Raw genomic sequence first — 115,343 nt, 5'->3', positions numbered from 1 at the left:
GCAGGCGACCTCGTTCGTGCCCACCCCCGTTCTGATAGCCGACTGGTGGCGGATCTGGCTGCGTCCGCCGACGGGCTGATCACCCTCGACGTCACGCACCGTCACGTGGCCCGGTTGGGTGCCCGCCGGCACGGTGTCACCGCGGCCGTCCCGGCGTTCCCCGCGCCCGGACCGGCCCGTTTCCTGGTCGCCGGACCGAAAGTGCCTGCCCAGCGTTGATGGATGGGCCTGTGCAATGTTGTGTCGGCGTTGCCGTGACAGTGGCCTCCTGTCAGCCGGGCGACAACCGTCTTCTCGTAATTTCGGCGGCAGAGGGCGAGCGNTGGACACGCCGCGGTGGCAGCCCCCTGTTCAGACCGTGATGCCCTGGGGCACCATGTAAAGCGATGTCGCGACCGTTGGCCGACGGGCTGAGTGAGGGCGGGGCGTCCGGGGCGGTCCGTGGGAGGTCCGTCTCGCGTCCGGGGAGGGGAGCCCGAACGGTTCGGCGCTACCTGCGCCTGGGAGGTCAGCAGCATGAGCGTGGATACCCCTCGGGGGACACCGGCCGGAGTCCGGCCGGGGGAGGTCACCTACGACCACCTGATCATTCCGTCGCACTGGCGGCGGTCCAACGAGTCCACGCCGGGCGCGCCCAACGCGTTGTTTCCACCCGATGGCGGCGCGTCGGGCCAGCAGGTTCCGCCGCCGATCAATCCGACGACCGGGGCGATGACCGGTCCCCTGCTCGTCGGGACCACCGCGCGGGCCTTCGCCAAGCTGGATGACCTGATCCGGCTCAGCGCCGAGGACAAGGCCGTGATCGCCGCCCGGNGGGACGAGGCGGAGCGGGCGCTGCGGGCGATCTTCCCGCCCCGGTGCGCACTGCCGCTGGTCGGCGTCGCGACGATCGGCTCGGCCGGGCGGGACACCATGATCCAGCCGCTGGACGAGGTCGACATCTTCGCCGTCTTCTCCGCCGCGAACAGCGCGTGGAAGCGGTTCCGCTGGGACTCGCGCGATCTGGTGCTCTGCGTGCGCAACGCGATCGGCGGCGAGCGGATCCAGACGATCGGCAGCCGCGGCCAGGCGCTGCGCATCGTCTACGACTCGCCGCCGGACGTGCACCTCGTCCCGNCGTTCGATCACCCCCGGGCCGGCTACGTCATGCCCGACCGGGTCGGCGGCTGGCTGCCGACCCGCCCGGAGCGGCACACGAGCTGGACCGCGGACCTCGGCCCCCGGGTGATCTCGGCGGTGCGCCTGCTCAAGGCATGGAACCGGGTGTGCGGCAGCCACCTGCGCTCGTTCCACATCGAGGCGCTTGCCGGGCAGGTCCTCGTCGGTCGCGGGCTCAACACCCGGCAGGGACTGGCCGAGGTCTTCCGCCACATGGACGAGGTCGGCCTGGTCGCGGCGGATCCGGCGGACGTCGGCGGTGACCTGTCCGCCTACCTGCGCCCCGAGGACGTCGACGCGCTCGCGGAGACCATCCGGCTCGCCCGGATCTACTCGGCGAAGGCGGTCGACGCGGAGCAGGCCGGGGACCACGAGGAGGCCGTGGCCCTCTGGGGCTCGGTGTTCGGCCNGGAGTTCCCGACCTTCGGCTGACCCGCCCCGGCCGTCGTTCCCAGGTCCGTCACCGGTTGTCCGCGGGGCCGGGTTCTGGCTGGCGAGGCGTCAGGTCATCCACCGGTCCGGCACGGCCGCGCGGCGCCCCAGCCGGGACCGCTCGGCCTGGGCGGCGACGATCCGCAGCGCCTCGGCCCGGTCGCGCAGGCCGGCCCGCACCCGCACCGGTCCGCCGGTGGTGTCCAGGTGCACGTCGGCGAGGCGCAGCACCCGGGCCAGCGGGTTCGCCACCAGACGGATGCTCTGCACCTTGCCGTGCGGGATCAGATCGGTGTACCGGCGCAGCAGCCCGTGACGCGCGACGAAGACCACGTCGTCGGCGCCGCAGGACAGCACCCGCCAGTGAATCGGGGCGAGCAGCGCGGCCCGTCGCGGCGGGCGGGCCAGCTCCACCGCGGCCACATCCACCCCGGGTAGCAGCTTGCCGATCAGCTCCAGCGCCTCGTCCCGGCGGGCGACCGGAAGCAGGACCGACGGACCGCCGCCGGCCACGTTCATCCGGATGGTCACCCAGCCGCTCGGGCGCCACAGCAACGGCTCCCCGATACTGATCGCCTGGACCCGCCCCGGCGGGACGGTGGCGTGGGCGCGCTCGAGCAACCCGCTGTCGATGCGCAGCCCGTCCGGCGACTCGGACACGGCGTACGGGTAGCCGGCGGCGAAGATCCGGAAGGTGGTGTGCCAGAGCCAGCCGAGCAGCGGGAGCGCGCCCAGGACGCCGGCGCGGGTGCCGGTGAGCAGCGACGGCGTGGCGATCGCCGCCGCCCCGAACAGCGCCGCCCAGGGTGCGGGCGACAGGGCGATCGCCGCGATCAGCCGCCTCGGCAGCACCTCGGCGAGCGGATGGAACGGCGCCTCGCCGACGTCGGGGGCGAGCCCGGCCGCGGTGGCGAGCAGTTCGGCGCGCAGCCGGTGGGCATGCCCGATCGACAGGTACCGCAGGTCGGACCCGGAGTCGCCCCCGTCCGAGTCGGACCGTTCCCGGTGCTCCCGGCCCGCCAGATCGAGGCGCAGGATGGCCAACCCGATCATCCGGGCGAGCAGCGGTTGGACGATGTCCACCGACTGCAGCCGGTCCAGCCGGACGTAGCGGGTGCGCCGGACCAGCAGACCGGTGTCCAGCCGCAGGCCGTCGCGTTCGATCCGGTACCGGGTGAACCGCCAGGCGCAGTAGCCGTAGGTGCCGGCCGCCGGGATCAGGAAGATCAGGGTGAGGCCGATGGCCCGGGCGGTGACATCCTCGGCGAGGTTGCGCCCGACGCTCGCGGCGAACGCGGCGACGATCACCCAGCCCCGCAGGAATGGCGTGAGGGGATGCAGCCGGTGGAACCCGTCCGGCACGGCCATCGGCGCGCCCGCCGGGGAGGCGTCCGAAAAGAGGCCGTCGATCTTGGCAACCCCCCGCTTGGCAACCCCCCGCTCGGCAGCCCCTCGTTCGGTGATCTCCCGCTCGGGGGTCACAGCCCGGCCGACCGGGCTTCGCCACGTTCCGTGAGGGCGTCGCGCAGCCGGGCGGCCTCCCGCGGGGGCAGCCCCGGGATGACGGCGTCGCTGGCCGCCGCCGCGGTGTGCAGTTGCACCTTGGCGATGCCGAAGCGCCGGGCGAGCGGCCCGGCGCTGACGTCGACGAGCTGCATCCGTCCGTACGGCACGACGACCAGGCGCCGCACCAGCACACCCCGGCTGATCAGCAGATCGTCCTCCCGCTCGGCGTAGCGCCAGGCCCGCCAGCCCACGCCGATGGATCGCCAGGCCGCGGCGGCCGCCAGCAGCGGGGCGGCGGTGAGCAGGACCCAGGGCCAGCCGCCGACCGAGAGCGAGATCAGCAGCGTGAGCGCCAACGCCGGAACGGCCCCGAGGACCAGCAGCGTCCGTCGCAGCCGCCGCAGCTCCGGCGGCAGGACCCGCCACTGTTCGGGATCCGGCAGGAGAGCGTCGGGCATGCCGCAACGATAAGTCGCGCCCCGGATACGTCCGACCGGAATGGGACGAGTGGATCGCGGCCGTCCGGGTGTCCGGCGCGGATCTCGCCCCGTTCGGGCGGCCGTGGGCGTCCGCGAGCCTAGACGGGATGGCGCGGTGTCCGCGGGCGCGGCGGGGGTGCCGGCGCGCTGGGGGAGGCCGCCGGGGGCGTGTCGCCGGCGGTGTCGTCCGGGCGAGCCAACCGGCTGGGCCACCAGATGCGCCGGCCGATGTCCAGCGTCAACGCGGGCACGAGGATCGACCGCACGACCAGGGTGTCGAGCAGGACGCCGAACGCGACCACGAAGCCGACCTCGACGAGCTGGACGAGCGGAAAGATGATCAGAGCGGAGAAGGTGGCGGCGAGTACGACGCCCGCGGACGTGATGACGCCGCCGGTGACGGCCAGCGCGTGCAGCACGCCGGGCCGGGGGCCGATCCGCCCGGCCTCCTCGCGGACCCGGGTCATCAGGAAGATGTTGTAATCCACGCCGAGCGCGACCAGGAAGATGAACGCCAGCAGCGGCAGCGAGGGGTCGGCGCCGGGAAAGTCGAAGATCCAGTGGTAGGCGACCGCGCTCCCGCCGAGCGCGGCGAGGTAGGACAGCACGACCGTCGCCATGAGCACCAGCGGGGCGACGATCGCGCGGAGCAGGAACATCAGCACCACGAGCACGACCGTGAGGACCAGTGGGATGATCACCTGGCGGTCCCGCGCCGCCGCGTGCCGCACGTCGAGGTTCACCGCCGTGTTCCCCCCGACCAGCGCGCCCGCGCCCGGCACCCGGTGCACCCGGGATCGCAGCTCGCGCACGGCGTCGAACGACTCCGGGCTGTCCGGCTGGTCGCTCAGGACGACGAGGAACTGCACCCGGTCGCCCGCGCGGCCGACCTCGGCCACCCCCGCCACCCCCCGCGTCGCCCGGATCACGGCACTGACCTGGGGCGCCGCCCGTTCGGCGGCGATGACGTACGTCGGCGCCGCGACGCCCGGCGGGAAGTCCGCGGAGATCAGCTCGATGCCGCGCACCGACTCCACCCGGTGCCGGAAGCCCTCGTCCTGCCGCAGCGACGTGTCCATCGTCAGCAGGCCGACGATGAGCATGCCCAGCGCCAGCGAGGTTCCCACCCACACCGCCCGCGGGTGCCGGTCGATCGCCTCGCCGATCCTGACCCAGCGTCCCGGCTCCTCGGCGAGGTCGAACTCGCTGAGATCCTCGTGGCCGGGGGCGGTGGGCGCGGCCAGCGCGTTGTCGTGGGCGGCCCGCGCCGCCGGCCCCCGTCGGGCCGTGTCGGTGACGGGGGGATGCTCCCCGAATCGGGGGATCAACGGCCAGAACAGCCGGCGTCCGCAGAGCACCATCGCCGCCGGCAGCAGAGTGGTCATCGTCACCAGGGCGGTCGCGATGCCGATCGCGCCGACCGGCCCGAGCCCGCGGTCGGAGGCCAGCACCCCGAACAGCAGGCAGAGCATCCCGATGACGACGGTGCCGGCGGAGGCCAGGATCGCGGGGCCGGCGTGCCGCATCGCCTCGCGCATGGCGCGGCGCGGATCCCGGTGGCGGGTGAGTTCCTCCCGATAGCGGGCGATGAGCAGCAGGGCGTAGTCCGTGCCGGCCCCGAAGACGAGCACCCGCAGGATGCCCGAACTCTGCCCGTTGACGGTCAGCCCGCCGTGCCGGGCGAGCAGGCTGACGATCCCGGCCGCGGTCTGGTCGGCGATGCCCACCGACACCAGGGGGACCAGCCACAGCAGCGGGCTGCGGTAGACCATCAGCAGAATCACGGCGACGATCCCCGCGGTGACGATGAGAAGCCGGCTCTCGATCGTCCTGAACATCTGGAAGGCGTCGGCTACCAGGCCCGCCGGCCCGGTGATCGCGGTCTCGGTCCCGGCGGGGGCGATCCGGGCGGCGATCCGGCGCATCTCGCGGACGTTGTCCGTGAACCGGGCGGCGTCGTCGAGCTGGGCAAGGGGGACGGTGAGGATCAGCGAGCGGCCGTCGGGGGAGACGATGGGCCCGAGGATCGGCCCGGCGGCGAAGGGACGCAGCGCCCCACCGATGGCGGTGGCGGCGGACCGGTCTGCCGGGGTCAGGCCCGCCGGCCTGGTCATGACGACGACGGCCGGTACGGCGTCCTGGCCGGGGAAGTGGCGCTGCGCCGCGAGCAGGCGGGTCGACTCGGCGTCCGCCGGGAGGAACGCGGCCGCGTTGTTCTTCTGGGCGTCGGCGAGGCGGAACGCGATCGGGCTGGCCGCCCCCCCGACCGCGAGCCAGAGGACGATGACCAGCCAGGCCGAGCGGCGTCCGATCACCCACGACACGACCCGCCAGCCCCCTCCTCGGCAGTGCTGCGCCCCGTCCACCGGCAGGCGGCGCCGGATGATGACGACCGTGGTGCTGTCGCGATCCCCTGGCTCGCCCGGCGTCGCGGCCCTGACGGAATCGTCGCAGCTCCGCGGCCCGGCTGCCGGCTACGGCCGATGCGCTCGCGCTACGGGGGCCGGGTCTGTGGGGGCCGGGTCTGCGGTGACCGGGTCTGCGGTGGACCGGTCCGTGGCGGACCGGTCCGTGGCGGACCAGGCGAGGGCGATGTCCGCCGCGACGGCGACGTTGTTCCGCACGGCGTTGATGTTGACCTCGAGGCTCGCTCCGCCGGTCTCCCGGTGGAAGGTCTCCAGGAGGAACGGGGTGACGGCCTTACCGCGGATACCGCGGTCCTCGGCCCAGGCCAGGGCGTCGGCCAGCACCCGGTCGTGCAGGGCCGGGTCGAGGGCCTGGTCGGTGGGCAGCGGGTTGGCCACGACGATCGCCGAGGTGAGGCCCAGCATGTCCGCCGCGGTCATCGTCGCGGCGACCTGACCGGCGTCGCCGACCCGCCAGTCCAGGTCGTAGGTGGTGTGCGGCAGGTAGAAGCCGGGGAAGGTCGACGTCCGATAGCCGACGACGGTGATGCCCAACGTCTCGAGCCGTTCGAGGGTCGCGCCGATGTCGAGGATCGACTTGACTCCGGCGCTCACGACGGTGATCGGTGTGGCCGCGAGGGTCACCAGGTCGGCGGATTCGTCGAAGCTGTCTCCGGCACCGCGGTGCACCCCGCCAAGGCCGCCGGTGGCGAACAGCCGAATCCCCACGCGGGCCGCGAGTAGAGCGGTGGACGCCACCGTCGTCGCCCCGGTCCACCCCGTCGCGCAGGCGACCGGTAGGTCACGCACGGACAACTTGACGACGTCGGCGTCGTCGGCGATGCGGTGCAGATCCGGCTCGTCCAGGCCGACCCGGGGCACGCCGTCGATCACCGCGACCGTCGCGGGGGTCGCTCCCCGTTCGCGCGCCAGCTCCTCCAGCTCCACGGCGACCTCGCGGTTGCGGGGCCGGGGCAGCCCGTGCGCGATCAACGTCGACTCCAGCGCGACCACCGGCGCCCCGGCGGCCAGGGCGTTCCGCACGGTTGCCGAGACGACGATGTTNGATCTGCCCGTCATGCGCCGACCCTACGTCCCGACGCCCCACCCGATCGGCGTCTCATTGCACTACCCGCGGCTCACTGCCCGCGGGTCCGCTCGACCCGAAACCGCAGCGGCACGCTGTACAGCGTCGCGAACCGCTCGACCGAACCGAACACGTTCTTCGCCCAGTCGCTGTACTTGGCGAGGTACCCCGGGTTCCGATCCGCGGGCGGGGCATCCGGGTCGGTGGTGAGCACNCCGGTGAGCACGACGAAGTCACCGCNGCGGCCGTCGTCGTCGAGGTGCAGGGAGCTGCGCGGATTCGTCTGGATCCGGCTCAGTCGCCGGGCGGTGGGTTCGCTGTAGAGCTGGGCGCTGTCGGTGGCGAAGTCCCACAGAAACCAGATCGGCGCCGGCTGCGGGGTGCCGGACCGGTCGGTCGACGTCAGCCAGGCGATCCGGTCCTCGCCCAGCCGCCGAGCGACCTTCGCCCCGAACGCGGTGTCGGGATCGGGAAGTACGGACATCGTCGGCTCCCACCCTCGGCGCGGATCCGCCAGTACTCGGCGATCGACCACTGCTTACCGTAACCTCCCGACGGGCTCATGTGACCGGGCCGCCGCCGGTCCGGGCGCACCGCAGAGTGCGTCGCGCCCGGATCCGGCCGCGGGCCACGCCGGCCGCCCTTACAGTGCCTTGGCGGGCGGCTTGACCGTGCCGGAGACGATCAGTCCGGAGCCGCCGGGCACGGCGTCGACGAGCACGTCGTCGCCGTCGCGGACCTGCCCTGCGAGCAGTTCCCGGGCGAGCTGGTCGCCGATCGCCGTCTGGACGAGGCGCCGCAGCGGCCGCGCCCCGAACACCGGGTCGTAACCGACGTCGGACAGCCATCCCTTGGCGGTGTCGGTGACCTCGAGGCCGATCCGCCGCTCCTGCAGCCGCGCCCGCAGCCGGTCGAGCTGGAGATCGACGATGCGGGCCAGGTCCTCCCGGCCGAGCTGGTCGAAGACGAGGACGTCGTCGAGCCGGTTGAGGAACTCCGGCTTGAAGGCATCCCGCACCGCGACCATCACCGATTCGCGCCGCACCTGCGGGCTCAGGGTCGGATCGGCGATGAACTGCGAGCCGAGGTTCGAGGTCAGGATGAGGATCGCGTTGCGGAAGTCGACCGTGCGCCCCTGACCGTCGGTCAGCCGCCCGTCGTCGAGGACCTGCAGCAGCACGTCGAAGACGTCGGGGTGGGCCTTCTCGACCTCGTCGAGCAGGATGACGCTGTAGGGCCNCCGGNGGATCGCCTCGGTGAGCTGTCCACCGGACTCGAACCCGATGTAACCGGGCGGGGCCCCGATCAGCCGGGCGACCGAGTGCTTCTCGGCGTACTCGCTCATGTCGATGCGCACGACCGCCCGTTCGTCGTCGAACAGGAAGTCGGCCAGCGCCTTCGCGAGCTCGGTCTTGCCGACGCCGGTCGGGCCGAGGAAGAGGAACGAACCGGTGGGCCGATCGGGGTCGGCGATGCCGGCCCGGGCCCGGCGCACCGCGTCGGACACCGCCCGCACCGCCTCGTCCTGGCCGATCACCCGGGCGTGCAGCTCGGACTCCATCCGCAGCAGCTTCGCCGTCTCGCCCTCGAGCAGCCGGCCGGCGGGGATGCCCGTCCAGGCGCCGACGACCTCGGCGACGTCGTCCGGACCGACCTCCTCGTTGAGCATCGCCCCGCCGGGGGAGTCCGCAGCGGCCAGCGCGTCGGTGGCGTCGGTCAGCCGCCGTTCCAACGTCGGGATCGTGCCGTAGCGCAGCTCACCGGCCTTCGCCAGGTCGAGGTCGCGCTCGGCGAGCTCCGCCGCCCGCCGCGCGTTCTCCAGCTCCTCCTTGATCTTCTGGACCTCGGAGATCGAGTCCTTCTCCCGGTGCCAGCGCGCCGTGAGGCTCGACAGCTCCTCCCGCCGGTCCGCCAACTCGCGCTGCAACCGCCCGCGTCNCTCCCGGGAGGCGTCGTCGTTTTCCTTCGACAGCGCCATGTCCTCGATCTCCAGCCGGCGCACGGCCCGCTCGAGCTCGTCGATCGCCACCGGACGGCTGTCGATCTCCATCCGCAACCGGGACGCGGCCTCGTCCATGAGGTCGATCGCCTTGTCCGGCAGGAAGCGGGCGGTGACGTAGCGGTCGGACAGGGTCGCCGCGGCGACCAGCGCCGCATCCGTGATGCGCACCCCGTGGTGCACCTCGTAGCGCTCCTTGAGGCCGCGCAGGATGCCGATGGTGTCCTCGACGGTCGGCTCGCCCACGAGGACCGGCTGGAAGCGGCGCTCCAGCGCCGGGTCCTTCTCGATCCGGGTGCGGTATTCCTCCAGCGTGGTTGCGCCGATCATGCGGAGCTCACCGCGGGCGAGCATGGGCTTGAGCATGTTGCCCGCGTCCATCGCGCCCTCGGCGCCGCCGGCGCCGACCACCGTGTGCAGCTCGTCGATGAACGTGATGATCTGGCCCTCGGCCTCGCGGATCTCGTTGAGGACCGAGGTCAACCGCTCCTCGAACTCGCCGCGCAGCTTGGAACCCGCGACCATCGAGCCCAGGTCGAGCGAGACGATCCGCCGGCCACGCAGCGACTCCGGCACGTCGCCCGCCACGACCCGCAGGGCGAGGCCCTCGACGATCGCGGTCTTGCCGACGCCGGGCTCGCCGATGAGGACCGGGTTGTTCTTGGTCCGCCGGGACAGCACCTGGATCACCCTGCGGATCTCCGCGTCCCGGCCGATCACCGGGTCGAGCTTGCCCTGCTGGGCCCGCTCGGTGAGGTCGATCGAGTACTTCTCCAGCGCGCGGTAGGAACCCTCGGGGTCGCGGCTGGTCACCCGCCGGGCACCGCCGCGGACCTTGTCGAAGGCGCCGCGCAGCGCGTCCGGACTCGCGCCGGCGGAGGTCAGGATGCGGCCGGCCTCGCCCCCCTCCTCGGCGAGGGCGACGACGAGGTGCTCGACCGAGGTGTACTCGTCGCCCAGGCGACCCGCCTGCCGCTCGGCGTTGTCAAGCACGGCGAGGAGCTGGCGGGACAGTTGGGGCGCCGAGACGCTCATCCCGGTGGCTCTGGGCAGCCGGGACACGGCGGCCTCGGCCTTGCCCCGGACCGTGTCGACGGAGGTGCCGGCCGAGGACAGCAGCGCCGCACCGACCCCGTCGGGAGCCTCGAGCAGGGCGGTGAGCAGGTGGAGGGGGTCGNCGAGCGGTGACCCGTCGCCGGTGGCTCGACTGATCGCCGCGGAGAGGGCCTCCTGCGAGCGGGCGGTGAGGCGTTCAGCGTTCATGGCGGATCCCAGTGTGGTCAGGTGCGTGCAGTGTCATCCGTTACAACGCTCAGCATACCTGAGTCGTTCCCGCTCAACCTTGATTCGTGTTCGCGCGTTCCCGGAAAGGCGAGAGGGGCTCCTCGTGGCCCGTTCTGGACCGGGAGAAGCCCCTGGGGTCGGTTGCCGCGCCGGCCGGCGCCCTTGCCGGCCAGGCGGTCAACGGCGGGGAAGCGGCCGCCATACCACGATCGCCCCGCGGTCGACCGGGACGAGGTCGCGCCGATGGCTGGCATGCGCCTCGGCCACCTGCCGCTCCGCGTCGACGCGAGCCCGGGTGAGTTCCTCGGTGAGCTGGCGGACCTGCGCCTGCAGCGCCATCACCTGAGCGCTCAGGTGGAGGATCTGCCGGATGCCTTCAAGGTTGACGCCNTCCTCCTGGGACAGGCGCTGGACCTCCCGCAGCAGGGCGACGTCCCGGGCGGAGTAACGCCGCCCCCGCCCCGCGGTGCGGCCCNGGGTGACCAGCCCGAGCCGGTCATAGGACCGCAGGGTCTGCGGGTGCATGCCGGCGAGCTGCGCCGCGATCGAGATGACGTAGACCGGTGCGTCCTCGTCGTGGGCGGGGCCGGGCAGCGGTCCGGTCGGGTAGTACCCCTCCGGCCGGACCTCGGTGGCCGATGCCATCGGGTCCAGCGGCGGTCGATCCTCCGACCGCCGGGCCGGAGACGTCCGCGCGTGCGGCGCGGCCGGCGGGTCGGACGTGCGATTCGGACGCGCGGTCATCCCTCTGCCTCCATCCGTTCCATCAGCGGCGCCCGTGGGTCCTCGGGATGGGCCTGGGCGAACTCGAGCAACGCCGTGCGTGCCCGCGGCGAGAGATCCGCCGGCTTGGGCACGGTCACCTCCAACGTCACGATGAGGTCACCGTGTCCGCCGCCCGGCGCAGGGACGCCTCGACCACGGGCCCGTAGCCGCCGCCCGCTGGAGGTGCCGGCCGGCACCTTCACCGTGAGCGGCGCGCCGTCGAGGGTCGGCACCCGGACCGACGCGCCCAGGGCCGCCTCGGTGATCGTGACGGGGAGCGTGATGGTCAGGTTGTTGCCCTCCCGGTCGAAGACCGGGTGACGCAGCACGTGGACCGTCACCTCCAGGTCACCCGCCGGGCCGCCGCGTTCCCCGGGCGTGCCGCGGCCGCGTACCCGCAACCGCTGGCCGTCGCTGACGCCCGGGGGGATGCGGATGCGCTGTTCGCGTTCGCGTCGACCGGAGCCCCGGCAGTCCGGGCAGGGATGATCGATCAGCGTGCCCTTGCCCAGGCAGTCGCGACAGGGCTCGGACAGCGCGAATCCCCCCTGGGAACGGGAGACCACGCCCAGCCCGCGGCAGGTCGGACAGGTCCGTGGGGTGGTCCCCGGCCGGGCCCCGCTGCCCTCGCAGGTGGTACAGGTCGCGGCGCCGGGCAGGCGGACCGAAGCCTCCAGCCCGGTCAGCGACTTTTCGAAGGGGATGGTGACCTCGGCCTCGATGTCGCCNCCCCGGCGCGGCCCGCGGCCCGGCGACGACCGCTGGAACATGTCGAAGAAGCCACCGAGACCACCGCCCGATCCGCCGAGGAGATCCTCGAAGTTGACGTTCGGTCCGCCCCCGTAACCCCCGCCGGGCGCACCGAAACCGCCGGGCGCACCGAAGCCGTAGCCGCCGGCCCGTCCACCCCCGGGGCCGCCCGCCCGGCCGCCGGCCGCGAACAGCGCCCGGGCCTCGTCGTACTCCCGCCGACGACTCTCGTCGGAGAGGACGTCGTAGGCCTCGGACACCTCCTTGAAGCGCGCCTCGGCCTTCGCATCGCCGGGGTTCTTGTCCGGATGCANCTCCCGGGCAAGCTTGCGGTACGCCTTCTTGATGTCGGCCGCCGAGGCGTCCTTGGGAACGCCGAGAGCGGCGTAATAGTCCTTCTCGACCATGTCGCGAACACTCACGGCGCCCCTCCTTTCCTCGTCGTGTCAGTCGGCGTCGTGTCAGTCGGCGCTGACAGTGGGCCCGCCGTTGTCCGGGCCGGGGATGCTGCCGGTGTCGTCCGGGATGGGGCTCGACCGCTCCGCCGCCTGCTCGTCCGGTAGCCCGGACCCGCCGCGCGCCGCCTCGTCGGCTGCTGGCTCGGCCTCGGCCGGCGCCGCCACCTCGCCCGTGGGCTCCGCGACCGACACCTGCGCGGGGCGCAGGACCCGACCCGCGTGCAGGTAGCCGGCTCGGAAGACGTCCACACAGGTCGGGCCGGTCACGTCAGCCCGGTAGGAGTGCATGAGTGCCTCGTGGACGGACGGGTCGAACTCGTCGCCCGGCGACCCATAGCGCTCCAGGCCGGCGGCCTCCAACGTCGCCTCGAGGGCCTCGGCGATGGCCTTGAAGGGGCCTTCGAGATCCCCGTGGTCGCGGGCGCGGCCGATGTCGTCGAGGGTCGACAGCAGGCTGGCGAGCAGCTTGGCGCTCGCCTGCTCGCCGATCTGCTGGCGGTCCCGCTCGACCCGCCGGCGGTAGTTGTCGAACTCCGCCTTCAGCCGCTGCAGATCCGCCGTGCGCTCGGAGATCTGCTGCTGCAGGGATGCGACGAGCTCGCCGTCGGCCTCCTGGCCGAAGGCTCCGGGGGCAGCGGCGCCCGCCACCCCGCCGGGCCCGGCGGCGGCATCTGCCCGCACCTCACCGCTCTCCGGATCGATCCGCCGCCGGTCGCGCACGACCACGCGAGGCTCCTCCTCGTCGTCTCGACTGCCGGACCCGCTCGCACCCCACCAGTCACCTGATTGACCGGAGGTCACTTCTTGTCCTCCTCGTCCACGATCTCGGCGTCGACCACGTCGTCGTCGGCCGGTCCGCCGGCACCGGGGGCACCCGCCCCCTCCTGGGCGGCCTNCGCGTACATGGCCTGGCCCATCGCCTGGCTCGCGGCGGCCAGAGCGTCGGCGGCCTCGCGGATCGCCGCCGTGTCGGTGCCCGCGACGNCACCACGCAGGGTGCCGAGCTTCTCCTCCACGTCGGACTTCACCGCGGCGTCGATCTTCTCGCCGTTCTCGGCCAGGAACCGCTCGGTGGAGTAGACGAGGGTCTCCGCCTTGTTGCGGGTCTCGGCCTCGTCGCGGCGGTTACGGTCCTCCTCGGCGTACTGCTCCGCGTCGCGGACCATCCGGTCGATGTCATCGCGCGGCAGGGCGGACCCACCCGTGATCGTCATCGACTGCTCCTTGCCCGTGCCGAGATCCTTGGCGGACACGTGCACGATGCCGTTCGCGTCGATGTCGAAGGTCACCTCGATCTGGGGCAGGCCGCGCGGGGCCGGCGGGAGCCCGGTCAGCTCGAACATGCCGAGCTTCTTGTTGTACGCGGCCATCTCGCGCTCACCCTGGAACACCTGGATCTGCACGGAGGGCTGGCTGTCCTCGGCGGTGGTGAAGATCTCCGAGCGCTTGGTGGGAATCGTGGTGTTGNGCTCGATGAGCTTCGTCATGATTCCCCCCTTCGTCTCGATCCCGAGCGACAGCGGGGTGACGTCGAGCAGCAGGACGTCCTTGACCTCGCCCTTGAGCACGCCGGCCTGCAGCGAGGCGCCGACGGCGACGACCTCGTCCGGGTTGACACCCTTGTTCGGCTCCTTGCCGCCGGTGAGCTCGCGGACCAGGTCGACGACGGCGGGCATCCGGGTGGAACCACCGACGAGAACGACGTGGTCGATGTCGCTGACCTTGATGCCCGCGTCCTTCACCGCCTGCTGGAAGGGGTGCTTGCAGCGGTCGATCAGGTCGGACGTCATCCGCTGGAACTCGGCACGCGTCAGCGACACGTCGAGGTGCAGCGGGCCCTCCGCCGAGGCGGTGATGTAGGGCAGGTTGATCGACGTCTGGCTGGACTGGGAGAGCTCGATCTTCGCCTTCTCGGCGGCCTCCCGCAGCCGCTGCAGGGCCATCTTGTCCTTGCCGAGATCAACCCCGTGCTGACCGTTGAAGGTCTTGATCAGGTGATCGGTGATCCGCTGGTCCCAGTCGTCACCGCCGAGGTGGGTGTCGCCAGAGGTGGACTTCACCTCGACGACGCCGTCGCCGATCTCCAGCAGCGAGACGTCGAAGGTGCCGCCACCAAGGTCGAAGACCAGGATGGTCTGCTCCTTCTCGCCCTTGTCCAGCCNGTAGGCGAGGGCCGCCGCGGTCGGCTCGTTGACGATCCGCAGAACGTTGAGGCCCGCGATCGTGCCGGCCTCCGTGGTGGCCTGCCGCTGGGCGTCGTCGAAGTAGGCGGGGACGGTGATGACCGCATCCGCGACGGTCTCGCCGAGGTAGGACTCGGCGTCCCGCTTGAGCTTCTGCAGGATGAAAGCGCTGATCTCCTGCGGAGTCAGGTCCTTCGCGTCGACCTTCATCTTCCAGTCGGTGCCCATGTGGCGCTTGACCGACCGGATGGTGNGCTCGACGTTGGTGACCGCCTGCCGCTTCGCGACCTCGCCGACCAGGACCTCGCCGTTCTTCGCGAAGGCCACGACCGACGGGGTCGTGCGAGAGCCCTCGGCGTTCGCGATCACCGTGGGTTCGCCGCCCTCGAGCACGCTCACGACGGAGTTCGTGGTGCCGANGTCGATGCCGACCGCTCGTGCCATGTCTGTGTGCCTCTCGATCCGTGTCGGCGCGCAGACGGTGCGTGCGAGCCGACCTCGTGGGGTGGAACCTCTCGGTGGACCGATTCTCCGAGGGCCACCCGGAGAGTGCGGTCCTGCTAACGCTAGGGCGTATCAGGAGGTTGAGCCTTCCTGACTCATGATGACGGCTCCTAGCATAACCCGGCAGAGGTGAGTCTGCCAGACTCAACTTTACCGACCCGGGTGTGATTCCCGCGGAGGCGGTCCGGCGGGAGACACCGATCGGTGGTGCGGCCGGTCGTGTCCGGCCCTCCGGCGGATGGCGGGCGCGGTCGGGTGTCGCCGCGCGGGATCGCCGCGCGGGGGCGCCCGGTCGGGCGATGCGAGAACCTCCGGCTCGCCCGCCAGCGCCGGGGGCTGCGGGCATGCCACAGACCCGACGCCGCCCGCCGGGTCAGGGACCGGCGGGCGGCGTCGGGTGCGGAATCGGGGCGGACGGTGCCCGGTCAGGAGTCGGCGGGCGGCTGCGGCTTCGGCTTCGCATCTCCGGACGGGGAGCTGTCCGGCGGGTCGCCCACGCTGCCCGCGGCGCCGTTGCGGGGTGGCGCGGCGGCTGCCCGCGGCGGCCGCACGGCGGCCAGGATGCGGCCCCGGCGGGCGCCTGCCCGGGGTCGGGCGCCCCCGCCACCCGGAGCGGCCAGGCCGATCGAGGTCACCGGGCCGGCGGCATCGGGCGGGTCGTCGTCGGCGAGATCCGCGGCCTGGGCCGGCGCCTCGCGACCCGGGACGGCCAGCGGCATCCCGGTCCGCTCGCTGAGGTCGGCCTGCCGGCCCAGGTCGGCCTCGATCTGGGCGAGCCGGTCGAGCATGTCGCTGGCGTCGCCGTCGCGCTCGCGGATGGTGCGCAGCGCGTCCATCAGGGTCAGCCACTGGTCGCGGTCGACGGTGACCTGGTCGGCCAGCCGGTTGGCCGAGAAGGCCGGGAACAGCCGCTCCGCCGCGGCGATGATCTGCCGTACCTCACCCGGGTTGAGGCGGCCGGGCTTCTTCCGGATGAAGTTGGCGACNTCCTTGATGCTGATGATCGTCACACCGTCGAGGGCGCCGTCGCTCCACAGCACGTTGGCCTCGACCATCACCAGGATCGGGTTGACCGGAATCTTGAGCATCGGCAGCGCTGCCCGAACCTGGCTGCGGACCTCGCCACCCAGCCAGGAGGTCCGGTCGATCACCGGCTTNAGTGACTCGCCGTCGCAGATCGCCCCGCCCTTGGTGTAGCGCACGGTCCCCTTGCTGTTGTCGCTGCCGATCACCATCACCCCACCGGGGCCGATCACGAGGTGGCCGATGGTCGCCTCGGAGTACGGCACGGACCGGTCGTGGAGGATGATGTAGCCCTGCCTACGNAGCCGGGCGATGGCCCGGGCGGTCCTGCGCTCGGCCTCGGCGCCCTCCCGCAGCGACTCGATGTCCGGTGCGGTGCCGTACGCGGCGATGATGATGCCGGCCGGCCAGGCCAGGAAGACCAGGAAGAACACCGCGATCGCGATGCCGGGCTGCCCGACCCCGAAGCCGATGACCAGGGCGAGGACGAAGCCGACCACCGCCGCCCGCGCCGCGATGCGGGGGACCTGCCGCGTCAGCCGGTCCCGCCGGACCAGTGCCTGGTTCTCCCGGGCCCGCTGGTATTCCGTCTCCAGGGACTGCCCGGGACGGCCGACTCGGGTCATCGTCGGCCGGGTGCTCGTTGCCATCGTGCCCACCATGGTTCGCAGGGGTCGTCAACGTTGGTAGCGGCCCGTCCGCCGGGAACGCCGGGCATCGTCGCGACAGCGCTGGCACCGAGCCCACGCATGCCTAGGGGAAGCATGCACCGCGGGACACACGATCGCCCGGTCCACTGTGGGCGAAAGGCCGTCCCCATGGTGCGTCGAAGATCCTTGCAGCACAAGGGTTGACATCATCGACTCGGGTGCCATCGCGGCGCGGACGTGGGCGGGACGTGGTCGGACGTGGCGGGACGGTGCTGGCGCCGCGCCCGCCGCCGGCCACCCGCCGACGCCGGCGCGGGTGCGCGGATGCGTGACGGCGCGGTAGTCGCGGCGGTGCGGGGCGTTGCGCGTCGGTTGGGCATCTGCCACTGAAAGTAGCAGTCCAGCGCACCCGGCGCGGGTGATCGGGCCTTCGGACCCCCTATATCGGGCCGCTCGGACCACGTCGTGGCAGGGTCGGGTGGTAGGCGGGCTCGCCGCCGGCTGAAGAGGTCAACGCCGTCCGTATCCGGATCGCGAAGACGACCTTGGCCGGTGGATGGGACGGGGCTCGTCGAACGGGTGGTGCGGATCACTCGTCCCATTTGTTACTAGCCGGTACGAGTAGGCTCACCCGCGATGGTGGGNGCCAGATGGAGGATGCTGTGAGAATTGCGATCGGTGGAGCGATCACGCTGATCGCTCTCGCGGTAGCCGGACGCCGGGTGTTCTGGCTGTTCCGGCTGATCAGGTCGGGACAGCCGGTGCAGGGCCGGCTGGACGACCTGCCGAAGCGCATCTGGACCGAGATCAGCGAGGTCGGCGGTCAGCGGAAGCTGTTGAAGTGGTCGGTGCCGGGCATCGCGCACTTCTTCACCTTCTGGGGCTTCACAATCCTGCTGCTGACCGTCATCGAGGCCTATGGCGGTCTGTTCGACGACGACTTCCACATTCCGGGATTCGGCCACTGGGCGGCCATCGGCTTCCTGGAGGACTTCTTCTCCGTTGCGGTGCTCGCCGGACTGATCGCGTTCACGATCATCCGGATCAAGAACGCGCCNGCCCGACTGGAGCGCAAGTCGCGCTTCTACGGCTCGCACACCGGACCGGCGTGGGTCATCCTCGGCCTGATCACGGCCGTCGTCGTGACCCTGCTGATCTACCGCGGCGCCCAGTACAACACCGGGAACCTGCCGCAGGGCCAGACCAAGTGGGCCTTCGCCTCCTACGTCGTCAGCCGGATCTTCTCGGGCCTCTCGCACGATGTGAACGAGGACATCGAGACGGCCTTCCTGCTGCTCAACATCGCGGTCATCATGGGCTTCTCCGTGCTGGTGGTGTACTCCAAGCACCTGCACATCGGCCTGGCCCCGATCAACGTCGTGCTCAAGCGCGAGCCGGCGGCCCTCGGCCCGCTCGGCAGCACTCCCGACATCGAGAAGCTGATGGAGGAGGACGAGCCGCTCGTCGGCGTCGGCAAGGTCGAGGACTTCACCTGGAAGGCGATGCTCGACTTCGCCACCTGCACCGAGTGCGGGCGCTGCCAGAGCCAGTGCCCCGCCTGGAACACCGGCAAGCCGCTGTCGCCGAAGCTGCTGATCATGGACCTGCGCGACCACCTGTTCGCCAAGGCTCCGTACCTGCTGTCGACGAAGGGCGAGGCCGAGGGCGAGGAGGCACCGAAGGCGGTCACCGGGGTCGAGGAGGACGCGCACGCCCACGCTCACCACGGCGTGCCCGAGTCCGGCTTCGGCCGGGTGCCCGAGCCCGGCCAGCCGCAGGTGGACCGGCCGCTCGTCGGGACCGCCGAGGAGGGCGGGGTCATCGACCCCGACGTGCTGTGGTCGTGCACCAACTGCGGTGCCTGCGTCGAGCAGTGCCCGGTGGACATCGAGCACGTCGACNACATCGTCGACATGCGCCGTTACCAGGTGATGATCGAGTCGGCGTTCCCGTCCGAGGCCGGCGTCATGCTGCGCAACCTGGAGAACAACGGCAACCCCTGGGGCGTGTCGCCGCGGACCCGCACCGAGTGGACCGAGGGCCTGCCCTTCGAGGTGCGGATCATCGGGGACGGCGAGCAGATTCCCGAGGACGTCGAGTACCTCTACTGGGTCGGCTGCGCCGGCGCCATCGAGGACCGGGCGAAGAAGGTCGCGCGGGCCTTCGCCGAGCTGCTGCACACCGCGGGCGTCGAGTTCGCGATCCTCGGCACCAACGAGTCCTGCACCGGTGACCCGGCCCGCCGGCTCGGCAACGAGTACCTGTACCAGGAGATGGCCAAGGCGAACATCGAGNTGTTGAACGAGACGGGCGTCAAGAAGATCGTCGCGACCTGCCCGCACTGCTTCAACAGCCTCGCCCGGGAGTACTCCTCGCTCGGCGGNGAGTACGAGGTCGTCCACCACACCCAGCTACTCGGCAAGCTCGTCGAGGAGCGCAAGCTGGTGCCGATCACCCCGATCGACTCGTCGGTCACCTATCACGACCCGTGCTTCCTCGGCCGGCACAACAAGGTCTACACCCCGCCGCGGGAGATCCTGGAGGCCATCCCCGGCATCCGGGGCCAGGAGATGCACCGTTGCAAGGAGCGCGGGTTCTGCTGCGGCGCCGGCGGCGCGCGGATGTGGATGGAGGAGAAGATCGGCAAGCGGGTCAACGTCGACCGGATGGAGGAGGCCCTCGGCCTCGACCCGGACGTCGTGTCCACCGCGTGCCCGTTCTGCATCGTGATGCTGACCGACGCCGTCACTGAGAAGAAGCTCGCGGGTGAGGCGAAGGAGAGCGTCGAGGTGCTCGACGTCTCCCAGCTCCTGGCCCGTTCGCTGGCCCCGGCGACGCCGGCCACGACCCCGGCCGAGCCCGTCGGCTGACCTGCGCCAGCCCCGCCGCGACCCGGGACCCTCGCCAGCCGCGAGGGTTCCGGGTCGTTGCCCTTTCGGCGGTGGATCAGGCGGGCGGGAGCTCGCCGTTCGGGACGGCGGCGCGGGTGAAGTCGCGGTAGGCGCGGGATGGCGTCGGACCGCGCTGGCCCTGGTAGCGGGAGCCGTAGACGGCCGAGCCGTAGGAGTGCTCGGCCGGCGAGGTCAGCCGGAACAGGCAGAGCTGGCCGATCTTCATACCCGGCCAGAGCTTGATCGGCAGTGTCGCGACGTTCGACAGCTCCAGCGTGACGTGCCCGGAGAAGCCGGGATCGATGAAGCCGGCCGTCGAGTGGGTGAGCAGCCCGAGCCGGCCCAGGCTCGACTTTCCCTCCAGCCGGCCCGCCAGGTCGTCCGGCAGGGTGATGATCTCCAGCGTCGAGCCGAGCACGAACTCGCCCGGGTGCAGCACGAACGGCTCGTCGCCGTCGGGTGCGATGAGTTCGGTGAGATCCTCCTGCTCGACCGACGGGTCGATGTGGCTGTACCGGTGGTTGGCGAAGACCCGGAACCAGCGGTCGAGCCTCAGATCGATGCTGGACGGCTGGATCAGGGCGGGGTCGTGGGGGTCGAGGCGGATCCGGCCCGCGGTGATCTCGGTCCGGATGTCCCGGTCGGACAGCAGCACGTCGAGGACGTTAGAGCATGCGTGGTCGATCTTCATCGTCCGTCCGCCNGGCCACCGCCGGTCGAGGGTTCGCCCGAGGGAGTGAGACGTAGCGTGACAGGGGTAGGTAGAGGCGTGTCCGCTCGGGGAACGCCCGGTCGGAACGGGGCGTCCCGGCGGAAGGGCGGGGAACGCGGACACAGGCGGGAGAAGCATGTTCGGGCTACCCGATCACATTCAGGCGTGCCTGTTCGATCTCGACGGGGTGCTCACCAATACTGCGACGGTGCACGCGGCCGCGTGGAAGGAGATGTTCGACGACTTTCTGGAGAACTGGGCCAGCCGGTCCGGTGAACCGTTCGTCCCGTTCGACATCGGCCGGGACTACGCCGACTACGTCGACGGCCGGCCCAGGGTCGACGGGGTGCGTGCCTTTCTCGCCGCCCGCCACATCCGGCTGCCCGAGGGGACCGTGGACGACCCGCCGTCCGCGCTGACCGTGAACGCGCTGTCCAACCGCAAGAACATNCTGCTCCTGAAGCGGATCAGGACCGACGGCGTGGAGGTCTATCCGGGCTCGAGGACCTATCTGGAGGAGCTGTCGAGGCGCGGGGTGCCCCGGGCCGTGGTCTCCTCCAGCGCCAACTGCGTGGAGGTGCTGCGATCCACCGGCCTCGCCGCCTTCGTCGACGCGGTCGTCGACGGCGTGGTCGCGGCCCGGGACCACCTGGGCGNCAAGCCGGCGCCGGACACCTTCCTCGCCGGCGGCCGGCTGCTCGGCGTGCCGCCGGAGCGGGCGGCGGTGTTCGAGGACGCCCTGGCTGGCGTCGAGGCCGGCCGGGCCGGCGGCTTCGGCTACGTGGTCGGCGTCGACCGGGTCGGGCAGGGGCACGCCGAGCAGTTGCGCAGGCACGGCGCCGACGTCGTCGTCAAGGATCTGGCCGATCTGCTCGCGCCGTCCGCGCCGTCCGCGCCGTCCGCGCCGTCCGCCCCTGGGCGCGGCCCGGCATGATCGACAAGGCGTCCTACCTGATCGAACCGTGGGCGATCCGGGAATCCGGCGTCGACCTCTACGATCTGGGCCGGTCCGAATCGTTGTTCGCGTTGTCCAACGGCCACATCGGGCTGCGCGGAAACCTCGACGAGGGTGATCCACACGGCCTGCCCGGCTCCTACCTGAACTCCGTGCATGAACTGCGCCCTTTGCCGTACGCCGAGGCCGGGTACGGATATCCCGAATCCGGGCAGACGGTCATCAACGTCACCGACGGCAAGATCCTTCGATTGCTGGTGGACGACGAGCCGTTCGACATCCGGTACGGCGAACTGCGGTCNCATCAGCGGATGATCGATTTCCGGGAGGGCGTGCTCACCCGCGACGTGGAATGGGTCTCACCGGCCGGCCAGACGATCCGGGTGCATTCCGAGCGGCTGGTGTCGTTCTCCCAGCGGTCCATCGCCGCCTTCTACTACGAGGTCGAGGCGATCNGGAATCCGGCCCGGGTCGTCATCCAGTCGGAACTGGTCGCCAACGAGCAGCTCCCGACCTGGCGCGGGGATCCGCGGGCCGCCGCCGTGCTGGAGTCGCCGCTGATCTCCGAGCGTCACCGTGCCGACGGGACCAAGGTCGAGACCGTCCACATCACCCGGCACAGCGAGATCCGGGTCGCCGCCGCCATGGATCATCACTTCGAGGGCCCGGACTCGCTGGGCATCTCCTCGGAGAGCGAGCCTGACGCGGGTCGGGTCACCGCGACGGTCGTGCTGCTGCCCGGCCAGAAGCTGCGGATGGTCAAATGGCTCGCGTACGGCTGGTCCGAGCAGCGGTCCCTGCCGGCGCTGCGCGACCAGGCCGCGGCCGCGCTCGTCGCCGCCCGCCAGACCGGCTGGGGCGGCCTGGTGCGCGAGCAGAAGGAGTACCTCGACGCGTTCTGGGCGCGCGCCGACGTCGAGGTCGACGGCGATCCGGAGGTCCAACAGGCCGTCCGGTTCGCGCTGTTCCACGTCCTGCAGTCGGCCGCCCGGGCGGAGCGCCGCGCCATTCCGGCGAAGGGCCTGACCGGTCCGGGCTACGACGGGCACGCCTTCTGGGACTCCGAGACCTACGTGCTGCCGGTGCTGACCTACACCGCCCCCGACGCCGCGGGCGACGCGCTGCGCTGGCGGCATGCGACCCTGCCGCTGGCCCGGGAGCGGGCCGAGCTGCTCGACCTCGCGGGCGCCGCGTTTCCCTGGCGCACCATCCACGGCGAGGAGTGCTCCGGGTACTGGCCGGCGGGGACGGCGGCGTTCCACGTCAACGCCGACATCGCCGACGCGGTCGCCCGCTACGTCAACGTCACCGAGGACGAGCGGTTCGAACGCGAGGTCGGCCTCGAGATCCTGGTCGAGACTGCGCGGCTGTGGCGCTCGCTGGGTCACCACGACCTCGACGGCCGGTTCCGCATCGACGGCGTCACCGGCCCGGACGAGTACTCGGCGATCGCCGACAACAACGTCTACACGAACCTGATGGCGCAGCGGAACCTCATCGCCGCCGCGGACGCCGCCCGCCGCCATCCCGACCGCGCCGCCGAGCTCGGCGTGGACGCCGAGGTGACAGCCTCCTGGCGGGACGCGGCCGAGGACATGTTCATCCCCTACGACCCCCATCTCGGGGTCCACCCGCAGTCCGAGGGCTTCACCGAGCACCAGGTGTGGGACTTCGAGCACACCACGGCCGAGCAGTACCCGCTGCTGCTGCACTTCCCCTACTTCGACCTCTACCGCAAGCAGGTCGTCAAGCAGGCGGACCTCGTGCTCGCGATGCAGCGCTGCGGCGACGCGTTCACCATGGACGAGAAGATCCGCAACTTCGCCTACTACGAGGCGCTGACCGTCCGGGACTCCTCGCTGTCGGCCTGCTGCCAGGCCGTGATGGCCGCCGAGTGCGGCCATCTCTCCCTCGCCCACGACTACCTGCGCGAGGCCGCGCTGATGGACCTGCGCGACATCGAGCACAACACCGGTGACGGCCTGCACATGGCCTCGCTCGCGGGAAGTTGGATCGCGCTCGTGGAGGGCTTTGGCGGCCTGCGCGACGGCGGCGAGGTCATCGCCTTCTCCCCCCGCCTGCCCGAGGGCCTGACCAGGCTCGCCTTCGGCCTGTGCGTGCGCGGGCGCCACCTGCGGGTGGAGGTGTCCGATGCGACGGCCACCTACACCGTCTCCGAGGGGCCGGCGATGACCCTGCTCCACCACGGCCAGACGGTGCGGGTCCAGCCGGACGAGCCGGTGAGCCTCGACGTGCCGCCCGCCCCCGTGCTGGAACGACCCAGGCAGCCCCCCGGCCGCGAGCCGCTGCGCTTCCTGCGCCCGCCCGGCGAGGGCGGCCAGTCGAACCCCGGCGCGGGCTCCAGCGCGGGCGGCGCCGCCAGCGTCGGCGGCGGCCACGGCGGTGTCGGCGGCCACACCGGCGGTCACGGCGGTCATACCGGCGGCCGCGGTGGTGCCGGCAGCTTCACCGGCGCGGTCCCTTCCAGCACCGGCAGCAGCATCGACGGCTGACCACCGCCCCGGCGTCGGCGGCCCGACCGGGCGCCGACGGCGATCTGACCGGGGCGCCGGCCGAGCCACCGGCGGCGGGGCGGGGACACGGAGCCTTCCCGTGCTCCCGCGCCGCCCCGCCCTGCCACCCCGGCCCCTGCATCCGGTACGATGCGGATGCACTACGCGGGCGTAGTTCAGAGGCAGAACACGAGCTTCCCAAGCTTGCAACGCGGGTTCGATTCCCGTCGCCCGCTCCACTCTGGGTTCCCTGGGCAGACGAGGCCTGACCAGGGATATTTAGCAATTGTGCCGAGGGGCCGAGCCCGGTCAGGTCTCATCACCGCAGCGTGAGCTGGGTATGTGCCGTTTTGGGGGAGTTGCGGGACCATCGGAATCCCGGTGGTTGTCCTATTTGCAACCATCTGACGGTTGGTCAATGTCGGTGGGTTTCGGTTGTGTCAGGTTGCGGATACGCGGGGCTTCAGTCTGCTTGAAGGTATGGACCCTCGACACCTCTACATAACACATTGGCGATCACAGTGCTGGTCGCGTCATCGCCGTGGAGATCGTCGATAGAGCGTCCGGGTGCGGGGGTTCGTCCCGCCGCAACCAAAGCGGTGGGTGGTGGAGCAGGCGTGGGGCCCCTTGATGTTGCACCGGCCCGGCGGGTCCAGGTCGACCAGACGGTGGTCCGGCTGNGGGAGGAGATCGCCGGGCTCGAACTGGAGCTCGCCACCGCGCAACCGTTGGAGATCATCCGGGAGACGCTGCTGGAACTGGCCACCGAGAACGTCAGTGTGCCGACCCGAGCCGCAGTCCATCGTCCTTCCGCTATTTCGCGGATATCATATCCATCGAAGAGCGCGGCATGGACACGGAGTACTGTCGATGGCATCGAAAGAACATGTAAATCTTCTATCCCAGGGCGTAGACGGCTGGAATGAGTGGCGTAGAAAGCATCCAGATGTGCGGCCAGAATTCAGTGGAGTTACATTCCGGGAGGCGAATCTTGTCGGAGCCGAACTGAATGGCGGAGATTTTCGAGACACCAGATTCGTTGACACACAACTGTATGGGGCCAATCTGCGTGCCGCAGACTTCACCAGCACCCAATCTCCAGTGTCAGCTCACATTCTGTCGGTGCGAGGATTCGAAGAGGTCCATGATTACCGGGGAGGTGCAGATCTCGGGGGCACGGACCTGTCGTGTGCCGACCTAAGTGGAGCCAACCTCAGTGAGGCAAACCTGCGGCGGGCGAGCCTGGAACGCGCCACACTTGATCAGGCTTCTCTGCGGCGTACTGACCTGTTTCGGGCAAACNTGAGCGGAGCGGATCTGAGTTACGCCGACTTGCGTGAGGCGACGCTGGTGGACGCCACCATTGCACCCTCCGTGTGGCAGCATGACATACACTTCGGATCGGGGTCATATGTCGGCACCAATTCGTACGGAATCATCGTCAGCTATGCAGAGTTTGACGATGAAGGATCGGAATCCAAGATAACACCGAACCTCATGGGCGCCAATCTCCGGGGTGCCGATCTAAGAAGTACGACTCTGGTTGAGGCCAATCTGGAAGGTGCCGATCTTACCGGGTGTCACGTCTATGGAATCTCCGCATGGGGACTGCGAATGAGTGGCGCTACTCAGAAGGACCTGGTCATCACTGCTCCCGGCGAGCCCGTGGTCACAGTCGACGATCTTGAGGTCGCTCAGTTCGTTCATCTTATGCTCAATAACGGCAAGATCCGTAACGTTATTGACACAATAACATCGAAGGCGGTGTTGATCCTAGGGAGATTCACCGCTCCGCGAAAAGAAATACTCGACTCCCTAAAAGATCAACTTAGGCGTCGGGGTTATCTTCCGATAATGTTCGACTTCGATGGTCCGGCATCGCGCAATCTTACCGAGACAGTCTCGACCCTGGCTCACCTTGCGCGATTCATCGTGGCCGACATTAGTGATGCGAAGAGCATTCCTCAAGAGTTGATGCGGATAGTCCCCAGTCTGCCCTCGGTTCCCGTCCAGCCNCTGATTCAGTCTTCACACACCGAGTACGGGATGTTCAAGGATTTTCGGGACTATCCATGGGTGCTGCAACCATATGTGTACGATGATCCGTCTCAACTCCTGGCCTCGCTCGAGCAGCAAATCATCCGTCCTGCGGCCGAGAAAGNCGACGAGATTCGCGCACGGCGAGCGACTTCTTGAACCATAAAAGACTTTGAATGGCTCGGACGGAGTTGGCTGCGGCTTGTCGAGCGTTCGGGCTGGNGGGATCTGCCAGGCGAGCGCTCTACCGTCGTGATCGATCTCCGATGAGTCCCCGAGTGCACTGACGTCCGAGCTTCGTGTGGCTATAGCGCGATAATCTCTGAGGAGCACTGAATTCCGACGGTGACTTTGNGCGACATGCCGAGTGTGCGATGTCTGTCCGGGAAGTCCGCAGCGCGCCGATCGGGTGATCGCGGTTTGGATCCCGGCGTATTCCGCGCGGAGCTGGGCTGGTGTGGAAAATCACACGGCGTTCGTCCACGCCTTGTTGGTGCACACGGCGGCTGGATCATCCCATCCCGCCCCAAGCCCCGACGCGCAGCAGAGAGGACCAGACGACATCCACCCCGAGCCTTCAGCGCCCCCCCGAATGGCCCGCCGATCAAACCCCGACACGGCCGTACGCGCCCTAAAAGCCCTGGTCAGCGGAGATGCGGCAAGCCCAGGGGTACCAGGCCCGCGAACTCCCACGGGCGCGTAGCGGGTTCTTGGCTTTCTGTCCGTGGGCGGCGGAGGCGATGGGCGGGGCCTGGTGATGGGCGGGTTCGAGGGCAATCTGATCACTTGTTCGGGGTGGATCTACCGTGGCTTTGCGCGGCCGGGTGGCCGGGTGCCGGGAGAGCGGTCGGGTTGTGGGCGGGGGTGCCCGCCTGCGGCGTCGATCGAGCCGGGTTCTCGCAATGGGGCGGGGCGGAGGCTGGTCGGGTGGTACTGCACGGGCCGGCGGGGCGGTTCTTCGTGGTCGGGGCGTTCGTGCTCGACTGCCTGGTCAGCACGCGGCGGCTGCCGAGGTGGGGCCGGGACGTGCGGGCCGACGCGATGCGGACCGTGCCCGGTGGGAAGGCGCTCAACCAGGCGGTGACCCTGGCGCGGCTCGGCCTGCCGGTGACCGCGGTGGGGGCGGTCGGAGCGGACGGCGTGGGTGCGGCCGTGCGGGCGGCGCTGGCCGGCGAGGGGGTGGACGTGTCGGCGATAACGGCGGTCCCGGACGTGCCGACGCCCGTCTGCGTCGTCCACGTGCGGGGTGACGGTGAGAAGGCGGTCGTCTGGCGGGTCCCCGAGGCGTTGGCCGTCACCGGAGACCAGGTCCACGCCGCCGCGGCGGCGACGGACGGCCCGGTCGACGCGGCGCTGGTGACGTTCGAGTTCGCCGAACGGGCCGCGGACCTCGTCACCGCCGCCGCCAAGGCCGCCACGCGGGTTGTCGTCAACCCGGCGCCGGCGCCGGCCGACCCGGCGGTCGTCGGAGCCGTTCCGTGGGAGCAGGTCGACATCCTCGTCCCCAACGAGACCGAGGCCCGCGCGCTGCTCGCCGGGCGGGCCGCCGCCCGCGGGCCCGCCGGCCGGCTCGCCGAAGCCGTCGCCGAGACGCTCGGCGTCCCGACCGTCTGCGTCACCCTGGGCGAACGAGGATGTGTGCTGCGCACCGGCGGCGGGACGACCGTCCACCCCGCCGTCGCGGCGAGGGTGATCGACACGACCGGGGCCAGTGACGCCTTCACAGCCGTGCTCGTCGCCCGCCTGGTCGCGGGCGACGACCCGGCCACTGCCGTCCACCACGCGCAGGCCGCCGCAGCGCTCACGGTGAGCCGGGTCGGTGCCTACGAGGCGCTTCCCACCGCCGGCGAGCTGCGCGAGCTGGTCTTCGGCCTACGGAATCCGCCCGGGTAGGGCAGCACCTCCCCTGTCGCCGTCGGGTTCAGGTCGGGCTGACGGTGGTGTGGCGGCCGTGGCGAACTGGGCGATGCCACGGCGGTAGGCGTCCTCCTTGCGGCGGGCGATCGCCGCCGGGTCGATCTCGGCGACGCCGAGCCGGCCCCGGGCGCCGCAGGCGGCGGCGCGCGCGGGGTCGAGCAGGAACGGGGCGAGCGCGGTGGCCAGCGCCTCGGCGTCGTCGGGCGGGACCGCGGTCCCGGACCCCCAGCGCTCGACGAACGGTGCCACGCCGGTCCGGGTCGTGGTGACCACCGGCCGCCCGGCCGCCATCGCCTCGACGGCGGCGATCGAGAAGCTCTCGAAGCGGCTGGGCACGGCGACGGCCCGTGCCCGGCGGTAGAGGTCGCGGAGCTCGTCGGCCGACAGATGGCCGGGGAACTCGACGTGCAGGCCGAGCTCCCGGGCGCGTCGGGCGAGCCAGGCGCCGGCGGGGGCACCGCCGATCGTGCCGGCGGGGCGCCCGGCGAGCACCAGCCGGTGGGCGATGCCCGCGCGGTTGAGCCGCGCGGACGCGTCGAGCAGGACGTCCACCCCCTTGTACGCCTCCAGGCGGCCGACCGCCGCGACCGTCGGCGCCGTGCCGGCGACGTCCGGGACGTCGAGCCAGGGGTGGGCATCGAACGGGTTCGGGATCACCTCCACGGCGCGTCGTCCCAGCCAGCCGCGTTCGCGCAGGGTGTCGACGAGGAGCTGCGACGGTGAGGTCACCACGGCGGCGCGATNGGCGGAGATCCGGTCGAGCCGGTCGGCGAGCCGGCCCTTGCACCCGAGGGGCTGGCCGGCGAGCTGGACGGTGAGCATGGTCGGGCAGTGCAGGTGGATGGCGAGCGGGCGGGTGCGGTACAGCGCCTGGAGCAGACCGCGGGTCTCCCCGTCCTGCGTCTCGATCACGTCGGGGCGCAGGCCGAGGCGGCGCATCCAGAAGCTGTAGGACAACGGCAGGCTGACCCGCAGCGTGATCGAGTCCCGCGGGTACAGCGGCCCGCGCAGCCGCGCCCCGACCGGGCCCAGCCCGCGGGTGACCGGAACCCGCAGCAGCGGCCGCCGGTGCACGTGCACCCCGTCCTGCACGGAGTCGACGACCCGGTGACCTTGGGCNCAGAGCACGTGCACCTCGTGCCCGAGCCGCGCGAGCGCGACGGCCAGCGTCGCCGTGTAGCTGCCCGCGCCGTCCCAGACGACCNGCGGGTACTGCTCGCAGAAGAACAGGATGCACAGGGCGCGTAACGATTGGACCGAATCCGCCATGCGTTTCCGTTTCCATCGGTCCGGTCGCCGGAGCATGCGGGAATGACGGGAATACGTTACCGCGGATCTCGCGGACCTCGCGGAGCTGCGGGTGATTGCCGTCGCGCGTCCGGTGATTCGCCCTGGATGGTCCGGTGGGGCGTGGTGGGATTGCGTCACGTGGTGCTGGCGTCGATATCGTCCGGGCAGGTCCGAGACCGTTTGATGGCCGGCCGGGAGTCGGTCCTTCGTCCGAGCTTGCGGGCAAAAGTGGCGCGCTGTCGTTTCCCCGGAGGGACGGTCGGGCATTCGGGTGGGAATGTAGGGGATACGATTTCGCCGAGGTGCCCATGATGATTGCCGCGGCGGAGGGTCGGGCCCGGGGGGATTGCAGGTGCGCGGAACGTCNGGGTCAGCCGATCTGAATGGTCTCGTCGTGGTGATGGCTGCCATTCTCGTGGGCGAGGCGCTGCGCTCGGGGTGCGCCTCGTGCCGACCGAATTCTGCCGGGCGGGTTCTGTCGGGCGAGACGATGGGCGGCCGACCCGACGACCCGAGGCGGGACGGTGTTCGTGCGTGCCGCGAAGGCCGAGAGGTCGTGGCGGGACAGCGGCGGCGGCCGGTGGGGCCGCGGGTGTGTCGTCGTGAGCGTCGTGAGCGTCGTGGAGGTCAGCGGGCCGGGGGGCTGACCGACGTGGTCCTGAGGGGCGTCTGGGCCGCGGCGCGGCGGCACCATTCGGCTACATCCGTCGTTGCGTAGGCGTGACGAAACGGAACGAAACAATAATACGGCCGACTGTACAACTCCGATACGACATCCAGGTCGNTGGACTCCGGCGTGGGACGCGCCGCATGTGCCGGGAGTGACCGGATCGGCGCGGGGAACAGAACATTTGCGGGAACTACACCGAACGTGCCGCCGATCGCGGGTCCNGGGCGTCGAGCGGATCGTCAGCGCTTCGGGCCGGAGGTAGCGTTGCCCTTTTCGCTCCGCCGACGGCCATCCCCACGCCGGGCCGGCGGATCCGTGTGCCTCGGTGAGCCGGGCCCCGGCTGGGCCGGGGCCGTTGAGACTGTGAGGGAGGGCGTCGATGTGCCACCTGTTCGCGATGAGTAGTGGCCCGAAGCGGATCAAGGCCACGTTCTGGCTGCTGGACGCGCCCGACAGCCCACGCGCGGCCACCCTGCGGACGCCGGACGGCGCCGGCCTCGGCGCCTTCGACGCGGACGGCGTCCCGCAGGTGGTGAGGCAGGCGATCCGCAGCCGCGCGGACACGGCGTTCGCTCGGGAGGCGCAGGACGTCACCTCGTCGACCTTCGTCGCGCACGTGCGGCATGCCTCCACCGGCCGGGCCAGCGACGCCAACACGCACCCGTTCGTCCGCAACGAGCGGATCTTCGCCCACAACGGGGTGATCGAGGGCCTGGGCAAGCTGGACGCGGAGCTCGGCACCGCCGGCCTGCCGGTGCTCGGCGATACCGACTCCGAGCGATTCTTCGCGCTGGTCACCCGGGAGATCGACGCCCACGACGGCGACGTCGGCGAGGGCATCGCCGCGGCGGCGCGCTGGACGGCGCAGAATCTTCCCCTCTACTCGATCAACATGATTCTCATCACCGCTGGGGAGCTGTGGGCGCTGCGCTACCCGGACACCAATGGCCTGTACGTGCTGAAGCGCGGCGCCGGCGGCCGCAACGGCCGCCATCTCGACCACGCCAGCCCCTTCAGTGAGATCCGGGTCCGCTCCCTCGACCTGCTCGACGAGCCGGCGGTGGTGGTCGAGAGCGAGCGGATGGACGAGGATCCGCGCTGGCGGCTGATGGACAGCGNCGAGCTGCTCCATGTTGCGGCCGATCTCACGGTGACCTCACGGATCGTGCTCGACGGCCCGCCCGTCCACCAGCTTTCCCTGGAGGACCTGCGGCCCGAGGCCGCCGTGTCGCAGACCACCTCGGTTCCCGATCTGCCGACGTCCGCCTGACCCGACCGGCGTCCCCGCGAGGTTCGGTGAAACCTGCCGACATAGGGGGCGTGCGCACGGGGTAGCAATGCTGCAGGGGCAATGGTGCGGACAGTCGCAGTTCCCTGCGCGGAAGGGGCTCGTCGTGGTACTTGAAGTCGGCAGGATCGGGCTGTGGGCAGCCCAGCGGCAGTGGCCGACGGACGTCCGGTCGCGGGCGGAGGTCGCCGCCGAGGTGGCGGCGATGGGTATCCCGACGTTGTGGATCGGTGCCGCCAGCGGGGATCTGGAGCTCCCCGCCGCCATCCTGGATGGCACCGAAGGGCTCGTGGTCGGCACGAGCATCCTGAACATCTGGACCGAGAAGGCGGACATCGTCGCCGATCACTACGCGATGCTCGCCAAGGCTCATCCCGACCGGCTGCTGCTCGGATTCGGCGTCGGGCACCGAGGTCCGGTGGAGAAGCTGACCGGCCGCCGTTGGGAGCGGCCGGTCGAGGTCCTTCTCGACTATCTCGACACGCTGGACGAGCTCGGGGTGCCCCGATCCGATCAGGCGCTGGCGGCGCTCGGACCGCGGATGCTGGAGATCGCGGCCCGACGCAGCGCGGGTGCGCTGCCGTACCTCGCCACACCCGAGCACACCCGGCGGGCGCGGGAGATCATGGGGCCGGACGCGCTGCTCGCCCCCGAGCAGAAGGTCGTGCTCGACAGCGACCCCGAGAGCGCCCGCGCGGTGGCCCGCCAGGGCATCGNCTTCTACCTCGGGCTGCCGAACTACGCCAACAACCTGCGCCGGCTCGGCTTCACCGACGCGGACCTGGCCGGATCCGGTTCCGATCGGCTCGTCGACGCCCTGGTCGCCTGGGGTGATCTGGACACCGTCCTCGCCCGGATCGCCGAACACCACCAGGCGGGTGCAGACCACGTCGCCGTGCAGGTCCTGACCCCGACGCCCACCCAGCTTCCGCTCGCCCAGTGGGGTCGGCTCGCCAGCGCGATCAACACCCTCGCGTCACCCTGACCGGGGGAAGCCCATGCGGTAGTCTCTCGACAACCGACCAATTCGCCTGCCCTGTGTCTGCGGCCGAGTCACGGAGAGTGACGCATGCCCGCAGACGCTCCAGGCGCCCCGTCTCCGGACGCTGATCAGCGCGTATCTGAGCACGGCGACGTCGCCGCTGTTCCTGCCGCCCGCGAGGGCGAGCCGGCGTCGTCCGCGGCCGCGGACGACGCCTCGGCGGCGGTCGCGGTGGACACCGGGTCTGAGCTGGTCGCCAGCCTGATGTCCGGGATCCCCACCGATGAGCAGAAGCGCCTGCTCGGGATGATCAACTCGTCGATTGCGGCCGAGCGGTCAGCCGCAATCGACGGGACCGTCCGCCGCCAGGTCGATGTCGGGGTGCGCCGCCGTCGCTCGTCGCACCGCCCGGATCCCGACGCGGCGGACGCGGCGGACGAACGCGGCGGCGCGCCGAGTGCGGCACACCAACGCGCCGGCGAGCCGGGCACGGACGGGTCTCGCGGCGAGGCGGGCGATGGCTGAGCGGCACCGCACCCCGGGGGGTGCGCAGTGAGGTCTCCGGATCCGACTGGCCGCGCCGCCGCCCGGCCCTTGGTGCCCGGGTCCGTCGCGTTCGAAGCCGTGATAGTCGGGGCCGCAGCGGAGCCGGAGCACGGGGCCGAGCCCGCTGTGCGGCCGACCCGCCCGGGGTTGGAAGTTCGGCCGGAGCGCGGGCAGCCCGCTCGCCGGGCCTCGCCGGCCGGCGAGGCCCGGGTGAGCATCGACGGGCCGGGTCGGCTCGTCGCCGCGGTGCGGCACCGTCCGGGCGGTCTCACGGTCGCGTTCCAGGGCGACCTCGACGCCGCCGTCGAGCCGATGGCCCGGGCGCTGCTGTGGTCGTGCCTGGACGAATGCACGAGCGCGCTCGTCGTCGACCTGACGGGTGCGTTCGTCGACGTCCGCGGGTTCACGGTGCTGCATCTGCTCTGGCGGGCGGGCCGGGAGCGGGGGGTGCGGGTCGCGCTCGCCGGATGCTCTCCGATCGTCGACCGGATGGCGACCGTCCTCACGCCCCAGGGCGTGCCACGATTCCGTACGGTAGATGCTGCATGGCAAGCAGTGACCAGCTCCAGGTCGACCACCGCCGCGTCTACGGCAACTGCGGGATAACCCCCAGGATGATCCGGCAGGATGGGGCGGCCCGGTTGCCGCGGTCGGGGTCACGCTGGAGGTACGGGGGAACCACGATGGAGATCGACAAGCTGCTGCTGGACGCCAGTCTGGCCCGGCTGCACCACCTCGCGCCGAGNCAGGTCGAGCTCGGCAGATTGGTCGGCGAGGTCGTGCACGCGGTCACCGAGATCTTCGACCTGACGGGTGCGGGCGTCCTGGTGGTCGACGCGGANCGGGCCCTGCGCAGCATCGCCGCCTCCGACAGCAGCGGGGCGCTGCTCGAACGCGTCCAGGAGGAGTTCGGCGAGGGCCCCTGCGTCGAGTCCTTCATCATCGACGAGATCGTCGCGTCCGAGGATCTGGCCACGGACACCCGGTGGCCGCGGGTCACCCCCGCCCTGCTGGACGGCGGGATCCGCGCGGTCCTCGGCGTCCCGGTGCGCCTCGGCGGCGGCCCGATCGGCACCCTCAACGTCGCCGCCGACTCCCCGCGCGTCTGGACCGACAGCGAACGCGACGCGATGGTTCATTTCGGTGCGGTTCTCGAGAACCTGCTGCTCNCCGGGCTCATCGCCGATCGCAATGACAAACTCGCCCGGCAGCTTCAGTACGCCCTGGAATACCGGGTTCCCATCGAGCGCGCCGTCGGATATCTCATGGCGACGATGAGAACGGATCCGATCTCGGCCTTCGAGACCCTGCGGCGGACCGCACGCAACGAGCGCCGGCGGGTCTCCGAGTTGGCCGGGGAGATCCTCGCCCGGCGACGGGTGCTCTGACAGCCCGACCGGCTCGTCGCCGGACCGGCTCGTCCCCGGACCGGCGCGCCCCCGGTCGGATACGGGTGCTGGCCCGATGGTCGTCGCCCCCGCCGCGCTGTTCACTGTCGGCAGGACGACACGGTTGGCCGGCGGCGACGCCTGGCCTGACCGCGGCGGCTCCACGACGATGATGCCCACCGGGCGTGCCCGGGTTGCCGGCGCGTCGGCGTGGTCGGCGTTTCGCGGGGCCGCCCATCCCCGCACCCGCAACGACCCGCACCCGCAACGACCCGTACCTGGAACGACCCGTACCTGGGACGACCTCCGACGAAAGGGGGCGAATGATCGAGGCACAAGGGCTCACCAAGCGGTATGGACGCACGGTCGCCGTCAACGACCTGTCCTTCACGGTGCAGCCCGGCAAGGTGACCGGATTCCTGGGGCCCAACGGCGCCGGGAAGTCCACCACGATGCGCATGATCCTGGGGCTCGACAACCCGAGCGCGGGCACGGTCCGCATCGACGGCAGGCGGTACAGCGAGCTGAAGCAGCCGCTGCGCCAGGTGGGCGCGCTACTCGAGGCGAAATGGGTGCACCCCAACCGGTCCGCGCGTTCTCACCTGCGATGGATGGCCGCGTCCAACCGGATCCCGGCGAAGCGGGTCGACGAGGTGCTGGAGATCGTCGGGCTGACCGGCGTGGCGGGCAAGCGCGCCGGCGGCTTCTCGCTCGGCATGGCGCAGCGGCTCGGTATCGCGACCGCGCTGCTCGGCGATCCGGGCGTGCTGCTGTTCGACGAGCCCGTCAACGGCCTGGACCCGGAAGGGATCCTCTGGATCCGTCGGTTCATGCATCGGCTCGCAGACGAGGGCCGGACGGTCTTCGTCTCCAGCCACCTGCTCTCCGAGATGGCGCTGACCGCCCAGGAACTTATCGTCATCGGGCGCGGGCGGCTTATCGCGCAGACCAGCACCCGGGCCTTCATCGACATGGCGTCCGAGTCGACGGTCCGGGTCCGCGGCCCCGAGATGGATCGGCTGCACGGGGTGCTCATCGGCCAGGGGCTGGCGGTCCGCGACGTGCCCGCCGGCGATGACGGACCGGCGGCGCTGCTCGTGTCGAACAGCAGCACCGAACAGGTCGGCGAACTGGCCGGGCGGGTCGGCCTGGTGCTGCACGAGCTGGCCGCCCAGCGTGGCTCGCTGGAGCAGGCGTTCATCCAGCTCACCGGGGGCGAGGTCGAGTACCACGCCGGTGCGCTCGCGGGGACCCCGAACGGCTCGCCGGCCGCCGGGACACCCGCCGCCCCGGCACAGCCCACCGGGCCGCTGCCGCGGCGGACCGAGGCCGTGGACGCGACGCGGGGAGGCGACGCGCGATGACTCTGCTCACCGTCGAACGCATCAAGCTGTTCTCCACCCGCTCGCCGTGGTGGTGCATGATCCTGGCGACCGCCCTCACGGTGGGGCTGACCTCCATCTTCGCGGCCACCACCAAGCCCGCCGACCTGCCCACCTTCACTCCGAGCGTCACCCAGTTCGCCTTCAGCTTCGGGCTTGTGGTGATGATGGTGATGGCCACGCTCGCGGTCACCACCGAGTACCGGTTCAGCACGATCCGGTCGACCTTCCTCGCCGTCCCCACCCGCACCCCGGCGCTGGTCGCCAAGGCCGTGGTCGTCGCTCTGCTGGCGGGGATCGTCGGGGAGATCACCGCGGTCGGCTCCTGGGGCATCGCCAAGCTGATCCAGCCGGACGCGCCACTGGGAATCGACACGGCGCAGGAGTACCGCAACGTGTTCGGCGTCGGGCTGATCTATCTGCTGTCCGCCGTGCTGGCCCTCGCCGTCGGCCTGATCGTCCGGCAGTCCGCCGGCGCCGTCGTCATCGAACTCGTCTACCTGCTCCTGCTGGAGAACCTGCTACCGGCGATCCCCCGGATCGGCGACCACATCCAGCACTGGCTGCCGTACACCGTCGGCAACAACTTCATCGTCGCCGGCCAGCCCGAGACCGATGACGGCCCGCCCGCGATCGAGGGGATGCCGTTCGGGCCCTGGGGTTCGCTGGTGTACTACGCCGCGGTGTGCGTGGGCCTGTTCGTGATCGGCCTGGTCCTGGCCAAGCGCCGGGACGCCTGACGCCGAGCGGTTCGACGGGCCGCCGGCCCGTGGAGCCGCCGGCAGAGGAGACACCGGCGCGCGTCGAGCGGTAGCTTCACTACCTCACGTCTGTACTCGCTTGCATTGAGTGACGCTGCTGGCGGGTGCTGTTGCTCACGGGTGGGGGAGGGGGCCGGGATCGCGCCTGCGCCCGGGCGTGTCGGGCCGCCGGGCCGCATCGGACCGGCCGGCGGTCCGATGCTGGCCGGGCCCCGCGCGCGTTTCGGGCGGTTCGGAGGTGTCGGGCCGTCGCGGCTCGGCCGGCGCCGGGTCGTCCTCGCCGGTATCGATCCGTTTCTGCTGCGCAGCGCGCTGCGGGCCGCCGTCGTTGCACCCGCCGTGCTGGCCACCGGCTACTACCTGTTCGACCGGATCCTGCTGAGCCTGTTCGCCTGGTTCGCGGTCTTCGCCCTGCTCGTCTTCGTCGACTTCGGCGGTCCGGCTCGGGTGCGCCTCGCCGCCTACGCCGGGCTGGCCGTGGCCGGGNTGCCATTGATCACCCTGGGCACGCTGTGTTCCCGTTCATCGTGGGCGGCGTGTGGGGGGATGGCGGTGGTGGCCTTCGTTGCCCTGTTCGCCGGGGTGATCAACGTGTACCTGGCGGTCGCGGCGCCGGCCCTGCTGCTGTCCTTCGTGCTGCCGGTGACGAGTCCGGCGGGTCTGTCCGCCGTGCCGGAGCGGCTCGCCGGCTGGGGTCTGGGCGCAGTCGCCGCCCTGCTCTCGCTGGTGGTGCTGTGGCCGGCCCGGCCGCCGGATGAGGTCCGCCGGGCCCTGGCTGCAGCCTGTCGGGCCCTGGCCGACTGCGTCGCCGTCCGCCCTGCCGGCGTCACGGCCGCGGGGTCGGAGACGTCGGAGGCGCCCGCGTCCGGGGCGTCGAAGGCGTCCGGGGGGTCCGAGGCGTCCGGGGCGTCGAAGGCGTCCGGGGGGTCGGAGGCGTCCGGGGGGCCCGAGGTGATGGGCGCCGTGGTGCGCTCTGCGGTGGCGGAGGTCCGCCGGCGCTTCGCCGCAACGTCGTACCGCCCGACCGGGGCGGGCGGCTCCGCGGCCGCTCTCGGCCACGCCATCGCCGATCTGAACTGGGTCGTCCCCTTCGCGCTCGCCGTCCCCGCCGGGGATCGGATGCGCCGGCACTGCTTTCCCGAGCCGGCCGCCGAACTCCTGGCGGCCGCCGTCGACACCCTGCACGGCGTCGCCGACCGGCTCGACCGGTTCGCCCCTCGCGACGGGACGTCCCGCCCGGCGCGGGCGGGCCACGCGGCGCGGGCGGGACGCGCGGCCGGGGACGGGCGCCGCGGCGGCGGGCTTGGGGTGGAGCGACTCGACCGGGCCGCTCGGGGGATCGGACAGGCGCTGCTCGACGCGGTCAGCCGGACCGCCGGGCAGCCCATCGGTCCGACCGACCCGACCGGTCCGACAGACCCGACCGGCCCGACCGGCCCGACCGGACCGGATGCCGCGGCGGCCGAGGCGTNCCGGCTGCGCCAGTTGGCTCTCGGCACCCGGCAGCTCGCGGCGCACACACTGGTGGCGACGGGGGAGCGTCGGCTGTGGCGGCCGATGTCGGGCGCGGGGCGATGGCAGCGGGTCCGGGCCCGCCTGCGCCTGACCCGCGAGCTCGCCGCCGGGTACGCCGACGTCCGGGCGATCTGGTTCCGCAACAGCGTGCGCGGCGCCGCCGGCCTCACGCTCGCCGTGGCGGTGACCCGCACGACGGGGTTGCAGCACGGGTTCTGGGTGGTGCTCGGCACCCTGTCGGTGCTGCGGTCGAACGCGCTGGCGACCGGGATCACCGTCGCGCGCGCGTTGGTCGGCACGGTGGCGGGGATCGCCGTCGGCGGGGTCGCCGTCGTCGCGGCGGGCACGGCGAGGCCGGTCCTGTGGGCGCTGCTGCCGGTCGCGGTCCTGATCGCCGGGTACGCCCGGAAGGCGAACGCGTTTGCCGCCGGCCAGGCCGGGTTCACCGTCGCCGTCGTGCTGCTGTTCAACATCGTCGAGCCGGCCGGCTGGCGGGTCGGTCTCGTTCGCATCGAGGACGTGGTCCTCGGCTTTGCGATCAGCGTCGTCGTCGGTGCGTTGCTNTGGCCGACGGGGGCCGCGGCCCGGCTGGTGCGCGAGCGGGCCGCCACCGCGTACCGGGCCGCCTGCGAGTTCCTCGTCCGGGTCGCGGTGGAGCCGCCCTGTGCCGCGCCGGAGCCGGGCAGCGCGCGGGAGATCGCCCGGATGGCGCGCACGGCCGTCCGCGCCGGCCGGCTGCTGGACGACGCGATCCGCCAATATCTGTCCGAGCGGCCCGCCGGCCCGCTCGACGTCGACGCGCTCATGCTGGTCTCCGCGGGTGCCCTGCGGATCCGGCGCACCGCGCAGGCCCTGCGGCTGACCGGCCCCCACCCGCTGCGGGCCGAGATCGTCGGAGCCGGCTCGCCGGCCGCGGGCCGGGCCGGCGCCTGGGCGGGGCTGCTCCGCTGCCGTCCGCGGCTCCTCGCGAGCGTTGACGAGCTGCGGCGATGGCATCTGCGCCTGGCCGACGCCCTGGCCGATCGGGCCGAGCCGCCGCCACCCGCGCCGGTCTCCTCGACGCCCCCGGTCGACGCGGTGCGGGGCTGTGCTCTCGTCCGGGTCCGGGCGGCGCTCGCCACGGGAGACCGGGCGGGGGTGGTGGCCGCACTCGACATCGTCGAGCGCGCGGAGCATCTCGCCGTGCTTCAGGACCTGCGGGGTCGGCTTGCCGGGGCGGTCCGCATCCTGGCCACCGGCGGGGGTGACGCCGCTCAGGCGCCGGGGCCCCACAGATCGCGGCCGGCCCGGGCGCGCTCCCGCGACTTCATCCGGGCCTCGTGGACGTGGCGCATCCCGTCGGTGAGCCGCCGCCGGACCTCCTCGTCCACGTCGGCGAAGGGGCGGTAGTACAGCTCGTCGTACTCCTCGACGATCTGGAAGGTCCAGCGTCCGTCGAGCACGTTGCGCCCGTACAGCTCGCTGCGCACGAACCCGGCGATCCGGGCGTGTCCGGCGTCCTCCAGCCCGGTGATCGCCTCCGTCAGGGTGCGGTCCGCCCGCCCGGAGAGCTGGTGGAACTCATACAGCGCACCGCGGGCGCGTTCCACCCATTCCAGCGCCTCGCTGAGGCGGCCGACCGCCTCGGCGGTGGCGTCGTCGAGGTCCGGCCGGGTGCGGTCCAACCGCTCGCCGCGCTGTCCATCCAGGTGGCCGCGGTGGCCGTCCGCGGGTCCGGGATCACCGCCCCGGCCCGCGGCACGGCTCGCGCCGCGGGCGCCCGGCTGGCTGTGGGCGCGATCGGCGTCCTGGCGGGGGTGTCTGCTCACCCTGGCGGGATGCCCGGACGCGCGGGCACCCACACCGTGGGCGCCCGCGCGTCCGGCGGATCGGGATGCGGCTCAGGCCTGGACCGCGTCCACCGTCTCCGCGTCGGTGACCGTGGTCTTGATCTCCCGCTGGGCGGGGACGGTGACCGCGGCGCTCGCCCGCCGGCCGGGGATGAAGGTGGCCAGCAGCAGCGCGAGCAGGGCGGACCCCGCGCCGAGGACGAACGCGAGCCGGAAGCCGCCCTCGGACGGCAGCGTGGCGCCGTTGAAGGTCGTGGTCATGTGCGCGAGGACCACGCCGACCACCGCGGCGGAGGACGAGGTGCCGAGCGAGCGCATCAGGGTGTTCAGGCCATTGGNGGCGGCGGTCTCGGTCGGCGGCACCGCGGCCATGATCAGGGCGGGCATCGACGCGTAGGCCAGAGCGACCCCGAGGCCGATGATGCAGGCCAGGAAGATGATCTCCCAGACCTCGTTCATGAGCACCAGGCCCAGNCCGTAGCCGATCGAGATGGTCAGCGCGCCCAGCATCAGGGTGACCTTGGATCCGAAGGCCGCGGACAGCCGGGCGGTGACCGGGGAGGCCAGCATCATCACGAGGCCGAACGGCGCGAAGCACAGTCCCGCGACGATCATCGACTGGCCGAATCCGTAACCCGTGCCCTTGGGGGCCTNCAGGAGCTGCGGGATGATCAGGGACATGCCGTACATCGCGAATCCGATGATGACCGAGGTCAGGTTGGTCATCAGGACCTGACGGCGGGCGCTGATCCGCAGGTCGACCAGCGGGCTCGGGGTGCGCAGCTCCCAGAAGCCCCAGGCGAGCAGGATCACGACGGCGGCGACGCCGAGCCCCAGCGTGGTGCTCTTGGTCCAGCCCCAGTCGCTGCCCTTGGAGATGACGAGCAGCAGGCACAGCACGCCGGCGGACATCCCGAGGGCGCCGACGAAGTCGAAGCGGCCGTGGGTCTTGTCGCCCACCGGCGACTCGGGGATCACCTTCCAGATGACCAGCAGCACCAGCACGGCGAGCCCGGCAGCCCCCCAGAACAGCACGTGCCAGTTCACCTGCTGGGCGATGATCGCCGACAGCGGGACGCCGAGGGCGCCGCCGATGCCCAGCGAGGAGCTCATCAGCCCGAGCGCCGAGCCGAGCTTCTCGGGCGGGAGCTCGTCGCGCATCACGCTGATCCCCAGCGGGATCAGACCCGTGGCCAGACCCTGCAGCGCGCGCCCGGCGACCATCGGTAGCAGAGCGGTGCTCAGCGCGCAGACGACCGAGCCGATGATCAGCACCACGAGGCTGACCATCATCATCCGCTTCTTGCCGTACATGTCGCCGAGGCGNCCCACGATCGGCGTCGAGACCGCGGCGCCGAGCAGGGTCGCGGTCACCACCCAGGCCGTGTTCGAGGCGGAGGAGTGCAGCAGCTCGGGAAGGTCCGAGATGAGCGGCACCACGAGGGTGTGCATGACCGAGACCACGACCCCGGCTGTGGCCAGGGCCCCGATCATCAGCCCGGGCGCGGGCGCGCCCTCCTGCCGACTGGTCGGGTCGGCGGACGCCTGTGCCATGGGAGCCTCCGGGTGGATGACGGCGAGGAACACCGACGNAAGGTGACCGTCTGCGCGCGGACCGCGAGTGACCGCGGGTGCGGCACGACCATGTCGCTTGCAAGGAGAGTTTGCGAGATCGTTTCGGTTGCCACGGACGATCGTTGATGTGCACCGTACATGCTATGTGTGCCGTGCACAGACGCCGGTGCTGCGCATAGTCTGGGATAAAGGTCACGGTCAGACGAGGGCATAGGTGCCCGGATGCGCGGCGGAGGCGAGCGTGCTCGAGGACCTGCAGGAGATCGAGCGAGAGCTGTTGCTGCTCGCCCGCCATCACATCCTGCCCACGTCCAGCCACAAGCAACACGNCCGAACCCTCGACCGCTCGGCGTACTTACTGCTGAGCCGGATCGAGGCGGAGGGGCCGATGACCATCGGGCAGCTCGCCGACGCCTTCGCCCTCGACGTCTCCACCGTCAACCGGCAGGCCGCGGCGATGCTTCACGCCGACCTGGTCGAGCGTATCCCCGATCCCGACGGTGGGATGGCCCGCAAGCTGGCGGTCACGCCGCAGGGGCTGGCGCGCCTGCATGCCGACCGCGACGTGGTCCTGCGAGGGCTGGGCCAGGTCCTCGGAGACTGGTCCGCCGAGGACCGGCGATGCCTTGCCGACCTGCTCGNCCGCTTCAACATCACCTGCGAGCGCGAGAACGGCTATCCCTGGCCCCGTCCCACCCGCGTCTCGGACCGGTAGCCGCCCGCCCGTCGCGTCGCGGCGGCGACCGGGCGATGATNGGATCTTGTAGGATGAACTCGCTTGTCTGGCGTAACGCCAGGTGGGAGGGCTCGCCTAGAGGCCGATGGCGGCGGTCTTGAAAACCGCTATGGGGAGTGATCCTCATCGTGGGTTCGAATCCCACGCCCTCCGCTCACCACGCGAATTCCGTGCTGGATTCCGCAGGCCAGAGCCGGTATCGGCCGTGCCGGCATGATCTACCACCGCTCCAGCTGACTCCGACTGACTCCGACTGACTTCGGCCAAATCCGGCCGGCTGTGCCGCACCTGTGTCTCGAGCATGAAGCGTCGGCGCGGACGGGCCCGGGGACCGAGTGCTCGGCGTGCAGCGGCGCCGGGCGAGCCAACGTCCATGCCCGCAGTCAGCTCCTGACGTCAGCTCCTGGCGTTCCCTCGCTGCATTNCCCCGCCGGTAATCGACGGGGCCGCAGCCGGCGGCGACTCTGGTCCGGTCGGAAACGGCCGACGCCGGAGGGCGCGAACCCGCCGGGACGAACGCAGGGAGATGAGTGCTGTGACCGTGCATACCGAGGCCGTCGAACGTTACTTCGCCGCGTGGAACGCGACCGAGCCGGACCGGATCGCGGCGGCGGTCAGCGCGGCGTGGACGCCCGACGGCGGCTACACCGACCCCACGGCCGAGGTCGTCGGCCGCGACCGGATCGCCGAGCTGATCGCCGGGGTGCACCGGCAGTTCCCGGGCTTCACCTTCCGCCCGGTCGGGACGGCCGACGGCCACCACGACGTCGTGCGGTTCGGGTGGGAGCTGGTGTCGCCGGCCGACGGCTCGGCGCCCGTCGCCGGGTTCGACGTGCTCACCCTCGCCGAGGACGGGCGGATCCGCGCCGTCAGCGGCTTCCTGGACCGCGTGCCCGCCGGGGTGGGATAGCCCACGGCCGCGCGGGACAAGCGCAGGCGGGCGGCATAGCGAGCGGGGGAGACGGCCCGTCGGGCGGCCCGGCCGGGTATTCATGCCCGCCGGGTATGCATGCCGGCCGGTTCACCGCCCCTCGGTGAGGGCCACAAGGGCTTTGGCCGTCTCCGGGTCGGCGGGCAGGAACGTCTCGACCGCCAGCTCGGAGACGGTCACGTCCAGCGGGGTGTTGAACGTCGTCATCGTGGAGATGAGCGTNAGCAGATGACCCTCGACGACGATCCGCATCGGTAGCGCGAGCGCCGGAGGCGCCCCGTCGGCCGCCGCGGGATTCGCCGGTCCGGTGCCTGTGTCCGTGCCCGGATCTTCAAAGGCCGGGCGGTCGGGAACGGGATAGGCGGACACCTCGTCGTGGAGCGCGCGCAGTGCCGACGAACCACGCAGAATCATGTTCCGTCGCATTCTCTCCAGCAGGTGTGACCGCCATTCCGCCAGATTCACGATCCGCGGCGCGAGCCCCCGCGGATGCAGGGTGAGGCGCATCGCGTTCAGTGGTGGGCGCAGCAGGTCCGCCGGTACGCCGGCGAGCAGAGCCAGCGCCGCGCGGTTGGTCAGTGCAACGTCATAGTGCCCGTCGAGCACCAGCGTCGGGTTCGGCTCATAGGCGGTGAGCAACTGCTCCAACCCGGCGCGCACGGCCGTCATCGCCGGGTCGTGCAGCGGCGTCTCCGGGTAGGCCGGAGCATAGCCGGCGGCGATCAGCAGCGTGTTGCGGTCCCGCACCGGGACGTCGAGATGTTCGGCGAGTCGCAGGACCATCGCCCGGCTCGGCGTGGCCCGGCCGGTCTCCACGAAACTGATGTGCCGGGTGGAGCTATCCGCCCGAAGTGCTAGTTCGAGTTGACTGACTTGGCGTCGTTCTCGCCACTGCCGCAGCAGCGCGCCCACGCCCATCCGGGCACCCCCGGGCGCCGGGTCGGCCGGGCCAGGTCCCGCCGAGGGGGTCCTCATGCGTGCAACCGTAGCCAGTCTGGCCGGGGCCGGTCGTGCTGTCGTTCGCCACGCCATGACCAAGTGTCTCCGCATTGTGATTTTCGCGTTCGATGATGTCCGCCACGGGCGCCTGCCCTGAGTGGCCCGAAAGGTTGCGCGAGATGCCCGGAGTAGGTGGGATCGCCCCGACCTGACCGTCTCCGGAGCGTTGGCACTGGACNAACACCCTGAAGACTCGACGGCCGGTTGCGTGACGCTTGTGCAGGTCTGCGACAGGATGGCCGGGTGCCTCCCCGTCGGTCGACATCCCCTCGCGCGATCCCGGCCGCCGTCTCCTCGCCCCGGCGTCCCCGCGCGATTTCCGTGACCCTTCACTCCGATCCGGATCAGCCCGGCCGGCAACCGACGCTGCCGATCCAGGTGCCCCGTCGCCGGCAGCCCGAGGCCGGCGCGCATATCGCGGTTACGGCCAGTTGTGCCGGCTGCGACACGCGGTGGACCGATCCGGCCACGACCCATTGCGGTTCATGCCATCAGTCCTGGCCGAGCGTGCAGGGCTTCGACGACCACCTGGTCGAATGCCCGGCCCATCCGGTCATCGCCGCCCGGCGGATGAAGCGGGAACCCGAGCAGTCCGGCGTCGGAGCCGCCTGACCGGCGCCATTGGCCCGGGCGTCGGACGGGTCCGGAGTTTTCCGCCCGTCGGCCGAAACTCCGTCGGCCGCCTGTTTCCCGACTCCGCCTGCGATTGCGGTCAACGGGCCGGTGGCGCGGTCACGAAACTGCTACGTTCCGGCGCGGGAGCACCCGTGGCCGCCTGCGGCGTCGCGTGCGCCCGGTCGTGGCGCGCGAGCCCGCCAGGGCGGCCGGCCGCCGCGGTCGCGTGCGTGCCGTGTGCCCCGAAGGGGGCGGTCCAGGCGGCGCGGTCCAGGCGGCGCGGTCGGGCGGGGCGGTCGGGCGGGGCGGGAGGACGGAGGAGCCGATGACGGTCTGCGGGCTGGTCCGGTTGGACGGGGCCGACGTGCGGCGGGCGGTGCTCACCACGATGCTGGCCTCCTCCGCCGCCGGGCTGCCGGCAGCGCGCGGGGTGCACACCGACGGGGCATTCGGGGCGGTGAGCGCGGCGGATCCGGACGCGGACCAGACTCCGCCGATCGCCGTCGACGACGCCGGGCTCGTGGTGATCGCCGACCCCTCGCCGCGGGCCACGGGCGCCCGCCGCTCGGCGCGGGCGTCGGCCGCCGCCTACCGCAGCGGCGGTCGGTGGGCCCTGCTGAGCTCCGCGGGCACGGTCGCCGTCGTCTGGGAACCGGCGCGGGCCCGCCTGGTCCTCGCCCGGCCGTCGGGCGCCCGTACCGAGCTGGTCACCTGGTCGGACGGACGGTTGTTCGCCTTCGGCACCGAGACCGAACAGGTGCTGTCCGTCGGCGGTGGCGGGCCGTCCCGCCCGGCCCGGCTGCGGCGGCTCGGGTCGGGCGAGGTCGTCACGGTTACCGTGGCCGCCGGGCGACACCGCCCCGCGCTCGCCGCGGTTCGCCAGCGCACCGGTGCGGAGGCTGCGGGGCTGGCCCCGGCCGGCCGCCCGTGACGGTCACCGGCCGGCTGGAACGCCGCAGGCCGCTCCGGCCCGGCCGAGCGGAGGGCGGTCTGGTCAGCGGGCGGGGGCCTCAGCCGTCTCGCCGGCGGCGGGGCGGGCGGGCCTGGTGCCGGCCGGTGCCGCGAGGTGCTTGCGGCGGATCAGGGCGCTGACCCGGCGCTCGGCGACGAACGACAGGAACGGGATCGTGCCCGCGAGCATGACCAGGATCGTCTGCCGCAGCGGCAGCCGGCAACGGCTTGCCAGGTCGTACGCGCAGGCGAGGTACACCATGTACAACACGCCGTGGATCGGGCCGATCGCCGCGACGACGGTGTCGTTGCCGCCGGCGTACTTCAACGGCACGCCGACGCAGACCAGCAGGATCAGGCCGACGCCGACGACGTAGGCGATCACGCGGTACCGCAGCAGGGCGGCTCGGACCGCCGGCGTGGCGGAACGTCCCCCGGCGGTGCGGGAGGGGGCGGGGGTCATCAGCGGGCTCCGTTGATCTGTTTCGCGTTGATCTGCTTCGAGTCGATCTGTTTCGGGTCGATCTGCTTCAGGGCCTCGCGCAGCACGTCGCGCTCGTACAGCGAGGTGAGGTAGCGGTTGTAGGCGTCGACCTCGTCGTCCTCCTCGGGCGAGTCCGACGCGGCGGTCAACATCCGGGGACCGTCCAGCTCCGGCCGCCAGGGCGCCTCGGGTGCGATCCGCCCGCCCGCGCCCCACTGGGGACCGCTCTCGTCCTGGGGCNCCAGCTCTTCCTTGATCATCTTGTACCACCAGTACACGACGAAGGCGGCGAAGATCGGCCACTCGACTCCGTAGAAGAGGTTCTGCAACGAGCCCTGCGCCGACTCGCCCTTGGTGAGCTGCCATATCCCCATGCGGATGAACAGCGCGACCATAGCGAGCGCGAGGAGATGACGCGCGATCCACGAGGGTGCAAACAACAGCCGGCGCACGCTGTCGACGCTACCTCTCCGAGTCCGATCCGCGTAGGTCGCGGGCCAGGTGCCAGCGACCAGGCTCACACCGTCGATGACTCGGTCGGGCGAACGGCGGGGAGACGGGTGCGCTTGCCGGGCCGGGTGTCGGAGCCCGGCCGGGCCCTGGGGCGCGGCGGCCGCGACGGTGGCTGGATGCCCGGAGTGCTGAGTGCCCGGGGCGCTGGATGCCTGGCGTGCTGGATGCCTGGCGTGCTGGATGCCCGGAGCGGGCGAACGTGGCGGTGGTGAGGGGGCTGGCCGGCCTTGGCCTGACCGGCCAGCCCCGGTACCGCTCGACGGCCCGTTCGGTCGGCTGGGGGGGGTTAGCCGGACGAACGGGCCGAAACGCCGACCGGACCTCCTGGCGCGGGGGCCGGTGTGGCGTTCACATGGTCAGTCGTCCGGGAGGTGTCGTTTGGTTGCCGCGGAGGGCAAGATTTTTAAAGTTTTTCGCGATCCCCGCCGGATGACCCGAAAGGGCTAGACACGTTGTTGCGACGGCGTCGCCCCGGATCGCACAGGCACCGCTTCGTCACCGCTTCGTCACCGCAGCACGGCGGCCGCGAGCGTCCAGCCGTCGGAGCTTCCGCTGGAGATCGACACGGTGGCGGCCCCGATGTTCGCCGGCAGCGACACGCTCACCCGGGCGTCCGCCGAACCGTCGGCCAACGTCGACGGCAGCGTGACGGTGAAGGTCCGCCTGTCCCGCAGCGAGGACACGGTGATCTCGACCCGTCCCGACGACGACCCGAGGTAGAGATCCAGGGTGCGGGCCTGCACGACGAAGGTCGACAGCACGGCCGTGCCCTGGACCGCCAGCCGGTCGGTGTCGTCGGTGCCGCTGGCCGTCGGCATCCCGCCGCTCCAGTCGAAGCCCGATGGCGATGTCGTCGGGACGCCCACCACGCTCGCGCTGAGCAGCGGGACCGGCAGCGCCGCCCGGTTCTGCACTCCGCCCCATCCCTCGCCGAACAGTGCCCAGTCCGCGGCCTCGCCGCCGGGGATCTGGACGCGCGATCCGGCCGGGAACGGCGCGACGGAGCTGGTGTAGATGCCGGTGGCGGACGGTGCCAGGCCGGTGGTGGGTGCCTGGCCGGTGCCGGCCGCGCCGGTGCCGGCCTCGGCCGGTGCGGCCGGATCGGGTCTGGTGCCCCTCGTCAACGGCTGCGTGGACGCCCCGCTCGACGGCCTCGCGGCGCCCGCCGGCTCGGCCGCTCCCACGGCCGCCGTGCTGCCCGCCGGACTGGCCTGTCCCTGCGGGACGCCGGCCGAGGGGTCCGGGGGCGAGGGGGAATGCGCGGCGGGCGGGCGGGACGGTGCCCGCGTGGCGCCCGCGGTCGCCCACGGTGTCTCCGTCGGGTGGGGTTGCGCGGTCACAGTGGTGGTCGGGGGGTTGGACGAATCGGAGCCCGGCAGGTCAAGCAGGGCGACCAGCGCGATCAGGGCCAGGCTCAGCACGGTGACGGCCGCGCCGACGAGCGCCTGGGTGCGGCGCCGGGCCGCCCGCCCCGGCGCACCGCTTCCGGGCCGGGTGCGTCGCGGGCGACGGCCCCGCCGCGGCAGCACCGCGGACGGGCGCCTGCGCGGCGTGCCGTGGAGGGCCTCCAGCCGCAGGGGCGACGTCGTGCCGAGGCGGTCCGTCTCCTCGGCGGGCTCGCCGAGGTCGAGCGGACCGGTCAGGTCGATCAGCGTGCCGAGGCCGTCCGGTGCGGCCATCTCGGCGTCCGTGTACGGCTCGGCCTCGGCGTACAGCCCGGATTCCGCGCGGGCTTCACCGGAGGCGGCGGCTTCACCGTAGGCGGCGGCTTCGCCGTAGGGAGCGGCTTCGTCGTAGGTGGGGAAGCCCGTACCGACGACGATCGGCGTGGCGCCCTGCGGGCCTGCGTGGGGATCCGTCGTCGACCCCGCGGCGGCGTCCGGGCGGTCCTGGGCGCTGGCGGCCGCCCGGGCGGTGAAGGGGGAGACGGACCCCGGCTGACGCAGCGGGGGAAGGGACGGCCCGCCCAGCGGCTGCCCGACGGCTGCCGCGAGCCGGCGCCGGATCCGGTCGGAGTCGGGCTGGTGCCGGGCCATCTCGGTGCCCAGCATGCCGCGCAGCTCCTCGTGGAACGGCGTGCCGGCGCCGCTCATCCGGCCCGGCCCGGCTGGTGGTTCATGGTCGGGCTCCTGGAACCCCGACGTGCTCGATGTCATCTACGCCTCGCCGACCCGCCACACCGGCCAGGCCAGTCGTTCCGGCCAGGCCAGTCGCGACCAGGGCAGCGACTCGGGCCAGGTCGGTGAACCCGCCCCGCGAGGTCGCTCGAGCCAGCCCGGTTCGTCGAGTCGGGCCACGTGTTCGGTCGGGGGCATGCGTTCGGCCTGCGGCATGCGTTCGGTCGGGGAAAGGCGTTCGGGACCGGGAACGCGTTCGGGACCGGGAACGCGTTCGGGACCGGGAACGCGTTCGGGACCGGGAACGCGTTCGGGACCGGGAACGCGTTCGTGCCGGGACAGTGGTTGGCGCCCGGAGGCGGATCCGCGCCAGGGGACGGGTTCGCGCCGCAGTGGTTCGCGCCGGGCCAGAGGCACCGGACCGGGCAGCCGTCCCGTCTCCGGGAACGGCTCGCCGTGGGGGTGCCGACCGGATCCAGGAGTCGGTCCGGCCCCTGGTGCCAGGTCGGGCGCTGCTGTCAGGCCGGTCCCCCGTGTCAGGCCGGTCCCCGGTGTCGGCTCGGTCCCGCGCGGCGGCGCGAAGGCGGACCGGTCGGGCCCGGCGGGTTCGTCGGACTGGCCGGCGCCGCGCCCCCCGGGGGAGTCGCCCGAGCCGGAGCGCGCACCGTTCATCCGGGACGTGCCCGGCCGGGACGTGCCGCCCTGGGGCGTTTCGGGGTGCTCGGGCGCCATGCGGGGGGTCACCTCCTCCTGGGTCGTCGCGGTCGGCGGCGGTTCGGCTCTCTTAAGGATTCGCTCGAGCTCGGCGACTCCCTTGGCCGTCTGGCTTTTCACCGTCCCGACGGAGATGCCCAGTGTCCGGGCCGTCTCCCCTTCCGACAGGTCGAAGGCGTAGCGGAGCACGACGCAGGCCCGCTTGCCCGATGGCAGGCTCATCAGGGCGGTGCGCAGATCGACCACCGCCGGCACGTCCGGCACCGGGGCGGATCGCTCGGCGCGCTGCCCGAGCACGGCCAGCCCGCGCCGCTCGCGCACGACCTTGCGAACCCGGTCCGCCGCCAGGTTGGCGACGATGCGCCGGACGTAGGCCAGCGGGAGCTCGGCCGAACGGACCCGATCCCAGCTCGACCAGGCTGCGGTGAGCGCTTCCGCGGTGAGGTCGTCGGCCGCGTCATGGTCGCCGGTCAACAGATACGCGAAGCGGCTCAGCGCGCGATGATGGCTCTCGAAGAACGCGTGGAACTCCGCCTGTCTGTGGGGATGTTCGTGCTCGTCGTCGGCCGCGACCGCTTCCACTGGCACGCTCCCCGGGCCCGTCCTGGCCGGCGCGTCCCCGGTGCCGGCCAGACAGTCGATGCTGTGGTCATCTGTGACTGGTTGCAGAGAACCAAGAGTTCAGGGTGATGCGCATATGACGGTAGCGACTGGATCTGCTGTCTGTCGTGGCACTTGAGTGCTGATCAGTTCCTGTACCGTTAATACGGCGATACGGGCGCCGCACCTCGTGTGGACCGCCGTCTCCGCTGTGACCCACGCGCCATCTGGGTTGGGGGTCGGATAGGCCCGTCGGCGAACCTTCTCGGCGCCCACGCGCCACCCGAATGAAGGCCCATTGTGGGTCGGCTGTTTTTGTTGTTTGGTCGGGCGTGTCATGGGATTGCGTCCGTTGTTCATACGATGTTTTTGTTGACCGTGTGGAGATCTGGCGGGGTTGACCTTCCTGTTCGGGACGGGTCGCGAGGCTTCGGATAGGCGGGCCGGTGGCCGTGCGATGCTGGGACGATGTTTCCGCGGCTCCGACCACCGGGTACGGCGGGTCCTATGTCCAGCCAGCTCACCTCGACCATCCCGCCGGGGACCATCCCGCCGTCGACCATCCCGCCGGGGACCGTTCTGACGAGGACCATCCCGACGGGGACCGCCCCGTGGACCAGGGCGATGTGGACCACGCCGGCGTGCCCGAGGGTGGTGTCCGCCGGGGTCCGTCCGCACCGTCCGGACTCGCCCCCGCCGCTCGACCCGGACGCCCCGATTCCGGACGACCCGGGCCCGCTGCTGCCCGATACGCCGGATCTGCCGCCGGCGCCGCACGAACCCTCGCCGTACACCGAGCCGGCGCCGGACTCACCCGAACCCGAGCCCGAACCGGTCTGATCCGGGACCCGCGCGGGATGNGGCCACGAAGGAGCTCATCGTGACCCTGCTCGACCTCACCCCCGACGAGGTGCTGACGACGACCCGCAGCGTGCGCAGGCGGCTCGATCTCGACCGCCCGGTCGAACCGGAGGTCATCGAGGAGTGCCTGCGGATCGCCCTGCAGGCGCCCAGCGGTTCCAACCGGCAGGGCTGGCACTGGATCGTGGTGACCGACCCGGAGCTGCGCGCCGGCATCGCCGAGTACTACCAGCGCGCCGCGATCGCCTATCTCGACGCCGGCGCCGGGCCGGTCCAGGACTCGCTCGAGGGCGAGCGGCTCGCCGTCCAGCAGCGGGTCAGCGACTCCGCCCGGTACCTCGCCGAGAACCTGCACCGGGTTCCCGTGCACGTCATCGGCTGCCTGGAGGGGGACGCGAGGCAGATCCCGGGGGAGCTGCAGGCGGGCTTCTGGGGGTCGCTGCTGCCGGCCGCGTGGAGCTTCATGCTCGCCCTGCGGTCCCGCGGTCTCGGCAGCGCCTGGACGACGCTGCACCTGCGCTACGCCGACGAGGTGGCGAAGCTGCTCGGCATCCCGCCGGACGTGAGCCAGGGCGTGCTGCTGCCCGTCGCCTACACCGTCGGCACGGATTTCCGGCCCGCGGCACGGGAGCCGCTGGCGAGCGTCCTGCACCACGACCGCTGGTAGCCGCCCTCGGCGCCCACGTCGCCGTTGCGGGGTCCGCGGACTCCCGGGTCCGCGAACTCCCGGCCGCCGGCGGCGTCGTAGCGTGTGGGGGGTGCATGCGGTGACGGTGTCGGCCCCTGGCGGGCCCGAAGTCATGTCCTGGTCCAGCGTGGCCGACCCGCCCGACCCCGGGCCGGGCGAGGTGACCCTCGACGTGGTCGCGACCGCCGTCAACCGGGCGGACCTGCTGCAACGGCAGGGTTTCTACCCGCCGCCGCCCGGTGAGTCCGAGATCATCGGGATGGAGTGCTCCGGCCGGGTGGCCGCGGTCGGGCCCGAGGTGTCCGGGTTCGAGATCGGCGCCGAGGTGTGTGCCCTGCTCGGCGGCGGCGGGTACGCGAGCAGGGTGAACGTGCCGGCCGGCCAGCTCCTGCCGATCCCGGCGGGTGTCGACCTCGTCGAGGCCGCCGGCCTGCCCGAGGTCGCGGCCACCGTCTACTCGACCGTGTTCGGCATCGCCGACCTGCGCGACCGTGAGGTCTTCTGCGTGCACGGTGGCGCGTCGGGGATCGGCACGTTTGCGATCCAGGCGGTCCGCGCGCTGCGGCCGGAGGCGGTCATCGCCACCACCGCCGGCTCCGCGGCGAAGCTGGCCCGGGTCCGGGAGCTCGGCGCGGACGTGGCCGTGTCCTACCGGGACTCCGACTTCGTCGAGGTGATCCGCAAGGCCACCGAGGGCCACGGGGCGGATGTCATCCTCGACAACATGGGCGCGGCCTACCTGCCGCGCAACGTGTCGCTGCTCGCCGTCGGCGGGCGGCTGGTCGTCATCGGCCTGCAGGGCGGGGTGAAGGGCGAGCTCAATCTCGGGGCTCTGCTCACCAAGCGGGCGGCGGTGCATGCCGCGTCGCTGCGTGCCCGGCCGGCGGCGGAGAAGGCCGAGATCATCGCCGGGGTCCGCGCCGAGTTCTGGCCGGCGATCGAACGCGGCGCGATCAGACCGGTGATCGACCGGGTGCTCCCGATCACCGAAGTGGTGGCGGCGCATCGGCATGTGGCCGATCTTGGACATGTCGGCAAGGTGATCCTCACCATTCCGCGCTGACGGTGGCGGACCGCGGCCGGTTGTCGCTGCCCGCGGCCGGGTCACGGCCGGGTCACGGCCGGGCGGCCGACGTCGCATCGGCGCCGTGTGGCGCGCCCGAACGGGGCAGGATAGGGGTCATGACGGATCAACCGGAACCCCGCGTCGTGATTGTCGGGCCCGACGGGGCCCTGCACGACGGCCCGCAGACGGTGCTCGGCCGGCCGGCCAGGTCGGTGACCTCGGCCGACGGGCAGGAGGCGGAGCCGGCCGGCGACAACCCCGTGGCCGAGCTGGTCTCCCAGCCCGACAAGGTGATGCGCATCGGCACGATGATCAAACAGTTGTTGGAGGAGGTGCGCGCCGCGCCGCTGGACGACGCCAGTCGCGTCCGGCTGCGGGAGATCCATCGCAGCTCGATCCGCGAGCTCTCCGACGGGCTGGCCCCGGAGTTGCGGGCCGAGCTGGAGCGGCTGTCGCTGCCCTTCGACGAGGGCCACACCCCGTCGGACGGCGAGCTCAGGATCGCTCAGGCGCAGCTCGTCGGCTGGCTGGAGGGCCTGTTCCATGGCCTGCAGACGGCGCTGTTCGCCCAGCAGATGGCGGCCCGGGCTCAGCTCGACGAGATGCGCCGCCGGGCGCTGCCGAGCGGGCAGCAGCAACAGCAGCCCGGCGGTGAGACGTTCGGGCGCGGCGCCTACCTGTGATGGCGCCCGCGCCCGCGGGCGGTCCGGCGGTCAGTTCGCCGGGCTGACCGAGCTCATGTTGAAGTCCGGCACCCGCATCGGTGGCATCCGGGTGAGCGTGAACCAGTCCGCCCACTCGCGGGCCATGGTGCGGGTGNCCGCGCCGATCTGCGCCGTGCGGCCCAGCAGGTCCACGGGCGACTCGTTGAACCGGAAGTTGTTCACCGCCCCGGTGACCTCGCCGTTCTCGACGAGGTAGACGCCGTCACGGGTCAGCCCGGTCAGCAGCAGGACCTCCGGATCGACCTCGCGGATATACCACAGACTGGTCAGCAACAGGCCGCGCCGAGTCGAGGCGATCATCTCCTCGAGCGACGCGGAGCCCCCCGCGTCCAGAACCAGGTTGTCGATGATCGGAGTGACCNGGCTCTGCGTGGCGCGGGCCGAGGCGCGGGTCTGCACGAGCGCGGAGAGCGCGCCGTCGCGGATCCAGTCGGTCGCTCCGAGCGCCAGCCCGTTGTCGAACACGCTNGACATCGATGACGACGACGCGGCGGTGACGAACGGGGTCGTCGCCAGCTCCGGGTCCGCGGGGTCGCTGAACAGCCGCAGCCCCGCTGGCCCGATCGCCTCGCCGATCCGGGTTGCGCCGCCCGGCCGGCTGAACACCGTGCGGCCCTCGGCGGCGTCCCGGCCGGCGGCCGACCAGTACAGGTCGATCATCAGGTCGGCGACCGCGGAGGGGGGCAGCAGCGTCTCGTAGCGACCCGCGGGCAGCTCCACCGACCGCTNGCACCAGGNCAGCCGGGAGCGCAGCGCCGCGTCCGTCGCGGCCACGTCCACGTCGCTGAAGTCGTGGGTGGACTGCCCGTGCCACACCGAGCCGCCTGGCACGCCGCTCTTGGCGTTCCACTCGACGCTGCCTGTCGGTTGGCTGTGGCGCAGCCGCAGGCCGGTGGACGTGCCCAGCCAGGTGGTGGTCACGTCGTGCTGGGCGAAGCCGAACAGCCGCCGGCCCTGCGCCCGCGCGGCTCCGAACGCCTCGGCGAGGTCTCGGGCGAAGGCGGCGAACACCCCCGTGCCGGTGCGGGCCGCCGGGTCGGTGAAGGCGCCGCCGCCCGCGACCGGCCCGGCGCCCCCGGTCAGCCCGGCGGTGGCGGGCCCGAGCAGGTCGGCGTAGTCCTCGGCGTCCGCCGCCTCGCGGGCGGCGTCCTCGGCGGCGCGGACGAGCTCGGCGAGGCCGTCGGCGTCGGTGGGATGCGGCAGGTCCCCAGGCCGTGCGCCCCGCCCGCCGCCGGCCGGGGTGTCGATCGTGGAGGCGGTGCGCACCCCGAACGAGCGGCCGACGACGCTGACGACGGTGATCGACCGGTCTCGGCTCGCCCCGTTCGTGGTCAGGGTGTTGGTGGCCCAGCGCAGGTTCACCGAGCTGGACTCGGTGGCGATCACCACGCAGCCGTCCGCGCGGGACAGCGCGAGGGCGCGTTCGACGATCTCGTGGGCCGCCGCGGGCACCGCGCCCGCCCGGTCGGCCCGTCCGGCCTGTGCGGCCCGGGGGGTGTCCGCTCCGGTCACCTGGCTCATCGGCCGGCCTCCCGCCGCGTGTTGAGGACGTTGACGCCGCGGAACAGTGCGGCCGGGCTGCCGTGGCTGACCGCCGCGACCTGGCCGGGCTGCCCCTTGCCGCAGTTGAACGCGCCGCCGAGCAGGTACGTCTGCGGGCCGCCCACGGCCTCCAGCGAACCCCAGAAGTCCGTCGTCGTCGCCTGGTAGGCGACGTCGCGGAGCTGGCCGACGATGCGCCCGGAACGGATCTCGTAGAACCGCTGCCCGGTGAACTGGAAGTTGTACCGCTGCATGTCGATCGACCAGCTCTTGTCGCCGACGATGTAGATCCCACGGTCGACCCGGCCGATCAGTTCCTCGGTCGAGGGGCCGCCGGGCGCGGGCAGCAGGGACACGTTCGCCATCCGCTGGATCGGCACGTGGCCGGGGGAGTCGGCGAAGGCGCAGCCGTTGGAGCGTTCCACCCCGAGCACGCTCGCGTTGCGGGCCGCCATCGCCCGGTCGAGCTGGTAGCCGACGAGGGTGCCGTCGCGCACGATGTCGAACCGGCGGGTCTGCACGCCCTCGTCGTCGTAGCCGATGGTGGCCAGCCCGTGCAGGGCCGTGCGGTCCCCGGTGATCGTCATCGCCGGTGAGCCGTAGCGCAGGGCGCCGAGCTGGTCCAGGGTGGCGAACGACGTGCCGGCGTAGGCCGCCTCGTAGCCCAGCGCCCGGTCGAGCTCGGTGGCGTGGCCGACGGACTCGTGGATCGTCAGCCACAGGTTCGACGGGTCGATCACCAGGTCGTACGGGCCGGGTTCGACCGAGGACGCCTTGGCCTTCTCCGCCAGCAGCCCGGGGATGAGGGCGATCTCGCCATCCCAGTCCCAGCAGCCCGCCGCGGGTCCCGCCACCATCCACTCCCAGCCCCGGCCGACGGGCGGGGCGATGGTGCGCATGGTCTCGAACCCGCCGCCCGGGTCGACGCGCGTCGCCTCGATCTGGCAGAGCACCCGCACCCGCTGCTGGGTCGTCGATGTGCCGGTCAGATCCGCGTAGTACTTGTTCTCCATCACGGCGCCGAACCGGCCCTCGACGTGGTCGACGTCGTTCGCGGCGAACAGGGTGCGACACAGCCCCCCGACCCGCTCGATCCGCTCCCGCGCGTCGATGGCGAAGGGGTCGGCGGCGTATGCCGACACCCAGACCGCGTCGGAGTGCGCCGGTTCCGGGGCGAGCTCGACGGGCTCGGAGTTCAGCGGGGCCGCCACCCGCGCCATCTCGACGGCCTCGTGGGCCAGCCGGACCGCCTCGTCCGGGGTGAGGTCGACGCCGGCCGCGAAACCCCAGGTTCCGGCGTGCACGACCCGCACCGCGAGGCCCAGGGTGGCGCCCTCGTGCCGGCTTTCCAGAGCGGCGTCGCGGAAGGACAGTGAGGAGTCCCGCAGCCGTTCGATGCGGATGTCGGCATGGGTGGCGCCGAGATCGCGTGCGGTCTGCAGGGCCGCGTCCGCGAGCGTGGAACGCGGCAGCGCGAGGAACTCCGCGTCGATCTCGTGCGCCGGCAGGCCGGATGCGGCCGGGTCCTGATGGACGGGTGTCGCCATGTCCCTATCCTGGCCCGCGCGGGCGACCGATGGGGCGCCGACCCGGGTGGGCGGTGTCGTGGGGGCGCCCACCGTCGACACCGCGTGGCCGAGGGCGGCTCGGTGGCCGCACCTCGGTTACCGCAGGTGATCGGTGGAGTCGGGATCGTCCGGACGGAGGTGGCCGGATCCGGCCGGCCCCGGCGGCGTCGGGGGACCGCCCGTGGACTCGGCCGTCTCGCGGCTCCACGCGTCGATCAGCTCCCACCGCCGTTCGGCCTCCCGAACGGCGGCGGCCAGGGTCTCGGGGTGATCGGCCTGGCTCAGGCCGACGAGCAGGTCCGAGGCGGCGGTGAAGGCGTCGACGAACCAGGTCGTCGCGGGGGCGCGCAGGTCGAGTCGGGCGGGTCGGTCCGGCCTGGGGACGGCGGCGGCGAGGAAGACACGCAGCAGGCAGGACATCCGGTCCGCGAGAGGCTCGAATGCGGCCGGGTCGAAGCGCCGGACGTCAGCAGCNGACCACGCGGGCGGCGCAACCCGCCGGGTGCCCGGCGTTCCGGCCGCCCGCGGGACGCGAGCCCGGCCGCGACGACCGTGCCGGGCGTGCGCGAGGGCCTTGACGACCACCATCAGGATCGTGACCATCGCCCAGCCCAGCAACAGCGGCCAGGTGCGCGGGGCGCCGAGGAGAGCCGCACAGGGCCGGCTGGGGATGCACATGCGGCCTTCCCTCCTGTCGGTCAGGCCCCCGTGTCGGTCAGGCCCCGTGTCGGTCGAACCCCCGTGTCGGTCGAGGCGAAGTGTCGGTCGAGGCGACGAGGGGAGACTGCCGGAGCGGCGGCCGGAGGCCACCGGGGAGGACCCGGGGCCGTGGGACCGTCGGCCGACGGGATGCTCCAGTCCGAATCATCCGGCACGATGATCCGAATCTCAAGGGAATTTCTGAATATTCATGATCGAGCCAGAATCGTTGCGGCTCGCGTGCGTCCGGGCAGGGGACCCGCCTCCGGCTCCGCCGGAGTGCGTCGGGGCGAAGGACGTGGGCCCCTTCCTGCGGTGCTCCGAAGGGGCGTACCCGCGGCCGCCGGACCGTCGGGGGGCAACCCGGGGTCCGGTCTTCATCACCTGGCGTCGGCGGGCGGAACTCGACGCGGTCCGCGTCCGGAGCCGACTTCCCCGACGGAGTCTCAAAATATTCGCAGCACTACTCGGTGTAGTCGACGAGTCGGGGTCGTCGTCGTCATCGCCCTAACGTTCCGTTCCCACTCCCCGTGAACGGGTAGCCCGAAGGAACTGCTAGTTCACGCGTTTCGGTACTATTTGCGGTGGTCCCGCACGGCGTTGTGTCACCGCGTTTCGCCACTCTCTGTAGTGATGGAATTGCTTGAGGTGGCNGCGGCGCCTACTGGAAGATGGGATTCACCGAGCAGCGGTGACGTTCGGTTAGGGCCCCCGGCGTCAGCTCGTCACGCTTGAGTGACGATATGCCGCAAGTGGTCGGAATATTCGTGTCGCCGCCGTAGATNTGATCGTTATTACTGTGCTATGTCCTGACTCGGGGGTGATCCCTAGGATGAAGCGCAGTGGTGCAGAGAGGTAGGAGCGATGCGGCTCGTCCCGGTGGCCAGTGCGTCGTGTGCCAGCGCGAACTGTCCCACGGTGTACGTGAACGATGAGGATGAGGACATCTTCGTCCAGGGATACGCGGTGGTGGACCAGCGGATCCCGACGGGCGAGGTGCCCCCCGGCGAGGCGTTGGTGCGCATCCCCCGCAGCGTGTTCCTGGCGGCCGCGCGCGGGCTGCCGGCGCCGGCGCAGGCGTAGCCGTCGGGGCGCCCGTGGTGGCCGGTGGGGACGGACCTACCTCGGAGGTGATCATGGAGGGCGAGGGTGCGCCCCCGGCGGCGACTGCGTCCGACGACACGCCGCCGGCCCGCCTCGGGGTCGAACTCGCACAGCTACGCCACTCCCGCGCGATGACCGGCCAGGCGCTCGCGTCGTCCGTCGGCATCAGCCAGAGCACGATTTCCAAGATCGAGAACGGTCTGCTCCGGCCCAGCCCCGCCGATGTCGAGCGGATCGCCCGGACCCTGCAGGCCCCACCCGACCTCGTCCGCCATCTCGTGGACCTCGCGGAGCGGCTGCAGTCGACCGCAGCCCGCCGGGCGCCGCGTCGGCGCGCCGCCGCCGGGGTGGAGACCCGGCGGCAGGGCATCAGCCTCGACCAGGAGGAGATCCTCGACGCCGAGCGGGAGGCAACCCTCATCCGTGAGTTCGAGCCGATCCTGCTGCCCGGGCTGATTCAGATCAGCGAATACGCCCGCCGGGTCGTGAACGGTTATCACCGCATCACCATCGGCGGCGACGAGGGTGCGTGGTACCAGCGGACCGCGGAGAAGGTCAGCCTGCGGATCAGGNGGCAGAATCTGCTCTACGACGCGACCCGGCGGTTTGAGTTCATCCTGATGGAGTCGGTCCTCGGTAACCGTTTCGCGCCGCCGGAGTACATGATCGCACAGATCAAGCGGATTGCCGCGGTGGCGGAGCTGGACAACGTCACGGTACGGATCGTGCCGAGCTCGGCCGAGCTGGAGTACCCGCACGTGCAGGGATTCACGATTCTGGATGACAGCCTGGTCGTGGTGGAGACGCTGGAAGCCACGGGATTCAGCCATCCGGACCAGGTCCGGATCTACGCGAAGATCTTCGAGGAGTATGCGGCGCTGACCGCGCCCGATCTCGACGAGATTCTCGCGGGGTACACGCGCAGCTACGCTGAACTCCTCGCGCCCCGCCGCCCCGCCACCGGCACCGGCACCGGCACCGCGATCGACCCCGGCGCCGCGAGCGCCGCCGCCGCCGCGCCGGCCGAACCCGCCCTGGGGGGGGAACTCAACCCACCGCCGGAAACAGCCGCTCCAGGATGATCGCGACCCCGTCCTCGTCGTTCGACGCGGTGACCTCGTCGGCGGCGGCGAGGACGTCCGGATGGGCGTTGGCAACGGCGACCGAGTACCCGGCCCAGGCGAACATCGGCAGGTCGTTCGGCATGTCGCCGAAGGCGATGACGTCGCGGGCGGTCATCCCCCGCTCGGCGGCGAGCTCCGCCAGTGCCACGGCCTTGGACACCCCCGGCCCGGCGATCTCCACCAGGTCCACGCTCGACGTGGTGACGACGGCGTCCGTTCCGGCGAGCTCGACGATCACGTCGTACACCTCGGTGAACGGCTGACCACCCCGCCGAACCAGCAGCTTCGTCGCCGGCAGGGCCAGCAGCAGCTCGGGGAACGCCGCGACCAGTTCCTCGGGATCCGGCCACATCGTCTCGAAGGCCGGTTCCCGGCCGAACCGGACGCCGCTCTCCACGGCGAACACGGCGTCCGGCACCGCGGCGCGGATGGCACGGGCCAACCGCAGCGCCGTGGCCTGCTCGAGAAACCGGTGGCTGACCGGAACGCCTGAATCCAGGTCGAACACGAGCGCCCCGTTCGCGCAGATGGCGAGGCCGGAGGCCGACGTCTGCGCCACGACACCCGCCATCACCCGGCTCGGCCGCCCGGTGACGAACACGACGGTCGCGCCGGACCGCTCCACCCGCCGCAGGGCCGCGCGGGTGCGTGCCGAGACGGTGCCGTCGCTACGGATCAGCGTCCCGTCCAGATCCGTGGCGACGAGGGCAGGCGGGAACACAGTGACCCAGTCAACCAGCAACGCGCCGCACAGTCGGCGCAATCCGCCAGCATCGTGCCTGGCCGGGAGGCGGTGCCGGCGCGCTGCGCCCACCTCCGACAGTGGTCGTCGGTGTCCGCGACCGGTGGCGATGTTCGGTGGGGCGGCCGACGGCGCGGTGACAGGTAGCATGCCGAACATGGTTCCTGCCGATCGGCCCGGGTCGCCGCCGTCCGGGCGTCTCTCCCGACCCGGTGCGGACGGCGATCCGCACCGTCCCGTCGGGGCCGCCGGCGATCCCGACGCGACGATCGGCAGCACGCCCACCGCCGTCGGCGCGAATACAGCCAGCGGAAAGACATTCGACGAACTCTTCGCCGAGGTCGCCGACAAATGGCAGCGCCGGGCGCCCGGCTCCGGTACGGTCGCCGCCCTCGACAAGGGCGTTCATCATCTCGGTAAGAAACTCGTCGAGGAGGCCGCCGAGGCCTGGATGGCGGCCGAGTACGAAGGCCGCGAGAGGGCGGCCGAGGAGATCTCCCAGTTGCTGTACTGGAGTCAGCTCCTCATGATTTCCCTGGGTCTTTCCCTGGACGACGTATACTCCCACCTGTGATCACGCCCCTGTCCTTTCCTGTAGACGCTGAGTAGTGACGATGCTTCGTATTGCGGTTCCTAACAAGGGGTCGCTGTCCGCGGCCTCCAGCCAGTTGCTCGCCGACGCCGGCTACAACGCCCGGCGCGAGTCCGCGGAGCTGGTCATCACCGATGTCGAGAACGACATCGAGTTCTTCTTTCTGCGCCCGCGCGACATCGCCGTGTACGTCGGTTCGGGCCGCCTCGATCTCGGCATCACCGGTCGCGACCTGCTCCTCGACAGCAACGCCGCCGCGGCGGAGCTGCTACCGCTCGGCTACGCGCACGCCACCTTCCGCTACGCCGCCCCGGAGGGCACGCTCGCGGACGTGGCGGAGCTGCAGGGCCGGCGGATCGCCACGTCGTTCCCGGCGTTGGTGCGGGCGGATCTGGCCGGCCGCGGTATCACCCCGGCGAGCATCGTGACCCTCGACGGCGCGGTGGAGACGGCGGTGCGGCTCGGGGTCGCGGACGCGGTGGCCGACGTGGTCGAGACCGGCCGCACGCTGCGGGCCGCCGGGCTGGAGCTGCTCGGCGAGCCGGTCCTGCGGTCCGAAGCGATCATTATCGCCAAGCGGGGGGNGGAGCTGTCCACGGCGCACGAGCGGCTGCTGCGCCGTGTGCAGGGCGTCCTTGTCGCGCGGCGATACGTGATGATGGACTACGACGTGCCGAGCGCGGTGCTGGAGAAGGCGTGTGACATCACGCCCGGCTACGAATCGCCGACGATCTCTCCGCTGCAGCGGGAGGACTGGGTCGCCGTGCGGGCGATGGTGCCCCGCGCGGAGGTCAACCGGACGATGGACGACCTGTGGGATCTGGGCGCCCGCGGGATCCTGGTCTCCGGCATCCAGGCCTGCCGGCTGTAACACCGCCGCCGGGACCGGTCACCCGGTGGCCTGGGGCCTTGAGTCCGGGTGACCGGGTGGGTCAGCGGCGGCTGCCGAGGATCAGCGACATGCCCTCACTGCGCGTCGCCGTGCTGAGGAACTGGCCGCGCACCGCCGAGGTCACCGTCGTGGCCCCCGGCTTGCGCACCCCTCGCATCGACATGCACAGGTGCTCTGCCTCGACGANGACCATCACGCCCCGCGGTTCCAGGACGTCGACGAGGGCGTCGGCGACCTGGGAGGTCAGCCGCTCCTGGACCTGCGGCCGGCGAGCGTAGAGATCGACCAGCCGCGCCAGCTTGGACAGGCCGGTGATCTGGCCCCGGTCGTTCGGGATGTACGCGACGTGCGCCCGGCCGGAGAACACCACCAGGTGGTGCTCGCACAGCGACGAGAAATCGATGTCGCGGACCAGCACCATCTCGTCGTGACCCTCGTCGAAGACGGTGGTCAGCACCTCGGACGGTTCCCGCCCCAGACCCTCCACCGCCTCCCGGTAGGCCCGGGCGACCCGGTCCGGCGTCTTGCGCAGGCCCTCCCGGTCCGGGTCCTCACCGATCCCGATGAGCAGCTCGCGCACGGCACGCGCCACCCGATCGTGATCGAAGGGGCGCACCTGCTGCGGTCTGCGCCGATCCCGGATCGGCGAGGCCGGGGGAGCCGCCGTGGCGGTGGTCGTGCTGATGCCGAGGGCGCTGGGGTCGGGAACGCCGAAGCCATCCGATGCGGTGCCGTTCACCTCTGGCGACGCGCCGGAGCCCACCCGCTCATCCGTGAACACCTCGGGGGAATCGGACGTCAACGGCGTCTCCTGTCGTCGTNGTTCGGCCAGCTCGGCGGGGCCCACGGGTTGGCGATGCGCGGCCCCTCGGGCGGGCCCTCGCCACCGGTCGGAGCCGGTGAACCCGGCCCCTGCGGATAGCCTGGCCCCTGCGGATAACCCTGACCCTGGGGGTAACCGTGCCCACCCGGGCCGCCATTCCCGTTTCCGCCGGGACCGACCGGGTTACCGTGTCCGGCCGGATCCGCCCCGGGTGCACTCGGCGCACCGTTGCCCGGGCGACCGGTTGCCCCGTTGCCGTGACCGGGGTCCTTCACCAGGTCGGCGACGCCGGTGGGGACCAGCCCCAGCTCGGCCGGGGTCTGTACCGGCGGGCGATCCGAGGGGATGCGCCGACCGACGCCGGTGTAGATGCCGCGCACCGGTCGCTTCTGCACGGTCGCGAAGACCTCGGCGACGTCGTCCTTGCTCAGCGTCTCGGTGTCCATCAGCCGCAGCACGAGGTTGTCGAGGACGTCGCGGTAGGTGACCAGGATCTCCCACGCCTCGTCGTGCGCCGCCTCGATGAGCCGGCGGACCTCGACGTCGATCTCGCTGGCGACCTCCTCGGAGTAGTCGCGCTGGTGCCCGACCTCCTTGCCGAGGAAGACCTCGNTGTTCTCGGTGCCGAACTTGATCGCGCCGAGCTTGTCGCTCATCCCGTACTGGGTGATCATCGCCCGGGAGATCTGCGTCGCCTTCTCGATGTCGTCGCTGGCGCCCGTGGTGGGGTCGTGGAACACCAGTTCCTCGGCGGTGCGGCCGCCGAGGAGCACGGCGAGCCGGTCCAGCATCTCCGAACGGGTCGACAGGTACTTGTCCTCCAGCGGGAGCTGCATCGTGTAGCCGAGTGCGCGGCCCCGGGGCAGGATCGTGACCTTGTGCACCGGGTCGGAGTTCGGCAATGCGTGCGCGACGAGGGCATGGCCGCCCTCGTGGTAGGCGATGCGCTTCTTCTCCTTGTCGCTCATCGCCCGGGTCTTGCGCTCCGGCCCGGCCATCACCCGGTCGATCGACTCCTCCAGCAGCGCCGAGGAGATGAACTTGAGGTTGGACCGGGCGGCCAGCAGGGCGGCCTCGTTGAGCACGTTCGCCAGGTCCGCGCCGGTGAAGCCCGGGGTGCGCCGGGCGATAACCATCAGGTCGGCGTCCGGACCGATCGGCTTGCCCTTGGCGTGCACCCGCAGGATGGCCTCGCGGCCGAGCAGGTCCGGCCGGTCGACGACGATCTGGCGGTCGAAGCGGCCGGGCCGCAGCAGGGCCGGGTCGAGGATGTCGGGCCGGTTCGTCGCCGCGATGAGGATGACGCCGCCCTTGACGTCGAACCCGTCCATCTCGACGAGAAGCTGGTTGAGGGTCTGCTCGCGCTCGTCGTGGCCACCGCCGAGCCCGGCCCCGCGGTGGCGGCCGACGGCGTCGATCTCGTCGACGAAGATGATCGCCGGCGCGTTCGCTTTGGCCTGCTCGAACAGGTCCCGGACCCGGCTGGCGCCGACACCGACGAACATCTCGACGAAGTCGGAACCCGAGATCGAGTAGAACGGCACGCCCGCCTCGCCGGCGACGGCCCGGGCCAGCAGGGTCTTGCCGGTGCCCGGCGGCCCGTAGAGCAGGACGCCCTTGGGGATCTTCGCGCCGATCGCCTGGAACTTGCTCGGGTTCTCCAGGAACTCCTTGATCTCCTGGAGCTCCTCGATCGCCTCGTCCGCGCCGGCCACGTCGGAGAACGTCGTCTTCGGCGTGTCCTTGCTCACCAGCTTGGCCTTGGACTTACCGAAGTTCATGACCCGGTTGCCGCCGCCCTGCATCTGGTTCATGAAGAAGAACAGCAGCAGGACCACGAGCAGCACGGGNAGCAGGTTGAGCAGGAGGGAGACCAGGATGTTTCCGCGATCGACGGAGACGTCGTAGGCGACGCGCTTGTTCCGCAGCTCGTTGGCCAGAACGACACCCTGTTCGGTGACATAGGACGACTCGAACTTCCGGCCGTCCTTCGTCTGGATCTGGATGAGCTGCTTGGAGTCCTCGATCTTGGCTTTCGTCACCTGGCCTTCGTCGATCTGCTGCTGGACGAAGTTCAGGTCTCGCTTGCCGTACTCACTGGGACCCGAGAGGACACCCGTCGTGAGAATGATCACGAACAGGACCAGGAGCAGCAGTGGCACCCAGCCGCGGAAGATTCTTCTTGGAGTCATCTGTCTGGAGCGCCGGACACGAGCGCTCCACCCTCCTGACGTGTGTGCTGCCCTCGATCGGGATTCCCTTGTGCCGAGGGTACCGCCGGTGCGCGCATCTCACCGCGCGTACATCCGACCAACGGACCGGCGGGCCGCACTGTTCCGGGCCGGACGATCCGGTGCCGCACGGGGGNGCGCCCCGCGGCGCCGGGGCCGTGCGGCCGCGTCGGCTGGCTCAGGCCGGGGCCCCGCGCTCGATCGCCGCGGGCGTCAGGGTGCCGACAAAGGGGAGCGTGCGGTAGTACTCGGAGTAATCAAGGCCGTACCCGACGACGAAGGCGCTGGGAATGTCAAACCCGACGTACCGGACGTCGACGTCGACCGTGATCGCTTCCGGTTTACGGAACAGGGCCAGCACCTCCAGCGAGGCGGGCCCGCGCGAGCGCAGGTTCTTCAGCAGCCACGACAGGGTCAACCCGGAGTCGATGATGTCCTCGACGACGAGCACGTCGCGGCCCTCGATCGAGCGGTCCAGGTCCTTGAGGATGCGCACCACCCCGGAGGAGGAGGTCGACGAGCCGTACGACGACACCGCCATGAACTCCATGGTCAGCGGCACGGCGAGGGCCCGGGAGAGATCCGCCATCACCATCACGGCGCCCTTGAGCACGCCGACCAGGAGGATCTCCCGGCCGGCGTAGTCGGCATCGACACGGGCCGCAAGCTCCGCGATCTTCGCGGCGATCTCGTCGGCGGTGACGAGAACCTCGTCGATGTCGGGATGCGTGGCGGCCGCCGGCGGGCCCTCGTGGGGGCTGCCGGCATCGGGCGTCGTCGTCGCGGCCTGGCTCACCTGATCGTCCTCCTCGAAATACGCCGCTGCGGCGAGATCCGGCCCGCGGCCGGCGGGTCCGGCGGGTGGCCACGGCGGAGCCACCGGTCCGGAGAGTGTGATCCGGTCCGCCCAGCGCCGGGCGAGGACACCGCCCGGCAGTGGCACGGGCTTCTGGCCGCGCCACCGCGTCACCAGTTCCTCCACCGCCCAGACATGCTCGGCGCGCAACGCCGACGCCGAGGCGCCGACGTCGAGGGCGGCCCGGCGCAGCACCCGCCCGCGGATCGCGGCGGGAAGGGCGGCGAGGGTCGCCACCGCGAAGCCGACCTCGCCGCCGGCCGGACCCGGGCCCGCAGCGGGGATCGGACCGGTCCTCGGGCCCGCGGGCGGGCCGCCGGGGGCGGTGACGGCCGTGGCGTAGGCGTCGGCGGCGGTCGCGTCCAGCGCGTCCGCGTCGGCCCGCAGCAACTCGGCCCCGCGGGCCAGCGACTCCGCGATGCCCGGCCCGAGCTCGGCCTCCAGCAGCGGCAGAACCCGGTGGCGCACCCGCGCCCGGGCGAACGCCGGGTCCTGGTTGGTCGGATCGTCCCAGACCGACAGCCGCTCGGCGAGGCAGGCGGCCCGGGTCTGCGCGCGGCGCAGGCCCAACAGGGGGCGGCGCAGCAGGCCGTCGCGCGGGCGCATTCCGCCGAGCGAGCGGGCCCCCGAGCCCCGCGCGAGCCGTAGCAGCACCGTCTCGGCCTGGTCGTCCAGGGTGTGACCGATCAGTACGGCCCGGGCGCCCAACCGGGCCGCCGCAGCCAGCAGCGCGCCGCGGCGGGCATCGCGCGCGGCGCCCTCCGAGCGCGGTGCGTGCGCAGTGAGCACCTCCACGGGGCGCAGCCCGAGGGCCTCCCCAAGCTCGGCGACGCCGTGCGCGCGCTCGGTCGAGGTGGGATCCCAGCCGTGATCAACCACCAGCAGACCGGCCCGCAGGGCCCGGCGGGGGGCAACGAAAGCGAGCGCCGCGGCGAGCGACATCGAGTCCGGCCCGCCGGAGCAGGCAACCAGCACCAGCTCGCCCGGGTCGAGATCGGCGACCGCGTTGCGGACCGCGAACCGGACCGCGGCCACCGCGGGATCCGGCGCCCGACCGGGCCGCGTCGTCCGCGCCGTCGGGTCGAGTGGGCCGCCTGCCGCCCCGTCCACCGGCCCGGCCGCCTCACCGTAGTGATCACCGCCGGTGGCGGATCGGGTCACCGCGTGGGCCGGTGGCCGGCCGCGCCGGTGAGCGCCCCGCGGACCACGGCCGTCACGCCGAGATCGACGGGCGACTGCCCAGGACGCGCTGCATCCATGCGGTGGGATCGGCCAGCTCTGCGCGGGTCGGCAGCGTCGTCGGCGACTCCCAGACGGTGTTGAAGCCCCGCACCCCGGCCTCGGCGACGACGGCCCGCACGAAGGCGCCGCCCTGGCGGTACTGCTGGAGCTTGAGATCCAGCCCGAGCAGGCGGCGGATGAACCGGTCGAGCGGCGACCCGCCGTCGCGGCGGCCCTCGAACTTCGACCGGATGTCGGCGACGGTGGGAACCACCCTGGGCCCCACGGCATCCATCACCTGGTCCGCGTGGCCCTCCAGCAACGTCATGATCGCCTGCAGCCGGTCGAGCACCGCCCGCTGGGCCGGGGTCTGGAGCGCCTCCACCACGCTCGGACTGTCGGCGCCGCGGTCGAACACGGCCCCGCGCACCGCGGCCACCGCCGAGCGGACCCGGTCCGCGAGGACGTCCGGATCGAGATCGGTGGCCTCGATGAACGCGGTGATCTCGGACTCGAGGTGGGACCGCAGCCACGGCACGGCGGTGAACTGGGTCCGATGGGTCTGCTCGTGCAGGCAGACCCACATCCGGAAGTCACGCGGCACGACGCCCATCGTGGCCTCGGCGTGGGCGATGTTCGGGGCGACCAGGCTCAGCCGGCCGACCGCGTCCGGCGTGGCCGGCCCATCGGGGCCGGCGAGGTACTCCTCGGGTGGCAGGAACACCTCGTACTGGCCCAGCACCTTGCCGGCGAGGTAGGCCAGCGCCGTGCCGAGCTGGATACCGGTGACCCGCCGGCCGACGGCCGTGGAGAAGGTGCCGCGCTGCTGGTCGGACAGCTTGCCGAGCAGCGGGGTGGTGAGCACTCGCAGGCCGGCGACGTTGGAACGAACCCATTCGGGCCGGTCGACCACGTTGATGGGGGTGATGGCACCGGCAGGGGCGAGGTGGGTGTAGTCCTCCACGTGCCGCTCGGCCTCCACCGCGAGGCGGCGGAGCTCGGCGACGACCTCGCCGGCCTGCTCCCGGGTGATCTGTGGGCCGGGGCGGACCAGCCTCCTCGCCGTCGTCACGGCGAGTTCCCAGTCGACCAGCTCGGCGTCCACGAATCCGAGCGTACCGGGCCGGCCCGCGCTCTGCTCCCGCGTCGCCCTCACCCTCGCCCTCGCCCACGCCCTCACCGACGCCCTCACCGCGGCGTGGCGCGGCGCCGGCCGGGCCGTGACGGGTCGTTTCCGGGATCGCCGCAGGCTCAGCGGGCCGGGCCGGTCGGCGCGGCGCGTGCGACCGGTACCAGCGCGGGGCAGCCGCAGCCGGCGAGCGCCGCCGCGACCCGGTCGAGCGCGGCCTTGGTGNCGCCCCCCTCCTCCGCCGGGGACAGGAAGGCGAACAGCAACAGCCGCCCATCGGCGTCGACGAGCTGGCCGGCGAGGCTGCTGACGTTGCGCAGTGTGCCGGTCTTGGCCCGGACGTCACCCGCGCCCGGCGCCGTGTCCGTGGTGGCGTATCGGTCGTTCAGGGTGCCGGAGAAACCGGCCACCGGTAGCCCGGTCAGCACGGTGCGCAGGGCGGGTCGGGTGGGCAGGACCGCCGCTCTCAGCAGCGCCACCAGGGTGGCGGGCGCGATCAGATCGGTGGTGGACAGGCCGCTGACATCGTTGAGGGCCATCCCCGCGGTGGGGATGCCGAGTTCGGTGACCGTGTCGGTCACGGCCCTCGCGGCCCCGGCGAACGAGGCCGGCAGGCCGCGCCGCCGGGCGACCAGCCGGCCCAGGCTCTCCGCCAGGTCGTTGTCCGACTCGGTGAGCATGCGTTCGACGAGTACCCGCACCGGCGGGCTGTCCACCGCGGCGACGCGGGTCGCCCCCGCCTCGGCGCTCCCGGTGCCGACCGCGCCGACCGGGATCCCGGCGGCCACCAGCGCCCCGGCGAACGCCGCCGTCGCCGCCACCGCGGGGGCGGGATTGCGCGGGCCCTTGGCGCCGGGGGCGGAGCGACCCGCGTCGAGTTCCAGCGCGGAGACCGGCGTGACGTCGCCGTCGGTCACGTAGTTGTCACGCCATCCCGGCGCCCGGTCGGGGCCGACGAACAACGACCCGTCGCCGACCACCCGGGACACCGAGGTAATGCCGGCCGCCCGGACCTGGGCGACGAGATCGGAGAGCCGGGCGAAGGCCGGGTAGCCGCCGGTCTCGGACGACGCGGTCAGCGTCGGGTCGCCGCCCCCCACGAGCCACAGCGTGCCGCCGGGCGCTTGGCCGGCGGCCCCCGACGGTCGGCCGTCCGGCGGTTTGTAGAGCACCGACGTGCGCAACCGGGTATCCGGGAACGTGACGAGCGCCGCCGTGGCGACCGCGGTCTTGAGCGTCGACGCCGGCACGGCCGGTGTGCGGGCGCGGTTGTCCAGCAGCACGCGACCGGTCAACCCGTCGACGACCAAGGCGGCGGGCCCGGCGAGGACGGGGTCGCCGAGCGGCCCGGCAAGGCGGGCGCCGACCGACGCGGGCTGGGGCGTGGGCGCGGCCGGGTCCAGACCCGCGAGGACCGCGGCCCCCGCCCGGGCCGACCCGGCGACCGGCGGTACGGGGCGATCGGCGGCGGGACTGGCGGACAGGGAGCCGGCGAGAAGGGCGCCGACGAGGGCGGTGAGCGCCCCTGTCCGAGCGACCGGCGCGGCTGACGTCACCCCCGGACACTACGCAAGACGGGTGGGCCACGCCGACGGCGCCGCAGCCCCGGCAGGTGAGGGCCCCGGCAGGTGAGGGTCCCCGGCAGGTGAGGGTCCCCGGCAGGTGTCGGCCCGCGGCGGTGTGGGCCGCCGCCGAGGGGCGGATGCGCGGCGGTCCGGGCGCTGGCGCCCTCGGTGGCACGTCGCGTTCCGCTGTGTCACCGTATGCCACGAGCCGTGAGCCGGCCCGTGCCGGTCCGGATGACCAGCGGGTGGGCCTGGCCGTCCGCCCGCCGTCCAGCGAGCTTTCCGCTCGCCCGGCGGGTCGCGCTGGCCGGTGGGGGGAACATCTGCCTGCGAGGCGGGCTCCGTTCGCCGGTCGCGTCCCGTGATGGTCCGCGTCGCGGCGCCGTCCGCGGGGCCGCGGCGGTGGCGGCGGCGCCTGGGTAGTGGCGTTGCCGACCGGGTGGCTCGGGCAGGAGGTGGCTTCCGGGACACTGGGAGGGCGGCGGTCGTCGTCCGCGACACTTCGCCGCGTCCGTCGGGTGTCCGGCNCGTGGCCGCGGCGCGCGGCACCCGGCCGCGGTGCCCCGGCAGTCGCCGGAGCATGCGAGCCCCGGCATCCGCCGGAGACCGACGAGCAGTTCACACGTGGTGGCCGACCGGCGCAGACCGGGCCGGCCTGAGCATGAAGGAGACAGGGAGCGGAGTGGACCTTGAGTTCGATGTGACCATCGAGATCCCCAAGGGTCAGCGCAACAAGTACGAGATGGATCACCACACCGGGCGCATCCGGTTGGACCGGATGCTGTTCACCTCCACCCACTACCCGTCGGACTACGGGTTCATCGAGGGCACCCTCGGGCGGGACGGGGATCCGCTGGACGCGCTGGTCCTGCTGGAGGAGCCGACCTTCCCGGGCTGCCTGGTGCGGTGCCGGACGATCGGCATGTTCGAGATGACCGACGAGAAGGGCCCGGACGACAAGGTCCTGTGCGTCCCGGTCGCCGATGTCCGCCAGGAGCACCTGCGGGATCTGCGGCACCTGCCGGAGTTCGACCGGCTGGAGATCCAGCACTTCTTCGAGGTCTACAAGGACCTGGAGCCCGGCAAGTCGGTCGAGGGCGCCTCCTGGGTGGACCGCAAGGAGGCCGAGCGGGAGATTCTCGCCTCCATCAAGCGGCTGCGCGAGGCGGAGGGCGCCGGAGTGGACGGGCACGACCAGGAGGTCGAGCCCAGGTCTGCGTGATCGCCGACCGGCGCGACGGCGACGCCCCTTCATGCGCGGGCCCGCGGGCCTCGCGGATGAGGGGGCGCCCCTCGCGCCGGCCCTCCGGCGGAGCTGGCCAGCGGCGGTGGATCAGCCGTCCAGCCACGTCACGCGGAGCACCGTGATCGTGATCCAGCGATCTTCGATGGTATAGACGATGAGCCCCCAGCCATCACTGAATGTAGCTGTCCACTGGTTGTCTCGTTTGCGGTACGTGCTGTGGCCGCGCGGATCCTCTACAAGGCGCCGCAGTGCGATGTCGAGCGCCGTGCGCGCTTCGGCGGGCAGACTGTCCCGCTGATCGCGGGCGTAGTCGACCCAGCGGACCCCGTGGACGGTCATCAGGCCACATGTGGCGCTTGGGGATGGCCGGGCGGATACCAGACCTCGCCAATCACGGTCGGGTCACCGGCAGCGATGCGGCGACGGTCGGCGTCGATGCCGGCCTGGATCTCCGGGTTGGCGCAGAGCACGGCCTGGGGCCACCAGCGGTCGATGACGCGGTGCAGCGGGGCCAGGTCGAGAGTGTCGTCGGTTTCGACGGCGGCTGCGTGGAAGTCGGCTTCGAACTCGGCGCGCTGCTCGGGGTCGAGCGCCGCCCGGATCGCCGGCCCGGTGCNCTCCACCCGGTTGCGCACGCCGTACGAGGGGATCGTGACGTCCGCTGTCATGAGGCCGATTGTCGCACCCGTCGATGCCGCCCACGCCGCCTCGAGCGTGCCCGGCTGTCGCACCGCGCGGCACCGCACCGCGCCGGTCAGGGCCCGTTCGGAGGGGAGTGAGCCGGAGGCGGGGATTGAACCCGCGACCTATCGCTTACGAGGCGATTGCTCTGCCACTGAGCTACTCCGGCGATCGGCCAGGATCGCACTGGCCCGGGTCGAGTATGCCAGATGCCCGCGCGGTGCCGACCGGTGGTACTCGGCCGGCTGCGCGCCGCGCGGTGGCGCGGGCGCCGGCAGCCCGGCTCGGACTCCCGCCCGGGGCGGGCCCCCGGCCCGGAGCCGAGCCGATCTGGCGAGGTCGGGGCGCCCGAAATCGGAACGATCCGGCGATCCCACCCCACCAGGCTGTCATGGGCGCCCAAGAAGGAAGACACTGACGTGACAATCGGTTTGCGCCTAATCCAGATTTTGTCATAATTTTCGGCTCCCGGCCCGTCGAACGACGCAAACCGCTACCCCGGTTGCAGTTGTTCCGATGAGGATGCGTAGGGTTTCGCTCCATGACCGGGGCCGGGGACGCTGCACCTGCAGCGGCGACACGAGGAGCCTCGCTCCTCGTCGCTGAGGACGATGAGGCATCTCGCGTGGCACTTGCGCGCAGCCTCGAACGATTCGGCTATCGCGTGCTGGAGGCGGCGGACGGCGAAGCTGCCCTCCGGCTGTTCCAGACGACTGAGATCGATCTGGTCGTTCTGGACGTCGCGATGCCGCGAATGGACGGCTTCGCTGTGCTGAGCCGCCTGCGCCAGACGAGCGAGGTGCCGGTGATCATGCTCACCGGGCGGGCCGAGGAGGTCGACCGGGTGGTCGGCCTGGAGCTGGGCGCCGACGACTACGTCGTGAAGCCCTACTCGCTGCGGGAGCTGGTCGCGCGGGTGCGGGCCCGGCTACGCCGCCGGCCCGCCGAGCCGCCGCCCCAGCGCAGCGGGGACGGCAACGATCCGCTCGTGTACGGCGACGTGTCCATCGACCTGCGTGCCCGCGAGGTCGCCGTGGCCGGCGAGCGGATCGACCTGACCGCGCGCGAGTACGAGCTGCTGGCCTTCCTCGCGCGCCACCCTCGACGGGTGTTCAGCCGCGAGGAGCTGCTCGAGCAGGTCTGGGGCACCCGCTTCCAGGACCCTGCCACGGTCACCGAGCACGTCCGGCGGGTGCGTACCAAGGTGGAGGGTCGGCCGCCGCAGCGGCGGCTGGTGACCACCCTGCGCGGGATGGGCTACCGCTTCGACCCGTGAGCCGCGGGGAACACCGGGGCGGCGCCGGGCGGCCCGATCGAGCCACGGAAGACCGTGCCAGAGAAGATCGCTCAGGGTCGGTGGCGGTGCCGGGAGCGCCGGCGGGCATGTCCCGATTCGCCGCCTGTCTCGCTGTCGTGCTCCGACCCCTCGTGCTCTGGCCCCTCGTGCTCCGACCCCCCTTGGTCGGTGCCTCGGCGTGCTCCGCTCTCGCGGTCGGTGCCGGCCTGGTCGGTGCCGGAGGGCGTGGGGTCGGGATCCGGGTGGGGCTCGGCCCTGGGCGGGGCGTAGGCAGCCTCGTGCGCCTGCCGGGACGGGCATACGTCGGCTCGTTCGCAGGAGGTCCGCCCGCCGCCGTCGAGCACCACCACAGCCTGCTGGCGGGGCACGTCGTGCCGCACGACCCGGCCCTCTCCCTGGGGAGTGCAGGCCCGTTCTCCGACGGCGGGCACGGCCCCGGCGAACTCCTCGTACAGCGGGTGCTCGTAGCGTAGGCAGCACATCAGCCGGCCGCAGGCGCCGCTGATCCGCATCGGGTTGAGGGCCAGGTTCTGGTCGCGGGCCATGCGCAGGCTCACCGGCTCGAAATCGGTGAGGAACGTCGCGCAGCACAGGTCACGCCCACACGAGCCGATCCCGCCCTGCACCCGGGCGCTGTCCCGGGCGGACAGCTGCCGCAGCCGCACCCGCGCGGCCAGCGTCCGGTTCAGGTCGCGGACCAGCTCCCGGAAGTCGATCCGGCCCTCCGCGCTGAAGTAGATCGTGTATCCGCCGGTGTCCAGCACGTGGTCGACACCGACGATCTTCATCGGCAGGTTGTGCTCCCGCGCCAGCCGCCGCGCGGCGACCCGCGCCCGGGCGCGCCGGCGCCGGGACAGCTCCGCCCGCTGCACGTCCGCCGCCTGCGCCAGCCCCGCCAGCACGGGCAGGCCGCCGATGTCGTCGNAGATCCACTGCGGTGCCCACATGCAGGTGGCGACCTCGGGACCATCGTCGGTGGGCACGAGGACCTGATCGCCTACCCGGGGTGTGTGGACGCCCGGATCGGCGTAGTAGAGCTTGCCGCGAGGGGAAAACGCCACCGCNCACATCATCGGCATCCGGCCCGTCACCTTCCTTGGCCCGCAGGCCGGCTGGCCGGCCGTGATGATGGCCCGCGCGGGAGGCGGGCCCGGTGCGCGGCAGCGCCGGGTCGGGCGGGGCGTGCCGGAGCCGCCCGTCGGCGTGATCTGCGTCGCAGGTCACAGTATGCCGCCAGGTGCGACTTGGCTGCCCGTTTCTGCCATACCGACCCCATCGCCATCGCCATCGCCATCGCCGGCGCCGGCGCCGGCGGCAGTGCGCCGAGCGGGCGCGGGCGGCGTCAGCCGTCGCGCAGGGCGAGGGTCAGGGACTCCACTGCGAGCAGCGGGACGAGGCCCGGGTTGTCGGCGAGGGCCGCCCGGGTCGCGAGCACGGCCTCCAGCCGCCGCAGCGTCTGCTCCGGGGTCGAGGCCGCCGCGAGGCCCGCAGCCTCGGCCGCATGGTCGGCATGGATCGGGTCGACCGGCGCGCCGAGCTGCTCCGCGAGCACGTCGCGATACAGGCCGGCGAGATCGACCAGGGCCCGGTCGAGGGAGTCGAGGATGGTGCGCCGCCCGCGGCTCTTCTGAGTCCGCTCCAGCTCCTTGAGCGCCCCGGCCGCGCCCCGCACGACCATCGACCGTGCCTTTGCGCCCGCCTTCGGCGCCCGAGCGGATCTCGACTTCCCGCNGGTGGCGGTCGCACCGACGCCGAGTGCTGTCTTCAGCGCCTCCGTCTCGACCTCGTCCCGCTCGGCGTTCGCGGCCTCGGCATCGGCGTTCGCGGCGCCCACGAGGTCCGCGGCGGCGGCCAGGCAGTCCCCGACGCGCCCCAGACGGCCCGGGATGCGCAGCACCGCCGCCCGGTGCTCCCTGGCGGCCTCGTCGGTGGCGAGGCGGCGGGCCAGCGCGAGGTGCCCCTGGGAGGCCCGGGCGGCCGTCTGCGCCACCTGCTCGTCGATCCCCTCCCGCAGCAGCATGTCGCGCACGTCCGCGGCGGAGGGCAGGCGCAGCGCGACCGTCCGGCAGCGGGAACGGATGGTGGGAAGCACGTCCTCGATCGACGGCGCGCACAGGAGGAACACGGCGCGTTCCGCCGGCTCCTCCAACGCCTTGAGCAGCGCGTTCGCCGCGGCCTCGGTGAGCCGGTCGGCGTCGGTGAGCAGCAGGATCCGCCAGCGGCCGGCGGTGGGGGCGCTGGCGGCGTCCCGAACCAGGGCGCGAACGTCCTTCACTCCGAGCGAGAGCCCCTCCGGCGTGACGGTGCGCAGGTCGGTGGCGGTGTCGGTGAGCACCGTGTGGCAGCCGGCGCACTCCCCGCAGCCGGGCGGCTCCCGCTCGCAGTTCAGACCGGCGGCGAACGCGCGCGCCGCCTCCTGCCGCCCCGCGCCGGACGGGCCGGTGAACAACCACGAATGGGTCATCCCCGAGCGCGCCCCGGCCGGGCCGCCACCGCTGCCCGCGGCCGCGAGGATGCCGGGGGAGGCCGCCACCGCAGCCGCGCGCAGCGTCGCGACGACCGCCTCCTGGCCGACCAGCGTCTCCCATACCGTCACGGGGCTCATCATCCCCCGCCCGCCGCCCGGCTCAGACCCCCAGGGGCATGGCCCGGCGCTCCACCCGGCTGGCGACGACCGCGCGGATCTCGGCGTGAATCTCCTCCCGGGGGCGGTTCGCGTCGACGGTGAGGTAGCGCGTGGGCTCCTCCTGGGCCAGCCGGAGGAACCCGTCGCGCACCCGTCCGCGGTAGGCGAGCAGCTCGACTCCGGCCTCCTCGGCCGGTCCGTCGGCCGGTTCGCGCTGCGGCCCGAGCTCGGCAGGCAGGTCCAGCAGCACGGTCAGGTCGGGAACGAGGGCGTGGGTGGCCCACTGGGCCAGCACGGCCAGTTCCGCGGTATCGACCGACCGGCTCGCGCACTGGAAGGCGATCCACGAGTCGACGTAGCGGTCCGTGATGACGATGGCGCCCCGGGCGAGCGCCGGCTCGATCACCCGGCTCACGTGCTCGGCGCGGTCGGCGGCGGCGAGCAGCGCTTCGGTACGGGCGTGCAGGCGCGTCGAGGGGTCGAATAGCAGCTCCCGCAGCCTCGCGCCGATTGTCGTGCCGCCGGAACCGGAGGTCACGACGACCTCACGCCCGCTGGCGGCCAGCCAGGACCGCAGCAGCTCGACCTGGGTGGATCGCCCGGCCCCCTCGGCTCCCTCGACCGCGACGAACAGGCCGGCGTGACGCGGTCGCGTCGGCGTCGGCTTCCGGCCGCGCATCGCGTTCCACAGCTCCGGCCAGACCGCGACCCCGACCCGCTCGTCCATCTGGCGGTAGGCGAACAGCCCCACCGCCACCGCGAGCAGGCCCCCGCCGAGCAGGACGACGGTCACGCCGTCCGCCCGCACGGTGATGTCNCCCCACAGGTGGATGCCGTGCGTGCCGATCAGGCCGACGAGGGCGGGTGCCGCCGCCAGCACCACCAGCAGGTCGATGCGCACCAGCGACTGCACCAGGGCGAAGGTCCGTCCCCGCAGCTCGTCGGAGACCTCGGCCTGCAGCAGCGTGTACCCGGTCACCCAGGCGACCCCGGCGAACGCCCCCACCGCCATCACCAGGATGCAGGCGATGACCAGGTTCGGGATGATCGCGACGACCACCAGGGTGATGCCTGCGCCGGTGACGCAGACGCCGAACAGGCGGGTCCGGCTGTAGTCCCCGAGCAGCTTCGGCCCGGCCGCCATCCCACCGGCCAGCCCGATGAACACCGCTCCGAACAGAACTCCGTATGCGGAGTCACCGCCACCGAGGATCCCGACGTAGAGCCGGCCCAGGGCGATCACGCACCCGGCCCCCGCGAATCCGCCGAGGATGCCCACGACCAGCCCGCGGACCAACCGGTCTTGCCCGACGTAGCGCCAACCCTCGGTGATCGAGGCCAGAAAACCGGGCTCGGGACCGGTCTCCGGGCGGGCGGCCCGGCCGATGTCCTTGAGTCCCCAGATCACGATGGCCGAGCCGAGGAAGGTCGCCGCGTTGAAGTACAGCGCGAGATCGACGGAGGAGTCCCGGAAGAACGAGACGCTGGAGCCCAGCGTCCGCGAGATCGTCGCCAGCATGGTGAAGATGGCGGCGGCGAGTGGGGCCGTACCGTAGGTCATGATCAGGCTCAGCGTGTTCGCCGCGGCGAGCCGCTCCCGCGGGACCAGGTGCGGGACGCTGGCGTCCTTCGCCGGAGCCCAGACCAGGGTGACCGCCTCGACCAGGAACGACGCGATGAGCAGCCATTCGAGCGTGCCGATGATCGGGATCGAGACGAACAGCCCGAAGCGGATCACATCCGTGACGACCATCGTCAGCCGGCGATCCAGCCGGTCGGCGAGCGCACCGGCGAGTGGTCCGAGGATCAGGGCCGGCATCAGCCGGACGATCAGCAGCGAGCCGATCGCGTACGCCTGCCCCGAGAAGCTGTTCTGCAGCTGGGTGACCAGCGCGGTCGTGGCGAGCAGGCCCATCCAGTCGCCCAGGCTGGACAGGCTGAGCTGGATCCACATCCGGCGGAACTCGGGGATCCGCAGCACGGCGCGGATGTCGCTGTCGTCGCCGGCCGCGCTGCTTGCTCTGGGCGGCGGGGAGGGGACCGTCGTGACCGGATGCCGGCCTGGCATGCGCCCCAGCCGCAGCCGTCGGCCGCTGCCACGGCGGCGACCCGCGCCGCCGTCGCCGGCCTGCCCCTCGACGCCGCGGTCTGCGATCCCCGGCCGGTCGGCGCTCTGCTCGTCGGCCGGCCGGTCGGCGCCAGATGGGCCGCCATCACCGGGTGGGCCGCCGTCACCGGGTGGGCCNCCATCGTCGGGTGGGCCGCCGTCGTCACCGGGTGGGCCGCCGTCGTCGGGGCTGGCGCCGTCCCCCGACGCCGCTGTCGAGCCGCTCCCGTCCGAGCCCCGGTCCGCCGTCGGCCGGGCATCCGCACTCGGGAGAGCCGGGCTCGTCGGGGCCGGGCTCGTCGGGGCCGGGCTCGTCGGGGCCGGGCTCGTCGGGGAAGGGGCCGTCGGGGAAGGGGCCGAGGGGGCAGGAGGCGGGGTCGTGGGGGATGCGGAGATGGTCGTGGTGGAGCCGACCGTGGCGGATCCGACGGTCGTCGCCGCCGAGCCGTCCCCCGCCGCGTCGACCGGCCCGTGAGCCGGACGGATCGGCGAGGCCATCAGCCCGTCCGACGGGTGCCACCGGACGTCGCTCCCGCGGCGCCACCGCCGTCGTCAGGAGCGGATGACCCGGTGGCTGCAGGCTCCTCGCCGGCCTTCTGCGTCGCGCTGCCCTTCGCCCCGACCCTGCTCGTGGCCGTCTTCGCCGCCGAGTCCCTGGCGGTGGTGCCGGACTTGGCGGCCGTCTTCGCCGTCGTGGACTTCGCCGCGGTCGACTTTGCGGTCGTCGACTTTGCGGTCGTGGACTTTGCGGTCGTGGACTTTGCGGTCGTCGACTTTGCCGTCGTGGACTTTGCGGTCGTGGACTTCGCCGTCGTGGACTTCGCGGCGCCGCTCTTCGTAGCCGTCGTCTTCGCGGTGCCTCGGGCGGCTCGCTTCGCGGGAGCCGGACCGCGGGCCCGGCGGTCGGCGAGCAGCTCCGCGGCGCGCGCGTCCGTGATCGACTCGACGGCGTCGCCCTTGCGCAGACTCGCGTTGGTCTCGCCGTCGGTCACGTAGGGCCCGAACCGGCCCTCCCGGACGACCATCGGCTTGCCGCTGGCCGGATCGTTGCCGAGCTCGCGCAGCGGGGGGGTCTGGGCGGCCTGGCGGCGTCCGCGCGCCTTGGGCTGCGCGAGCAGCGCCAGTGCATCCTCGAGCGTCACCGTGAACAACTGATCCTCGGACTCCAGCGACCGGCTTTCGGTGCCCTTCTTCACGTAGGGGCCGTACCGCCCGTTCTGCGCGGTCACCTCCTCGCCGTCCGCACCGGCGCCCAGCGTCCGGGGCAGCGTCAGCAGCTTCACGGCGTCGTCGAGGGTCAGCGTCTCCAGCGACATCGTGCGCAGCAGGCTGGAGGTGCGCGGCGGGTCGGTGTCCGTGGTGACGTACGGGCCGAACCGGCCGGCCTTGGCCGTGATCGTCGCGCCGGTGGCGGTGTCCACCCCCAGCACCCGGTCGCCGCTCGGGGCGGCCAGCAGCTCCAGGGCGCGGGCCACGGTGAGCTCGTCCGGGGCCAGGTCGTCGGGCACGCTGGCCCGGCCCTCCCCGAGCTGGACGTAGGGGCCGTACCGCCCGACGCGCACCACGACCGTCGTGCCGTCGTCGGCCTCGCCNAGCGGGATCGAGTTCACCTCGCGGGCGTCGATCTCCCCGAGCCGCTCGCTGACGAGGTGCTTGAGCCCGGCCGCGGTGGCCGGATCGGTGCCGTCGCCGGTGCCGAAGTAGAAGCGGGTCAGCCAGTCGGTGGACGCTGAGGTTCCGGCCGCGATGTCGTCGAGGTCGTCCTCCATCGTCGCGGTGAACCGGTAGTCCACCAGCCGGCCGAAGTGGTCCTCCAGCAGGCCGACGACGGCGAAGGCGACGAAGCTCGGCACGAGCGCCGAGCCCTTCTTCCACACGTAGCCGCGGTCCTGGATCGTGCCGATGATCGAGGCGTACGTGGACGGCCGGCCGATCCCGAGCTCCTCGAGCGTCTTGACCAGGCTGGCCTCGGTGAAGCGGGCCGGCGGGCTGGTGGTGTGTCCGCGGGGAGTCAGCGAGCGGACCGCCAGCGGGTCGCCCTGCCGCACGTCGGGCAGGCGCCGCTCCCGGTCCTCCAGCTCCGCGTCGGGGTCGTCGGCGCCCTCGACGTAGGCGCGCAGGAAGCCGGGGAAGGTGATGACCTTGCCGGACGCCGAGAACTCCGCGTTCTCCCCGGCCGACGACGTGGCGCCGAGCCGGATCGTGGCGCTCGTGCCCCGGGCGTCGGCCATCTGGCTGGCGACGGTGCGCTGCCAGATCAGCTCGTAGAGCCGGTAGGAGTCGACGTCGAGCTCGCCGCGAACCTCGCCGGGGGTGCGGAAGTGGTCGCCGGCGGGCCGGATCGCCTCGTGTGCCTCCTGGGCGTTCTTGACCTTCTTGGTGTAGGTACGCGGGCTGGCCGGGACGTACTCCGGTCCGTAGAGACTCTCCGCCTGGCTGCGGGCGGCGGTGAGCGCCGTCTCGGACAGGTTCGTCGAGTCGGTGCGCATGTAGGTGATGTAGCCGTTCTCGTACAACCGCTGCGCGATCTGCATGGTGCGCTGGCTGGAGAACCGCAGCTTGCGGCCCGCCTCCTGCTGCAGCGTCGAGGTCATGAACGGCGGGTACGGCGAGCGGCGGTACGGCTTGGTCTCCACCGAGCGCACCGCGAACGCGGCCTGCGCCAACCGGTCGGTGAGGGCCTGCGCGCCCGCCTCGTCCAGCCGGGTCACGCCGGACGTGGTCAGCTCGCCGGTCGGGGCGAAGTCCCGGCCGGTGGCGATCCGGTTGCCGTCGAGAGCGACCAGCGTCGCCGGCAGCGGCGTGCGCTCCACGCCCGCGTCGGCCGCGGCCGCGTCGGCCCCGTCGCTTCCGGCCGGCCAGCCCTGGCGCGCGACCGTCGCGCCGAACAGGCCCTCGATGTTCCAGTACTCCGCGGCGCGGAACCGCATCCTGGCCCGCTCCCGCTCGACCAGGACCCGGGTCGCCACGCTCTGGACGCGGCCCGCCGACAGCCTCGGCATGACCTTCTTCCACAGCACGGGGGAGACCTCGTAGCCGTAGAGGCGATCCAGGATGCGCCGGGTCTCCTGCGCGTTGACCAGGTTCTCGTCGATCTCGCGGGGGTTGTCGACGGCGCGGCGGATCGCCTGCGGAGTGATCTCGTGGAACACCATCCGCTTCACCGGCACCGTCGGCTTGAGCGTCTGGAGCAGGTGCCAGGCGATCGCCTCGCCCTCCCGGTCCTCGTCCGTCGCGAGGTAGAGCTCGCTGGCTTCCTTCACCAACGCCTTGAGCTTGCTGACCTGCAGCTTCTTGTCCGGNGTCACCACGTAGAGCGGCTCGAAGTCGTTGTCGACGTCCACGCCGAGCCGGGCCCAGGGCTTGCCCTTGTGCGCGGCCGGGACATCGGCGGCGCTGCGCGGCAGATCGCGGATGTGGCCGATGCTCGACTCGACCTGCCAGCCCGGCCCGAGGTAGCCGGCGATGGTCTTCGCCTTGGCCGGGGACTCCACGATCACCAGGCGGGTGCCCGAGCCGGGGGTCGGTTCGGGCGCGGCACCGGTGGCGCCGCTCGAACCGGTCGTCGACCGGCCGGCCGCCCGGCGTCCCGGGGCGGCTCGGCCTGCGGCCGCCCGGCCGTTCGGACGCGTGGCGGGCACCTCGGTCGGGGCCGCGCTCGCGCTCGGGCTCGGCGTGGAGCCGGTCCCGGAGGGCTCGCCGGGCTCGGCGACCGGTGCGGCTGACCGCGCGGTCGTCCGTGTCGTCGTCTTCGTGCGCGGTGGCACTTCTCTCCTCGGTGCGGCGTGCTCGGTGCGATGACCGGTGGGCGAAGCGTAGGTCGACTCTCCGGAGCGTAGATCCCGGATATGGCGGATGTTGCTCGGGCGGAGCTCGGTGCTGGACCTGGCGTGGCCCGGCGAACGGTCGTCCGGCGGGCGCTGATCGGGCGAGCGGCGGCCGCCGGTGTGCAAGCGGTGCCTCGCAGCACCGTACGCCGCTGTCGGATTCCGCGGAGCTTCCCGTCCGGGTATGACCCCGGTAGCCCGACGCTTACCCATGGCTCACCCGATGACGCCTGAACGGCCCGACCGGGCCCGCACGAGGGTGCGCCATGGTGGTATGAAGCCGCGATCTCAGGCGCGTCGATGCTACGCCCGGTGACCGAGTCCGGATGCTCGTCTCGGCGCCCCGGCCGGGCCGGTGACCGGTCGCACGGCCGGGCCGGGATCACGATGTTCCGGGGCGGCCGGCGGGCACGGAGCGGATCTCGTGCCGGCCGGCCGGCGGGACCGGACTGCCGTCAGACGTTGATCTCCTGCGGGCTCGGGGTCGTCGGCTGCGCGACCGGCGGACTGCCGGAGATCATCGAGTTGCGCCGCTTGGACACGACGATCACCGCCACGATGACGGCGACCGCGGCGATGGCGATGCCGATGCGCAGCGGCGTGTTGCGGTCGGTGCCGACCGAGTACTTCACCACCGTCGGCGCGATCAGCAGGCTGACCAGGTTCATCACCTTGAGCAGCGGGTTGATGGACGGCCCGGCGGTGTCCTTGAACGGGTCGCCCACCGTGTCGCCGATCACCGTCGCGGCGTGGACCTCCGAGCCCTTCCCGCCGTAGTTTCCGTCCTCGACGAGCTTCTTCGCATTGTCCCACGCGCCGCCGGAGTTCGCCAGGAACACGGCCATCAGGACGCCGCCGGCGATGGCCCCACCGAGGAACGCCCCCAGGGGCGGGTAACCGAGGCCGAAGCCGACCGCGATCGGCGCGAGGACCGCCAGCGTCCCCGGGGTAATCAGTTCACGGAGCGAATCTCGGGTGCAGATGTCGACAACCGCGCCGTAGTCCGNCTTCTCGCTGCCAGTCATGATTCCGGGCCTGGTGCGGAACTGGTTGCGCACCTCCATCACGACTCGCCCGGCCGCCCGGCCCACCGCGTTGATGGCGAGCCCGGANAACAGGAAGACGACGGCCGCGCCGATGACGAGCCCGACCAGCGCGTCGGGATACGCGATGTTCAGTCCGCCGACCGTCCCTCGGCCGGTCTCCGGGCGGGCACCGGCGTCCCCGAGAGCATTGGTGACCGTGTCGGTGAACGACCCGAACAGCGCGGTCGCGGCCAGGACGGCGGTGGCGATCGCGATGCCCTTCGTGATGGCCTTTGTGGTGTTGCCCACGGCGTCGAGCGAGGTCAGGATGGCNCCGCCCGCCTCGTCCATCTCCCCGGACATCTCGGCGATGCCTTGGGCGTTGTCGCTCACCGGACCGAAGGTGTCCATCGAGACGATGACGCCGACGGTGGTCAGCAGTCCGGTGCCTGCCAGCGCGACCGCGAACAGCGCGATCGTGACGCTGCCCGAACCGAGCAGGTAGGCCCCGAAGACCGCGGCCCCGATGAGCAGGGCGGAATAGACGGCGGATTCCAGGCCGACGCCGATGCCGGCGAGAATGTTCGTGGCCGGACCGGTGAGCGACGCCTGGGCCACGTCACGCACCGGCCGGCGGGTCGTCTCGGTGAAGTATCCCGTGAGCAACTGGATGGCCGCGGCGAGCGCGATGCCGATGAGAACGGCACTGATCGCGATGACCCGCGGATTGCCCGACTGGGTGCTGGCCTCGAGCCCCGGGAACCCGGCGAAGTCCGTCGGCAGATAGAGCACCGAAACGATCACCACGCCGATCGCCGACACCACCGCGGAGAGGAAGAAGCCGCGATTGATCGCGGCCATCCCGCTCCGATCGCCGGCCCGCGGCGATACCGCGAAGATGCCGATGACCGCCGTGACGACCCCGACGGCCGGGATCAGCAACGGGAACACCAGCCCCCGCTCGCCGAAGGCGCTCACCCCGAGGATCAGCGCGGCGACCAGGGTCACCGCGTAGGACTCGAACAGGTCCGCGGCCATCCCGGCGCAGTCGCCCACATTGTCGCCGACGTTGTCGGCGATCGTCGCCGCGTTACGCGGATCGTCCTCCGGAATTCCCTGCTCGACCTTTCCGACCAGGTCGGCTCCGACGTCCGCGGCCTTGGTGAAGATGCCACCGCCGACCCGCATGAACATCGCGAGCAGGGCGGCCCCGAAGCCGAATCCCTCCAGCACCTGCGGCGCGGTGTCCCGGAAGACGAGCACGACGACGGCGGCGCCGAGCAGGCCGAGACCGACCGTGAACATGCCCACGACGCCGCCCGTCCGGAAGGCGATGCGGACCGCGGCCTTCTCACCACGGCTCATCGCCGCGGCCGCCGTGCGGGTGTTGGCCCTGGTCGCCAGCGACATCCCGACAAAGCCGACGAGCGCCGAGAACAGGGCGCCGACGACGAAGAAGACCGACCGGCCGATCTTGGCGCCGGTATCGTCGGCCGGAAGGAGTAGGAGGACAAAGGGAATGACGACGACAAAGCCGGCCAACGTCTTGAACTGCCGTCTGAGGTAGGCGGCCGCGCCTTCCTGGACCGCCTGTCCGACCTCCACCATCCGCGCGGTTCCGGGGCTGGCGGCCAACACCTCCCGTACCAGGTAGCCGGCAACGAGCAGCGCGAGGGCTGCGATTATCGCCACACCGGCGACCAGGCCGAGGGCGTTGCCGCTAAGGTCGATTCCAGTGCCCTGGGACTGCAGGGCGCGGGTCGGGGACATGGCTCCTCCCGGTCTACTCCGTGCACCCTCCGCGCGTGTCGATGGCTCATCGGTGCCGGTTCCGGCGGCACCTGGGCATGGAGACGGTGGCGGTCGGGCGCCGCATCTGGCGACGCCCGGAGTGAGATCGGCCGGATTCGTCCCGAATTCGACGCTTTCCGGCAGGCCTCACGGGGAGCACAAGGGGATCTCCGACGGATGAATCAACCGTCCGCGAGATGCGGCGGAGTCTATCCACACGACTGTGACGTGCGCTGCTTTTTCTGCGGCCACCTGCCGAGTCGGCTGCGTTCGAATATTNGGTGCCAGGTTGCGCGTTTGTTCCTATTCATCCCGGTAAAGGGTGAAACATGCCCGCGAGAACCGGGCGGTGGGAACATCCAGACCGAAGAACACACGGTCGCCGCCGGACAGGCGGAGACCCGAACGCCCGTGGCGCGGGGGGAGGAGCGGCACCCGTCCCCACGCCGCACCACGGAGCGGGAGCCCGCCCGAAGCCCACGCCGACCACGGCGTGGCAGACGGGAAACTCCACCCATCAGCTTCCGGGTGGAGAGGAGGTCAACGGGCCGTCTTGTAGGGCGCGGCCTCGACGTCGACGCCCGTGTGCCAGGTCATCGCCACGACGGTACCCACCCCGTCGGGTCCGCGGCTGATCTCGACCTCGTCGACCAGTCCCTCGATGAGGGCGAGCCCGAGGCCCGGCGGGAACCCCGCGCTGTCCTCGGCCGAGTCGTCGTCGGACGGCTCGGACCACCAGGGCGGGTCGGCGGCCTCGGGTTCGAGGTCCAGCAGCGTGGAGGCGGTGACGAGGCCGCCGTCGGGACCCGGCGCGACCTCGTCACCGGTGCGCCCACAGTCCGCGACAGTGATGGTGAAGGTGTCGGGCGTGTCGATGAGCGCGACATGCACCGGCGCCTGCGGCGCATGCCGGCGGTTCACCCGCACCGCGCGGGCGCATGCCTCCGTGACCGCAAGTTTGATCTCGTCGGCGGCTCCGGCGGGAACCCCGGCCCGGCGGCTGACCGCTGTGGCGATCATCCGCGCCGTGCGGACATGTCCGTTCAGGGCGGCGAACCGCAGCTCAACGGTGGGCATACGGCGGTGCCTGCCTTTCCGAAGGCGTGATGTCCGGCTCACTCACTCGCTGGCGGCGAGCGCTTCCTCAATGGAGGAATGGATCGGGAAGACCTTGGTGAGACCCGTGATCCGGAAGATCTTGAGGATGCGTTCCTGGGTGCAGACCAGCCGCAGGGAACCCTCGTGCGCGCGCACCCGCTTGAGGCCGCCGACCAGGACTCCGAGGCCGGTCGAGTCGAGGAACTCGACGCCCTCCATGTCGACGACCAGGTGGTAAGAGCCCCCGGAAACAAGATCAATGAGCTGCTCGCGCAGCTTCGGTGCGGTGTACACGTCGATCTCGCCGCCCACCACGACGACCGTGTGGTTGCCTTCCTGGCGAGTCGTGAGGGACAGGTCCACGGATCCTCCTTGGGTGCCTCCGGCCGTCCCGCGCTTCGGGCGACCGACATCACGNCGCCATTACCCTCCCACGAGGAGGATCAATCCGGTGGGCCGCGACACAGATCGCGGTGCCCCGGTATTTCGGCGGCGTGGTCGATGACGTCTGCTGGAATCTATCCCTGATCTTGTCCAGGCGGGGCTGGTCGGCCGCGTCGAGTCGCGGTTGCGGGACGGGTGGTCCGTCGGGTGGTGGCCCGTGGATCGCCCATCGTCCTGTCGTCGGCGGTACCGCGGCGCATATCCTCGTCGGTCGTGGGTTCGCCGGCGGACAGCGGCGGCGCGGACACGGTCCTCGCCGGGCTTCGCCGCGACGCGCGGCGGGCGCAGTGCATGACGCACGTCGAGCCGGTTGCCGCCCGGCCGGGGCGGCGGGCGTCCTGGCCGGAGTGGGTCGACCCGGTGCTGCGCGGGCGGTGGGTCGCCGCCGGGATCGACGAACCGTGGACGCACCAGGCGGCCGCGGCCGAAGCCGCCCATGCCGGCCGCAGCGTCGTGCTGGCCACCGGCACGGCCTCCGGGAAGTCGCTGGGATACCTGATGCCGGTCCTGTCGCGGCTGCTCACGCAGCCTGGCGCCCGCGCGCTCTACCTGTCGCCGACGAAGGCGCTCGCCCATGATCAGCTTCGGGCGGTGCGGGCGCTGCGGCTCACCGGGGTCCGGGCCGCCACCTACGACGGTGACACGCCGGCGGCCGAGCGGGACTGGGTCCGGGCCCACGCCGGCCTCGTCCTGACCAATCCCGACATGCTCCATCGCGGGATCCTGCCCCAACACCGGCGGTGGGCGCGGTTCCTTCGGGGCCTGCGGTTCGTCGTGATCGACGAATGCCATGGCTACCGCGGCGTGTTCGGCGCGCACGTCGCCGCGGTGATCCGGCGGCTGCGGCGGGTCTGCGCGCGTTACGGGTCGCAGCCGGTGTTCCTGCTGGCGTCCGCCACCACCGCCGACCCGGGGCTGTCGGCCGGGCGGCTCACCGGCGTCGACGTCGAGGTGATCGACGACGACGGCGCACCCCGAGGCCCGATGGACTTCGTGCTCTACGAGCCCCCGCTGCTGTGGCGACGGCAGGCCGAGCGCGAGGGGGGCGGTGCCCCTGGCGAGCCGCGCGGTGCCGGTGAGAACGGCGCGCCGGTCCGGCGGTCGGTCACCGCGGAGTCGGCTGACCTGCTCGCCGATCTCGTCGCCGACGGCGTGCGCACCCTGGTGTTCGTCCGGTCCCGGCGGTCGGCGGAGGTCGTGGCGGTCACCGCCCGTCGCGAGCTGGGTCAGATCGGTTCGGACCTGGCGGACCGGGTGGCGGCCTACCGGGCCGGCTACCTGCCGGAAGAGCGCCGCGAGCTGGAACGGCGGCTGCGCGCGGGGGACCTGCTCGGAGTCGCGACGACGTCGGCGCTGGAGCTCGGGGTGGACATCAGCGGCCTGGACGCCACCGTCACCGCCGGCTTTCCGGGCACCCTCGCCTCGCTGTGGCAGCAGGCCGGCCGGGCCGGCCGGGACGGGCAGCGGTCGCTGGCGGTGCTGGTCGCGCGGGACGATCCGCTCGACACGTACCTTGTCCACCATCCGGAGGCGGTGTTCGGCCGGTCGGTGGAGGCCTGTGTCTTCGACCCGGACAACCCCTACGTGCTCGCCCCGCAGCTGGAGTGCGCCGCTGCCGAGCTGCCGCTCACCGAAGCGGACCTGGGCCTGTTCGGCCCGGCGGCGGCGCGCGTCGTCGACGACCTGGTCCGCCGCGGGCGGCTGCGCCGCCGGCCCACCGGCTGGTTCTGGACCCAGCGGGGCCGCCCGGAGGTGGACATCCGGGGGGCCGGGGGCCCTCCGGTCCGCATCGTCGAGACGTCCACCGGGCGCCTGCTGGGCACGGTCGACGCGGCCGCCGCGCACTCCGCGGTGCACCCCGGTGCGGTCTACCTCCATCAGGGCTCGAGCTTCGTCGTGGACGACCTGGACCTGCCCGAATCCGTGGCGTTCGTCCACGAGGAGTCCCCGGAGTGGACGACGGTCGCGCGCGAGCATACCGACATCCGGATCGTCGAGTCGTCGCGATCGCGCGTCCTGCCCGACGTGGAGGTGCACCTCGGGGTGGTCGAGGTCACCAGTCAGGTCGTCGGCTACCAGCGACGGCTCGTCGCGACCGGCGAGGTGCTCGGCCAGGAGCCGCTGGACCTGCCGCCGAGGCAGTTGCGAACCCGCGCCGTCTGGTACGTCGTCACCGACGGCCTGCTCGCGGGCGCCGCCATCGAGTCCGCGGATGTGCCCGGCGCGGTGCACGCCGCCGAGCATGCGGCCATCGGCCTGCTTCCGCTGTTTGCCACCTGCGATCGCTGGGACATCGGTGGGGTGTCGACCGCCCTGCATCCGGACACGGGCCGGACAAGCGTGTTCGTCTACGACGGCCACGCCGGCGGCGCGGGATTCGCCGAACGGGGATTCCTGCGCATCGGGGACTGGCTGGCCGCCACCCGGGACGCCATCGGCGCGTGCGAATGCCCGGCCGGCTGCCCGTCCTGCGTGCAGTCGCCGAAATGCGGCAACGGCAACGAGCCGCTCGACAAGGCCGCCGCCTGGCGCCTTCTCACCGCGGTGACCGGTGCGGTCGGCTGAACCGCGGATCACACTGCGCCCGTGCGGTTCCGCCATGACCAAAGACGGGTAGGCCGAGCCCATCGGCTCTTCGCGGCCAGTTTCGCCCACGTCCATGGTTCTGGAGGTACCGGTGGTAACCGTCGGTGTCGTGTTGTTGCTGGTAGCGGGGGTCTTCACCGCCGATCTGGTGCTGGAGAACGACGGCCACACAGATGTGATGATCATGGGGCAGTCCCTCTCCTTCGATATCTGGGGCCTGTTCGTGCTAGGTCTCGCCGCCGGGGTGCTGGTCGTCGCGGGGGTGCAGTTGACCCTGCAGGGCCTGGCACGGGACCGGCACCGCCGGCGGGTCGAGCGGCAGCGGGCGCGCGAGCTGGCGGCGATCCGCACGGCTCCGGCGCCTTCCGCACCGGTGCCGGCCGGCGCTGCACCGTCCGCGCCCGCGGCGACGCGCCCGGCCGCCGGGCGCCCCGACGAGCGGACCCCCGACGGACCCCGGCGGACTCGCCCCACCCTCGCCAAGCGCCCCACCCTCGCCAAGCGCCCCACCCTCGCCAAGAGCCCCACTCCGGCGAAGCAGCCCGCCGCCGAGGCTCGCCCGGCTTCCGAGGCTCGCCCGGCTTCCGAGGCTCGCCCGGTCTTCGAGCCCCGGCCGGCCGCGGAGACTGTCCCTGCGCATGGCGCAGACACCTCGCCCACCTGGTCCGGCGACGTCCGGCAGACCGCGCCGGTGCGGTCCGCCGTGCGCGTCCCCACCCCGCCGACGCCGCCGGCCTCGGACAACCCGGCGACCGATCCGCCGTCCGCCGGGTCCAGCGCGCCGCTGCGGACGAACACCCATCCGCGACGCGGCGACCGGATCGTGGCCCGCGTCGCGGACCTGGGCCGACGGGAGACCCGCGACCAGGACTCGGCCGACCAGACCGTTGAGGACGGAGCGGGGGCCCGCTCCTGACCAATCGCTTTCTGGGACGTCGACAGGCAGGTGCCCGCCGTGCCGACCCGGGGGGCGGCCCGGCCGTGGACGTGCTGCTGCACTCGGAGACAGTGGTCAGGAGGGGGAAGCCGGCGGGGTGGATGCCGGGGTGTGGTCGGGCGCTTGCGCCTGCGCGACAATGATCGTGATTGCCGTGCCGCGGGCGACGACGCCCCCCCGGGGCTGCTGGGAGACGACCGTCCCCGGTGCCTCGCTTCCCGGCCGGGGCTCCTCGACGACGTCGAGACCGAGGCCGCGCAGCGTCTCCGTGGCCGTGGCGCGATCCTGACCGACGACGTCGGGCACCGTGACCTGGCGGCTCACCACGGTGATCGTGACCGTCGTTCCGTAGGCGACCTGAGTGTTGCCCGGCGGTTGCACCTTCGCGACCAGACCCGGCCCCACGCCCGAGGGACCGGAGTCCGTCCGGGTCACCACGGTCAGCCCGGCGGTCTCCAGGCTGGACCGTGCGTCTACCTCTGACCAGCCGACGACGTTGGTGATCGTGGTGTGCCCCGGGCCGGTCGACACATCGATCCGTAGGGCCGCGTTCCGGCTCGCCCGGGTGCCGCTGGTCGGGTCGACCGCGAGGACGATGTCCNCAGGCTGGTCAGCGGACCGGTAACTTCTGGTGATGTTCGTGAACCCGGCGGTGCGCAGTTCCTGCTCCGCCGCGTCGGCACCGCGTCCCACGATGTCGGGGATGGTGGTCGGGTCGTCCTGATCGTCCGGCCCGGCGCCCGGCGTGACGACCTGGGGGATCGTGACCTGCGCGTTCGTCGGCCCGGTCGAGACGACCAACGTCACCGTGGTGGATGCGTCGGCCCGCGACCCGCTCACCGGATTCACGGAGAGGACGCTGTCGCGCGGGTGGGCGTCGGCGCGCGTCTCCTCCCGGATGGCACGGAACCCGGCCGCGCGCAGTCGGGTCGCCGCCTCGTGGAACGGGAGCCCGATCAGATCGTCCGGAACAGTGGTGTCCGTCTGCCTGGATGTCCCGGCGGCGGTCCGGTCATGCCCGTCCGCCTGGACGACGAGCCAGGCACCGAGCAGGGTGACCAGTACGCCGAGCGCCACGGCGACAAGCACCCGCGTGGACGCGAAGGCCCTACGGACGGGCGGTGTGGCCTCGGCGGGTGCCGAGCGCTCAGGTCGCGGCGCGGCGGACTCCGGATGCGGTGGGACGGCCCGCGGGTCGGGTACCTGCGAGGGCTCCAGGAGCTCCTGAAGGCCCGGGAGCGCCGCGTCCGTGACGAGGCGCTCCAGCGCGGTCAGGTCCGGGCCCACCGTGGCGGGGCTGCCGGCCTGTGCCGCGCTGTCCTGTGCGGCGCTGTCCTGTGCGGCGCTGTCCTGTGCGGCGCTGTCCTGTGCGGCGCTGTCCTGTGCGGCGCTGTCCTGTGCGGCGCTGTCCTGTGCGGCGCTGTCCTGTGCGGCGCTGTCCTGTGCCGCGCCGGCAGGCGGAGGTACCGCGGCGCCGAGGGTGACCAGGCGTCGCAGGAGCTCGTCGGCGGTGGGCCGGGCTCGGGGATCGCGGTTCATGGCCTGCCGTACGACGGCGCCCAGAGCCGGACCGAGGCCTTCCAGATCGGGATCCGTCTGCATGATCCGGAACAGTTGACTGGCGGCCGGGCCTGCCCCGAACGGGGGATGCCCGGTGCCCGCGAAGACCACCAGACCGCCCCAGGCCCAGATGTCCGCGGCGCTGGTGATGCCGTCCNCGCGGATCTGCTCGGGCGCGATGAAGGCCGGTGTGCCGACGATCGAATCCTGAGTGACGCGGGTGGAGTCGGCCGCGTAGGCGATGCCGAAGTCGATCACGCGTGGCCCGAACGACGAGAGCAGAACGTTCGACGGCTTGAGATCGCGGTGGACGAGACCGGCCCCGTGGATCGCGGTCAGCGCCGCGGCGACGCTTACCGCGACCCGTTCGAGGTCCGCGGCGCCCAGCGGTCCGCCGGTGCTCACCGCCTCTGCCAGGGTGGGGCCGTCGATGAACTCCGTGACGATGAAGGGCTGCCCGTCCGGCGGGTCGACGGCGTCGAGAAGTTCCGCCGTGCAGAACCGGGCGACGCGGCGGCCCACCTCGGCCTCGCGGCGGAACCGCGCGCGGAACGCGGGAACGGCGGCGATGTCGGCCCGGATCACCTTGATCGCGACGAGCCGTCCTTCGGGCGTGCGGCCCAGGTAGACGGTGCCCATCCCGCCCTCGCCGAGCCGGCCGACAACGCGGTAACCGGCCAGCTCGGACGGATCCCCAGGCCGCAACGCAGCCACCTCCGACCGGCCGGCGAGCTCGGGAGGGGGAGCGGTCAGCGGTGGCCCGTCCGCCGGCGGACCATCGCCGCTGCGCGGGCTGGTCGGCGGCGCGGCGCGGCCGCCCAGAGAACCCGGGGCTGCGGACGATGGTTTCTCGGCGCTCCGGCATCCGTCCATGCGACCTCCGGTCTCCGGTCGGCGCGTCGGGCGGCACGCCATTGCGGAGTCATCGACGCGGGGCGATCCCCATCGGTTGCGGAAACGGGGCAGGGCTGTCGTGAACGTGACACACGCCAGCTCGGACGCCCGGACCGGTCAGGACGGAGCGGTCAGGACGGAGCGGTCAGGACGGAGCGGGGGCCCGCTCCTGACCATTCGCTTCCTGGGACGTCGGCAGGTAGGCGCCGGCCGCGCCGCCCCATGGGCCGGCCCGGGCGTGGACGCTGAGATCGCCCAGCCTGCCGATCACCGCCGGCAGGTGCACGCCGACGGCGATCTCCACCGCGTCGGCGACGATGCGGCAGTCCACCAGGCGGGCCCCGTTGGCGGCGCTGATCTCCCGGGCCCGCGCGCACACGGCCTGCTCGTCGACCGGGGGCAGGGCGGCCGCGGCGAGCGCCGCGAGATCGGCGGCTGTCGCGGCCCGTTGTCGCGACGCGCCGATCACCGTCACGGTGAAGGCGAGTCCGGCCAGCGACAGCAGCGCGAACAGGACGGCGAGCAGCCACACCGTCGCCGATCCGTCGTCCCGCGGCTCCCCGGTCGCCGCGGGGGCGGCGAGGCCCTCCGGCCGGGGATGGCGGCCATCCGTGGTCACGGTGGCCCCGGCGGCGCGCAGTCCGGCGCCGTGCAGGCGACCGGTTCGACGGGAGTGACGGCGTGCGCCGTCACGACGAGTGCCGGCACCAGCCGCCCGAGGCCGGCGGCACCGACCGGCGCCGAGACCTCGACGTCCAGCAGGTCAGCATCGCGGTGCAGCCGGAGGGTCGCGCCGCGAGGCGCCGCCCGGGTCACCGCGGCGGAGACCGTCGCCTGCGCCTCGCCCCTGGCCGCGAGCCGGGCGCCGACCCGCGCCGCGTCGGCGCACCGGGCCTGCGCGCCGACCGTCGCGAGCATCCAGGCCGCGAGGAAGAAGGCGACGAACACCGAGGGCAGGCCCACAGCGAGTTCGGCGGTCGCCTGACCGCTGTCCGCCCCGCGGGTGATGTCCCGCCGGTGCCGGGCGACGGTCGGCGGATGGGGGAGGGGATGTGCGCGGCGCCCGCACGGCACCGCCCCGGACCATCGCACTGGAGCCGCTCAGAACGAGACGGTCAGCGCGCGCTGCACGACCGACGAGACCAGCGAGCGGGTCGCGGAACTCGACACGACCGCGTAGAGGACACCGGCGAACGCGACTGCGGCGAGCGTGCCGACCNCATACTCGGCAGTGGACATCCCCAGGTCGCGGCCGCCCGCGCCGCCGCGGCGACCGGCGAGGATCCGGTGGCAGGCGGCCCGGACGAACAGACCGCGAGGCAGGCGGGGCAGGCGGGGCGGGGACNGGAACATCCTCGACGGGAACATCAGGGACACCTCCGGAACAACGGGGCAGGGTTGGATCGGGTGGTGCCTGCGCGGCTACGCCGGCAGCAGATTCGGTAGGGACCCGAGCACGACGGGGACGACGCCGAGCAGCAGGAAGGCCGGCAGGAAGCAGAGTCCGAGGGGCGCGACGGCCAGCACGCCGGCCCGGCGGGCGGCGGCGATGCTCTCCGCGTGGGCCTCGTCGCGGGCCCGCTGGGCGAGCCGGACGAGGGCGGCGGCCGGTTTCGCCCCGGACGTCTGAGCCCGGTCGAAGGCGGCGACGGCTGCTCGCATCATCGCGGTCCAGCGTGATCCCGGCGACGCGCGCGGATCGCGCCGCACCAGCCGCGCCAGCCGCGCGGCGCGGCCGCTCGCGACGGTGGCAGCGACCAGCCGGTCGCAGGCGGCGAGCGCGTCGGCCCCCGCCGCCAGTTCCTCGGCGGCGCGGCGCAGCTCCCGGCCCAGCACGCCGCCGTTGGCGGCGCCAACGGCCACCATGGCGGAGACGACCGTCCCGCCACCCCGCAGACAGGCCGCGATCAGGTCGAGGGCCAGCGGCAGGTCGGCGAGCAGCCGCTCGCGCCCGGAGGCGATGCTGGTCGGGCCACCGGTCGGGCCACCGGTCCGGGCGGCGTCCATCGCCACCGGGGCCACCCGCCGTTCGACGCGGTCCGCGAAGGACCGCAGCCAGCGCAGGCCCGCCAGATCCGCCAGGCCCCCCGCGAGCAGGCAGGCGTTGCCGGCGGGGGTGGCGAGCAGCGTGTGCAGCGGCTGGGCACCGGCCAGCGAGCCCAGTGCGATCCCAGCCAGCGGGAGGGCGGCCACCAGCCGCCCGGAGGACCTCGGGCCGGCCAGCGCCGCGGCCAGTTCCCCCGCCCGCACGGCGTCGGCCCTGGCGAGCGTGGCCAGCATCGTCGTGACGGGGGCGAGCCGGGCACCGACCATCGTGCAGACCTGGTAGGCGATGCCGAGCTGGCGGACGGCGCCGGCCTCGTTGCGGCACAGCGTGACCCCGGGGTCGTCCGGTCCCGCGAGTGTGTCGGCCAGCCGGTCCAGCGGGATCCAGCCGGGATGGTGGTCGGGGGCGATACCGAGCTCGTCGATGCCGCGCGCGGCCGCGCGCAGGGCGTTCCCGTGCGGACCGCCGGCGTCGAGTTCCGCCGCGAAGGCCGCGAGGAAGTCCTCCGCGCAGGCCCGCACCCTTGCCTGCCGTCGCCGCGCCCGCTCCCGCCGGACGGCCCGTGCCAGGCAGCCGAGCGCCACGCAGACGGTCGCCGCGGCGACGGGTCCGACGGTCACCGCGACCACAGAGACCAGCGCGACCACCGCGACGATGCCCAGCACGGCGCTGCCCGGCATGGCGATGGGTGCTGCGGCGACCGCCGCAGCCCGCCGGGTCCTCCCGGTCCCGCCCGGGCCGCGGCGGCGGGCGTGGGCAACCGGGCCCACGACGCCCGCCGGGGCGATCAAGGCAGGCTCCCCGCGGGTGCGGCAGCGTCGAGGAACCCCGGCAGGCTCACCCCGCGGGCGTCCAACAGGCTTCTCAGCAGCGGCAGCCCCTCCGCGGCCACGGGCCCCTCGCCGCGCCGCGGCGCTCCCCGCCGGCCGGTGGGCGGGGGCGCCACCAACGCGGGTACGACCTGCACCAGACCGTCGGGTGCCCGGCGGAACACGCCGACCGCCCGGACCCGCCGGTGGCCGTCCACATCCCGATGCAGGTGGACGGCCGCGTGCAGGGCTGCGGCGACATGACTGTGTACCGCCGCCCGGGAGAGCCCCGCGAGGGCGGCCAACGCCTCCAGCCGGGTGGGCAGCGCGGCGGTGTCGTTGGCGTGCACGGTGCTCAGGCCTCCCTCATGCCCGGTGTTGAGGGCGACGAGGAGGTCGAGCACCTCCGGGCCGCGGACCTCGCCGACGACGAGGCGGTCCGGCCGCATCCGCAGCGCCTGCCGGACCAGCTCGCGCTGGGTCACCTCGCCGGCGCCCTCGATGTTGGGCGGTCGGGCCTCCAGCCGGACCAGGCCGGGGCGGCTCACCGCGAGCTCGGCGGTGTCCTCGACGAGGACGATGCGTTCGCCCGGGCGCACCGCGCCCAGCAGGGCAGCGAGCAGCGTGCTCTTGCCCGTGCCGGTGCCGCCCGTCACGACGACCGCGAGCCGCGCGTGCAGCACGGCGTGGAGCACCGCGGCCACCGTGGGACTCAGCGTGCCGGCGAGCACGAGCTCGTCAAAGGTGAACGGCCGGCGCCGGGGGCGCCGCAGGGACAGGCAGGTGCCGCGCACGGCGGTGGGCGCGAGGACGGCGTGCATCCTGGTGCCGTCGTCCAGCAGGACGTCGGCGAAGGGCATGGCGGAGTCCAACCGCCGGCCGCTGGCCGCCGCGAGCCGGACGGCGAGGCGGCGTACCGCATCCTCATCGGCGAAGGTGACCGGCGTCCTCGCCAGCCGGCCCCGCCGCTCCACCCAGACCTCGTCGGGGGCGTTCACCAGCACGTCGGTGACGTCCGGATCGGCGAGGAAAGGATCAAGCGGACCGGCGCCGAGCGGACCGGCGCCNAGCGGGCCGGCGCCGCGGGGCTCCGTGGTCGCCGACTCCGGCTCGTGCGGGCCCGCTGCCTCCCGACGCCCCGTACCCGCCGCCCGCTCCCCGGCCACCGGCTGCGCCGCCGCCACCCGGCGTTGCCCGGCCCGGGCTGACGGCCCGCCACCCCGCCGGGCCGTCACGCCCATGTCTGAGGCTCCGTGCTCGGGCCTTCCGGCGCCTGCGGGGTGGTCGGCCACCGGAGGAGCCCCAGCCGGGCCAGCAGCCGGTCGCCGAGCGGTCCCGGGGCGTCGGCGTTCCGCGGGGCGTCGGCGCCGGCCGAAGTCGCGGCCGGTGGCCGGCGGGCATCGGCGATCACCCCGGCCAGCGGCACTCCGAGCATCTCGCTGACCGCCGTGGGGGCGAGCCCGGCCGACTGGCGTTGCCGTACGACCGCTCGCACGTCCGAGCACCGCCGCCCGACCGTCGCGCAGACCCGCTCGGCAGCCATGACGGACGCCAGATCCGCCCGCAGCACCACCAGCGCCGTCCGGCAGGAGCCGAGCGCGAGGGCGGCGGCCGGGTCCTGCTGCCAGGGCAGGTCGACGACCACCAGATCCGAGGTGGACCGGGCCGTCGAGAGCAGCGTGACCATCGGTCCCACCGGTACGTCGGGCCCGACACCGAGATCCCAGGAGACCACCGCCAGGTCACCGTGCCCCGCCGGCGGACCCGACCAGGAGGGGGGCGCTTTCCCGCCGAGCTTGCCCGGGGGCACCGTGTCCGGCGGGGGGAGGGGATCCGTCGGCCGCCGGTCGGCGGCCCCCGGCGGGGGATCAGCCGCGGACGGCAGGAGCCGGGCGAAGCCGGGTGCCACCCCGCTGCCCCGCGGGTCGGCGTCGATCAGCATTGTGCGCAGGCCGTGGCGCAGGCCCGACAGCGCCAGCGAGACTGCGAGCGTCGACGCGCCGCTGCCGCGCCGGCCGGCGACCACCCCGATCGTCACCGATTCGCGTGGGCCGAATCCGTCGAGATCACCGAAGGCGTCGATCAGCCAGAGCTCGGCTTCCGGCAGGAAGATCACGTGATCGGCGCCGATGCGGGTACCAGCGGACCAGACTCGGCCGTCCTCGACGTGGCNGCCGACCAGGACCACGTGCGGGCGCAGCGGCAGGCCGGCGGCGATGCACGCCTCGGCGCGGTCCATGCCGACGACGACCAGCGGCGCCGCCGCCCAGGCGCGGCGCAGCGCGCCCGGCTCGGTGGCGACCGTCGTCGTGACGCCGGCGGCCGCGGCCAGGCGCAGGAGGTCGTCGAGCAGGTCCGGGACGCCGGTCACGATCAGCGGTCGCGCGTCGCGGCCGTCAGCGGGGGTGAGCAGGGGCATGGCGGGGGGCATGGCGGGCTCGATTCCCGGTCGGAGGGGGAGGACGTGGCCCACCATGCGCCGAAGCGGGCCCTGTGGATGAACGCTCTCCACAGGGCTTCGCCGTGGTGTCATGGAGGATTTGGCCTGATGCCGGGAACTCGCCGCTGCCCGGGGCCGCGTCGGTCGGTGGCCGCGAGGAAGCGGCGGAGCCGACGACAGAACAGGGGAAGGACGGAATGGGCGAGGCGACCCCCGCAGGGGGGAGTGCGGGGGTCGCCTCGGGACATGGCCCAGGTGGAGGCTGCCCGTCTTGGGCCGGGTCCCGCGGCTCTCCGGCCGCCAGGTCCGACATGCCAGGAGATACCCGAGGGCGCCCACGTGAAACCGCACCTTGTGCGAATTCGGGGCGTGCCCGCCGATCGCGGGACGCATCCCCCAAGCGGGGGGCCCGGTGAAGGGCCGCGGGAGTGATCAGGTGTCGCGAGCGAGCGCCTCGCAGACAGCCAGGGACTCCCGGGCAGCCAGTTCGAGGGCCTTCGCGCAGTGCAGAACCCAGGTCGCGACCCCCTGCGCCCCGCCGCCGACGTAGGCGGCGGCGGCGTCGCGGTAGCCGAGGACCGGCGCCCCCGGATCGTCGATGTGGTCGACTTCCAGATGCCCGACGTCGGTGGCGGTCAGGGCCTTGGGGTCCAGCCCGCGGCTGATGAGGACCAGCCGGCTGGCGGCCCGGGCGATGACACCGTCCAGCGCGCCGAACGGCCGCAGCGCCAACAGCTCCCCGTGCACCACGGCGGCCACCACGACGGCCGGCGCCGTGGTCGGCGTGACGAGCAGCCCGGTCAGGCCATCCAGCCGCACGGAGGTCTCGACCGAGTGCGGGGGCGGACCGAGCCGAAGCGGGTCGAGCAGCTCACGGGTGCCCGCGTCGGCCCGCNGCCGACCGAGCAGGTCGTCGGGCAGGTAGCCGCGCCCCACCAGGACGTGCATCCGCGCGAGTGCCTGCCGGGGTGCCCGTTCCCAGGCCGGCCCGAGCACCCCGAGCTCGGCGTAGAGGCGGACCGTCCCCAACACGACGGGGGAGGGCAGATCGGTGGAGGAGAGGTCCAGGGAGTCGGTGGAGCGAAGGTCGGCCGGAACACCGACGGCCGGCGGGAACGTCCGCGCCGCCGCGTCCGGTGCCGCCGCGTCCGGTGCCGCCGGGTTGGGTGCCGCTGGGTCCGGAGCCAACAGGCCCTCGCTCGCCGGGGTGGGCCGCGCGTCGGTGCCAGCGCCCGAGAGGTAGCCGCGTAGCCCTTCCAGGCTGATCTCGTGCCCCTCCAGGGCGGCCGAGGCGCGGGCCGCCCGCAGGGATGCCTCTGTGGTCACGGCGGCGCTCTGCCGGCGCAGGATGCGGTGCCGCAGCAGCGCGTCGACGGCCGCGCGGGCGCTGTCCGCCGCCTCGCGCACCCCGGGCAGGGCGGCGACTCGGGCGAGCGGGTCGGCGGCGAGGACTGATCCGGACGGGCGGGGGTTCACGGTTGGCACGGTACCCGTCCGCGCCATCCGGAGTCGGTGCCCAGCCGGCCGTCGGAGGCGTCACACGAGCACAACCGCGTCGTTCTCCCCCTGGGAGCGTCCGCCCGGGGGACACTGCGCAGCAGGAAAGGGAACGGCGGACTGTGCGCCGGTCCGCCGGGAGGTATGTCGGCGGTGCGACTGGCGAGAGGTTCGGGCCGGGTGTCTCCGGTCGGGTCTCCCGGTCCGCCGCCGGCGCGGACCACCCTGGGCGGGGCGATGGGCCTCGCGACCCGACCACACCGGTCCGGTCGCGGGCCAGAGGGAGGACGAAGGGTGTCGACTACTGCCGGAAAGGCCCGCAACGGCCGGGAGCCCTCGTTGGGCGAGCTGGTGGCGCTGGCCACCCGCGATGTCTCGCTGCTCGTCCGTCAGGAGATCGACCTCGCCAAGGCCGAGCTGACCCGGCAGGCCGTCTCGGCCGCGCTCGGGGTGGCCTGCCTTGCGGTGGCGGCGGGGCTCGGGCTGTGTGCCCTGATCGCCGTCACGATCTTCCTGGGAGAGCTGATCACCTGGGCCGGCGTCGAGCGGTACTGGTCGTACCTGCTCACCGCGGCGGGGTACCTGGTGGTCGCCGGTCTGCTGGCGTTGTTCGCGATCCGCAGGTTCCGCCGGCTCTCCCCGCCCGAACGGACCATCCAGACCGTCCGGGACGACATCTCCTGGCTGCGCAATCCGACTGCCACACCGGCATCGGCATCGGCCGCCCCGACGAACCCGGCATCCGGGGTGGCCTCCGCGGGGCCGGCGGTCTCAGGCGACGCGCAGGGCCCCACTCCGGCGGGGCCTGGCGGGGCGGTGCTGGCCCCGCACCGCCTCCCCTCCTGATCGCCGGGTCGGCCGGGTCGGCCAGGTTGCCGGGGGCGCCGGGGTCGCCGGGGTCGGCCAGGTCGCCGGGGTCGCTGGGGCGCGGAGAGGAGTCTCCGGAGCGGTCCGCCGCAGCAGCCGCCAGCCCGGTCACGCCCCGTCCTGACCGGACCACCNCCGGCCCACAGTGGGGAGTGGTCTGCCATCCTGGCAGGCGATGGAGGACACCGTTCCCGAGCCCGCCAGCGTCCTGATCGACGGGCCGTGGCGGCATCGGGACGTGTCCGCCAACGGCACCCGGCTGCACGTCGCCGAGCTCGGCCGCGGTCCCCTGGTCCTGTTGCTGCACGGCTTTCCGCAGTTCTGGTGGGCCTGGCGCCACCAGCTCACCGCGCTGTCCGCGGCGGGCTACCGCGTCGTGGCCCCGGACCTGCGCGGATACGGGGCGAGCGACAAACCGCCGCGAGGCTATGACGCGTTCACCCTGTCCGACGACGTGGCCGGCCTCATCCGGGCGCTCGGCGAGCAGGACGCCGTCGTCGTCGGCCACGACTGGGGCGGACTGCTCGGCTGGACGACGGCGACCCGCCATCCGATGGTCGTCCGCCGCCTCGCCGTTCTGGCGATGCCCCACCCGCTGCGGCTGCGTCACCAGATCGCGGCGGACCCGCGGGGCCAGGGCGCCGCGAGCCGCTACATGGCGGGCTTCCAACTGCCCTGGCGTCCCGAACGTGCCCTGGTCGCCAGGGATGCCGTCCGGGTCGCGGCCCTCCTGCGCGCGTGGGGGGGTCCCGGCTATCCCGACGCCGAGGCGGAGCGGCGCTACCGCTCAGCGATGCGTATCCCCGGTGTGGCGCACAGTGCCCTGGAGTACCACCGATGGGTGTTCCGCTCGTTGTTCCGGCCGGANGGGGCGCAGTTCGCCGGCGTGCTGCGGCGCTCCCTGCACGTCGACACGCTGCAGATCCACGGTGCGGCCGATCGCTGCTTCCTGCCGTCCACCGCCCAGGGATCCGGGCGCTACGTCAGCGGTCCCTACACCTGGAAACTGCACGGCGAGGTCGGCCACTTCCCGCACGAGGAGGTCCCGGACCTCGTCAACGCCGAGCTGCTCACCTGGCTCGACTCCTGAGGACCGTCAGTCGCAGCCCTGCGTGCTGACCGGCGTCACCGCGACGCTGCCGACCGTGGCGGGCTGCGCGACCTCGGCGGCGCTGAGCACGTACCCGGTGTCATCGTCGCCGATGGCCGCGGCGAACACCACGCCGAGCACGGTCCCGTCCGGGGCAAGCAGCGGGCCGCCCGAGTTCCCCGGTAGCACCCGGCCGCGAACGGCGTAGATGTCGCGCACGACGGTGCCGTGCTCGTAGATGTTCGCCGCCCGGGCCCGCTGGTGGTTGCGGACGCGGGCGGCCACGGTGGTGTAGGGCCCGTCCTGGGGATACCCGGCGATGACCGCCGGCTCCTCGGCCGCGGCCGGCGGGCTGGCCCGCATCCGCAGCGGGGGGCGCTGCAGGTCCGNCACCCGCAGCACGGCGACGTCCCGGTCCGGGTCGAACACCACGACCTCGGCCGGCAGGGTGCCGGTGGACAGCACGACCGTCGGGTGGCGGACGCCGGCCACCACGTGGGCGTTGGTCATGACCCGCTGGGGGGCGATCACGAAGCCGGATCCCTCGACCCGCTGGTCGCAGGACCGGGCGACGCCGCGGATCTTCACGATGCTCGCCGCCGCGGACTGCACCCCGGCGGCCTGGGTGGTGGTCGGGTCCGGCGGGCCGGCCGCGATGATCCGCTCGCCCCCGAGGCCGGCGAAGACCTCCGGGAAGGCCTTGTCGTCGGCGATCTGGCGCAGGTCGGCAAAGGTCTCGCGGACCCCGTCCGGCATGCCGGCGTCCACCGCCGCGAGCACGTGGGAGTCGTGGACCGACCGGGCGAGGGACTCGAAGGGCGAGCGTTCGACGGCGTTCGCCAGCAGCCAGGCGACGAGCAGCACCGAGACGCCGGAGAGCACCGCCCCGGCGGCGGCGTCGACGGCCCGACCGGGCCGCCAGGTCAACCGATCGCGCAGCGCGACCGCGATCGCCGTGCCGGCGACCTGGCCGGCCAGGGCGAGCCCGAGCACGACGAGCAGGCCGACCAGCGCGCCGTNGCCCTGCTGACCGATCAGCTCGGTGAACGGTTTCGCGATCTTCGCGCCGAGCACTCCGCCGCCCAGGAAGCCGACGAACGACAGGGCGCCCACCAGGAAGCCCTGTCGATAGCCGGAGACCGCGAACAGGACGACGAGCACCAGCAGGACGACGTCGAGCACATTGGGCACGGCGGGGTCGGCCCGGACTCAGGCGATCTTCAGCGTGGCCGTCATGTTGGGATGCAGGGTACAGACCACCGGATAGTCACCCGGCTCCGTCACGGTGAAGGTGACGCTCTGCGACTCACCGGCGGAGACGATGCTGGTGTGCGCGGCGGGGATGCGCGGGACGACGAAGTTGTGTGGCGCCGAGCCCTGCGCCACGGAGAAGTCGACGCGNATCTTCCCGGGCTTCGCCAGCAGCTCCGTGGCGGAGAACTTCATGCTCGGCAGGCCGGTGACCGCGAACACCTGGACGCCGTCCGCCCCCCGGGTGGCGCTGAGCGTGGGGCCGGCGGACGGACTGCCGCCGCCGTCGCCGCCGCAGCCCGCCACGCCCAGCAGCACGGCAAGGACCAGCCCGAGCAGCGCGGCCGCGCGGGACGCTCGCTGGTGGGGCGAGCCCAGGTCCGACGGGCGGGCCGCCTGGTCGCGGTCCGCGGTGCAGGTCATCGGTGGTGCCTTTCGTGTCGGGGCGCGGTCGGCCGGCTCAGGGCGTACTCGACGAGCGTTGCCGCGGAGCCGGTGGGGACGGTGTGGCCGGTGTGGCCGGCTTGGCCGGTGGGGAAGCCGCGGGAACCTCACGCGGGAGCGGGTAGTCCACCACCGCCGAACGGTTCCACGGGCGCTCCCATCCTCCCAGCCGCAGCAGGATGTCGAGGATGCCGGCGGTGAAGCCCCAGACCAGCATGCCGTGGACCCGGAACGCCGGACTGAGCAGGCCGCCCTGGGCGTAGCGCAGCATCACCCGGTTGGCCGGGTCGGCGAGTTCGGCCAGCGGCACCCGGGAGACGAACGACGTCTCGGCGAGGTCGACGGGCGCGACCGCGCACGGGGTGTGCCACCAGGCGAGCACCGGGGTGACGAGGTAGTGGCTGGCCTGCAGGTAGAGCGGCGAGGCGACGGCGAGCACCTCGACTCCCGCCGCGTCGAGGCCGACCTCCTCCGCGGCCTCCCGCAGCGCGGTGGCGACCCGGTCGGCGTCGGTGGCGTCGGCAGCCCCCCCGGGGAACGCGGGCTGGCTCGCGTGGCTGCGCAGCTCGGCCGCCCGTTCGAGCAGCAGGACGTCCGGTCCGTCCGGGCCGTCGCCGAACAGGATCAGTACGGCCGCCGGCCGGGCGTCGACGGCGCGCGCGCCCGGGCGGGTCCGGCCGGTCATCAACGCGTCCCCAAGCCGGTCGGCGAGCGTGCGCAGCCACGCCGGCGGTGTGGACGTGCCAGCGGGGGCGGTTCCGGCGGGGGCGACGTCGGCGGGGGCGACGTCGGCGGGACCCGGCGGACGTGGCACCGCGGGTGGGGGCGCGATCTCTCCGGGGTGGGCGATCTCTCCGGGGTGGGCGATCTCTCCGGGGCGGGCGACCTCGACGGGACTGGCGACCTCGGCCGGGGTGGCGATCCTGGGGGGCGGGGCGGCACCCGGCGGCGCCGTCGCGTCGGGGGGAACGGGGCAGGGCGCGTCGGGGGAAGCAGGCGAAGGTGTGGACATCTCCTTCACCGCAAGGCTTCGATGTCGCCGCGTGTNCCCCGCACGAGCTTGGCGGCCTCGNNCGGCTCCGTGGGACCGAGCCCGAACGAGGGGCACAGTCGGGCCAGGGCGCAGGCGCCGCACGCTGGTCGGCGGGAGTGGCAGAAACGCCGGCCGTGGAAGATCATCCGATCGGAGGCGATCGTCCATTCCCGGCGCTCGATGAGCGCGGCGAGGTCGGCCTCGACCCGGACCGGATCGGTCTCGGCGGTCAGCCCGAAGCGGCGCGACAGGCGCCCGACGTGGGTGTCCACGGTGATGCCCGGGGTGTCGAACGCGTGGCCGAGGACGACGTTGGCGGTCTTGCGGCCCACGCCGGGCAGGGTGGTCAGCTCGTCGAGCCGGCGGGGGACCTCGCCGCCGAAGCGCTCGGTGAGCGCCGCGCCGATGCCGATCAGCGAGTTCGCCTTCGCGCGGAAGAACCCGGTCGGCCGCAGCAGCGTCTCGAGTGCGNCCCGGTCGGCAGNCGCGTAGTCCGCAGCCGACCGATACCTGGCGAACACCGCCGGCGTGACCTCGTTGACTTTCTTGTCGGTGCACTGGGCGGACAGCACCGTGGCGACCAGCAGCTCGAGAGCGTTGTCGAAGTGCAACGCGATGCGGGCATCAGGGTGGACTTCGCCCAGCAGACGCACGATCCGCCGGGCCCGCCGGGTCTTCGCGAGCGGCGTCTCGGTCGCGGTGTCGACGNCGGCGGGCATGTCTCGCAGCGTATCCGCCGGCCGATCCGGCCTGGTTGGCACCGGTGGGCGTGCCGTGTGGTCATGACGGGCCTCGGCAACCCGATCCGCGACACACCCACCCCCGGTGCGTCTGCCGATCGCCCGTCGGCCACCATGGGGGAGTCATGTTTGTCATTGCCGCGATCTTCTTTCCTCTGGTGCTTCTCGGACTTCTGCTGGCGATGGAACGGGTGGAACGCCCGTTGAACGCCGCCGACACGGGCAAGGGACTGGAGGGCTTCCTCGACAACGCCCAACCGGACGAGGTCGACACCTTCGTCCAACAGGGCCTGCCCGCCGCGCTCGAGCGGTACCGGCGCCGGCTGCGCCGCCCGTCGCCCGGCAAGCATCGGGCGGCCTGATGCCNCGGCGCGCCTTCGGCCGTTCTTCCGGTGCCGGGTGGATGGCCGGTGCTGGCGTATACCACATGTCGCCCGCCGCGCGCCATCAACGGTCCGGGTATGGGTGCGCGGCGGGCGGCGCATCCGACGGCTTTTCCGCCCAGTCCGCCGCCTGCGGGCGTTGCCGCAGGTGGGGGGCTCGGGCGGCGGGCATTGTGGGGAAGCGACGCCGGGCGGGGAGTCCCGCGGGACCCGGGCCGAAGGCCCCGGCGGCCCCCGGCCGTCCCCTCGGACACCGAGGGCGGGTCCATCGGCCCGCCGGCGGCTGGGCCGATGGACCCGGTGCCCACCTGGCCCGTCCGGGCGAGACGGCTCCCGCGGCCCGTGGCGAGGCGCGGTGGTGGGGATTAAAACACCCGGACGTGGCATCCGGAAGTGCCTGATCAAGGGCGGATTCTCGCGAACGGCGCACGGTCGGTCGCTCCACGTTCACCTGCATGGAGCAATTTCATTGCAGGGGGTCCCTGCTCGTGCCCTCCATCGCTAGTCCTGGCATGCTCAGGACCGTGGAGGATCTGCTTGCCCGCGTACCGCTGTTCGTCGGGCTCTCCGAACAGGACCGGCTGGCCCTCTCCGACCATCTTGATCGGCAGGACGTCACCCGCGGGGACGTGCTGTTCCGAGAAGGAGATGTCGGTGATCGGGTCTTCGTGGTCCTGTCCGGAAAGGTGAAGATAGGGCGTCAGTCGGCTGACGGCCGGGAGAACCTGCTGTCCGTAATGGGTCCTGGTGACCTCTTCGGAGAGCTTTCGTTGTTCGACCCCGGTCCACGCACGGCTACCGCGACCGCGGTCACGGATGCGTCGTTGCTGTCGCTGGAGCACACCGCGCTGCGGCCCTGGCTGCGTTCCCGCCCCGAGGCGGGCGCAATGCTGCTGCGCGTGCTCGCCCGTCGGCTCCGTCGTACCAACGACAACGTCGCGGACATGGTGTTCACGGACGTTCCGGGTCGGGTGGCGAAAGCCCTGCTCGACCTGGCGGAGCGGTTCGGTGAGCCGGCGCAGCCCGGCAACGAGGCGGCCGGTGTCCGGGTCGAGCACGGGCTCACCCAGGAGGAGCTGGCCCAGTTGGTCGGCGCCTCCCGGGAGACGGTGAACAAGGCGCTTGCCGACTTCGCCACCCGTGGTTGGCTTCGCCTGGACTCCCGTGCCGTCGTGCTGCTGGACCGCGAACGGCTGTCCCGCCGAGCCCGCTAGTCCCGGCGCTCGTCACGCGCCGTCCCGGGTCCGCCCGGACGGCCCGCAGGTGCATGCGCCCAGCCGCCCGCCCGTCCGCGCAGCCAGACGCCCGTCCCATCGCCCGCGCCCAGCCCGACAGCCCTACATCCGCGCCCCGCGATACATCCGCGCCCCGCGATACGCCCGCACACCGTGCCGGCGGGCGGGTCGCCCCCGATGGACGACCCGCCCGCCGGCCCCTGACGTCACCTCACGGCGCCCCCGCAGGTCAGCCGGCGCTGCCCGCGACCGCGGCCGGTGGGGACGCGGCCCGCGCGTGGTCGGCGTCCGCGGCCGTCCCCGGCAGGGGGCGTTCCTGCGCCTGTGCCGCGGCCGGTTGCGCGCGCCGCGACCGAGCGTCCGCCGCGGCGGGGACGCCCGTGTCCGGGCCGCCGGTGGGCCCTGCGTCGCCGGCCGGCCCGTCACCGCTGCCCGCGGGGCCGCCGGCCCCGGCGGGGCCCCCGCTGGGCGGCAGGCTGGCCAGCAGCCGCCGGGTCTGCGGCGCCTCGCTGACGGCGCCGGTCGCGGTCGCCGCCGCGAGCGCCCGCAGGTAGGCGCCGCGGCCGCCCTCAAGATCGCCGTTGGCCACGAGCGCCGTGCCCAGCGCCCGGTAGCCCAGCACCTGGGCGCGCACGTCCTCGGCGTCCACGGCGACCGCCCGCCGGGCGACCTCGAGCGCCTCGGCCGGCTGGCCCGCGTCCAGCAGGATGCCGGCGAGGTGCGCGTACGCCTGGCGGCGGGGGAACATCAGCGTCGCCGGCTCGCTCGCCGACAGCGCCTCCCGAAGCAGGTCCAGTGCGGCCCTGGTCCGGCCGCGGGCGCGGGCGATCTGGGCGACGAGCACCTTCGCCCCGAGCTGGGCGTGCGGGTGGAGCTCCAGGTGCTCGAGGTCGGTGAGGGCGATCTCAGCGGCCTGCGCGGCCTTGTCGACCTCGCCGGCGTCGAGCAGGGTCAGCCCGAGCAGCACCCGCGCCAGGGCGCCGACGACCACGTGGCCGCGCTCGGCGGCCTGGTCGCAGGCCTGCTCCAGGTACCGCGCCCCGCGGGCCGGCTCGCCCGCGCCGCGGGCGGCGAGCCCCCGGGCGACCAGTACCAGCATCGATCCCCNCGTGTACTCGGAGTTCTCGAACAGCTCCGTGGCCCGCTGCGCGTGGGACTCGGCGGCGGCGATGTCCCCCAGCTCCGCGGCGGCGATCGCGTCCACGGTCAGGCAGACACCCATGCCCCACTGCTCGCCGACGGAACCCGCGATCTCGATCAGTTCGCGGGTGAGCTTGCGGGCGCGGGTGAGCTGGCCGGACAGCAGGAGCACCAGTGCCTCGGTGCCCCGGCACCAGCCGAGCCCGCCGGTGTCCTCCAGCCGTTCGAACACCGCCGACGCCTCACGCAGCGTCCGTTCGGCCCGGGGGTAGTCCCCGCGGGTGGTGGCGCTCCAGGCCAGGTGCTGCAACGCCCAGCCGACGCCGCGCGGGTCGTCGACCTGGCGGGCGATCGTGAGGGCCTCGCGGTACCGGTCCTCGGCCGCGCCGATCCGGCCGGCGTTGTACTCCAGCATGCCGAGCCGGCGCAGCGCCGCGGCCGTAGCCCGCTCGTCCCCGGCCTGGCGGGCCGATTTCAGCGCGGTGAGCAGGCACTGGGCCGCCTCCTCGGTCCGGCCCTGCTTCTGGCGCAGCTCCCCGAGCACGGAGAAGGCGGCGGCGCGCCGGGCGGGGGCGCCGGCCCGCAGCGCCGGTCGCAGGGTGCGCTCGGCCTCGTCGAGGTGACGCAGCCCCACCAGGGCCTCGGCGTGCAGCACCCGGACGACGTTGTCCTCCTGCGTGTCGATCATGCCCCGGCCGAGCCGGCGGGCATGGGCGAGCAGGTCGGCCGCGGTCCGGTGGTCGTCGCGGGCGAGCGCCGCCCGGGCCAGCCGGACATGCGCGTGGAACCCGGACATCCGGGACGACCAGGCCGGGTCGCCCGGCGGCAGGCCCATCGAGGCGGCCAGGTCGTAGGCACGCAGGGCGTGGCCGGCGACGAAGGTCGACACGGAGCGGGAGCTGCCGATCATCGCCGTGACGCCCCAGCGGGCAGCCGTGGCGTGCCGGCGGGCCCGCTCGACCTTCGGCAGGCCGGCGTACGCGACGTCCCGGGCCATCGGGTGGACGAAGCGCCAGCGGGTCTCGGCGGCCCGCGGCGGGCGGACGAGCTGGCGCTCGGTCAGGACCTCCAGCGCCCGGGTGACCTCCTCGGCCGGCCGCTCGTCGACCATCGGCAGCGCCTCCGCGGGGAAGCGCCGGCCGAGCACCGCCGCGGCCCGCAGCACCGCCTTGGCGACCGGGTCCAGATCGTCGATGCGGGCGGCGAGCACGGACTGCACGCCGGCGGGCAACGGGGTCTCGGCCAACGAGCCGTCGAGCACCAGCTCGGCCTGCTCGCCGTCGCCGGTGCCGTCGCCGGGGTGCAGCAGCCGCCGGTCGATGAGGAGGTTGAGCAGCTCGACGAGGAAGAACGGGTTGCCGTGCACCCGGGCGAGCAGGTCGTCGCGGGTGTGCGGCTCCAGCGTCTTGCCCCGCAGGTGGCTCTGCAACAGCAGGCTGGACGCCTCCGTGCTCAGCGACTGCAGGTCGATGCGCCGGATCCGGGGGAGGGTGGCCAGGCGCGGTCCGGCCCGGTCGAGCAGGACGAGCAGGACCGGCCCGGACAGGCGCGAGGCGAGCCGGCCGATCGCGTCACTGAGCTGGCTCGTCGCCCACTCCAGATCGTCGATCAGCACCAGGATGGGCCCGGACCGCGCCAGCGCGCTGAGCAGCAGCGCGACGGCCTCCACCGTCGCCTCCACGGCGCGCTGCTCGGCCTCCTCGATGTGGGAGGCGCGGGCCGCCGGATCACCCGGGGTAGTGGCCGGGATGGTGGACCGCCGGTCCAGGGGCACGCCGAGCAACAGGAGTAAGCGGTCGGCGATGCCGGCGGGCAGCCGCGCCCCGGTGAGGGGATGGGACAGCCCCGCCACGGTGCGCCGGACCCGGTCGGCCACCCGGTCGAGCGAGTCGCCGTCCGTGACACCGCAGGCGTTGCGCACGACGTCGACGAGGGGCGCGAGGCCGCGGCCGTCGCCGTGACGGACCGTGCGTCCCCACAGCGCCACCGTGCCGGGTGTCCGCTCAGCCCGGTTGGCCAGCTCGCTGGCCAGCCGGGTCTTGCCGATCCCGGCCTCGCCGACGATCAGCGCGACCTCCGGCGAGCGCCGCGTGACGACCTCGGCGAAGAGCGTCTCCAGGGCGGCCAGCTCCGCGTCGCGGCCGAGGAACGGCGCGTCGTCGGCGAGACCCGGCCGGGCGACGTTGGAGGGGCGCAGGCTGATCAGCTCGTACGCCGGCACCGGTTCCCGCTTGCCCTTGAGGACGAGGTCGGGCAGCTCACGCCAGCTCGCCACCGACCGGGTCGCCAGCACCGTCTCGCGGCCCGCGTAGACGGTGCCGATCGTGGCCGCGGCCGACAGCCGGGCCGCGGTGTTCACCGTGTCGCCGATCACCGTGTACGAGATGGCCGCCTGCACCCCGGCGAGGACCTCGCCGGTGTTGATCCCGACGCGCAGGCCGAGGCGGCCCTCCGCGCTGTCACCGGCGGTGTCCTGCACCAGCCGGCGGACGGTCTCCTGCATCGCGGCGGCGGCCCGCACCGCGCGCTCCGGGTCGTCCTCGTGGGCGGTGGGCGCGCCGAAGACGGCCATGATGCCGTCGCCGGTGAGGTTGTCGACGCGCCCGCCGACCTCGTCGATCTCGTGGGCGAGCGCGGCGAGCACCCGGTCGGTCATCTCGCCGACGCGCTCCGGGTCGCGGTTGTCGGCCCAGCCGGTGAAGTCGGACAGGTCGCCGAACAGTACGGTGACGACGCGCCGTTCCGGGACCTCGGACGCCGGGGCTTCGGNCTGGGTGAACTCCAGGCCGCAGTGATAACAGAACCGTCCGCCGGGGACGGCCGCCGAGCCGCACCGGGGGCAGCGCAGCGGCCCCGTGTGCGGTGCGGAGATCACCATGGTCGCCGCCGCCCGGGGCGTGGGGATCGCGCGGGCACCCTCATCTGCGGGCCTCCCGGGGTAGGGGCAGCACCGGCGCCGCGTCTCGCCCGACCGGGTGGCCGTAGGCCGCCCCGGACCGGCCGCTCGGCCTCCGGCTGGTCGAAGTCGTCATCCTGCGCACGATCGGTTCCCTCCGTGCCAAAGTTTAGTGGTCTGGGTCTCCTTCCCGGCATCCCCTCCGGTCGGGTGACCGATCGCGGCCGCGTTGGTGCCTCCCGGTGGTACCGGGGTCGTCCAGCCCCGCGTCGCCGGGCGCGGCGAGGCTCGATCGGGTGCCGTCCCGCCGCAGCCGGACTCCCTGATCTGCCTGGTCAGCGGCCCGCGGTGGGGCTGGGAGGGCCCGGGCCGGGGCCGCTGGCCCGCGAGTGCCGAACGGGTGGCCCCGCTCACGGCCGCCGTGAGGATATGTCACGGGTCGCGAGCACGGGGACCAACCCGAAGTGCCTGGCTCGTTCAGGGGATGTCGGGATGCTGCCGCAAGTAGTCCAGTTGGGCCCTGACGGAAAGTTCGGCCGCGAACCACAGCGCCCGGTCGGTGTCCGCGTACACCCGGCGGACCACGTCGGCGGGGTCGGCCTCGGCGGCGTCGACCCCGGCGTCGGCCAGCGCGCGGCGGACCTGGTCCAGGCGGCCCCGGCGGTGGGCCAGGTACTGCTCCGCGGCGCGGCCGGCGGCGGGCAGCTCGGGGCCGTGCCCCGGCAGCACCGTGGTCTCCCCCAGCTCCCGCAGCAGCCGCAGGCTGTCGAGGTAGTCGCCGAGCCGCCCATCGGGGTGGGCCACGACGGTGGTGCCGCGACCGAGGATCGTGTCCCCGGTCAGCACCCCCGGCCCGGACGGCAGGCCGGCGCTGCCGGCGGCGTCCGCGGGCGGGCCCGACGCCGGCCGCTCGTCGCCGCTGAGCAGGAACGACAGCGAGTCCGAGGTGTGGCCCGGGGTGGGCAGCACGCGCAGCTCGATCCCCGCGGTCGCGATCACGTCGCCGGCGGTGAGCCCCTCCGAGCCGAGGCGGTGCGCCGGGTCCAGCGCGCGGACCGGGGCGCCGGTCAGCCGGTGCAGCGCGGCGGCGCCGGCGCTGTGGTCGGCGTGCCCGTGGGTGAGCAGGATCAGCTCGACACGGCCGGCGGTCGCCACCGCGGCCAGGTGCCCCGCGTCGTCGGGCCCGGGATCCACCACCACGCACCCCTGCTCGCCGGCGGCGCGCAGCAGCCAGGTGTTGGTGCCGTCCAGCGTCATCGGACCCGGGTTCGGGGCGAGCAGCACCGCGGCCAGCGGGGTGACCTGTCGAGGAGTCGTCATGACTGAAGCCTTATCGCTGGTCCGGTCCGCTGTCGCCCGGTCCGCTGTCGCCCGGTCCGCCGCCGCCCGGCGGGTCGTACGCCTCGTCGTGCGGCAACAGCAGGTGTGCCTCCCCGCCGCTGACGAGGATCTTCGGCATGATCGGCGACAGGTCGCGGGCGTGGGCGGCGGCAAGGACCGACGCGACGTCGTCGTGCTCGGACAGCTCGGCCAGCGTGAACGCGGTGGGCGGCAGCATGCCCAGCGCGCCGGCGGCGTGCCGCTCGAGCGCGTCGACGGGCCGCATCCACTCCATCCGGTCGGCCTCCCGGGAGGGCTGCTCGGGGGACTGTCCGCCGGGCAGGGCCGCGACGAAGAACCGGGTGTCGTAGCGCCGAGGCTCGATCTCCGGGGTGACCCACCGGGCCCAGGGCGCGAGCAGGTCGGCCCGCAGCGCCAGGTCGTGGCGGCGCAGCAGCTCGCTCAGCCCGAGCTCGTGGTGCTCCAGGGCCCGGCGGGCCTCGGCACGGGCCGTCTCGTCGAGGCTCGGCGCAGCGGCCGTCCCGTCGGCTGGATCCCGGGGAACGGCACCGGCCAGCANCACGCCGCACTCCTCGAAGGTCTCGCGCACCGCGGCGCAGACCAGCGCCCGGGCGAGCGCGGGGTCCGCGTCGAGTGCGTGCATCACCTCGGTGACCGGCGGCCCGGCCCAGGGCACATCCGGCCCCATGTCGGTCGGGTCCACCCGGCCGCCGGGAAAGGCGTACATCCCGCCGGCGAACGCCATCCCTGTCACCCGCCGCAGCAAGTACGCCTCGATGCCTCGACCGCCCGGAGCGTCGCGCAGCAGGACGACCGTGGCGGCATCGCGCACGGGCGCCGACGAGCCCACCGGCGGCCGCGGTGCCCCCGCCGCGGCGCCGGGACCGGCGGGATCGCGGACGACGACCAGCGACCGTTGCAGCCGGGCGAGCAGGGCAGCCTTGTGATCGACCATGAGGCCGATGCTAGTGAGGACCACCGGTGGCCGCCGCCGATCGAGGTCGGACCTCGCCGCCTGGCCCCGGCGGGTCCGCTCAGTCCCGGGCGAGGGCCGCCACCCGGGCCACCACCTCGACCTCCACCGGCGCGCCCAGCGGCAACGCGGCGACCCCGACCGCCGAACGAGCGTGCCGGCCGGCGTCGCCGAAGACGTCGACGAACAGTTCGCTCGCCCCGTTGAGGACCACCGGCTGGGCGGTGAACCCGGCGGCGCTCGCGACGAACCCGACCAGCTTCACGATCCGGACGATCCCGTCCAGGCCGCCGGCCTGCGCGGCGACGGCCGCCAGCGCGTTGAGCGCCGCGATCCGCGCCAGCTCCGCCGCCCGCTCGGCGTCGACGGCCTCCCCGACCAGGCCGGTGGCGACCAGCCGCCCGTCGACCAGCGGCAACTGCCCGGCTGTCCAGACCAGATCGCCGTCGCGGATCGAGGGAAGGTAGGCGCCCGCCGGGCTGGCCACCGGCGGCAGCGTCAGTCCCAGCTCGGCCAGGCGGGCGCTCGGGCTGGTCAAGTCAGGCCTGGCCCTTGGGCCGCTTGAAGTAGGCGACGAGGCCCTCGGGGTTCGTGGGAGCGGGGATGACCTGGACCAGCTCCCACCCGTCCTCGCCGAAGGTGTCGAGGATCTGCTTGGTGTTGTGGATCAGCAACGGGGCCGTGAAGTACTCCCACTTCGTCTGCATGACACCGGACCTTAGAGCATCCGGTCTCCCCGCCCCGGACACCGCGGGGGACGACGGCCTCGTTCGGTCCGCGGGCGCCCGCCGCGGGGGAGCTCACGGCTTCCGACATGGCGGGGGCCGGGCGCGCGGGTACGGTCGAGCGTGTGAGTGGCAAGCGCACGGTGACCGAGGACTCCGACGACGAGGCGAGCGGTCCGTGGGATCGCCGGCTGCACATCGTCACCGGCAAGGGCGGAACCGGCAAGACGACGATGGCCGGCGCACTGGCGGTGGCGCTGGCGACCGGCGGCCGGCGGATCCTGCTCACCGAGGTCGAGGGGCGCCAGCAGATCGCACAGTTGTTCGATACCCCGCCGCTGCCCTACCAGGAGCGCAAGGTGGCCAGCGCGCCCGGCGGCGGCGAGGTGTTCGCGCTCGCGATCGACGCCGACGAGGCCCTGCTGGAATACCTGGAGATGTTCTACAACCTGCGTCGGGCCGGAAAGGCGCTGAGCAAGATCGGCGCGGTGGACTTCGCGACGACGGTCGCGCCCGGGGTGCGCGACGTGCTGCTGACCGGCAAGGTCAAGGAGGCCGTCAACCGCCCCGACGCCACCCGTCCGGNGGGGCTCGCCTATGACGCGGTCGTGCTGGACGCGCCGCCCACCGGGCGGATCTCCCGCTTTCTCAACGTGACCGCCGAGGTGGCGGGGCTGGCCAAGATGGGTCCGATCCGCGCCCAGGCCGACAGCGTGATGGCGGTGCTGCGGCCCGAACGTGCCGCCGTGCACCTGGTGACGCTGCTGGAGGAGATGCCCGTCCAGGAGACCGTGGACGGCGTCGCCGAGCTCACCCGGGTCGGGCTGCCGCTGGGCGGGGTGATCGTCAACATGGCCCGCTCGCCCCTGTTGAAGGTCGGCCAGTCGCGGCTGGCCCGCCGCGGCGAGCTCGACCGGGAGGAGCTCGCCGCCGGGATCAAGGAGGCGGGTCTGGAACCGACCCGCGATCTGGTGGACGCGCTGGCCTGGGAGGCGGCCCAGCACGCCGACCGGGTGGCGCTGGAGACGGCCGAACGGGCCGAGATCGCCGCGCTCGGCCGCCCGGTGTACGAGGTACCGCTGGTCGCGGACGGGGTCGACGTCGGCACGATCTACCGGTTTGCGGAGATGCTGCGCGCGCAGCAGATGGTGGGGTGAGCGCCGTGGGTTCGACGTCCGGCGACGACCGGCCGCAGGTGGCGAAGAGTTCCCGATCGGCCAAGGCCACGGCGGGACCGGCGAAGGCGGCCGGCGCTGCGAGGACGGCCGGCGCTGCGAAGGCGGCCGGCGCCGCGAAGGCGGGCACCGGAGCGAACGAGACCAGGAGCGAGGGCCCGCGTCGCCGCTCCGGCGGGTCGACGGGGCGGGCGGCGGGCCGGTCCGCCGGGACCGCGACCCGCCGGGTCCGGCCGCACCCGGCGGGGGCGCCGCTGCTCGACGTCGACGCGATGCTCGACACCGAGCGCATCATCGTCTGCTGCGGCTCGGGCGGTGTCGGCAAGACCACCACGGCCGCGGCGCTGGCGCTGCGCGCCGCCGAGCGTGGGCGCGACGTGGTGGTCCTGACCATCGACCCGGCCCGCCGGCTCGCCCAGTCGCTGGGCCTGACCGCGCTCGACAACACCCCGCGGGAGGTGGCCGGGGTCGACGGCGCCGCCGGCGGTCGCCTCGACGCGATGATGCTCGACATGAAGCGGACGTTCGACGAGATCGTCCTGGCGCACAGTACGCCCGAGCGCGCCGAGGCGCTGCTGGCGAACCCGTTCTACCAGTCGCTGTCGTCCTCCTTCTCCGGGACGCAGGAGTACATGGCGATGGAGAAGCTCGGCCAGCTCGACGCGAGCGGCGAGTGGGATCTCATCGTCGTCGACACGCCGCCCACCCGGTCGGCCCTGGACTTCCTCGACGCGCCGACGCGGCTGGGCACCTTCCTCGACGGGCGGCTGCTGCGGCTGCTGCTCGCGCCGGCCAAGGCCGGCGGGCGGGCCTACGCGAAGGTGCTCGGCGCCGGTCTCGGCATGTTCACCAAGGTGATCACCAAGGTGCTCGGCGCCCAGCTCCTCATGGACGTCAGCCAGTTCGTCGCCGCGCTGGAGACGATGTTCGGGGGCTTCCGGGCCCGGGCGGAGGAGACCTACCGCCTGCTCGGCGATCCTGGCACCTCGTTCGTCGTCGTCGCCGCGCCCGAGGCGGCGGCGCTGCGCGAGGCGTCGTACTTCGTCGATCGGCTCGACGCGGAGGGGATGCCGCTGGCCGGGCTGGTGGTCAACCGGATGCACCACAGCGACGCGACGGCGCTCACCGTCGAGCGCAGCCTGGCGGCCGCCGAGAACCTCGATGAGCACGGGGAGNATCCACTCGCGGCGGCGGTGCTGCGCATCCACGCCGAGCGGGCGCGGCTGGCCAGCCGGGAGGCGCGGCTACGGGAGCGGTTCACCAGCGCCCATCCCGACACCCCGCTGGTGGAGGTGGAGGCGCTGTCCGAGGATGTGCACGACCTGGCGGGTCTGCGTGAGATCGGCGACGCGCTGGCTCGGGTCGAGCGGCTGGAACGGGCCGGCTGATANCGCGTCGGCTGATACCGCGTCGGCTGACGCAGGGCCGGCGGAAAGGACTGCGTTCCGAACCGGGACGACGCTGTCCTCGGGCGGAATCGGGTGCGGGTCACGGGTTGGTGGGCCCGTGCCGGTCATGNGGTGGTCGGGCGGGTGTGCTGCCGCGCGGTGTCGGGCCGGACGGTGGACCGGGCCGGCTCGGTGGGCGCAGCGTCCCCGTCCGGGCTATCCGGCGGACGCTGATCGATGATCAGCCTGGGCGTCGGCGAGCANCTTGCGCCAGGACGTGACGTCCGGGCGGCGTCGCAGCAGCGCGCGGCGCTCCCGCTCGGTCATGCCGCCCCAGACGCCGAACTCGACGTGGTTGTCGAGGGCGTCGGCGAGGCACTCGGTGCGGACGGCGCAGCCGAAGCACCGGGTCTTCACCCGGTTCTGGGCGGCGCCCTGGACGAACAGCTCATCCGGGTCGAGGTCGCGACAGGCGGCGTGTGCCGTCCAGTCGCCGTCGACGGTGGAACCCACGAGGTGGGTCGGGTTGGCGCGCAGGGTCGTGCTGACGGCGGGGGCCAGGCTTCTGGTCATGCCACCTGCCTTTCTTCTCGAGTCCGGGTCAGGGGGCCCGTGCGGGTGGTGACGTGGCGTTGACCCGAAACCGTACGGAGTGGCGTGGCCACGGCACAGACCCCACACGGGTGGTTGTCCAAATGACTAGTAGACCGTCGCCACTAATGTTTGGG

Annotated in this window: 66 protein-coding genes, 3 tRNA genes and 91 pseudogenes (1 of these 160 running past the window's edge); 59 read left to right on the top strand and 101 right to left on the bottom strand. The window is 72.9% G+C overall.

Features of this window, described 5'->3' with window-relative positions; all coding sequences use genetic code 11:
• The 4 pseudogenes from FF86_RS43685 to FF86_RS43670 all read left to right on the top strand — a co-directional run.
• Positions 1–79: pseudogene (locus FF86_RS43685) on the top strand (GNAT family N-acetyltransferase) (its annotated part extends 57 nt beyond the left edge of the window); the annotation flags it as partial.
• Between the two features lie 437 nt (positions 80–516).
• Positions 517–813, top strand: a pseudogene (locus FF86_RS43680) (nucleotidyltransferase); the annotation flags it as partial.
• Between the two features lies 1 nt (position 814).
• Positions 815–1,116, top strand: a pseudogene (locus tag FF86_RS43675) (nucleotidyltransferase); the annotation flags it as partial.
• 1 nt (position 1,117) lies between these two features.
• Positions 1,118–1,567 (top strand): annotated as a pseudogene (locus tag FF86_RS43670) (nucleotidyltransferase); the annotation flags it as partial.
• A 92-nt stretch (positions 1,568–1,659) separates the two neighbouring features.
• Here the strand turns inward: FF86_RS43670 and FF86_RS08530 are convergent.
• The 26 genes and pseudogenes from FF86_RS08530 to FF86_RS43565 all read right to left on the bottom strand — a co-directional run.
• The gene (locus tag FF86_RS08530) at positions 1,660–3,072 is read right to left on the bottom strand and encodes a PH domain-containing protein (RefSeq protein ID WP_370657202.1); all 1,413 of its coding nucleotides are present in this window, start codon (positions 3,070–3,072) and stop codon (positions 1,660–1,662) included.
• Positions 3,069–3,554 (bottom strand): PH domain-containing protein, encoded by a 486-nt coding sequence (locus tag FF86_RS08525; RefSeq protein WP_044883961.1) that lies wholly within the window; start codon positions 3,552–3,554, stop codon positions 3,069–3,071. The genes FF86_RS08530 and FF86_RS08525 overlap by 4 nt, the downstream gene beginning before the upstream one ends.
• 119 nt (positions 3,555–3,673) lie before the next feature.
• On the bottom strand, positions 3,674–5,899 hold the full coding sequence (locus FF86_RS08520) for an MMPL family transporter (RefSeq protein WP_044883960.1): 2,226 nt from the start codon (positions 5,897–5,899) through the stop codon (positions 3,674–3,676).
• Positions 5,900–6,049: 150 nt separating this feature from the next.
• Positions 6,050–7,045, bottom strand: a pseudogene (locus tag FF86_RS08515) (pseudouridine-5'-phosphate glycosidase); the annotation flags it as partial.
• A 74-nt stretch (positions 7,046–7,119) separates the two neighbouring features.
• Positions 7,120–7,281 carry a hypothetical protein gene (locus FF86_RS43665; RefSeq protein ID WP_242418422.1) on the bottom strand — a complete coding sequence of 54 codons (162 nt, stop codon included), beginning with the start codon at positions 7,279–7,281 and terminating at the stop codon, positions 7,120–7,122.
• 27 nt (positions 7,282–7,308) lie between these two features.
• On the bottom strand, positions 7,309–7,551 hold a 243-nt coding region (locus FF86_RS43655), incomplete at its 3' end, for a pyridoxamine 5'-phosphate oxidase family protein (RefSeq protein WP_242418402.1).
• Between the two features lie 159 nt (positions 7,552–7,710).
• Positions 7,711–8,306, bottom strand: a pseudogene (locus FF86_RS43650) (AAA family ATPase); the annotation flags it as partial.
• A gap of 6 nt (positions 8,307–8,312) precedes the next feature.
• Positions 8,313–9,005, bottom strand: a pseudogene (locus tag FF86_RS43645) (AAA family ATPase); the annotation flags it as partial.
• A gap of 1 nt (position 9,006) precedes the next feature.
• Positions 9,007–10,243, bottom strand: a pseudogene (locus FF86_RS43640) (Clp protease N-terminal domain-containing protein); the annotation flags it as partial.
• Between the two features lies 1 nt (position 10,244).
• The coding region (locus tag FF86_RS62050; protein WP_255355740.1) for a hypothetical protein at positions 10,245–10,329 on the bottom strand (85 nt) is incomplete at its 3' end.
• 198 nt (positions 10,330–10,527) lie between these two features.
• Positions 10,528–10,740: pseudogene (locus FF86_RS43635) on the bottom strand (MerR family transcriptional regulator); the annotation flags it as partial.
• Between the two features lies 1 nt (position 10,741).
• Positions 10,742–10,825, bottom strand: a pseudogene (locus FF86_RS43630) (MerR family transcriptional regulator); the annotation flags it as partial.
• A 1-nt stretch (position 10,826) separates the two neighbouring features.
• A pseudogene (locus FF86_RS63625) lies at positions 10,827–11,094 on the bottom strand (MerR family transcriptional regulator); the annotation flags it as partial.
• A pseudogene (locus FF86_RS43620) lies at positions 11,091–11,843 on the bottom strand (DnaJ C-terminal domain-containing protein); the annotation flags it as partial. The pseudogenes FF86_RS43620 and FF86_RS63625, both read right to left, overlap by 4 nt.
• A gap of 1 nt (position 11,844) precedes the next feature.
• A pseudogene (locus FF86_RS43615) lies at positions 11,845–12,178 on the bottom strand (DnaJ domain-containing protein); the annotation flags it as partial.
• Between the two features lies 1 nt (position 12,179).
• On the bottom strand, positions 12,180–12,287 hold a 108-nt coding region (locus FF86_RS43610; protein ID WP_242418421.1), incomplete at its 3' end, for a DnaJ domain-containing protein.
• A gap of 39 nt (positions 12,288–12,326) precedes the next feature.
• On the bottom strand, positions 12,327–13,043 hold the full coding sequence (gene grpE / locus FF86_RS08490) for a nucleotide exchange factor GrpE (RefSeq protein ID WP_370657242.1): 717 nt from the start codon (positions 13,041–13,043) through the stop codon (positions 12,327–12,329).
• A 77-nt stretch (positions 13,044–13,120) separates the two neighbouring features.
• Positions 13,121–13,218 (bottom strand): annotated as a pseudogene (locus tag FF86_RS43605) (hypothetical protein); the annotation flags it as partial.
• Position 13,219: 1 nt separating this feature from the next.
• Positions 13,220–13,307: pseudogene (locus FF86_RS43600) on the bottom strand (hypothetical protein); the annotation flags it as partial.
• A 1-nt stretch (position 13,308) separates the two neighbouring features.
• A pseudogene (locus tag FF86_RS43595) lies at positions 13,309–13,790 on the bottom strand (Hsp70 family protein); the annotation flags it as partial.
• Between the two features lies 1 nt (position 13,791).
• Positions 13,792–14,484 (bottom strand): annotated as a pseudogene (locus FF86_RS43590) (Hsp70 family protein); the annotation flags it as partial.
• 1 nt (position 14,485) lies between these two features.
• Positions 14,486–14,759: pseudogene (locus FF86_RS43585) on the bottom strand (Hsp70 family protein); the annotation flags it as partial.
• 1 nt (position 14,760) lies between these two features.
• A pseudogene (locus FF86_RS43580) lies at positions 14,761–14,925 on the bottom strand (Hsp70 family protein); the annotation flags it as partial.
• Between the two features lie 510 nt (positions 14,926–15,435).
• Positions 15,436–15,996 (bottom strand): annotated as a pseudogene (locus FF86_RS65685) (NERD domain-containing protein); the annotation flags it as partial.
• Position 15,997: 1 nt separating this feature from the next.
• A pseudogene (locus FF86_RS43570) lies at positions 15,998–16,167 on the bottom strand (NERD domain-containing protein); the annotation flags it as partial.
• Position 16,168: 1 nt separating this feature from the next.
• Positions 16,169–16,335 (bottom strand): annotated as a pseudogene (locus FF86_RS43565) (nuclease-related domain-containing protein); the annotation flags it as partial.
• 1,010 nt (positions 16,336–17,345) lie between these two features.
• On the opposite strand from FF86_RS43565, the pseudogene FF86_RS43560 reads away from it, so the two are divergent.
• The 4 genes and pseudogenes from FF86_RS43560 to FF86_RS43545 form a co-directional block, all read left to right on the top strand.
• Positions 17,346–17,740: pseudogene (locus tag FF86_RS43560) on the top strand (Fe-S oxidoreductase); the annotation flags it as partial.
• Between the two features lies 1 nt (position 17,741).
• Positions 17,742–18,584 (top strand): annotated as a pseudogene (locus FF86_RS43555) (4Fe-4S dicluster domain-containing protein); the annotation flags it as partial.
• Position 18,585: 1 nt separating this feature from the next.
• A pseudogene (locus tag FF86_RS43550) lies at positions 18,586–18,977 on the top strand (heterodisulfide reductase-related iron-sulfur binding cluster); the annotation flags it as partial.
• A gap of 90 nt (positions 18,978–19,067) precedes the next feature.
• On the top strand, positions 19,068–19,553 hold a 486-nt coding region (locus FF86_RS43545; protein WP_242418401.1), incomplete at its 5' end, for a (Fe-S)-binding protein.
• Between the two features lie 76 nt (positions 19,554–19,629).
• On the opposite strand, the gene dcd is transcribed toward FF86_RS43545, so the two are convergent.
• Entirely contained in the window at positions 19,630–20,229 is a 600-nt protein-coding gene (gene dcd / locus FF86_RS08470) for a dCTP deaminase (protein ID WP_044883951.1), read from the bottom strand.
• Positions 20,230–20,422: 193 nt separating this feature from the next.
• On the opposite strand from dcd, the pseudogene FF86_RS43540 reads away from it, so the two are divergent.
• The 10 genes and pseudogenes from FF86_RS43540 to FF86_RS08445 all read left to right on the top strand — a co-directional run.
• Positions 20,423–20,736: pseudogene (locus FF86_RS43540) on the top strand (hypothetical protein); the annotation flags it as partial.
• A gap of 1 nt (position 20,737) precedes the next feature.
• Positions 20,738–20,942, top strand: a pseudogene (locus tag FF86_RS43535) (hypothetical protein); the annotation flags it as partial.
• A gap of 1 nt (position 20,943) precedes the next feature.
• Positions 20,944–21,220: HAD family phosphatase (locus FF86_RS43530; protein ID WP_242418400.1), on the top strand; the 277-nt coding region annotated here is incomplete at its 5' end.
• A pseudogene (locus FF86_RS43525) lies at positions 21,217–21,542 on the top strand (family 65 glycosyl hydrolase); the annotation flags it as partial. The gene FF86_RS43530 and the pseudogene FF86_RS43525, both read left to right, overlap by 4 nt.
• 1 nt (position 21,543) lies before the next feature.
• A pseudogene (locus FF86_RS43520) lies at positions 21,544–21,696 on the top strand (hypothetical protein); the annotation flags it as partial.
• Between the two features lies 1 nt (position 21,697).
• Positions 21,698–23,754, top strand: a 2,057-nt coding sequence (locus tag FF86_RS08460) for a glycoside hydrolase family 65 protein (protein WP_242418399.1), incomplete at its 5' end; no start/stop codon positions are given.
• Positions 23,755–23,919: 165 nt separating this feature from the next.
• Positions 23,920–23,993: transfer RNA gene (locus FF86_RS08455), tRNA-Gly, on the top strand.
• A 631-nt stretch (positions 23,994–24,624) separates the two neighbouring features.
• Positions 24,625–25,056, top strand: a pseudogene (locus tag FF86_RS65680) (pentapeptide repeat-containing protein); the annotation flags it as partial.
• A 1-nt stretch (position 25,057) separates the two neighbouring features.
• Positions 25,058–25,769, top strand: a pseudogene (locus tag FF86_RS65675) (pentapeptide repeat-containing protein); the annotation flags it as partial.
• A 949-nt stretch (positions 25,770–26,718) separates the two neighbouring features.
• Positions 26,719–27,684 (top strand): carbohydrate kinase family protein, encoded by a 966-nt coding sequence (locus FF86_RS08445; protein WP_044883947.1) that lies wholly within the window; start codon positions 26,719–26,721, stop codon positions 27,682–27,684.
• On the opposite strand, the pseudogene FF86_RS43515 reads toward FF86_RS08445, so the two are convergent.
• From FF86_RS43515 to FF86_RS43505, 3 pseudogenes are all read right to left on the bottom strand, one after another.
• A pseudogene (locus FF86_RS43515) lies at positions 27,664–28,451 on the bottom strand (glycosyltransferase family 4 protein); the annotation flags it as partial. The gene FF86_RS08445 and the pseudogene FF86_RS43515 sit on opposite strands and share 21 nt — an antisense overlap.
• A 1-nt stretch (position 28,452) precedes the next feature.
• Positions 28,453–28,827: pseudogene (locus FF86_RS43510) on the bottom strand (glycosyltransferase family 1 protein); the annotation flags it as partial.
• A 1-nt stretch (position 28,828) separates the two neighbouring features.
• Positions 28,829–28,912: pseudogene (locus tag FF86_RS43505) on the bottom strand (hypothetical protein); the annotation flags it as partial.
• Positions 28,913–30,047: 1,135 nt separating this feature from the next.
• Here FF86_RS43505 and FF86_RS08435 point away from each other — a divergent pair.
• The 12 genes and pseudogenes from FF86_RS08435 to FF86_RS43475 all read left to right on the top strand — a co-directional run.
• Positions 30,048–30,786, top strand: a pseudogene (locus FF86_RS08435) (class II glutamine amidotransferase); the annotation flags it as partial.
• Position 30,787: 1 nt separating this feature from the next.
• A pseudogene (locus FF86_RS43500) lies at positions 30,788–30,938 on the top strand (class II glutamine amidotransferase); the annotation flags it as partial.
• A gap of 124 nt (positions 30,939–31,062) precedes the next feature.
• Positions 31,063–31,672, top strand: a pseudogene (locus FF86_RS08430) (TIGR03620 family F420-dependent LLM class oxidoreductase); the annotation flags it as partial.
• 1 nt (position 31,673) lies between these two features.
• Positions 31,674–31,941, top strand: a pseudogene (locus FF86_RS43495) (LLM class F420-dependent oxidoreductase); the annotation flags it as partial.
• Positions 31,942–32,025: 84 nt separating this feature from the next.
• On the top strand, positions 32,026–32,463 hold the full coding sequence (locus FF86_RS08425) for a hypothetical protein (RefSeq protein WP_044883943.1): 438 nt from the start codon (positions 32,026–32,028) through the stop codon (positions 32,461–32,463).
• A 231-nt stretch (positions 32,464–32,694) separates the two neighbouring features.
• The gene (locus FF86_RS08420; protein WP_044883942.1) at positions 32,695–33,090 is read left to right on the top strand and encodes an STAS domain-containing protein; all 396 of its coding nucleotides are present in this window, start codon (positions 32,695–32,697) and stop codon (positions 33,088–33,090) included.
• A 158-nt stretch (positions 33,091–33,248) separates the two neighbouring features.
• Positions 33,249–33,325, top strand: a pseudogene (locus tag FF86_RS43490) (transcriptional regulator); the annotation flags it as partial.
• Position 33,326: 1 nt separating this feature from the next.
• A pseudogene (locus FF86_RS43485) lies at positions 33,327–33,653 on the top strand (GAF domain-containing protein); the annotation flags it as partial.
• 9 nt (positions 33,654–33,662) lie between these two features.
• The gene (locus FF86_RS62040) at positions 33,663–33,872 is read left to right on the top strand and encodes an ANTAR domain-containing protein (protein ID WP_255355739.1); all 210 of its coding nucleotides are present in this window, start codon (positions 33,663–33,665) and stop codon (positions 33,870–33,872) included.
• Between the two features lie 323 nt (positions 33,873–34,195).
• Entirely contained in the window at positions 34,196–35,236 is a 1,041-nt protein-coding gene (locus FF86_RS08410) for an ABC transporter ATP-binding protein (RefSeq protein ID WP_044883940.1), read from the top strand.
• Positions 35,233–35,994, top strand: coding sequence for an ABC transporter permease (locus FF86_RS08405; RefSeq protein WP_044883939.1), 762 nt, complete (start codon positions 35,233–35,235; stop codon positions 35,992–35,994). The genes FF86_RS08410 and FF86_RS08405 overlap by 4 nt, the downstream gene beginning before the upstream one ends.
• A gap of 1,578 nt (positions 35,995–37,572) precedes the next feature.
• Positions 37,573–38,093 (top strand): annotated as a pseudogene (locus tag FF86_RS43475) (FUSC family protein); the annotation flags it as partial.
• Positions 38,094–38,783: 690 nt separating this feature from the next.
• Here FF86_RS43475 and FF86_RS43470 read toward each other — a convergent pair.
• The 6 genes and pseudogenes from FF86_RS43470 to FF86_RS65670 all read right to left on the bottom strand — a co-directional run.
• Positions 38,784–39,338, bottom strand: coding sequence for a hypothetical protein (locus FF86_RS43470; RefSeq protein WP_242418398.1), 555 nt, complete (start codon positions 39,336–39,338; stop codon positions 38,784–38,786).
• 72 nt (positions 39,339–39,410) lie between these two features.
• Positions 39,411–39,697, bottom strand: a pseudogene (locus tag FF86_RS43465) (MFS transporter); the annotation flags it as partial.
• Between the two features lies 1 nt (position 39,698).
• Positions 39,699–39,833, bottom strand: a pseudogene (locus FF86_RS43460) (hypothetical protein); the annotation flags it as partial.
• A 1-nt stretch (position 39,834) separates the two neighbouring features.
• Positions 39,835–40,012, bottom strand: a pseudogene (locus FF86_RS43455) (MFS transporter); the annotation flags it as partial.
• A gap of 1 nt (position 40,013) precedes the next feature.
• Positions 40,014–40,685: pseudogene (locus tag FF86_RS43450) on the bottom strand (MFS transporter); the annotation flags it as partial.
• Position 40,686: 1 nt separating this feature from the next.
• Positions 40,687–40,913, bottom strand: a pseudogene (locus FF86_RS65670) (MFS transporter); the annotation flags it as partial.
• A gap of 351 nt (positions 40,914–41,264) precedes the next feature.
• Here FF86_RS65670 and FF86_RS08390 point away from each other — a divergent pair.
• From FF86_RS08390 to FF86_RS08380, 3 genes and pseudogenes are all read left to right on the top strand, one after another.
• A pseudogene (locus FF86_RS08390) lies at positions 41,265–41,575 on the top strand (MarR family winged helix-turn-helix transcriptional regulator); the annotation flags it as partial.
• Positions 41,576–41,734: 159 nt separating this feature from the next.
• A tRNA-Ser gene (locus FF86_RS08385) sits at positions 41,735–41,823 on the top strand.
• 373 nt (positions 41,824–42,196) lie between these two features.
• Complete coding sequence (locus FF86_RS08380; protein ID WP_044883938.1) at positions 42,197–42,580, top strand: nuclear transport factor 2 family protein; 384 nt, start codon at positions 42,197–42,199, stop codon at positions 42,578–42,580.
• 111 nt (positions 42,581–42,691) lie between these two features.
• On the opposite strand, the pseudogene FF86_RS43430 reads toward FF86_RS08380, so the two are convergent.
• Positions 42,692–42,823: pseudogene (locus FF86_RS43430) on the bottom strand (transcriptional regulator); the annotation flags it as partial.
• A 1-nt stretch (position 42,824) separates the two neighbouring features.
• Positions 42,825–43,576 (bottom strand): helix-turn-helix domain-containing protein (locus FF86_RS08375; RefSeq protein WP_396229813.1); only part of this gene is annotated, 752 nt, incomplete at its 3' end.
• A 964-nt stretch (positions 43,577–44,540) separates the two neighbouring features.
• Between FF86_RS08375 and FF86_RS08370 the strand changes: the two genes are divergently transcribed.
• Positions 44,541–45,146 carry a hypothetical protein gene (locus FF86_RS08370; protein WP_044883935.1) on the top strand — a complete coding sequence of 202 codons (606 nt, stop codon included), beginning with the start codon at positions 44,541–44,543 and terminating at the stop codon, positions 45,144–45,146.
• Between the two features lie 63 nt (positions 45,147–45,209).
• Here FF86_RS08370 and FF86_RS08365 read toward each other — a convergent pair whose 3' ends face one another.
• From FF86_RS08365 to FF86_RS08350, 3 genes are all read right to left on the bottom strand, one after another.
• Positions 45,210–45,629, bottom strand: coding sequence for a DUF3817 domain-containing protein (locus FF86_RS08365; protein WP_044883934.1), 420 nt, complete (start codon positions 45,627–45,629; stop codon positions 45,210–45,212).
• A 1,040-nt stretch (positions 45,630–46,669) separates the two neighbouring features.
• Positions 46,670–48,319 (bottom strand): hypothetical protein, encoded by a 1,650-nt coding sequence (locus FF86_RS08355; RefSeq protein WP_044883933.1) that lies wholly within the window; start codon positions 48,317–48,319, stop codon positions 46,670–46,672.
• Positions 48,320–49,582 carry a SigE family RNA polymerase sigma factor gene (locus FF86_RS08350; RefSeq protein ID WP_063870354.1) on the bottom strand — a complete coding sequence of 421 codons (1,263 nt, stop codon included), beginning with the start codon at positions 49,580–49,582 and terminating at the stop codon, positions 48,320–48,322.
• 519 nt (positions 49,583–50,101) lie between these two features.
• On the opposite strand from FF86_RS08350, the gene FF86_RS43425 reads away from it, so the two are divergent.
• The 4 genes from FF86_RS43425 (at position 50,102) to FF86_RS08330 (ending at position 52,892) form a co-directional block, all read left to right on the top strand.
• Complete coding sequence (locus FF86_RS43425) at positions 50,102–50,434, top strand: hypothetical protein (RefSeq protein ID WP_242418397.1); 333 nt, start codon at positions 50,102–50,104, stop codon at positions 50,432–50,434.
• A 40-nt stretch (positions 50,435–50,474) separates the two neighbouring features.
• A complete protein-coding gene (locus FF86_RS08340) occupies positions 50,475–51,122 on the top strand; it encodes a nitroreductase family protein (protein WP_044883931.1) in 648 nt (215 codons plus the stop codon).
• Between the two features lie 91 nt (positions 51,123–51,213).
• Positions 51,214–52,206: an NAD(P)H-quinone oxidoreductase gene (locus FF86_RS08335; protein WP_082121701.1), complete on the top strand. Its 993-nt coding sequence runs from the start codon at positions 51,214–51,216 to the stop codon at positions 52,204–52,206.
• 119 nt (positions 52,207–52,325) lie between these two features.
• The gene (locus FF86_RS08330) at positions 52,326–52,892 is read left to right on the top strand and encodes a bacterial proteasome activator family protein (protein WP_044883929.1); all 567 of its coding nucleotides are present in this window, start codon (positions 52,326–52,328) and stop codon (positions 52,890–52,892) included.
• A 30-nt stretch (positions 52,893–52,922) separates the two neighbouring features.
• On the opposite strand, the pseudogene FF86_RS43420 reads toward FF86_RS08330, so the two are convergent.
• The 6 genes and pseudogenes from FF86_RS43420 to FF86_RS08320 all read right to left on the bottom strand — a co-directional run.
• A pseudogene (locus tag FF86_RS43420) lies at positions 52,923–53,028 on the bottom strand (hypothetical protein); the annotation flags it as partial.
• A gap of 1 nt (position 53,029) precedes the next feature.
• Positions 53,030–53,295 (bottom strand): annotated as a pseudogene (locus FF86_RS43415) (metallopeptidase TldD-related protein); the annotation flags it as partial.
• 1 nt (position 53,296) lies between these two features.
• A pseudogene (locus FF86_RS43410) lies at positions 53,297–53,402 on the bottom strand (hypothetical protein); the annotation flags it as partial.
• A gap of 1 nt (position 53,403) precedes the next feature.
• On the bottom strand, positions 53,404–53,662 hold a 259-nt coding region (locus FF86_RS43405), incomplete at both ends, for a metallopeptidase TldD-related protein (RefSeq protein WP_242418417.1).
• 10 nt (positions 53,663–53,672) lie between these two features.
• Positions 53,673–54,455: pseudogene (locus tag FF86_RS43400) on the bottom strand (DNA gyrase modulator); the annotation flags it as partial.
• The gene (locus FF86_RS08320; protein WP_044883928.1) at positions 54,452–56,023 is read right to left on the bottom strand and encodes a TldD/PmbA family protein; all 1,572 of its coding nucleotides are present in this window, start codon (positions 56,021–56,023) and stop codon (positions 54,452–54,454) included. The pseudogene FF86_RS43400 and the gene FF86_RS08320, both read right to left, overlap by 4 nt.
• A 1,644-nt stretch (positions 56,024–57,667) precedes the next feature.
• On the opposite strand from FF86_RS08320, the gene FF86_RS08310 reads away from it, so the two are divergent.
• From FF86_RS08310 to FF86_RS43390, 3 genes and pseudogenes are all read left to right on the top strand, one after another.
• Entirely contained in the window at positions 57,668–57,826 is a 159-nt protein-coding gene (locus FF86_RS08310) for a hypothetical protein (RefSeq protein ID WP_242418396.1), read from the top strand.
• A 53-nt stretch (positions 57,827–57,879) separates the two neighbouring features.
• A pseudogene (locus FF86_RS43395) lies at positions 57,880–58,419 on the top strand (Scr1 family TA system antitoxin-like transcriptional regulator); the annotation flags it as partial.
• A gap of 1 nt (position 58,420) precedes the next feature.
• Positions 58,421–58,929, top strand: a 509-nt coding sequence (locus FF86_RS43390) for a Scr1 family TA system antitoxin-like transcriptional regulator (protein ID WP_242418395.1), incomplete at its 5' end; no start/stop codon positions are given.
• Here the strand turns inward: FF86_RS43390 and FF86_RS08300 are convergent.
• Positions 58,895–59,710, bottom strand: coding sequence for an HAD family hydrolase (locus FF86_RS08300; protein ID WP_044884013.1), 816 nt, complete (start codon positions 59,708–59,710; stop codon positions 58,895–58,897). The genes FF86_RS43390 and FF86_RS08300 overlap by 35 nt on opposite strands.
• Positions 59,711–59,870: 160 nt before the next feature.
• Here FF86_RS08300 and FF86_RS08295 point away from each other — a divergent pair, with 160 nt between their 5' ends.
• The 3 genes and pseudogenes from FF86_RS08295 to hisG (FF86_RS43385) all read left to right on the top strand — a co-directional run.
• On the top strand, positions 59,871–60,287 hold the full coding sequence (locus FF86_RS08295) for a phosphoribosyl-ATP diphosphatase (RefSeq protein WP_242418394.1): 417 nt from the start codon (positions 59,871–59,873) through the stop codon (positions 60,285–60,287).
• 40 nt (positions 60,288–60,327) lie between these two features.
• A pseudogene (gene hisG / locus FF86_RS08290) lies at positions 60,328–60,889 on the top strand (ATP phosphoribosyltransferase); the annotation flags it as partial.
• A 1-nt stretch (position 60,890) separates the two neighbouring features.
• Positions 60,891–61,176, top strand: a 286-nt coding sequence (hisG, locus tag FF86_RS43385; protein ID WP_396229811.1) for an ATP phosphoribosyltransferase, incomplete at its 5' end; no start/stop codon positions are given.
• Between the two features lie 61 nt (positions 61,177–61,237).
• On the opposite strand, the pseudogene FF86_RS43380 reads toward hisG (FF86_RS43385), so the two are convergent.
• The 9 genes and pseudogenes from FF86_RS43380 to dacB form a co-directional block, all read right to left on the bottom strand.
• A pseudogene (locus FF86_RS43380) lies at positions 61,238–61,383 on the bottom strand (GTP cyclohydrolase I); the annotation flags it as partial.
• Between the two features lies 1 nt (position 61,384).
• Positions 61,385–61,840 (bottom strand): GTP cyclohydrolase I (gene folE / locus FF86_RS08285; RefSeq protein ID WP_242418416.1); only part of this gene is annotated, 456 nt, incomplete at its 3' end.
• Positions 61,841–62,019: 179 nt separating this feature from the next.
• A pseudogene (locus FF86_RS43375) lies at positions 62,020–62,632 on the bottom strand (cell division protein FtsH); the annotation flags it as partial.
• Position 62,633: 1 nt separating this feature from the next.
• Positions 62,634–63,870 (bottom strand): annotated as a pseudogene (gene ftsH / locus FF86_RS43370) (ATP-dependent zinc metalloprotease FtsH); the annotation flags it as partial.
• A gap of 1 nt (position 63,871) precedes the next feature.
• Positions 63,872–64,212 (bottom strand): ATP-dependent metallopeptidase FtsH/Yme1/Tma family protein (locus FF86_RS43365; protein WP_242418393.1); only part of this gene is annotated, 341 nt, incomplete at its 3' end.
• Between the two features lie 217 nt (positions 64,213–64,429).
• Positions 64,430–66,268: a hypoxanthine phosphoribosyltransferase gene (gene hpt / locus FF86_RS08275; protein WP_055406971.1), complete on the bottom strand. Its 1,839-nt coding sequence runs from the start codon at positions 66,266–66,268 to the stop codon at positions 64,430–64,432.
• Positions 66,269–66,320: 52 nt separating this feature from the next.
• On the bottom strand, positions 66,321–67,433 hold the full coding sequence (locus tag FF86_RS08270; RefSeq protein WP_044884009.1) for a zinc-dependent metalloprotease: 1,113 nt from the start codon (positions 67,431–67,433) through the stop codon (positions 66,321–66,323).
• A 146-nt stretch (positions 67,434–67,579) separates the two neighbouring features.
• Positions 67,580–67,682, bottom strand: a pseudogene (locus FF86_RS63620) (hypothetical protein); the annotation flags it as partial.
• Position 67,683: 1 nt separating this feature from the next.
• The coding region (dacB, locus tag FF86_RS08265; protein WP_242418392.1) for a D-alanyl-D-alanine carboxypeptidase/D-alanyl-D-alanine-endopeptidase at positions 67,684–69,013 on the bottom strand (1,330 nt) is incomplete at its 3' end.
• Between the two features lie 691 nt (positions 69,014–69,704).
• Between dacB and FF86_RS08260 the strand changes: the two genes are divergently transcribed.
• Positions 69,705–70,244: an inorganic diphosphatase gene (locus FF86_RS08260; RefSeq protein WP_044883923.1), complete on the top strand. Its 540-nt coding sequence runs from the start codon at positions 69,705–69,707 to the stop codon at positions 70,242–70,244.
• A gap of 111 nt (positions 70,245–70,355) precedes the next feature.
• Here FF86_RS08260 and FF86_RS08255 read toward each other — a convergent pair whose 3' ends face one another.
• The 3 genes and pseudogenes from FF86_RS08255 to FF86_RS08245 form a co-directional block, all read right to left on the bottom strand.
• The gene (locus tag FF86_RS08255) at positions 70,356–70,607 is read right to left on the bottom strand and encodes a hypothetical protein (RefSeq protein WP_044883922.1); all 252 of its coding nucleotides are present in this window, start codon (positions 70,605–70,607) and stop codon (positions 70,356–70,358) included.
• A pseudogene (locus FF86_RS43360) lies at positions 70,607–70,884 on the bottom strand (DUF6247 family protein); the annotation flags it as partial. The gene FF86_RS08255 and the pseudogene FF86_RS43360, both read right to left, overlap by 1 nt.
• Before the next feature lie 162 nt (positions 70,885–71,046).
• A tRNA-Thr gene (locus FF86_RS08245) sits at positions 71,047–71,118 on the bottom strand.
• A gap of 372 nt (positions 71,119–71,490) precedes the next feature.
• Between FF86_RS08245 and FF86_RS08240 the strand changes: the two genes are divergently transcribed.
• Positions 71,491–72,225, top strand: a complete 735-nt coding sequence (locus tag FF86_RS08240) for a response regulator transcription factor (protein WP_044883920.1) — start codon at positions 71,491–71,493, stop codon at positions 72,223–72,225.
• Between the two features lie 71 nt (positions 72,226–72,296).
• Here FF86_RS08240 and FF86_RS08235 read toward each other — a convergent pair.
• The 5 genes and pseudogenes from FF86_RS08235 to FF86_RS43345 form a co-directional block, all read right to left on the bottom strand.
• A pseudogene (locus tag FF86_RS08235) lies at positions 72,297–73,170 on the bottom strand (stage 0 sporulation family protein); the annotation flags it as partial.
• Between the two features lie 418 nt (positions 73,171–73,588).
• Positions 73,589–73,977: pseudogene (locus FF86_RS43355) on the bottom strand (DNA polymerase III subunit delta'); the annotation flags it as partial.
• A 1-nt stretch (position 73,978) separates the two neighbouring features.
• The coding region (locus FF86_RS08230) for a DNA polymerase III subunit delta' (RefSeq protein WP_242418391.1) at positions 73,979–74,842 on the bottom strand (864 nt) is incomplete at its 3' end.
• A 31-nt stretch (positions 74,843–74,873) separates the two neighbouring features.
• Positions 74,874–75,689: pseudogene (gene tmk, locus FF86_RS43350) on the bottom strand (dTMP kinase); the annotation flags it as partial.
• A 1-nt stretch (position 75,690) separates the two neighbouring features.
• Positions 75,691–77,117 (bottom strand): annotated as a pseudogene (locus FF86_RS43345) (MFS transporter); the annotation flags it as partial.
• A 1-nt stretch (position 77,118) separates the two neighbouring features.
• Between FF86_RS43345 and FF86_RS43340 the strand changes: the two are divergent.
• Positions 77,119–77,454, top strand: a pseudogene (locus FF86_RS43340) (hypothetical protein); the annotation flags it as partial.
• A 22-nt stretch (positions 77,455–77,476) separates the two neighbouring features.
• On the opposite strand, the pseudogene FF86_RS43335 reads toward FF86_RS43340, so the two are convergent.
• From FF86_RS43335 to FF86_RS08205, 9 genes and pseudogenes are all read right to left on the bottom strand, one after another.
• Positions 77,477–78,571, bottom strand: a pseudogene (locus FF86_RS43335) (topoisomerase C-terminal repeat-containing protein); the annotation flags it as partial.
• Between the two features lies 1 nt (position 78,572).
• A pseudogene (gene topA / locus FF86_RS43330) lies at positions 78,573–80,281 on the bottom strand (type I DNA topoisomerase); the annotation flags it as partial.
• Position 80,282: 1 nt separating this feature from the next.
• Positions 80,283–80,746 (bottom strand): annotated as a pseudogene (locus FF86_RS43325) (toprim domain-containing protein); the annotation flags it as partial.
• 515 nt (positions 80,747–81,261) lie between these two features.
• Positions 81,262–81,812, bottom strand: a pseudogene (locus FF86_RS43320) (sodium/proton-translocating pyrophosphatase); the annotation flags it as partial.
• Between the two features lies 1 nt (position 81,813).
• A pseudogene (locus FF86_RS43315) lies at positions 81,814–81,918 on the bottom strand (sodium/proton-translocating pyrophosphatase); the annotation flags it as partial.
• Between the two features lies 1 nt (position 81,919).
• Positions 81,920–82,164: pseudogene (locus FF86_RS43310) on the bottom strand (sodium/proton-translocating pyrophosphatase); the annotation flags it as partial.
• A 1-nt stretch (position 82,165) separates the two neighbouring features.
• Positions 82,166–83,601, bottom strand: a 1,436-nt coding sequence (locus tag FF86_RS43305) for a sodium/proton-translocating pyrophosphatase (protein WP_242418387.1), incomplete at its 3' end; no start/stop codon positions are given.
• 561 nt (positions 83,602–84,162) lie between these two features.
• On the bottom strand, positions 84,163–84,699 hold the full coding sequence (locus FF86_RS08210) for an ATP-binding protein (RefSeq protein ID WP_044883915.1): 537 nt from the start codon (positions 84,697–84,699) through the stop codon (positions 84,163–84,165).
• 42 nt (positions 84,700–84,741) lie between these two features.
• Entirely contained in the window at positions 84,742–85,083 is a 342-nt protein-coding gene (locus FF86_RS08205; RefSeq protein ID WP_009741728.1) for an STAS domain-containing protein, read from the bottom strand.
• A gap of 294 nt (positions 85,084–85,377) precedes the next feature.
• Here FF86_RS08205 and FF86_RS08200 point away from each other — a divergent pair, with 294 nt between their 5' ends.
• Positions 85,378–87,729, top strand: coding sequence for a DEAD/DEAH box helicase (locus tag FF86_RS08200; protein ID WP_044884007.1), 2,352 nt, complete (start codon positions 85,378–85,380; stop codon positions 87,727–87,729).
• A gap of 112 nt (positions 87,730–87,841) precedes the next feature.
• A complete protein-coding gene (locus FF86_RS08195) occupies positions 87,842–88,666 on the top strand; it encodes a hypothetical protein (RefSeq protein ID WP_128423262.1) in 825 nt (274 codons plus the stop codon).
• A gap of 96 nt (positions 88,667–88,762) precedes the next feature.
• On the opposite strand, the pseudogene FF86_RS65665 reads toward FF86_RS08195, so the two are convergent.
• Positions 88,763–89,288, bottom strand: a pseudogene (locus tag FF86_RS65665) (PASTA domain-containing protein); the annotation flags it as partial.
• 1 nt (position 89,289) lies between these two features.
• A partial coding sequence (locus tag FF86_RS65660; protein ID WP_396229816.1) for a PASTA domain-containing protein occupies positions 89,290–89,764 on the bottom strand: 475 nt, incomplete at its 3' end.
• A gap of 230 nt (positions 89,765–89,994) precedes the next feature.
• Here FF86_RS65660 and FF86_RS65655 point away from each other — a divergent pair.
• The gene (locus FF86_RS65655) at positions 89,995–90,171 is read left to right on the top strand and encodes a Cys-every-fifth RiPP peptide CefA (protein WP_396229815.1); all 177 of its coding nucleotides are present in this window, start codon (positions 89,995–89,997) and stop codon (positions 90,169–90,171) included.
• Between the two features lie 13 nt (positions 90,172–90,184).
• Here the strand turns inward: FF86_RS65655 and FF86_RS65650 are convergent.
• The 11 genes and pseudogenes from FF86_RS65650 to FF86_RS43275 all read right to left on the bottom strand — a co-directional run.
• A pseudogene (locus tag FF86_RS65650) lies at positions 90,185–90,404 on the bottom strand (hypothetical protein); the annotation flags it as partial.
• 1 nt (position 90,405) lies between these two features.
• Positions 90,406–91,120, bottom strand: a 715-nt coding sequence (locus tag FF86_RS43295) for a serine/threonine-protein kinase (protein ID WP_255355738.1), incomplete at its 3' end; no start/stop codon positions are given.
• A gap of 166 nt (positions 91,121–91,286) precedes the next feature.
• Positions 91,287–91,760 carry an Rv3654c family TadE-like protein gene (locus FF86_RS08185; protein WP_044883913.1) on the bottom strand — a complete coding sequence of 158 codons (474 nt, stop codon included), beginning with the start codon at positions 91,758–91,760 and terminating at the stop codon, positions 91,287–91,289.
• Positions 91,757–92,215: a TadE family type IV pilus minor pilin gene (locus FF86_RS08180; RefSeq protein ID WP_236705746.1), complete on the bottom strand. Its 459-nt coding sequence runs from the start codon at positions 92,213–92,215 to the stop codon at positions 91,757–91,759. Before FF86_RS08180 ends, FF86_RS08185 begins: the two co-directional genes overlap by 4 nt.
• A gap of 27 nt (positions 92,216–92,242) precedes the next feature.
• Positions 92,243–92,360 (bottom strand): annotated as a pseudogene (locus tag FF86_RS43290) (DUF4244 domain-containing protein); the annotation flags it as partial.
• Positions 92,361–92,563: 203 nt separating this feature from the next.
• Complete coding sequence (locus FF86_RS08170) at positions 92,564–93,979, bottom strand: type II secretion system F family protein (RefSeq protein WP_236705744.1); 1,416 nt, start codon at positions 93,977–93,979, stop codon at positions 92,564–92,566.
• Positions 93,976–95,064: pseudogene (locus FF86_RS08165) on the bottom strand (TadA family conjugal transfer-associated ATPase); the annotation flags it as partial. The gene FF86_RS08170 and the pseudogene FF86_RS08165, both read right to left, overlap by 4 nt.
• Positions 95,065–95,228: 164 nt before the next feature.
• Positions 95,229–96,169: pseudogene (gene ssd / locus FF86_RS65645) on the bottom strand (septum site-determining protein Ssd); the annotation flags it as partial.
• Position 96,170: 1 nt separating this feature from the next.
• Positions 96,171–96,428, bottom strand: a pseudogene (locus tag FF86_RS43285) (hypothetical protein); the annotation flags it as partial.
• A gap of 441 nt (positions 96,429–96,869) precedes the next feature.
• Positions 96,870–97,332 (bottom strand): annotated as a pseudogene (locus FF86_RS43280) (hypothetical protein); the annotation flags it as partial.
• 1 nt (position 97,333) lies between these two features.
• A pseudogene (locus tag FF86_RS43275) lies at positions 97,334–97,940 on the bottom strand (hypothetical protein); the annotation flags it as partial.
• A 288-nt stretch (positions 97,941–98,228) separates the two neighbouring features.
• Here FF86_RS43275 and FF86_RS08150 point away from each other — a divergent pair.
• From FF86_RS08150 to FF86_RS43270, 3 genes and pseudogenes are all read left to right on the top strand, one after another.
• On the top strand, positions 98,229–98,780 hold the full coding sequence (locus tag FF86_RS08150; protein ID WP_236705743.1) for a phage holin family protein: 552 nt from the start codon (positions 98,229–98,231) through the stop codon (positions 98,778–98,780).
• Between the two features lie 196 nt (positions 98,781–98,976).
• Positions 98,977–99,668, top strand: a pseudogene (locus FF86_RS08145) (alpha/beta fold hydrolase); the annotation flags it as partial.
• 1 nt (position 99,669) lies between these two features.
• Positions 99,670–99,891 (top strand): alpha/beta fold hydrolase (locus tag FF86_RS43270; protein WP_396229810.1); only part of this gene is annotated, 222 nt, incomplete at its 5' end.
• Positions 99,892–99,897: 6 nt separating this feature from the next.
• Here the strand turns inward: FF86_RS43270 and FF86_RS43265 are convergent.
• The 7 genes and pseudogenes from FF86_RS43265 to nth (FF86_RS43230) form a co-directional block, all read right to left on the bottom strand.
• A pseudogene (locus FF86_RS43265) lies at positions 99,898–100,280 on the bottom strand (trypsin-like peptidase domain-containing protein); the annotation flags it as partial.
• A 1-nt stretch (position 100,281) separates the two neighbouring features.
• Positions 100,282–100,910: pseudogene (locus tag FF86_RS43260) on the bottom strand (CvpA family protein); the annotation flags it as partial.
• A 1-nt stretch (position 100,911) separates the two neighbouring features.
• Positions 100,912–101,082, bottom strand: a 171-nt coding sequence (locus FF86_RS43255; protein ID WP_242418413.1) for a CvpA family protein, incomplete at its 3' end; no start/stop codon positions are given.
• A gap of 18 nt (positions 101,083–101,100) precedes the next feature.
• A pseudogene (locus tag FF86_RS43250) lies at positions 101,101–101,292 on the bottom strand (plastocyanin/azurin family copper-binding protein); the annotation flags it as partial.
• Positions 101,293–101,602: 310 nt separating this feature from the next.
• Entirely contained in the window at positions 101,603–102,598 is a 996-nt protein-coding gene (locus tag FF86_RS08130) for a CoA pyrophosphatase (RefSeq protein ID WP_313954310.1), read from the bottom strand.
• 62 nt (positions 102,599–102,660) lie between these two features.
• Positions 102,661–103,090: pseudogene (gene nth, locus FF86_RS43240) on the bottom strand (endonuclease III domain-containing protein); the annotation flags it as partial.
• 14 nt (positions 103,091–103,104) lie between these two features.
• Positions 103,105–103,327, bottom strand: a pseudogene (nth, locus tag FF86_RS43230) (endonuclease III domain-containing protein); the annotation flags it as partial.
• A gap of 157 nt (positions 103,328–103,484) precedes the next feature.
• Here nth (FF86_RS43230) and FF86_RS08120 point away from each other — a divergent pair.
• Positions 103,485–103,721 carry a hypothetical protein gene (locus tag FF86_RS08120; RefSeq protein ID WP_009741745.1) on the top strand — a complete coding sequence of 79 codons (237 nt, stop codon included), beginning with the start codon at positions 103,485–103,487 and terminating at the stop codon, positions 103,719–103,721.
• 545 nt (positions 103,722–104,266) lie between these two features.
• Positions 104,267–104,956: a Crp/Fnr family transcriptional regulator gene (locus FF86_RS08115; protein WP_035923438.1), complete on the top strand. Its 690-nt coding sequence runs from the start codon at positions 104,267–104,269 to the stop codon at positions 104,954–104,956.
• Positions 104,957–105,206: 250 nt separating this feature from the next.
• On the opposite strand, the pseudogene FF86_RS43225 reads toward FF86_RS08115, so the two are convergent.
• From FF86_RS43225 to FF86_RS31700, 6 genes and pseudogenes are all read right to left on the bottom strand, one after another.
• Positions 105,207–106,084 (bottom strand): annotated as a pseudogene (locus tag FF86_RS43225) (tetratricopeptide repeat protein); the annotation flags it as partial.
• Between the two features lies 1 nt (position 106,085).
• A pseudogene (locus FF86_RS08110) lies at positions 106,086–108,886 on the bottom strand (AAA family ATPase); the annotation flags it as partial.
• 604 nt (positions 108,887–109,490) lie between these two features.
• Positions 109,491–110,333 (bottom strand): MBL fold metallo-hydrolase, encoded by an 843-nt coding sequence (locus FF86_RS08105; protein WP_044883903.1) that lies wholly within the window; start codon positions 110,331–110,333, stop codon positions 109,491–109,493.
• A 580-nt stretch (positions 110,334–110,913) separates the two neighbouring features.
• Positions 110,914–111,309 (bottom strand): annotated as a pseudogene (locus FF86_RS43215) (NUDIX hydrolase); the annotation flags it as partial.
• A gap of 79 nt (positions 111,310–111,388) precedes the next feature.
• A complete protein-coding gene (locus FF86_RS08095) occupies positions 111,389–111,865 on the bottom strand; it encodes a RidA family protein (RefSeq protein WP_044883902.1) in 477 nt (158 codons plus the stop codon).
• Between the two features lies 1 nt (position 111,866).
• The gene (locus FF86_RS31700) at positions 111,867–112,034 is read right to left on the bottom strand and encodes a DUF4177 domain-containing protein (RefSeq protein ID WP_095212072.1); all 168 of its coding nucleotides are present in this window, start codon (positions 112,032–112,034) and stop codon (positions 111,867–111,869) included.
• A 107-nt stretch (positions 112,035–112,141) separates the two neighbouring features.
• Here FF86_RS31700 and FF86_RS43210 point away from each other — a divergent pair.
• The 4 pseudogenes from FF86_RS43210 to FF86_RS43200 form a co-directional block, all read left to right on the top strand.
• Positions 112,142–112,637: pseudogene (locus tag FF86_RS43210) on the top strand (ArsA-related P-loop ATPase); the annotation flags it as partial.
• A gap of 1 nt (position 112,638) precedes the next feature.
• Positions 112,639–113,209 (top strand): annotated as a pseudogene (locus FF86_RS43205) (ATPase); the annotation flags it as partial.
• Positions 113,206–114,402, top strand: a pseudogene (locus FF86_RS08085) (ArsA family ATPase); the annotation flags it as partial. The pseudogenes FF86_RS43205 and FF86_RS08085, both read left to right, overlap by 4 nt.
• A 1-nt stretch (position 114,403) precedes the next feature.
• Positions 114,404–114,615: pseudogene (locus tag FF86_RS43200) on the top strand (ArsA family ATPase); the annotation flags it as partial.
• Positions 114,616–114,879: 264 nt separating this feature from the next.
• Here the strand turns inward: FF86_RS43200 and FF86_RS08080 are convergent.
• On the bottom strand, positions 114,880–115,188 hold a 309-nt coding region (locus FF86_RS08080), incomplete at its 3' end, for a WhiB family transcriptional regulator (protein WP_242418386.1).
• Between the last annotated feature and the right edge of the window lie 155 nt (positions 115,189–115,343).

The organism is Frankia sp. CpI1-P, from assembly GCF_001421075.1.
Lineage (GTDB): Bacteria > Actinomycetota > Actinomycetes > Frankiales > Frankiaceae > Frankia > Frankia torreyi.
Note: the sequence above shows the minus strand (reverse complement) of the source record. Positions and strands in the feature narration are given on the sequence as shown.

Coding starts and splice junctions, on each gene's coding strand:
- FF86_RS08525 (WP_044883961.1), bottom strand. CDS start 3,554: ATGCCCGACGCTCTCCTGCCGGATCCCGAACAGTGGCGGGTCCTGCCG.
- FF86_RS08425 (WP_044883943.1), top strand. CDS start 32,026: ATGCCCGCAGACGCTCCAGGCGCCCCGTCTCCGGACGCTGATCAGCGC.
- FF86_RS08410 (WP_044883940.1), top strand. CDS start 34,196: ATGATCGAGGCACAAGGGCTCACCAAGCGGTATGGACGCACGGTCGCC.
- FF86_RS08405 (WP_044883939.1), top strand. CDS start 35,233: ATGACTCTGCTCACCGTCGAACGCATCAAGCTGTTCTCCACCCGCTCG.
- FF86_RS08380 (WP_044883938.1), top strand. CDS start 42,197: ATGAGTGCTGTGACCGTGCATACCGAGGCCGTCGAACGTTACTTCGCC.
- FF86_RS08370 (WP_044883935.1), top strand. CDS start 44,541: ATGACGGTCTGCGGGCTGGTCCGGTTGGACGGGGCCGACGTGCGGCGG.
- FF86_RS08365 (WP_044883934.1), bottom strand. CDS start 45,629: ATGACCCCCGCCCCCTCCCGCACCGCCGGGGGACGTTCCGCCACGCCG.
- FF86_RS08355 (WP_044883933.1), bottom strand. CDS start 48,319: ATGACATCGAGCACGTCGGGGTTCCAGGAGCCCGACCATGAACCACCA.
- FF86_RS43425 (WP_242418397.1), top strand. CDS start 50,102: ATGTCCAGCCAGCTCACCTCGACCATCCCGCCGGGGACCATCCCGCCG.
- FF86_RS08330 (WP_044883929.1), top strand. CDS start 52,326: ATGACGGATCAACCGGAACCCCGCGTCGTGATTGTCGGGCCCGACGGG.
- FF86_RS08320 (WP_044883928.1), bottom strand. CDS start 56,023: ATGGCGACACCCGTCCATCAGGACCCGGCCGCATCCGGCCTGCCGGCG.
- FF86_RS08295 (WP_242418394.1), top strand. CDS start 59,871: ATGGTTCCTGCCGATCGGCCCGGGTCGCCGCCGTCCGGGCGTCTCTCC.
- FF86_RS08255 (WP_044883922.1), bottom strand. CDS start 70,607: ATGACCGTCCACGGGGTCCGCTGGGTCGACTACGCCCGCGATCAGCGG.
- FF86_RS08240 (WP_044883920.1), top strand. CDS start 71,491: ATGACCGGGGCCGGGGACGCTGCACCTGCAGCGGCGACACGAGGAGCC.
- FF86_RS08210 (WP_044883915.1), bottom strand. CDS start 84,699: ATGCCCACCGTTGAGCTGCGGTTCGCCGCCCTGAACGGACATGTCCGC.
- FF86_RS08130 (WP_313954310.1), bottom strand. CDS start 102,598: ATGTCCACACCTTCGCCTGCTTCCCCCGACGCGCCCTGCCCCGTTCCC.
- FF86_RS08120 (WP_009741745.1), top strand. CDS start 103,485: ATGTTTGTCATTGCCGCGATCTTCTTTCCTCTGGTGCTTCTCGGACTT.
- FF86_RS08105 (WP_044883903.1), bottom strand. CDS start 110,333: ATGACGACTCCTCGACAGGTCACCCCGCTGGCCGCGGTGCTGCTCGCC.
- FF86_RS31700 (WP_095212072.1), bottom strand. CDS start 112,034: ATGCAGACGAAGTGGGAGTACTTCACGGCCCCGTTGCTGATCCACAAC.